This is a genomic window from Kribbella sp. NPDC056345 (assembly GCF_042262745.1).
Taxonomy (GTDB): Bacteria; Actinomycetota; Actinomycetes; order Propionibacteriales; family Kribbellaceae; genus Kribbella.
On the sequence record NZ_JBHJQQ010000008.1, the window covers coordinates 113,690 to 226,968 of the forward strand.

The 113,279-nt window shown below is 68.0% G+C and carries 106 protein-coding genes and 1 pseudogene (2 of these 107 running past the window's edge); 54 read left to right on the top strand and 53 right to left on the bottom strand.

The genetic code is table 11. The annotated features are described in order from the left end of the window. Both ACFCV3_RS27150 and ACFCV3_RS27155 read right to left on the bottom strand, forming a co-directional pair. On the bottom strand, positions 1-648 hold the 5' portion of the coding sequence (locus ACFCV3_RS27150; protein WP_376034436.1) for an MMPL family transporter. Its footprint begins 1,536 nt before the window's first position; 648 of the gene's 2,184 nt are visible here — the first part of the coding sequence; its start codon is at positions 646-648; its stop codon lies off the left edge, out of view. A 220-nt stretch (positions 649-868) separates the two neighbouring features. Then, the gene (locus ACFCV3_RS27155; protein ID WP_132407623.1) at positions 869-1,405 is read right to left on the bottom strand and encodes a M48 family metallopeptidase; all 537 of its coding nucleotides are present in this window, start codon (positions 1,403-1,405) and stop codon (positions 869-871) included. Positions 1,406-1,926: 521 nt separating this feature from the next. Between ACFCV3_RS27155 and ACFCV3_RS27160 the strand changes: the two genes are divergently transcribed. The 3 genes from ACFCV3_RS27160 to ACFCV3_RS27170 all read left to right on the top strand — a co-directional run bounded on the left by ACFCV3_RS27160 (position 1,927) and on the right by ACFCV3_RS27170 (position 4,246). Next, the gene (locus tag ACFCV3_RS27160) at positions 1,927-2,085 is read left to right on the top strand and encodes a DUF5679 domain-containing protein (RefSeq protein ID WP_012922897.1); all 159 of its coding nucleotides are present in this window, start codon (positions 1,927-1,929) and stop codon (positions 2,083-2,085) included. Positions 2,086-2,216: 131 nt separating this feature from the next. Continuing rightward, positions 2,217-3,542 carry an ABC1 kinase family protein gene (locus ACFCV3_RS27165; protein WP_376034439.1) on the top strand — a complete coding sequence of 442 codons (1,326 nt, stop codon included), beginning with the start codon at positions 2,217-2,219 and terminating at the stop codon, positions 3,540-3,542. Positions 3,543-3,718: 176 nt separating this feature from the next. Further along, positions 3,719-4,246 (top strand): NUDIX hydrolase, encoded by a 528-nt coding sequence (locus ACFCV3_RS27170; RefSeq protein ID WP_376034441.1) that lies wholly within the window; start codon positions 3,719-3,721, stop codon positions 4,244-4,246. A gap of 373 nt (positions 4,247-4,619) precedes the next feature. Here the strand turns inward: ACFCV3_RS27170 and ACFCV3_RS27175 are convergent, their stop codons facing one another. The 4 genes from ACFCV3_RS27175 to ACFCV3_RS27190 all read right to left on the bottom strand — a co-directional run bounded on the left by ACFCV3_RS27175 (position 4,620) and on the right by ACFCV3_RS27190 (position 6,881). Next, on the bottom strand, positions 4,620-4,907 hold the full coding sequence (locus ACFCV3_RS27175; RefSeq protein WP_132407629.1) for a WhiB family transcriptional regulator: 288 nt from the start codon (positions 4,905-4,907) through the stop codon (positions 4,620-4,622). Between the two features lie 170 nt (positions 4,908-5,077). Then, positions 5,078-5,272: a hypothetical protein gene (locus ACFCV3_RS27180; RefSeq protein WP_376034443.1), complete on the bottom strand. Its 195-nt coding sequence runs from the start codon at positions 5,270-5,272 to the stop codon at positions 5,078-5,080. Positions 5,273-5,632: 360 nt separating this feature from the next. Then, entirely contained in the window at positions 5,633-6,565 is a 933-nt protein-coding gene (locus tag ACFCV3_RS27185; RefSeq protein ID WP_376034445.1) for an alpha/beta hydrolase, read from the bottom strand. After that, entirely contained in the window at positions 6,558-6,881 is a 324-nt protein-coding gene (locus ACFCV3_RS27190) for a putative quinol monooxygenase (protein ID WP_376034447.1), read from the bottom strand. The genes ACFCV3_RS27185 and ACFCV3_RS27190 overlap by 8 nt, the downstream gene beginning before the upstream one ends. 90 nt (positions 6,882-6,971) lie before the next feature. Here ACFCV3_RS27190 and ACFCV3_RS27195 point away from each other — a divergent pair, with 90 nt between their 5' ends. After that, positions 6,972-7,850 carry an AraC family transcriptional regulator N-terminal domain-containing protein gene (locus tag ACFCV3_RS27195; RefSeq protein ID WP_376034449.1) on the top strand — a complete coding sequence of 293 codons (879 nt, stop codon included), beginning with the start codon at positions 6,972-6,974 and terminating at the stop codon, positions 7,848-7,850. Here ACFCV3_RS27195 and ACFCV3_RS27200 read toward each other — a convergent pair. Next, positions 7,847-9,955: a UvrD-helicase domain-containing protein gene (locus tag ACFCV3_RS27200; RefSeq protein WP_376034451.1), complete on the bottom strand. Its 2,109-nt coding sequence runs from the start codon at positions 9,953-9,955 to the stop codon at positions 7,847-7,849. The two genes, ACFCV3_RS27195 and ACFCV3_RS27200, sit on opposite strands and share 4 nt — an antisense overlap. A 100-nt stretch (positions 9,956-10,055) precedes the next feature. Here ACFCV3_RS27200 and ACFCV3_RS27205 point away from each other — a divergent pair, with 100 nt between their 5' ends. Continuing rightward, a complete protein-coding gene (locus ACFCV3_RS27205) occupies positions 10,056-10,295 on the top strand; it encodes a mycoredoxin (protein WP_376034453.1) in 240 nt (79 codons plus the stop codon). 150 nt (positions 10,296-10,445) lie between these two features. Further along, a complete protein-coding gene (locus ACFCV3_RS27210; protein ID WP_376034455.1) occupies positions 10,446-12,806 on the top strand; it encodes a hypothetical protein in 2,361 nt (786 codons plus the stop codon). Positions 12,807-12,818: 12 nt separating this feature from the next. Here the strand turns inward: ACFCV3_RS27210 and nudC are convergent, their stop codons facing one another. Next, complete coding sequence (gene nudC / locus ACFCV3_RS27215; protein ID WP_376034457.1) at positions 12,819-13,742, bottom strand: NAD(+) diphosphatase; 924 nt, start codon at positions 13,740-13,742, stop codon at positions 12,819-12,821. A 39-nt stretch (positions 13,743-13,781) separates the two neighbouring features. Between nudC and deoD the strand changes: the two genes are divergently transcribed. Both deoD and ACFCV3_RS27225 read left to right on the top strand, forming a co-directional pair. Next, positions 13,782-14,495 (top strand): purine-nucleoside phosphorylase, encoded by a 714-nt coding sequence (gene deoD, locus ACFCV3_RS27220; protein WP_376034459.1) that lies wholly within the window; start codon positions 13,782-13,784, stop codon positions 14,493-14,495. Positions 14,496-14,623: 128 nt separating this feature from the next. Further along, entirely contained in the window at positions 14,624-15,028 is a 405-nt protein-coding gene (locus ACFCV3_RS27225) for a hypothetical protein (protein ID WP_376034461.1), read from the top strand. On the opposite strand, the gene ACFCV3_RS27230 is transcribed toward ACFCV3_RS27225, so the two are convergent. Beyond that, the gene (locus tag ACFCV3_RS27230) at positions 15,016-15,555 is read right to left on the bottom strand and encodes a hypothetical protein (protein WP_376034463.1); all 540 of its coding nucleotides are present in this window, start codon (positions 15,553-15,555) and stop codon (positions 15,016-15,018) included. The two genes, ACFCV3_RS27225 and ACFCV3_RS27230, sit on opposite strands and share 13 nt — an antisense overlap. Positions 15,556-15,576: 21 nt before the next feature. Beyond that, complete coding sequence (locus tag ACFCV3_RS27235) at positions 15,577-16,206, bottom strand: TetR/AcrR family transcriptional regulator (protein ID WP_376034465.1); 630 nt, start codon at positions 16,204-16,206, stop codon at positions 15,577-15,579. Between the two features lie 175 nt (positions 16,207-16,381). On the opposite strand from ACFCV3_RS27235, the gene ACFCV3_RS27240 reads away from it, so the two are divergent. The 4 genes and pseudogenes from ACFCV3_RS27240 to ACFCV3_RS27255 all read left to right on the top strand — a co-directional run bounded on the left by ACFCV3_RS27240 (position 16,382) and on the right by ACFCV3_RS27255 (position 19,522). Next, positions 16,382-17,188: an SDR family NAD(P)-dependent oxidoreductase gene (locus tag ACFCV3_RS27240; RefSeq protein WP_132407645.1), complete on the top strand. Its 807-nt coding sequence runs from the start codon at positions 16,382-16,384 to the stop codon at positions 17,186-17,188. After that, a complete protein-coding gene (locus tag ACFCV3_RS27245) occupies positions 17,188-18,312 on the top strand; it encodes a DUF5938 domain-containing protein (protein ID WP_376034467.1) in 1,125 nt (374 codons plus the stop codon). Before ACFCV3_RS27240 ends, ACFCV3_RS27245 begins: the two co-directional genes overlap by 1 nt. A gap of 9 nt (positions 18,313-18,321) precedes the next feature. Further along, positions 18,322-18,489 (top strand): annotated as a pseudogene (locus ACFCV3_RS27250) (AMP-binding protein); the annotation flags it as partial. Positions 18,490-18,562: 73 nt separating this feature from the next. Next, positions 18,563-19,522, top strand: a complete 960-nt coding sequence (locus tag ACFCV3_RS27255; RefSeq protein ID WP_376034469.1) for an AMP-binding protein — start codon at positions 18,563-18,565, stop codon at positions 19,520-19,522. A gap of 11 nt (positions 19,523-19,533) precedes the next feature. On the opposite strand, the gene ACFCV3_RS27260 is transcribed toward ACFCV3_RS27255, so the two are convergent. Further along, positions 19,534-20,211 carry a GPP34 family phosphoprotein gene (locus ACFCV3_RS27260; protein ID WP_376034471.1) on the bottom strand — a complete coding sequence of 226 codons (678 nt, stop codon included), beginning with the start codon at positions 20,209-20,211 and terminating at the stop codon, positions 19,534-19,536. A gap of 161 nt (positions 20,212-20,372) precedes the next feature. On the opposite strand from ACFCV3_RS27260, the gene ACFCV3_RS27265 reads away from it, so the two are divergent. Then, positions 20,373-21,659, top strand: a complete 1,287-nt coding sequence (locus ACFCV3_RS27265; RefSeq protein WP_376034473.1) for a glycoside hydrolase family 1 protein — start codon at positions 20,373-20,375, stop codon at positions 21,657-21,659. On the opposite strand, the gene ACFCV3_RS27270 is transcribed toward ACFCV3_RS27265, so the two are convergent. Beyond that, entirely contained in the window at positions 21,656-22,246 is a 591-nt protein-coding gene (locus tag ACFCV3_RS27270; protein ID WP_376034476.1) for a TetR/AcrR family transcriptional regulator, read from the bottom strand. The genes ACFCV3_RS27265 and ACFCV3_RS27270 overlap by 4 nt on opposite strands. 60 nt (positions 22,247-22,306) lie before the next feature. Here ACFCV3_RS27270 and ACFCV3_RS27275 point away from each other — a divergent pair, with 60 nt between their 5' ends. Together ACFCV3_RS27275 and ACFCV3_RS27280 are read left to right on the top strand one after the other, a co-directional pair. Then, complete coding sequence (locus tag ACFCV3_RS27275; RefSeq protein WP_376034478.1) at positions 22,307-22,942, top strand: hypothetical protein; 636 nt, start codon at positions 22,307-22,309, stop codon at positions 22,940-22,942. Positions 22,943-23,039: 97 nt separating this feature from the next. After that, complete coding sequence (locus ACFCV3_RS27280; RefSeq protein ID WP_376034480.1) at positions 23,040-23,600, top strand: Uma2 family endonuclease; 561 nt, start codon at positions 23,040-23,042, stop codon at positions 23,598-23,600. Here the strand turns inward: ACFCV3_RS27280 and ACFCV3_RS27285 are convergent. From ACFCV3_RS27285 to ACFCV3_RS27300, 4 genes are all read right to left on the bottom strand, one after another. Next, entirely contained in the window at positions 23,597-26,830 is a 3,234-nt protein-coding gene (locus ACFCV3_RS27285; protein WP_376034482.1) for a UvrD-helicase domain-containing protein, read from the bottom strand. The two genes, ACFCV3_RS27280 and ACFCV3_RS27285, sit on opposite strands and share 4 nt — an antisense overlap. Beyond that, positions 26,830-30,045 (bottom strand): ATP-dependent helicase, encoded by a 3,216-nt coding sequence (locus tag ACFCV3_RS27290; protein ID WP_376034484.1) that lies wholly within the window; start codon positions 30,043-30,045, stop codon positions 26,830-26,832. Before ACFCV3_RS27290 ends, ACFCV3_RS27285 begins: the two co-directional genes overlap by 1 nt. Before the next feature lie 195 nt (positions 30,046-30,240). Next, a complete protein-coding gene (locus tag ACFCV3_RS27295; protein ID WP_376034486.1) occupies positions 30,241-30,540 on the bottom strand; it encodes an MGMT family protein in 300 nt (99 codons plus the stop codon). Positions 30,541-30,550: 10 nt separating this feature from the next. Next, entirely contained in the window at positions 30,551-31,390 is an 840-nt protein-coding gene (locus ACFCV3_RS27300) for a TIGR03560 family F420-dependent LLM class oxidoreductase (protein ID WP_376034488.1), read from the bottom strand. A 126-nt stretch (positions 31,391-31,516) separates the two neighbouring features. Between ACFCV3_RS27300 and ACFCV3_RS27305 the strand changes: the two genes are divergently transcribed. Further along, a complete protein-coding gene (locus ACFCV3_RS27305; protein ID WP_376034490.1) occupies positions 31,517-32,479 on the top strand; it encodes a hypothetical protein in 963 nt (320 codons plus the stop codon). A gap of 176 nt (positions 32,480-32,655) precedes the next feature. Here ACFCV3_RS27305 and ACFCV3_RS27310 read toward each other — a convergent pair whose 3' ends face one another. After that, positions 32,656-32,922, bottom strand: coding sequence for a DUF2277 domain-containing protein (locus tag ACFCV3_RS27310; RefSeq protein WP_376034492.1), 267 nt, complete (start codon positions 32,920-32,922; stop codon positions 32,656-32,658). Between the two features lie 88 nt (positions 32,923-33,010). On the opposite strand from ACFCV3_RS27310, the gene ACFCV3_RS27315 reads away from it, so the two are divergent. After that, positions 33,011-33,655, top strand: a complete 645-nt coding sequence (locus ACFCV3_RS27315) for a TetR/AcrR family transcriptional regulator (protein ID WP_376034494.1) — start codon at positions 33,011-33,013, stop codon at positions 33,653-33,655. Then, positions 33,652-34,440 (top strand): maleylpyruvate isomerase family mycothiol-dependent enzyme, encoded by a 789-nt coding sequence (locus ACFCV3_RS27320; protein WP_376034496.1) that lies wholly within the window; start codon positions 33,652-33,654, stop codon positions 34,438-34,440. Before ACFCV3_RS27315 ends, ACFCV3_RS27320 begins: the two co-directional genes overlap by 4 nt. 39 nt (positions 34,441-34,479) lie before the next feature. Here ACFCV3_RS27320 and moeZ read toward each other — a convergent pair whose 3' ends face one another. The 4 genes from moeZ to ACFCV3_RS27340 form a co-directional block, all read right to left on the bottom strand. Next, positions 34,480-35,670, bottom strand: a complete 1,191-nt coding sequence (gene moeZ / locus ACFCV3_RS27325) for an adenylyltransferase/sulfurtransferase MoeZ (RefSeq protein ID WP_376034497.1) — start codon at positions 35,668-35,670, stop codon at positions 34,480-34,482. A gap of 182 nt (positions 35,671-35,852) precedes the next feature. Next, the gene (locus ACFCV3_RS27330) at positions 35,853-38,486 is read right to left on the bottom strand and encodes a Calx-beta domain-containing protein (RefSeq protein ID WP_376034499.1); all 2,634 of its coding nucleotides are present in this window, start codon (positions 38,484-38,486) and stop codon (positions 35,853-35,855) included. 246 nt (positions 38,487-38,732) lie between these two features. After that, the gene (locus tag ACFCV3_RS27335) at positions 38,733-41,060 is read right to left on the bottom strand and encodes a hypothetical protein (RefSeq protein WP_376034501.1); all 2,328 of its coding nucleotides are present in this window, start codon (positions 41,058-41,060) and stop codon (positions 38,733-38,735) included. 142 nt (positions 41,061-41,202) lie between these two features. Continuing rightward, positions 41,203-42,117 (bottom strand): alpha/beta fold hydrolase, encoded by a 915-nt coding sequence (locus tag ACFCV3_RS27340; protein WP_376034503.1) that lies wholly within the window; start codon positions 42,115-42,117, stop codon positions 41,203-41,205. 50 nt (positions 42,118-42,167) lie between these two features. On the opposite strand from ACFCV3_RS27340, the gene ligD reads away from it, so the two are divergent. From ligD to ACFCV3_RS27360, 4 genes are all read left to right on the top strand, one after another. Next, positions 42,168-43,094: a non-homologous end-joining DNA ligase gene (gene ligD, locus ACFCV3_RS27345; protein WP_376034505.1), complete on the top strand. Its 927-nt coding sequence runs from the start codon at positions 42,168-42,170 to the stop codon at positions 43,092-43,094. Between the two features lie 111 nt (positions 43,095-43,205). Next, the gene (locus tag ACFCV3_RS27350; RefSeq protein WP_376034507.1) at positions 43,206-43,838 is read left to right on the top strand and encodes a TetR/AcrR family transcriptional regulator; all 633 of its coding nucleotides are present in this window, start codon (positions 43,206-43,208) and stop codon (positions 43,836-43,838) included. Positions 43,839-43,979: 141 nt separating this feature from the next. Next, positions 43,980-44,207 (top strand): DUF3107 domain-containing protein, encoded by a 228-nt coding sequence (locus tag ACFCV3_RS27355; RefSeq protein ID WP_132410086.1) that lies wholly within the window; start codon positions 43,980-43,982, stop codon positions 44,205-44,207. A gap of 144 nt (positions 44,208-44,351) precedes the next feature. After that, positions 44,352-44,624, top strand: coding sequence for a GlsB/YeaQ/YmgE family stress response membrane protein (locus ACFCV3_RS27360; RefSeq protein WP_376034509.1), 273 nt, complete (start codon positions 44,352-44,354; stop codon positions 44,622-44,624). 12 nt (positions 44,625-44,636) lie between these two features. On the opposite strand, the gene ACFCV3_RS27365 is transcribed toward ACFCV3_RS27360, so the two are convergent. Together ACFCV3_RS27365 and ACFCV3_RS27370 are read right to left on the bottom strand one after the other, a co-directional pair. After that, a complete protein-coding gene (locus tag ACFCV3_RS27365; RefSeq protein ID WP_376034511.1) occupies positions 44,637-45,839 on the bottom strand; it encodes a glycosyltransferase in 1,203 nt (400 codons plus the stop codon). Between the two features lie 54 nt (positions 45,840-45,893). After that, positions 45,894-46,574 carry a ferritin-like fold-containing protein gene (locus tag ACFCV3_RS27370; RefSeq protein ID WP_376034513.1) on the bottom strand — a complete coding sequence of 227 codons (681 nt, stop codon included), beginning with the start codon at positions 46,572-46,574 and terminating at the stop codon, positions 45,894-45,896. 287 nt (positions 46,575-46,861) lie between these two features. On the opposite strand from ACFCV3_RS27370, the gene ACFCV3_RS27375 reads away from it, so the two are divergent. Both ACFCV3_RS27375 and ACFCV3_RS27380 read left to right on the top strand, forming a co-directional pair. Then, positions 46,862-49,612 (top strand): DEAD/DEAH box helicase, encoded by a 2,751-nt coding sequence (locus ACFCV3_RS27375; protein ID WP_376034515.1) that lies wholly within the window; start codon positions 46,862-46,864, stop codon positions 49,610-49,612. 86 nt (positions 49,613-49,698) lie between these two features. Beyond that, a complete protein-coding gene (locus ACFCV3_RS27380) occupies positions 49,699-50,616 on the top strand; it encodes a DUF4349 domain-containing protein (protein ID WP_376034517.1) in 918 nt (305 codons plus the stop codon). A 137-nt stretch (positions 50,617-50,753) separates the two neighbouring features. Here the strand turns inward: ACFCV3_RS27380 and ACFCV3_RS27385 are convergent, their stop codons facing one another. Continuing rightward, positions 50,754-51,506: a ParA family protein gene (locus ACFCV3_RS27385; protein ID WP_376034519.1), complete on the bottom strand. Its 753-nt coding sequence runs from the start codon at positions 51,504-51,506 to the stop codon at positions 50,754-50,756. 107 nt (positions 51,507-51,613) lie between these two features. Here ACFCV3_RS27385 and ACFCV3_RS27390 point away from each other — a divergent pair, with 107 nt between their 5' ends. Both ACFCV3_RS27390 and ACFCV3_RS27395 read left to right on the top strand, forming a co-directional pair. After that, complete coding sequence (locus ACFCV3_RS27390; RefSeq protein WP_376034521.1) at positions 51,614-53,104, top strand: MFS transporter; 1,491 nt, start codon at positions 51,614-51,616, stop codon at positions 53,102-53,104. Positions 53,105-53,123: 19 nt separating this feature from the next. Next, entirely contained in the window at positions 53,124-54,002 is an 879-nt protein-coding gene (locus tag ACFCV3_RS27395) for an alpha/beta fold hydrolase (protein ID WP_376034523.1), read from the top strand. Here ACFCV3_RS27395 and ACFCV3_RS27400 read toward each other — a convergent pair. The 12 genes from ACFCV3_RS27400 to ACFCV3_RS27455 all read right to left on the bottom strand — a co-directional run bounded on the left by ACFCV3_RS27400 (position 53,999) and on the right by ACFCV3_RS27455 (position 68,975). Then, a complete protein-coding gene (locus tag ACFCV3_RS27400) occupies positions 53,999-57,235 on the bottom strand; it encodes a DUF2961 domain-containing protein (protein WP_376034525.1) in 3,237 nt (1,078 codons plus the stop codon). The genes ACFCV3_RS27395 and ACFCV3_RS27400 overlap by 4 nt on opposite strands. A 101-nt stretch (positions 57,236-57,336) precedes the next feature. Continuing rightward, entirely contained in the window at positions 57,337-59,457 is a 2,121-nt protein-coding gene (locus tag ACFCV3_RS27405) for a hypothetical protein (protein WP_376034527.1), read from the bottom strand. Beyond that, a complete protein-coding gene (locus ACFCV3_RS27410; RefSeq protein ID WP_376034529.1) occupies positions 59,454-60,971 on the bottom strand; it encodes a family 43 glycosylhydrolase in 1,518 nt (505 codons plus the stop codon). Before ACFCV3_RS27410 ends, ACFCV3_RS27405 begins: the two co-directional genes overlap by 4 nt. Before the next feature lie 95 nt (positions 60,972-61,066). Then, on the bottom strand, positions 61,067-62,149 hold the full coding sequence (locus ACFCV3_RS27415) for a hypothetical protein (RefSeq protein ID WP_376034531.1): 1,083 nt from the start codon (positions 62,147-62,149) through the stop codon (positions 61,067-61,069). After that, positions 62,146-62,661: an RNA polymerase sigma factor gene (locus ACFCV3_RS27420; protein WP_376034533.1), complete on the bottom strand. Its 516-nt coding sequence runs from the start codon at positions 62,659-62,661 to the stop codon at positions 62,146-62,148. The genes ACFCV3_RS27415 and ACFCV3_RS27420 overlap by 4 nt, the downstream gene beginning before the upstream one ends. Positions 62,662-62,767: 106 nt before the next feature. Further along, a complete protein-coding gene (locus ACFCV3_RS27425) occupies positions 62,768-63,730 on the bottom strand; it encodes an ATP-binding cassette domain-containing protein (RefSeq protein ID WP_376034535.1) in 963 nt (320 codons plus the stop codon). A gap of 1 nt (position 63,731) precedes the next feature. Then, positions 63,732-64,547 (bottom strand): ABC transporter permease, encoded by an 816-nt coding sequence (locus ACFCV3_RS27430; protein ID WP_376034537.1) that lies wholly within the window; start codon positions 64,545-64,547, stop codon positions 63,732-63,734. Continuing rightward, the gene (locus ACFCV3_RS27435; protein WP_376034538.1) at positions 64,540-65,337 is read right to left on the bottom strand and encodes an ABC transporter permease; all 798 of its coding nucleotides are present in this window, start codon (positions 65,335-65,337) and stop codon (positions 64,540-64,542) included. The genes ACFCV3_RS27430 and ACFCV3_RS27435 overlap by 8 nt, the downstream gene beginning before the upstream one ends. A gap of 275 nt (positions 65,338-65,612) precedes the next feature. Next, complete coding sequence (locus tag ACFCV3_RS27440) at positions 65,613-66,446, bottom strand: alpha/beta fold hydrolase (protein WP_376034540.1); 834 nt, start codon at positions 66,444-66,446, stop codon at positions 65,613-65,615. A 156-nt stretch (positions 66,447-66,602) separates the two neighbouring features. Then, positions 66,603-67,463 carry a RecB family exonuclease gene (locus ACFCV3_RS27445; RefSeq protein WP_376034542.1) on the bottom strand — a complete coding sequence of 287 codons (861 nt, stop codon included), beginning with the start codon at positions 67,461-67,463 and terminating at the stop codon, positions 66,603-66,605. A 13-nt stretch (positions 67,464-67,476) separates the two neighbouring features. Further along, positions 67,477-68,094: a MarC family protein gene (locus ACFCV3_RS27450; RefSeq protein WP_376034544.1), complete on the bottom strand. Its 618-nt coding sequence runs from the start codon at positions 68,092-68,094 to the stop codon at positions 67,477-67,479. Beyond that, a complete protein-coding gene (locus ACFCV3_RS27455; RefSeq protein WP_376034546.1) occupies positions 68,091-68,975 on the bottom strand; it encodes a PHP domain-containing protein in 885 nt (294 codons plus the stop codon). The genes ACFCV3_RS27450 and ACFCV3_RS27455 overlap by 4 nt, the downstream gene beginning before the upstream one ends. 101 nt (positions 68,976-69,076) lie before the next feature. Here ACFCV3_RS27455 and ACFCV3_RS27460 point away from each other — a divergent pair, with 101 nt between their 5' ends. Both ACFCV3_RS27460 and ACFCV3_RS27465 read left to right on the top strand, forming a co-directional pair. Beyond that, entirely contained in the window at positions 69,077-69,481 is a 405-nt protein-coding gene (locus tag ACFCV3_RS27460) for an NUDIX hydrolase (protein ID WP_376034548.1), read from the top strand. Between the two features lie 41 nt (positions 69,482-69,522). Then, complete coding sequence (locus tag ACFCV3_RS27465) at positions 69,523-70,290, top strand: GNAT family N-acetyltransferase (protein WP_376034550.1); 768 nt, start codon at positions 69,523-69,525, stop codon at positions 70,288-70,290. Between the two features lie 74 nt (positions 70,291-70,364). Here ACFCV3_RS27465 and ACFCV3_RS27470 read toward each other — a convergent pair whose 3' ends face one another. Next, the gene (locus tag ACFCV3_RS27470; RefSeq protein ID WP_376034552.1) at positions 70,365-70,775 is read right to left on the bottom strand and encodes a DUF4267 domain-containing protein; all 411 of its coding nucleotides are present in this window, start codon (positions 70,773-70,775) and stop codon (positions 70,365-70,367) included. An 88-nt stretch (positions 70,776-70,863) separates the two neighbouring features. Here ACFCV3_RS27470 and ACFCV3_RS27475 point away from each other — a divergent pair, with 88 nt between their 5' ends. Next, positions 70,864-71,418 (top strand): TetR/AcrR family transcriptional regulator, encoded by a 555-nt coding sequence (locus tag ACFCV3_RS27475; RefSeq protein WP_376034554.1) that lies wholly within the window; start codon positions 70,864-70,866, stop codon positions 71,416-71,418. On the opposite strand, the gene ACFCV3_RS27480 is transcribed toward ACFCV3_RS27475, so the two are convergent. Then, positions 71,415-71,990 (bottom strand): histidine phosphatase family protein, encoded by a 576-nt coding sequence (locus ACFCV3_RS27480; protein WP_376034556.1) that lies wholly within the window; start codon positions 71,988-71,990, stop codon positions 71,415-71,417. The two genes, ACFCV3_RS27475 and ACFCV3_RS27480, sit on opposite strands and share 4 nt — an antisense overlap. A gap of 82 nt (positions 71,991-72,072) precedes the next feature. Here ACFCV3_RS27480 and ACFCV3_RS27485 point away from each other — a divergent pair, with 82 nt between their 5' ends. The 7 genes from ACFCV3_RS27485 (at position 72,073) to ACFCV3_RS27515 (ending at position 80,831) form a co-directional block, all read left to right on the top strand. Next, the gene (locus tag ACFCV3_RS27485; RefSeq protein ID WP_376034558.1) at positions 72,073-73,086 is read left to right on the top strand and encodes a LacI family DNA-binding transcriptional regulator; all 1,014 of its coding nucleotides are present in this window, start codon (positions 72,073-72,075) and stop codon (positions 73,084-73,086) included. Between the two features lie 26 nt (positions 73,087-73,112). Further along, the gene (locus tag ACFCV3_RS27490) at positions 73,113-74,396 is read left to right on the top strand and encodes a sugar ABC transporter substrate-binding protein (RefSeq protein ID WP_376034560.1); all 1,284 of its coding nucleotides are present in this window, start codon (positions 73,113-73,115) and stop codon (positions 74,394-74,396) included. After that, the gene (locus ACFCV3_RS27495) at positions 74,396-75,301 is read left to right on the top strand and encodes a carbohydrate ABC transporter permease (RefSeq protein WP_376034562.1); all 906 of its coding nucleotides are present in this window, start codon (positions 74,396-74,398) and stop codon (positions 75,299-75,301) included. Before ACFCV3_RS27490 ends, ACFCV3_RS27495 begins: the two co-directional genes overlap by 1 nt. After that, complete coding sequence (locus tag ACFCV3_RS27500; protein ID WP_376034564.1) at positions 75,301-76,113, top strand: carbohydrate ABC transporter permease; 813 nt, start codon at positions 75,301-75,303, stop codon at positions 76,111-76,113. The genes ACFCV3_RS27495 and ACFCV3_RS27500 overlap by 1 nt, the downstream gene beginning before the upstream one ends. A gap of 9 nt (positions 76,114-76,122) precedes the next feature. After that, positions 76,123-77,688 carry a glucoamylase family protein gene (locus ACFCV3_RS27505; protein WP_376034566.1) on the top strand — a complete coding sequence of 522 codons (1,566 nt, stop codon included), beginning with the start codon at positions 76,123-76,125 and terminating at the stop codon, positions 77,686-77,688. Next, entirely contained in the window at positions 77,685-79,433 is a 1,749-nt protein-coding gene (locus ACFCV3_RS27510) for a xylan 1,4-beta-xylosidase (protein ID WP_376034568.1), read from the top strand. The genes ACFCV3_RS27505 and ACFCV3_RS27510 overlap by 4 nt, the downstream gene beginning before the upstream one ends. Positions 79,434-79,529: 96 nt before the next feature. Further along, positions 79,530-80,831, top strand: a complete 1,302-nt coding sequence (locus ACFCV3_RS27515; protein WP_376034570.1) for an alpha-L-fucosidase — start codon at positions 79,530-79,532, stop codon at positions 80,829-80,831. A 167-nt stretch (positions 80,832-80,998) separates the two neighbouring features. On the opposite strand, the gene ACFCV3_RS27520 is transcribed toward ACFCV3_RS27515, so the two are convergent. Next, positions 80,999-81,502, bottom strand: coding sequence for a MaoC family dehydratase (locus ACFCV3_RS27520; RefSeq protein WP_376034572.1), 504 nt, complete (start codon positions 81,500-81,502; stop codon positions 80,999-81,001). Between the two features lie 108 nt (positions 81,503-81,610). Then, positions 81,611-82,162, bottom strand: coding sequence for a general stress protein (locus ACFCV3_RS27525; protein WP_376034574.1), 552 nt, complete (start codon positions 82,160-82,162; stop codon positions 81,611-81,613). 76 nt (positions 82,163-82,238) lie between these two features. Between ACFCV3_RS27525 and ACFCV3_RS27530 the strand changes: the two genes are divergently transcribed. Both ACFCV3_RS27530 and ACFCV3_RS27535 read left to right on the top strand, forming a co-directional pair. Further along, positions 82,239-83,348 (top strand): magnesium and cobalt transport protein CorA, encoded by a 1,110-nt coding sequence (locus ACFCV3_RS27530; RefSeq protein ID WP_376034576.1) that lies wholly within the window; start codon positions 82,239-82,241, stop codon positions 83,346-83,348. Positions 83,349-83,569: 221 nt separating this feature from the next. Then, positions 83,570-84,601: a helix-turn-helix domain-containing protein gene (locus ACFCV3_RS27535; protein ID WP_344152035.1), complete on the top strand. Its 1,032-nt coding sequence runs from the start codon at positions 83,570-83,572 to the stop codon at positions 84,599-84,601. Between the two features lie 84 nt (positions 84,602-84,685). On the opposite strand, the gene ACFCV3_RS27540 is transcribed toward ACFCV3_RS27535, so the two are convergent. After that, a complete protein-coding gene (locus ACFCV3_RS27540; protein ID WP_376034578.1) occupies positions 84,686-87,451 on the bottom strand; it encodes a BTAD domain-containing putative transcriptional regulator in 2,766 nt (921 codons plus the stop codon). An 89-nt stretch (positions 87,452-87,540) separates the two neighbouring features. Here ACFCV3_RS27540 and ACFCV3_RS27545 point away from each other — a divergent pair, with 89 nt between their 5' ends. Further along, positions 87,541-88,566, top strand: coding sequence for an ArsR/SmtB family transcription factor (locus ACFCV3_RS27545; protein WP_376034580.1), 1,026 nt, complete (start codon positions 87,541-87,543; stop codon positions 88,564-88,566). Here the strand turns inward: ACFCV3_RS27545 and ACFCV3_RS27550 are convergent. The 3 genes from ACFCV3_RS27550 to ACFCV3_RS27560 form a co-directional block, all read right to left on the bottom strand. Further along, positions 88,563-89,753, bottom strand: coding sequence for an acyl-CoA dehydrogenase family protein (locus ACFCV3_RS27550; protein WP_376034582.1), 1,191 nt, complete (start codon positions 89,751-89,753; stop codon positions 88,563-88,565). The genes ACFCV3_RS27545 and ACFCV3_RS27550 overlap by 4 nt on opposite strands. Before the next feature lie 115 nt (positions 89,754-89,868). Then, entirely contained in the window at positions 89,869-91,434 is a 1,566-nt protein-coding gene (locus ACFCV3_RS27555; protein WP_376034584.1) for a serine/threonine-protein kinase, read from the bottom strand. A gap of 88 nt (positions 91,435-91,522) precedes the next feature. Beyond that, entirely contained in the window at positions 91,523-92,155 is a 633-nt protein-coding gene (locus ACFCV3_RS27560) for a TetR/AcrR family transcriptional regulator (RefSeq protein ID WP_376034586.1), read from the bottom strand. Positions 92,156-92,243: 88 nt separating this feature from the next. On the opposite strand from ACFCV3_RS27560, the gene ACFCV3_RS27565 reads away from it, so the two are divergent. From ACFCV3_RS27565 to ACFCV3_RS27585, 5 genes are read left to right on the top strand one after another with little or no spacing between them, the layout of a single operon-like run. Continuing rightward, positions 92,244-93,566, top strand: coding sequence for a flavin-containing monooxygenase (locus ACFCV3_RS27565; RefSeq protein WP_376034588.1), 1,323 nt, complete (start codon positions 92,244-92,246; stop codon positions 93,564-93,566). Beyond that, complete coding sequence (locus ACFCV3_RS27570; protein WP_376034590.1) at positions 93,563-94,363, top strand: SDR family NAD(P)-dependent oxidoreductase; 801 nt, start codon at positions 93,563-93,565, stop codon at positions 94,361-94,363. The genes ACFCV3_RS27565 and ACFCV3_RS27570 overlap by 4 nt, the downstream gene beginning before the upstream one ends. Further along, the gene (locus ACFCV3_RS27575) at positions 94,360-95,106 is read left to right on the top strand and encodes an acetoacetate decarboxylase family protein (RefSeq protein ID WP_376034592.1); all 747 of its coding nucleotides are present in this window, start codon (positions 94,360-94,362) and stop codon (positions 95,104-95,106) included. Before ACFCV3_RS27570 ends, ACFCV3_RS27575 begins: the two co-directional genes overlap by 4 nt. 1 nt (position 95,107) lies before the next feature. Next, positions 95,108-96,340 (top strand): NADH:flavin oxidoreductase, encoded by a 1,233-nt coding sequence (locus ACFCV3_RS27580; protein WP_376034593.1) that lies wholly within the window; start codon positions 95,108-95,110, stop codon positions 96,338-96,340. A gap of 17 nt (positions 96,341-96,357) precedes the next feature. After that, on the top strand, positions 96,358-97,011 hold the full coding sequence (locus tag ACFCV3_RS27585) for a peptidylprolyl isomerase (RefSeq protein ID WP_376034595.1): 654 nt from the start codon (positions 96,358-96,360) through the stop codon (positions 97,009-97,011). On the opposite strand, the gene ACFCV3_RS27590 is transcribed toward ACFCV3_RS27585, so the two are convergent. Beyond that, positions 97,008-97,970 carry an HpcH/HpaI aldolase/citrate lyase family protein gene (locus ACFCV3_RS27590; RefSeq protein WP_376034597.1) on the bottom strand — a complete coding sequence of 321 codons (963 nt, stop codon included), beginning with the start codon at positions 97,968-97,970 and terminating at the stop codon, positions 97,008-97,010. The two genes, ACFCV3_RS27585 and ACFCV3_RS27590, sit on opposite strands and share 4 nt — an antisense overlap. 98 nt (positions 97,971-98,068) lie before the next feature. Here ACFCV3_RS27590 and ACFCV3_RS27595 point away from each other — a divergent pair, with 98 nt between their 5' ends. Genes ACFCV3_RS27595 through ACFCV3_RS27615 form a run of 5 tightly spaced genes read left to right on the top strand, consistent with a single transcriptional unit; the run spans position 98,069 to position 101,893 of the window. Further along, positions 98,069-98,584, top strand: coding sequence for a hypothetical protein (locus tag ACFCV3_RS27595; protein WP_376034599.1), 516 nt, complete (start codon positions 98,069-98,071; stop codon positions 98,582-98,584). A gap of 24 nt (positions 98,585-98,608) precedes the next feature. Further along, entirely contained in the window at positions 98,609-99,871 is a 1,263-nt protein-coding gene (locus tag ACFCV3_RS27600) for a magnesium transporter MgtE N-terminal domain-containing protein (RefSeq protein ID WP_376034601.1), read from the top strand. Further along, on the top strand, positions 99,861-100,388 hold the full coding sequence (locus ACFCV3_RS27605; RefSeq protein ID WP_376034603.1) for a DUF1003 domain-containing protein: 528 nt from the start codon (positions 99,861-99,863) through the stop codon (positions 100,386-100,388). The genes ACFCV3_RS27600 and ACFCV3_RS27605 overlap by 11 nt, the downstream gene beginning before the upstream one ends. 37 nt (positions 100,389-100,425) lie before the next feature. Continuing rightward, the gene (gene htpX, locus ACFCV3_RS27610; protein WP_376034605.1) at positions 100,426-101,325 is read left to right on the top strand and encodes a zinc metalloprotease HtpX; all 900 of its coding nucleotides are present in this window, start codon (positions 100,426-100,428) and stop codon (positions 101,323-101,325) included. Between the two features lie 4 nt (positions 101,326-101,329). Continuing rightward, positions 101,330-101,893, top strand: coding sequence for a hypothetical protein (locus tag ACFCV3_RS27615; RefSeq protein ID WP_376034607.1), 564 nt, complete (start codon positions 101,330-101,332; stop codon positions 101,891-101,893). On the opposite strand, the gene ACFCV3_RS27620 is transcribed toward ACFCV3_RS27615, so the two are convergent. Next, on the bottom strand, positions 101,872-102,984 hold the full coding sequence (locus ACFCV3_RS27620; protein WP_376034609.1) for a hypothetical protein: 1,113 nt from the start codon (positions 102,982-102,984) through the stop codon (positions 101,872-101,874). The two genes, ACFCV3_RS27615 and ACFCV3_RS27620, sit on opposite strands and share 22 nt — an antisense overlap. Before the next feature lie 173 nt (positions 102,985-103,157). Here ACFCV3_RS27620 and ACFCV3_RS27625 point away from each other — a divergent pair, with 173 nt between their 5' ends. After that, positions 103,158-104,303, top strand: a complete 1,146-nt coding sequence (locus ACFCV3_RS27625; RefSeq protein ID WP_376034611.1) for an Mrp/NBP35 family ATP-binding protein — start codon at positions 103,158-103,160, stop codon at positions 104,301-104,303. A gap of 46 nt (positions 104,304-104,349) precedes the next feature. Then, on the top strand, positions 104,350-105,342 hold the full coding sequence (locus tag ACFCV3_RS27630; protein ID WP_376034613.1) for a 1-aminocyclopropane-1-carboxylate deaminase/D-cysteine desulfhydrase: 993 nt from the start codon (positions 104,350-104,352) through the stop codon (positions 105,340-105,342). A gap of 2 nt (positions 105,343-105,344) precedes the next feature. On the opposite strand, the gene ACFCV3_RS27635 is transcribed toward ACFCV3_RS27630, so the two are convergent. The 7 genes from ACFCV3_RS27635 to ACFCV3_RS27665 form a co-directional block, all read right to left on the bottom strand. After that, complete coding sequence (locus ACFCV3_RS27635; protein ID WP_376034615.1) at positions 105,345-105,683, bottom strand: sec-independent translocase; 339 nt, start codon at positions 105,681-105,683, stop codon at positions 105,345-105,347. Positions 105,684-105,731: 48 nt separating this feature from the next. Further along, the gene (locus ACFCV3_RS27640; protein ID WP_376034617.1) at positions 105,732-107,171 is read right to left on the bottom strand and encodes a trypsin-like peptidase domain-containing protein; all 1,440 of its coding nucleotides are present in this window, start codon (positions 107,169-107,171) and stop codon (positions 105,732-105,734) included. A 66-nt stretch (positions 107,172-107,237) separates the two neighbouring features. Next, entirely contained in the window at positions 107,238-108,293 is a 1,056-nt protein-coding gene (locus tag ACFCV3_RS27645) for a sigma-E factor regulatory protein RseB domain-containing protein (protein ID WP_376034619.1), read from the bottom strand. 3 nt (positions 108,294-108,296) lie between these two features. Continuing rightward, complete coding sequence (locus tag ACFCV3_RS27650) at positions 108,297-108,908, bottom strand: anti-sigma factor family protein (RefSeq protein WP_376034621.1); 612 nt, start codon at positions 108,906-108,908, stop codon at positions 108,297-108,299. Beyond that, entirely contained in the window at positions 108,905-109,579 is a 675-nt protein-coding gene (gene sigE, locus ACFCV3_RS27655) for an RNA polymerase sigma factor SigE (protein WP_376034623.1), read from the bottom strand. The genes ACFCV3_RS27650 and sigE overlap by 4 nt, the downstream gene beginning before the upstream one ends. 150 nt (positions 109,580-109,729) lie before the next feature. Then, complete coding sequence (locus ACFCV3_RS27660) at positions 109,730-109,951, bottom strand: biotin/lipoyl-binding carrier protein (protein ID WP_376034625.1); 222 nt, start codon at positions 109,949-109,951, stop codon at positions 109,730-109,732. 44 nt (positions 109,952-109,995) lie between these two features. Beyond that, entirely contained in the window at positions 109,996-110,499 is a 504-nt protein-coding gene (locus ACFCV3_RS27665; protein ID WP_376034627.1) for a CGNR zinc finger domain-containing protein, read from the bottom strand. 55 nt (positions 110,500-110,554) lie between these two features. Here ACFCV3_RS27665 and ACFCV3_RS27670 point away from each other — a divergent pair, with 55 nt between their 5' ends. The 3 genes from ACFCV3_RS27670 to ACFCV3_RS27680 all read left to right on the top strand — a co-directional run. Further along, positions 110,555-111,754, top strand: coding sequence for an MFS transporter (locus tag ACFCV3_RS27670; protein ID WP_376034629.1), 1,200 nt, complete (start codon positions 110,555-110,557; stop codon positions 111,752-111,754). Positions 111,755-111,764: 10 nt separating this feature from the next. Beyond that, positions 111,765-112,781, top strand: coding sequence for a serine hydrolase domain-containing protein (locus ACFCV3_RS27675; RefSeq protein WP_376034631.1), 1,017 nt, complete (start codon positions 111,765-111,767; stop codon positions 112,779-112,781). Positions 112,782-112,847: 66 nt separating this feature from the next. Beyond that, positions 112,848-113,279, top strand: partial view of a SigE family RNA polymerase sigma factor gene (locus ACFCV3_RS27680; RefSeq protein WP_132410257.1) — the 5' portion only. Its footprint extends 90 nt past the window's final position; 432 of the gene's 522 nt are visible here — the first part of the coding sequence; the start codon lies at positions 112,848-112,850; the stop codon falls past the right edge of the window.

The window sequence follows — 113,279 nt, forward strand, 5'->3', positions numbered from 1 at the left end:
GGAGAGCCCGATCGCTGCGGCCACCGCCGACAGCGCGAGCAACAGTGGCACCGAGGCGGCGATCAGCGCGCCGAACGCGATCAGGAGGATCGCCAGTGTCACCGGCAGGCTGAAGAGCTCAGCGCGTTTGAAGTCCTCACCGAGGGTCTTCTCCAGCGCCTGCCCGATGGACAGCCCACCGACCTCCTCGATCCGGAGCTGTGGGTACTGCTGCTGGATCTGTGCCGTGGTGTCGAGCAGCGGCTGGACCCGTGAGTCCTCGTCACCGTCCTTCAGCGTCACCCGGACGATCAGTGCGTCCTTGTTCGGCGAGGGCATCGGCTGCGAGACGTCCGCGACCCCACCGAGGGCGCGCATCCGCTGGATCACGACGCCGGCCGCCTTGGCGGCCTCCGCCTGGTCGAGTGTCCCGGAGTGCGCGGTGATCAGCACGCTCTCCACGTCCGGGTCGGCGAAGTTGCCGTCCTTGACGATCTGCTGCGACCGCGTCGTCTCACCGATGTCGCCGTCCCCGTCGGCCTTGTTCGTGCCGGTCACCTGACCGACCGCGAAACAGGCGATCACCACGGCCACCCACATCGCGATCGCCCGCCACGGATGGGTGGCACTCCAGCGCGCCACCCGCACCGTGATCTGTCCCCTGGCCATACCGTCCCTCGCCCTCTGCGCCCCCTCAGGCGCCCCACCCAGCGCACCTGGCACGGCGCTGGCTACGGGTAGAAGCCTGGTCGGTGCGGACCCCCCGGCGATATGCAGGTAACCACCGAACCGCCCCTGAGGGCAGCCCCACCCCGACCCCTGGGGGTAACCCCCTAAGGGACGCCGAAACTACACAGAGTGATCAGATGATCACTGTCCGAGGGGTGACTCAGAAGTCCTCGAGGTCCAGCGAAGAGGCCGCGGAGACCCCTTCGAGGTACCCCTCGGCGCGCTCGGCCTTGGGGTAGCGGTGGACCAGCGCCCAGAAGGCCGCGTTGTGCGCCGGCTCGATCAGATGGGCCAGCTCGTGGACCAGGACGTAGTCGAGGACCCAGGCCGGCATCGACTGCAGACGGGTCGACAACCGGATCGACCGGTCCGCCGGAGTACAGGATCCCCACCGTCTGTTTTGGTTCGAAACCCACCTCACGGACGCAGGTTCGGGCACTTCGGGGAGGTGGCGACACGCGAGTTCGTGTGCTCTGGCCAACAATTTTTCGTCCGACACGCGGGAGCGGCTGCGCTGCTTGTCGAGCCGCGCGAGCATGGTCTCCACCCAGCGCGCCTCCTCGGCGGCCGAGAGCCGGTCCGGCATCAGCACGATCACCCGCTCGCCGTCGCGATAGGCGCTGACGGTCCGCTTGCGCCGCTTGCTGCGGCGGATGTCCACGTACGGCGGGATCGGGCGCGGCGGGGATTCGGCCATGAGTCAAAAACTACCCGCAGAATCCGGCAACTTTCTTCGGTCCACATCCTGTGCATCGACGTTTTCGCAGGTCAGACGCCAGTTCTGGGGCCTCGCGATTCCGGTTGTTCACACCTTGTTCCCCCACCTGTCCACAGTGCTGGTCGGCGCGCCCCACAGCTTGCTCACAGCGTTATCCACAGGGGTGGACAACACGGGCTTGTGGTTGTGGCGGGTACCTCCTAGCGTCGTCCTCAACAGGCTCCCGGACCTCCTCCGGAGCCGCCCGGAGGGGAAGCCGAGCGGTTACGGAGGAGGACTCCCGGGGGCCTGTTCCGTTCTCCCGGTTTTCTTGGAAAGGGTTTTCCCAGGCGGCCCCGAGCGGCACTCCGGCGGCGGAGTGGGCTTGAGCAGGCGTCAGAAGGCCGTAGGGTGAATCCCGATTGGGCCGAACGGCCTACGGCAGGAAGGTCTGCCGTTAGCATCCACGACCGGCTCGGTGACAACCCCGGGCTGATTTCAGAACCAAGGAGAGGGCCCTCATGGCAGAGACCTGGAGCGGCGAGTTCTACTGCGTCAAGTGCAAGGCCAAGCGCACCGCCGACGGCGAGGTCAAGGTCAACGACAAGGGCACGCGCATGGCCAAGGCCAAGTGCCCCGAGTGCGGTACGAACCTGAACCGGATCCTCGGCAAGGCCTGACGTACCACGCTGCGGGGCGGTGACTGGCCGAACACGGTCCGTCACCGCCCCGACGCCGTTCGTAGCCGGCACGATCGGCTAGGGACGGCCCCGGCGACCGGGCGGCTTGGGCGACCCGACAGAATGGGAACGTGTCGGACCTCCCCCGCAAAGCGCTGAGCCGGACCGCGAAACTCGCCAGCCTGCCGCTGGGCGCCGCGGGCCGGGCCACGGTCGGGCTGGGCAAGCGGATCGGCGGTGCGCCGGCCGAGGCCGTGCTCGCCGAGTTCCAGCGCCGGACCGCCGAGCAACTGTTCTCCGTCCTGGGTGAGCTCAAGGGCGGCGCGATGAAGTTCGGGCAGATGCTGAGCCTGATGGAAGCGGCCATGCCCGAGGAGCTCGCGGCGCCGTACCGGGCCACGCTGACCAAGCTGCAGGACTCCGCACCACCGATGCCGATCTCGACCGTGGACACGATCCTGTCCCGGGAGCTCGGCAAGCGCTGGCGGGACCGGTTCACCGAGTTCAGCGACAAGCCCGCTGCCGCGGCGTCAATCGGCCAGGTGCACCGCGGCACGCTGAAGGACGGCCGTGAGGTCGCGGTCAAGCTGCAGTATCCGGGTGCCGCCGAGGCGCTGCGTGCCGACCTGAAGCAGCTCGGCCGGTTCGCCCGCTCGTTCGGGGCTCTGGTCCCCGGCATGGACATGAAGCCGCTCGTCGCGGAGCTGCAGGAGCGGATCGGGGAAGAGCTCGACTACGACCGCGAGGCCCAGGCACAGCAGCAGTACGCCGATGCCTTCAAGGATCACGACGAGTTCGTCGTACCGCGGGTCATCAAGCACTCCCCGACGGTGATCGTGTCGGAGTGGATCGAGGGCAAGCCCCTCTCGTCGTTCATCACCAACGGCACCAAGAAGCAGCGCGACGAGATCGGCCTGAAGTACGCGCGGTTCCTCTTCAGCGGACCCAAGTACGCCGGCCTGCTGCACTCGGACCCACATCCCGGCAACTACCGGGTGATGCCGGACGGACGGCTCGGTGTGGTCGACTTCGGGCTGTGCGCACGGCTTCCCGAAGGCCTGCCCCCGGCGATCGGGCGGCTGCTGCGACTCTCGCTCACCGGCGACGGCCCGGCGATCCACGACGGGCTGGTGGCCGAGGGGTTCATCAAGCCGCGGATGGAGATCGACCCCGAGCAGCTGATGGACTACCTGGCGCCGTTCGCGGAGCCGGCCCGGGACACGACCTTCCAGTTCAACCGGGCCTGGATGCGCGCGCAGGCGAACCGGACCAGCGACTTCCGCTCCCCCAACGCCACGCTGGCCTTCAAGCTCAACCTGCCACCGTCGTACCTGCTGATCCATCGGGTCTGGATCGGCGGCATGGCCGTGCTGTCCCAGCTGGAGGCGGAAGCGCCGTTCCGGTCGGTGCTCGAGGAGCTGCTGCCCGGCTTCGCCGAGTCAGAAGCTCACCAGTAGACGGAGTCGAGCTTGCCCTCGATCCCGCGGACGTTCTCGCGGGCGCACACGTCGCAGTAGTGAAGTTTGCGGCCGTTCTCGACCGAGGTCGCCCAGGTCAGCGGCACGTCCTCGGACTCGGCCTGCCGGCCACATAACGCGCAGATCGCACTTGCCATGGCAGTAGTGTGCACCCCGTGCGCTGGCGGATCCACGAGGAACTAGAAGTCTGGGGCAATCCTTGGCTGAGCGTCCGGCGGCTGGACGTGGAGCAGCCCGACGGCCGCCGCGTCGACTACCACGCCGTCCGGCTCGCGGACGTCGCCGCCGCCGTCGTCACGGATGCTGAGGGCCGGGTGCTGATGATGTGGCGGCACCGCTTCCTCACCGACACGTGGGCCTGGGAACTGCCGATGGGCATCGTCGAGGCCGGCGAGACACCGATCGACGCGGCGGCCCGCGAGGTCGAGGAGGAGACCGGCTGGCGGCCCGGGCCGCTGACCCACCTGATCCGTTCCCAGCCGGGCGCCGGGATCATGGATGCGATCCATCACGTCTTCCACGCGACCACGGCCACCCGGATCGGCGAGCCGATCGAGCGCAACGAGTCCGACCGGATCGAGTGGATCCGGCTGACCGACGTACCGGCGATGATCGCGAACGGCGAGATCGTCAGCGGCATCACCCTGGTCGGCCTCCAGCAGGCCCTCCTGCAGCGACGGTAGACGTGCCGAAGGGCGGCACCCCCCTGAGGTGTCGCCCTTCGATCGTTCAGCTGGTCAGGCTGTCGTGCTGCCTGCCGAGCCGGTCCTCCTGGCGGACCGGCCGGGCGGGCTTCAGTTGTGTGTTTCAGACGAGGCGAGCGAGTGCGAGGCGCGCGCGTGCGCTGGCCCTCTCCGCTCGCCTGCTGGCCCGCTCGGCCTGCTTCTGCGCCCGCTCAATTCGGTGAGCCAGGCGGAAGCGCCGGTTCTGCTCCGCGTCGTTCAGCGTCGACCGTTGATGAGCACGGGCGAGATCTTCGTGAAGTAAATGCATTTCAAGGCTCCTGTGGGAAATCTGGTGCTTCATGGTCTGGTGTCTCGATTCGGATCTGGGTCGTCAGGCGGCGGTGGTGGTGTCGCTCTTGCGGGGGCGTCCACGGGGACGCTTGCGGGCAACGACCACGCCCTGGACGAACAACTGTCCGCCCCACACACCCCACGGCTCCGAGCGCTCGAGCGCTCCGGCCAGGCACTCGGCCTGGAGGGGGCAGGTGGAACACAGAGACTTTGCGTACTCGACGTCCGCCGGCGATTCGGCGAAGAAGAGTTCCGGTGCGTAGGACCGACAGGGCAGGTCCTGCGACGATGCGACCTCGTTGAAGATGTCGAGGAAGCTCACGCTCATTCCGGTCACCTCCCAGTGACTTTCGGTGCTGCTGGTCTTTTGTCGTCGGAGACGGTCCGCGGTTGCTGACCGCCAAACTTGGTTCTTCAATGACGCTCCTGGACAAACAAAAGGGCCGCGGGACCCTTTGTGGGTTCCGCGGCCTGGAGGTGCCGGGTCTGACTCGTCTGTCAGACCGGTGGACTCCATGCTCGAGAACCCGATTCGCCGTACTTCACATCGCCGACAGCTCCGCCCTTGATCTGGACAGGGCTGACAGCCATGAGCACAACGGACGTGCCGTGCAGGCGCGGCGAGGCACCCGGGATCAGGGCGCACGGCAGCGCGGCAGCGTTGCTGAACGGCTTCTTGGTGATGTTCGACATTTCCCAGGCACCTCCTCTCGTTGTGGCGAAGCAAGCGGTGGCTCGATCGCTGTGTTGGTTTGAAGTTTTCGGTCAGACTTCGACCGCAGAAAGAACAGTACGCGCATCCCCTCGGAGCCCGCAAACTATTTATTGGCATGTTCGGGAAGTTGGCCGGAAGTTGCCGCCACGGTGACCGGATCCGGCTGCCGCGACAGGTTCCCACCACGCTCCGGGGCGCCGGACGCACGCTCCGAGATCGTTGCCTCTGTCACCTATATGCCTTGTCTGCCAGCAGCAGAACAGGACGCACAACCTCAACCATGCGCCCCGGCGGACCAGCGTGGCAACACAATTAGGCCACCTTGCACGAACAGGCAATCAAGCACCGAGCACCCCGGCCAGCCAGCGACTGCGGGCCGCGCGGGCCGCGACGGACAGCGCCGCGTCCGGGAACACCGCGTCGAAACCGTGGAAGCCACCGGCCCACACGTGCAGCTCCGCCTGGCCGCCGGCTGCCCAGATCCGGCTCGCATACTCGACGTCCTCGTCGCGGAAGACCTCGGCGCTGCCGGCATCGACGTACGTCGTCGGTAGACCAGTCAGGTCTGTCGCCAGCGCCGGGGAGACGTAGGCCGGGACGCGATCGACCGGCAGATCTCCGAGTACGGCGTTCCACGCGAACCGATTGGTCTCATGCGTCCAGATCCCGGGCTGACCGGCGTACTGGAGGCTGGAGGTGGAGTTGTTGCGGTGGTCGAGCATCGGGCAGATGAGGAGTTGCGCCGCGATCGCGGGCCCGCCGAGGTCGCGGGCCATCAGCGCCACACCCGCCGCGAGTCCGCCACCGGCGGAGATCCCGGCGACGACCAGCCGGCTCGGGTCGATGCCGAGCTCCTCGGCGTGCTTCTCGACCCAGAGCAGTCCCTGGTAGGCGTCGTCGACCGGAGTCATGCCAGTCACTTCGGGGGCCAGGCGGTAGTCGGCGGTGACCACGACGACGCCGAGCCTCTCGATCCATTCCAGCGGGATGTCGAGCTGGGAGAACCGGTCGCCGAGGATCATCCCGCCGCCGTGCAGCCAGTAGATGCACGCTGCACCGGGAGCCGGCTCGGCCGGGCCGAGGACTGTCATCGGAAGGTCGGAACCGTCGGAGGCGGTGGCGGTCACCTCGCGCCGCGAGATGGCGCGACCGGCCAGCAGCGGCTCGACCGGTACGGCGGACGCCTGCCGCATGATCGGCAGCATCTCCGCGGTGACCTCGGTGACGAGCGGGAAGTCGCTGAGGAGTTCCTGCAGTTCGGGATCAAGCATCGAAGTCGGCTTTGCCGCCGCGCGGGACGAAATCGGTGTACGGCGTCGCGTCCGCGGCCAGCTCCTGTGTCCGGGCGACGATCGCCTGGGCCGCGGGTCCGGCGAAGACGCGATGGTGGTCCTCCTCGGAGGTCCAGCCCTCGGCGACGTGGATCAGGTCGGGGTTGGCGGCCGACTGGGAGATCAGGAAGGTCACGCAGTACTCGGTCGAGGCGGGGTTGCCCTCGTCGAGGGCGGTCAGCAGCACCTTGACGAGCTGGTCGCCCATCCCGGGCCTGGCGGTGACGGTGGAGGTAAAACCGTAGGTTGCGTTCATGAGTCCTATTCGATCGTCGATTTCGGCGACCAGGTAGGGAGAAACTTCCGATTCCTTGCACGATCCTCCAACGTGCGGTGAAATCGGGCTATGGATGAGCTTCGGTCGCTGCTCCGTCGGCATGTCCGGCCGGACGAGACGACCGCGATCGACGGTCTGCACATCGCGAAGATCGAGCGGTCGGGGCCGCCGTCTCCGTCGATGTCGGGGGTGGTGATGGCGGTGCTGGTCGAGGGGGCCAAGCGGCTGACCGTCGGTGAGCGGGTGCATCTTTATCGGCCGGGCGACTACCTGGTCGCCTCCGTGGATCTGCCGGTCAGCGGGCATTTCGTCGACGCGACCATCCAGGAACCGGCGCTCGGGATGGCGCTCGTGCTCGATCCGGCTCTGATCGCGGATCTGCTGCTGCATGCCGGCCCCGGTGATCTCCCCCGCCCACCGGCCGTGCCGGTGCCGGGCATCGCGGTCGGCAAGCTCACCGACGAGCTGCTGGACAGCCTGGTCCGGATCGTCCGGCTGCTCGAGCGGCCGCGGGACCAGGCCGTGCTGGCACCGATGCTCAAGCGGGAGATCCACTGGCACCTGATCACCGGCGAGCAGGGCGCGGCCGTCCGGCAGTTGGGGCTGGCCGACAGCAGCATGAACCACATCACCAAGGCCGCGCGGTGGATCCGAGACAACTACGCCGAGCAGTTCCGGGTCGAGGACCTGGCCAAGCTCAGCGGGATGAGCCCGTCCGGGTTCTACCGGCACTTCCAGACCGTCACGGCGCTGAGCCCGATCCAGTTCCAGAAGCAGGTGCGTCTGCAGGAGGCGCGGCTGCTGCTCGCCTCACAGCCGCGGGACATCGCGACCGTCGCGCACCGGGTCGGCTACGACAGTGCGTCCCAGTTCAGCCGCGAGTACCGGCGCCAGTACGGCGTACCGCCCAGCCAGGACCTCTTTGAAAAGAAGCACAGTCTGGCCTAGCGGGTGCAGATGACCAGGATCTGCTCACCGTACTTGGTCAGTTTGGTGTGGCCGATCCCCGGGATCCGGCGCAGCTCCAGCTCGTCGGCCGGCCGGGTCTCGGCGATCGCGGTCAGCGTCGCGTCGGTCAGGATGACGAACGCCGGCATCTTCTCGGACTCGGCCTGCTCGGTCCGCCAGGCGAGCAGCGCGTCGTACAGCTTCTGGTCGATGTTCGACGGGCAGTCCTCGCAGCGGCCGAGCTTGCGGGCACCCGGGTCGAGCAGACCGCGGCCGCAGACCCGGCACTTCGGGATCGGGCGGCCGGACCGCGCCACCCGCTCGGCCCGGTCGGTCGTCGGCTCCCACACCGGCTGCCGGGTCGTCCGGACACCGATCGGATCCAGGAACCGGGTCGGGCCGCGGGTCCCCCGGCCGCCAGGCGACCGTGAGGTCGACCAGCTGACGAACAGCTGCTGCTTGGCCCGCGTCACCCCTACGTAGAACAGGCGGCGCTCCTCCTCCACCTGCCCGGGCGTCTGGGCGTAGCTGATCGGCAGGATGCCCTCGTGGGCGCCGACGATGAAGACGCACTCCCACTCCAGCCCCTTGGCGGCGTGCAGCGTCGCCAGCGTGACGCCCTCGGCGACCGGCGCATGCTGGATCGACGCCCGCCGGTCCAGCTCGACCATCAGGTCGGTCAGCCCGGCCTCCGGATTCGCCGCCGCGAAGTCGGAGGTCATCGTGACCAGAGCACTCAACGACTCCCAGCGATCCCGGACCGCACCGACACCGCTCGGAGCCTCGGCAGTCCACCCGGCTCCACCCAGTACGCCGGTCACCGTCTCGACGAGGTCGTCGGACAGGTCACCGGCCTTGGCCTGGCCGCGCAGCAGCACCGCGGCCTTGCGGATCTCGGGGCGCTCGAAGAACCGCTCGGCGCCCTTCAGCACAGTCGGGATCTTCCGCTCGGCCAGCGCCTGCTCGAAGTTCTCCGACTGGGCGTTGGTCCGGAACAGTACGGCGATGTCCCGCAGCTGCACGCCCTCGTCCTTCAGCCGCACCACCGCCCGCGCGACCGCATCCGCCTCGGCGACCTCGTCGGAGTACTCGCGATAGACCGGCGCCGGGCCTGGCTCCCGCTGCGACCGCAGCGTGACCCGCCCGGGCAGCCCGGCCGGACCGGCCGCGTCGAGGATCTTGTTCGCCACGTCGACGATCTGTGGCGTGGACCGGTAGTCCCGGACCAGCTTGATCACTGTCGCGTTCGGATGCCGGGAGGCGAAGCGGACCAGATTCTCCGGCTCGGCACCGGCCCAGGAGTAGATGGTCTGGGCCGGGTCGCCGACCACACAGACGTCCTCGCGGCCGCCGAGCCACAGGTCGAGCAGGCTCTGCTGCAGCGGGCTGACGTCCTGGTACTCGTCGACGACGAAGGTCCGGTACTGCCGGCGGATCTCGGCCGCGACCCGCTCGTCCTCGGCGAGCAGCGCGACCGCGCAGAGCAGGACGTCCTCCAGGTCGATCCGCCCGCGCTCGAGCTTCACGTCCTCGTACGACGCGAAGATCTTCCCGATCGTGGCCGGGTCGAAGGCGGCCAGTGCCCGGCCGGACTTCGGGGCCAGCCGCGCGTAGTCGTCGGGCCGCACGTTGCTGACCTTGGCCCACTCGACCTCACCGGCCAGGTCGCGCAGGGCCGGGGTGTCGACCCGGACCCGGCAGCGGGAGGCGGCCTCGGTGAGCAGCGGGAACTTCCGGTCCGCGATCGGGGGCAGCTCACCGCCGTACACCTTGGGCCAGAACCAGCGCGCCTGCCGCAGCGCCGCGGAGTGGAACGTGCGCGCCTGCACCCCCTCGACCCCGAGCTGCGCGAGCCGGCCACGCATCTCCCCGGCGGCTCGCTGGGTGAACGTCACCGCGAGCACCCGGACCGGGTCGAACGTCCCGGTGCGCACCCCGTACGCGATGCGGTGGGTGATCGCGCGCGTCTTCCCGGTCCCGGCCCCCGCCATCACCACGACCGACCCGTGCAGCGCGGTCGCAACCGCACGCTGCTCCGGATCGAGCGCCGCCAGCAGATCATCGGGCGCGCTTGATCGTGTGAAGTCACTCACGGACTGGGTCATACGGGAACAGCACCGCCTACGGCGTGGTTGGGCTACGTCGAGAGCAACCCTAGACGGGTCGCCGGACAGATTCCGCGCCCACTGCTGAAGGAGACCGAAGATGGCGGCCGTGACGATGTACTCGACGCCCTGGTGTGGCTACTGCCACCGCCTGAAGGGCCAGCTCAAGCGGGCTGGGATCGAGTTCACCGAGGTCGACATCGAGCAGGTCCCGGAGGCCGCGAAGCTGATCGAGAAGATCAACCGCGGCAACCAGACGGTCCCGACCGTGGTCTTCGCCGACGGCAGCGCGCTGACGAACCCGTCGGTCGCCCAGGTCGCGGAGAAGCTCATCGCCTGATCCGCCCTAGCCCGCAATCGCGGCGTCTGCCCCTTGGGGTAGGCGCCGCGACGCATTTTCGGCCCCTGCGGGCCGGAAGGTGGCCGAGCCATGGACTTACGGTCATGGCCGTTTTACCTTCGAAGGAACTACGCCGCAGGGAGATCCGCCATGATTCCGCGTCGTCTCTTCCGACCTGTCCTGTTCTTAGCGGTCCTGGCCGTAATCAGCTGTTTGTTCACACCGGCCGGCACAGCCGCTCCACCCGCCGGGCGACCGGACCCGTTCCCGTCCGAGGTCGGGCCGGAACGCCCCGATACCGGCCGGCGCACAATCGCCCCGGATCCGATCACCAACCTCGGTGCCCCGATCAGCTCGCTCACCGTGATGGAGGGGACCGTCGGCCGCACGCCGGACGGCCGTGACGTCGTGTACGCCGTACCGGCCGGTGAGAACGCCAATCTGAACGTTGTCGACGTCCACAGCCGTCAGCTCCTGCACACCGTGCCACTGCCCGGTGCAGCCGGCGCGTGGGGGATCGTCATCGCCAGCGACGGCAGGCTGTACGTCGGTACCTATCCGAACGCCCGCCTCTACCGCTTCGACCCCGTGACGGCCGTGGTCACCGACCTGGGCCGCCCGATCACCGGTGAGTCGTTCATCTACGGCCTCACCGCCGACGGGAACGGCAACGTCTACGGCGGCACGTACCCGAACGCGCACGCCTTCAAGTACGACGCCGCCACCGCACAGGTCACCGACTACGGCTCACTCGACCCGGTGCAGCAGTACGCGCGGTCGACTGTCTACGACCCCGACCACAACGCACTGTTCGTCGGCATCGCCACACCGGTCGCCAAGCTGCTCCGCATCGACCTGGCCACCGGAGCGATCCAGAACGTGACTCCGGCGAGCCTGGTCGGTGGAGAGATCGTCGACCTCGACTATGCGAGCGGACGGGTGTTCGCGAACGTCAGCGGCAAGCTGACGGTCGTCGACGCGGTCACCTTCGAGCAGGTCAAGTTCACCGACGCCGCGACCGGCGGCCTGGTCCTGACCTATCCACTCGCAGCTCGTGGCGTCTCCGGCGGCGGTCCGGGTGGCGTGTACTTCACCACCGCGACCACGCTCAACCTGATGCGCTACGACCTCGACACGAACACCGTCGGTACGGTGACGAACCCGCCGCTCCGGATGACCCGTGGAGCGGCCATCGGCTACGGCTGGGTGACCGAGAACGGCCAGCAGATCCTCTACGGCCTCACAGGCAACTACTCCGGTGGAACGTTCCGCTACGACCCCGTGGCCCGCACACTCGCGCAGTGGAGCTCACCGTTCCAGTACGTACCCGTGGCGCTCCAGCACGCGATCGCCGACCCAGCCACGGGCCGGGTGTACGTCAACGCCTACCTGAACGGCTCCACGTCGTACTACGACCCCGCTACCGGCAAGGCCACCGTCACTGCACGCCAGGGGCAGGTCGAGGGCTGGTCCTGGGGCACCGGCAGCAAGATGTGGGTCGGCATCTACCCGTACGGCCGGCTGCAGCAGTGGGACACCGCACTACCGGAGAGCCCGACCAATCCGAAGGTGCTGTTCAGCCTGGTCGACAGTGACCACCAGAACCGCCCGTTCGCCGTCGTACCGTCCGGCAACAGCGTGTACGTCGGCACCACGCCCGGGTACGGCGAATACGGCGGCGCGATCACGGTGTACGACGTACCCAGCAACACGCACAAGGTCTACCGGCATCTGGTGCCCGACCAGTCGATCGCCAGCCTCCTCCCGGTCGGCACCGACGTGTGGGCCGGATCCGCCATCGAAGGTGGCCAGGGCACCGAGCCACGGGCCACTGAGGCTCACCTGATCAAGGTGGACCCAGCAACCGGAGCGGTGACGGCAGACGTCGTACCGGTACCGGGCGCGGCCAGCATCAACGAGCTGACCATCGGACCGGACGGCAACATCTGGGGTCTGGCAGACGGCAACGTGTTCGTGGCCAACAAGACCACGGGCGCGATCCTGCGCACGTACACGGTCTTCTCCGGACGCCTCACCGGTCACGACGGTGCACTGTCCTGGCGCGACGGCTACCTGTACGGCGTCTCCGGCGGGCGGTTGTTCGTGCTGGACGGCCTCAGCGGGACGTCGACCATCCTCCGCGACCACGGTCTCAACCGGCTCACGGAAGGACCGGACGGCACGTACTACTCGTTGCTGCGCCTGGACGGCTGGACCATTCCGACCAACCTGGCGTCGTACAAGCCACCGGTCGACCCGTGTCCCAAGTCGGACGTCCGGACCAACGTCTGGACCGGCAACATCAACAGCCACGTGCTGAACCGCTTCCTGGAGTACGGCTGCACGCTCACCGACGTGCTGCCGGACGCCGAGGCAGAGTGGCCCAGCCACGGGGCCTACGTGGTCGCAGTGGACCGGAAGCTCCGGACACTCGAGAGGGCCGGCCAGGTGGAGTACTGGGAAGGAATCCTGATCCGCTTCGCCGCAGCGATCTCCAACGTGGGGCGGTGAGAGGGGCAGGGCTCACCAGCTTCCGGTGAGCTCCTCGCCGTACCAACCCTCGATCAGGCGGCGGCTGATCGAGATGTTGCCCGGGAGGGCCATCGTGCCGGCTTCGACCAGCGCACGGAGGTCCTCCCGGGTGAACCACCTGGCGTCGGAGATCTCGTCGCCGTCCACCTCGATGTCGGTACCGGTCGCCTTCGCGTAGAACCCGAGCATCAGGCTCGACGGCAGCGGCCACGGCTGGCTCCCGGCGTACTCGACCTCGGGCCCGACGATGACCCCGGACTCCTCCAGCACCTCACGCCGTACGGCGGCCTCCAGCGACTCCCCCGGCTCGACGAAACCGGCCAGTGTCGAGTACCGGCCCTCGGGCCAGGCCGCGTTACGGCCCAGCAGGGCCCGGTCCTGGTCGTCGGTGACCAGCACGATGATGGCCGGATCGCTCCGCGGGAAGTGGCGGAGGCCACAGGCCGGACAGTCCCGGACGTGGCCGGCTTCGACCACCACGGTGTGCTCACCGCAGTTGGCGCAGTGGGTGTGGACGGCGTGCCAGTTGGCCAGTCCAACGATGTGGACCGCCATCCCGGCCTCACGGTCGTTCAGCAGGGCCCCCAGCTCCCGGAGCCCGGCATACGACTCGTCCGGCTCTTCCTGGACGACCACAGCGAACACCGCGCGGCCCTCGGCCGTCTGACCAGCGCCCGACTCCCGGTCGATGCCCAGGAAGACCCGGTTGCCTTCGGGCGCCTCGGACGGAGAGATCAGCCGCAGCGCGGTCCGGTCGTCGGTCACCTGCAACTGGTCGGCGGCCACCACGGTCACCTGCGTGTCCGGAGCCGCCCAGGCCTTCTCCAGCCAGGCGTCGTCGCGCCGTCGATCGGCGGCGCGGTCCAGGACCGAGCGGGACAGAGCTAACGAACCAGGAGCGATGGAATAGGCCACGTCTCTCAACATATCCCGGCCGCGTGAGAGCATCCCCGCATGAGTATTCACATCGCCGCCGAACCCGGGCAGATCGCACCGCGGGTCCTGTTCCCCGGTGATCCGCTACGGGCCAAGTGGATCGCGGAGACCTACCTGTCCGACGTGATCTGCTACACCGAGGTCCGGAACATGTTCGGATTCACCGGCACCTACAAGGGTGAGCAGATCTCCGTGCAGGGCTCCGGCATGGGCCAGGCGTCCGCCTCCATCTACGCGCACGAGCTGTTCGCGGAGTACGACGTACAGACCCTGATCCGGGTCGGGACGTGCGGTGCGCTGACCGAGGACGTGCGGGTCCGCGACGTGATCGTGGCGATGTCCGCGAGCACCGACTCGCAGATGAACCGGCTGCGCTTCCACGGCATCGACTACGCACCCACCGCGGACTACCAGCTGCTGCGGGCCGCGGTGGACGCCGCCGAGGCGGCCGGGCTGAACGTGCACGTCGGCCAGGTGTTCTCCGGTGACGTGTTCTACAACGACCGCCCGGACCTGGTCTCGCGGACCGCGGAGTACGGCGTACTGGGGATCGAGATGGAGGCCGCGGCGCTGTACACGCTGGCCGCCAAGTTCGGCCGTCGCGCGCTCGGCATCATGACGGTGTCGGACCACCTGATCACCAAGGAGATCACGTCGGCCGAGGAGCGGCAGACCACCTTCTCCGAGATGATCACGATCGCCCTCGATGCTGCGATCGAGGTGCCGGTCTGAGCCGGGCCAGGAGCGCGGCCACCGCCATCGCCGCTCTCCTGCTGCTGACCGCCTGCTCGTCGGACAAGCCGGCAGCCACCGGCCCGGACACCCCACCGCCGACCGGCACCGCGTCTGCTCCCGTAGACGTGTCGCCGGTCAAAGCGACCGCAGTGGTCGCCGGGCTGACCAGTGCCGGTTTCAAGTGCGGCACCGACGAGGCGTACGCGCTCTGTACGTCGGGCGCCGCATCGGTCTCGATCCTGAACGGTGACCACCCGCGGCCACCGGTGGTGTCGGTGAACGCCAGCGGGCCGGCCGACGCGGCAGCTGCCGAGATCGCGAAGGTCCTGCCGAAGGTGCTCGAGATCGCCCACATCAGCCAGCCGCAGGACATCACGTCCTGGTTCGGCGCGCAGAAGGGCAAGTCGACCGCCGAGATGACCGCAGGTGACTGGCTGGTGAGCTACGCGGCCGAAACAGACACCGAGGAGCCGGGTGTGCACCTGACGGTGACCGACAAGCTGTGTAAGACCGCCTGTCAGGCGGAGTGAACGAACCGCTCCCCCAGCAGCCGCTGGAAGGGCTCGACCAGCCCGGGCCGCGTGCGTAGGTAGCGTCTGATGGAACCGTCGTCGAGCATCAACTCGACGGCGGTTCCGCGCACCTCCCGGATCACCCGCGCCTGCTGCACCCGAGCCGCCGGGACGAACTCCGGAAACGGGACGATCTCCATCAGGTCGTCGGTGATCCCCTTGGCCTCCCGCCGCAGCCGCCGCCGGGCCAGCGCCCGCGTGGTCATCGAGGCAACGCCGAGCAGGTCGCCCACCCGGTCCACCACCAGCAGAATCACCGCAGCGATCAGACCGGCCGCGGCCACGACCAGGAACGCCGTACGCAGCCCGGAGAGCCCTGCCTTACCCACCAGCCACGCCAGCACGAGCGCACCGGCCATTCCGACCACGCACCACAGCGAGGGATCCATCCGGCGCCCGAAGATCGGCGTTGCCGTCCACCCGTCCGCGGTGAACTCCAGATCGACCAGTCCACCTGGCTCCGACCGCACCCGCTTCACAATCACGGCACGCAGCCTAGAGCTTGGTCAGGTCGTGATGAGCTTCGGAAGCACCTGGCCGACGCGCTGGACCAGGCGCTCCGGCGCACCGGTCGGGTCATCGGCAAAGGCGACCACGGCCTGCTCGAACAGACCGTCCATCAGCGCGTACGCCGTCGCTGCGTCGACCGACGGCTCGGCTCCGACCAGCTCGGCGTACCGGCTCAGGATCCGCCAGATCATCTCTTCCAGCAGCTGGTCGATCGCGAGCACGTCTGCCCGCAGCTGGTCCTCGAACATGCTCTGGGCGCGCAGGTCGTACCAGAGGCGGTGCATGGCCGTCTCTTCGACCAGGGTCTGGGTCATCTTCGCCAGGAACCCCGCACCGAGCTCGTCGGGGGTGGTGGCGGTCTCCACGACCTCGTCGTACCGCTGGGCGCACTTGGTCTTGTAGTAGCGCACGCAGTAGCTGATCAGGTCGATCTTGTCGCGGAAGTAGTAGTGCACGACGCCGTGCGTGAACTCGGAGTTGTTCGCGATCTCGCGCAGGCTGGTCCGGGCGTAGCCGAGCTCGCCCAGGGTCTTCAGCGCGGACTCGGCCAGCGCGATCCGGCGGCGCTCGATCTTGTCGATCCCCGGCACCCGGCCCGCTGGGGTGACGTCTGCTGCTGAGCTCATCGCCACTCCTGTCGTCGGGATGATGCGTCAGCCTACCCGGTCACGAAGGAGGTGCCGCGCTTCGGCAGGCCGTTTTCTTGACAAGTGTCAAGCAAAGTCTTGACGACTGTCAAAGGACGGTCCAGAGTGGGGCACCAATCACCCTCCGCAGCCACTCGAGCAAAGGAGCTCACCGATGGGCGGACTCGATCTCTCCGGCCGGAAGGCCCTCGTCACCGGCGGGGCCCAGGGACTGGGCGAAGGTATGGCCAAGGCACTGGCCGCGGCGGGCGCGAAGGTCGTCGTCGCCGATCTGCAGAAGGACGCGGGCGCGGCGGTGGCCGACGCACTCGACCGCGAGTACGGCGCCGGGAACGGGTTCGTCGCCCACGACGTGACCGACGAGGGCAGCTGGGAGAACGCCGTCGTCGCGGCCACCGACGTACTCGGCGGTCTGGACATCCTGGTGAACAACGCCGGGATCGAGATCACCAGCCTGCTCACCGAGGTCACCGCGGACCAGATCCGCAGGATGCTCGACGTGAACATCCTGGGGACCACGCTGGGGATCAAGTACGGCCTGCGGACGATGCGCCCGGACGGCCTGGCCGGTCAGGGCGGCGCGATCATCAACATCTCCTCGGTCGCCGCCACCATCGCCTTCCCCGGCATCGCGGTCTACTCGGCCACCAAGTCCGCGGTCGACCGGCTCACCCGGGTCGCCGCGATGGAGTCCGGCAAGCTCGGGTACGGCGTCCGCGTGAACTGCATCTACCCCGGGCTCGTCCCGACGGCGATGGGCGCCGGCCTGGCGAACGACGTCGCCGAGCTCGGTCTGTTCGGCTCCCCGGAAGAGGCCGTCGGTGCCGTCATCGGGCTGACTCCGGCCGGACGGCTCGGCGAGGTCACCGACATGGCCGACGCGGTCGTCTTCCTGGCCTCGAACGAGGCCCGGTTCATCACCGGCATCGGTCTGCCGGTCGACGGCGGAATGGGGATGTGATGGCTGCCAAGCCGGTAGTTGTGTACGGCGCCTCTGGTTACACCGGGCGTCTGGTCTGTGAGTACCTGCGCCAGTACGGCGTCCCGTTCGTGGCCGCCGGGCGCAGCGAGGAGAAGCTCACGTCGTCGATGGCGTCGAATGTGGCCGGTATCGAGACCGCCGACTACGAGATCGCCACTGTCGACCATGACGTGGCAGCACTCACCGATCTGTTCAAGGGCGCGTCGGTAGTGCTCAACACGGTCGGACCGTTCAGTGAGCTCGGCCCGGCGGCCGTCGAGGCAGCTCTCGCGGCAGGTGCGCACTACACCGACACCACAGGTGAGCAGGACTGGCTGATCACCTGCGACGAGGTGTACGGCGCTCGCTTCGCCGAGGCGGGTCTCCTACTGGCCCCTGGTATCGCTCAGATGTACACGACCGGTGAGATCGCCGCACAGCTCTGCCTGGAGCAGCCAGGGCTCGACACTCTGGACATCGCGGTGTTCTGGGGCGGCAGCCCGACCATCGCCTCGACACGCACGATTCTGGTGAACGCTGCGACGTCGAAGGCACACTTCCTCGAGCAGAACCAGTACGTCGAATTCCCCGAGCAGGGGCTGGTTCCACTCGTCGTACCAGGTCAGCATGAGCTGGCACTGTCACTGCCGTGGGGTGGCACGTCACACCCGGTCTGGTTCAAGCGTGACCCACGGGTCGCCAACTGCAAGGCGCAGGGTGGCGTGTTCAACGCTGCGCTGATGAACGGCGTGCCGCAGATCGTGGCGGCCGCACTGGAAGCCACGAAGGACATGGCTCCGGACGAACGCGACGCCGCGCTCACTGCGACCGCACGCCAGGTGATGGACCAGATGCCGCCACGGGAGAACCCGCGCGTCAACAAGTCCCTCGACTCGGTGCACGCCTCCGGTCCACTCGGGCGGGCGCACTGTGTGATCCACGGCAACAGCAACTACCAGCAGACCGGTCTCCTGCAGGCCTATGCGGCGTACTCACTGCTGCAGACGCCGCCGAAGCGCGTCGGCTTCGCCAGTGGCTGTCAGGCCTTCGGCCACCGGGAGCTGCTCGGCGTACTGCGCAGCTTCGGGCTGGTGGCCGAGCCGCAGCTGACCGTGGTGAGTTAGGCGACCGCCATGCGTCTGGTCGACTACCTGGACAAAGGCGCCTCGCTCGGAGCGGACAGGCCCTGCCTGACCACCGACGGCGAGACGCTGTCGTATGCCGATGTCCAGGACCTGTCGTACCGGATCGCAAGTGGACTGGCGGCGAGCGGCGTCCGGCCCGGCGGCAAGGTGGCGATCCTGTCCACCAACGACCCGATCGCGTTCAGTTGCGTGTTCGGGATCAGCCGGGCCGGCGCCGGCCCTGACGCTGATGGGCTATCCCTTTGGCGTCCGGCCGGTCTACCTGGCGCTTGCGCCGCTCACCCACGCAGCTGGCGTGCTCTGCTTCCCCGTGCTCGCATCCGGCGGCGAAATCGTCATCATGCGCACTCCCGACGTCCATGCGTTTCTCAAGCTCATCCCGCAGCACAAGGTGACGCACACGTTCCTGCCACCCACGCTGATCTACATGGTGCTCGCGGCCGAGGAGCTGGACAGCACAAACCTGTCCTCACTGCAGTGCTTCTGGTACGGCGCCGCGCCGATGTCGGTGGCCCGGCTCGAAGAGGCGTTACAGCGGATCGGTCCGGTGATGGCGCAGCTGTTCGGCCAGACCGAGGCGCCGATGATGATCTCGGTCCTGCCACCGGCCGGCCATTTCGATGCCTCCGGCAACATTGCCCGTGATCGGCTCGCCTCCGCCGGACGGCCGTCCGCGCTCGTCACCACGGCGATCATGGCGCCGGACGGACAGTTGCTGCCACCCGGCGAGCGCGGCGAGATCGTGGTCCGGGGCTCACTCGTGATGCGCGGCTACTACCGCGATGCCGAGGCGACGGCGGCAGCATCGGCGTACGGGTGGCACCACACCGGAGACATCGGGTACCTCGATGTTGATCATTACTTGTACATAGTTGATCGAGCCAAGGACATGATCATCACGGGTGGATTCAATGTGTACTCGACTGAGGTCGAGCAAGTATTGATGACTCATGACGCGGTCCATGATTGTGCAGTGATCGGCCGCCCGGACGAGAAGTGGGGCGAACGGGTCGTCGCCGTCGTCCAGCTTCAAGCGGGTGCCACTGCCGATCCGGCCGAGCTGATCGCGTTCGCGAAGGCACGGATCGGCAGCGTCAAGGCTCCCAAGGAGGTGCTGATCTGGGCGGACCTGCCGCGCTCCAAGGTCGGCAAGGTCCTCAAGCCCGAGATCAAGGCCCGCCTTCACTAGCTGACACCGCGCTAGCTGCTGCCCGCCCCAGCGGCTGCCGATACCACGATGGCTGTGGTGATCGCAGCCTGCATCTCGGAGACAGCCTTCTTCACCGCGTCCGCGGCCCAGTCGGAATCCGCGATCACCTTGGCACGGGCGCGAAGCTGCCACTTGTCGACCGAATCGGTGATCACCTTCGGTACGACGTCCAGTGCGCTCAGCAGCGCGATCAGGGCGCCGGTGCGCTGGTCGGGCATGATGCCGACCTTCAGCACGCTCTCCAGCGTGGCCCGCACCTCACCCTCGTGCTGCGCATCCTTGGCCGGCCAGCGGGTGACCGGGAACAGTCCGAGCACCTTGCCCTCGTCCGCCGCCAGGATGCCGCGCTCGGCCAGGCGAGCCAGCAACTGGTCGCGCACCTTCTTCGAGAGGCCGCCCAGAACGTCCTTCGGCTTCTTCCCCGCCTTGCCGACCACGAAAGCGAGGCGGTCGTCCAGGATCGCGTCACCGGTCGACGAGGTGTCCAGCACCTTCAGCCGCCCCGGCCGCTCGCCATCACCCTTGGCAGTGATGTCCACCTTCCCGAGCGTGGTCAGCTCGATCAGCAGCGCACCACCGAGCGCGTACTCCAGTTTCGGCGATCCGACGATCGGCTTGCCCGTCTCGTCGTCGTACAGCAGGAGCAACAGGTCCTCGGCAATCAGCATGCCCATAACGTAAGTAGCCGGTTGGTTGGCGCGCATCCACCGCGCGGGTTACCTGTCCCCTCCCCCTGGAGGACGGCCACTGCACAGCGTGACGACTCTCACCCATTGCGTGATAACTGAGTTTCTGTCAGTTTTGTCGAGGACTGAGGGGAGCACCTGCCATGATCACTCGCGTTCTCACCGCACTCGGCCTGATCGCCTGCCTGCTGTCCGTACCGACCGCCGCTACCGCCGCACCCGGCGTCCCGCCATTGCCGGACTCGTTCCTGTGGGGCGTGGCGAGCTCCGGCTTCCAGTCCGAGGGCGCGGGCCCGGACAGCAACTGGAAGCGGTACGCGGCGACCAAGGAGCCGTACCGCAACGGCGTCGACTTCCGGCACCGTTACCCCGAGGACATCGCACTGGCCGCCGGAATGGGCTTGAAGGTCTTCCGCTTCGGCATCGAATGGGCGCGGGTCCAACCGAGCCCCGGCAGCTGGGACGAGACCGAGCTGGCCTACTACGAGGACGTCGTACGGCGAATCCGGGCGTCCGGCATGCGCCCCATGATCACCCTCGACCACTGGGTGTACCCGGGCTGGATCGCGGATCGCGGCGGTTGGTCCGGAGCAGGTGTGGTGAACGACTGGCTGACCTATGCCCGCCATGTCGTCCAGCGGCTGCACGGGCAGGACGCGTACTGGATCACCTTCAACGAGCCCACGGTGTACGTGCAGCAGGAAGTCACCAACGGCGGCGTGAATCCGCTACTGGTCCCACTCATGTTCGACCGGCTCGTCAGAGCGCACCGCAGCGTGTACGACATCATCCATCAACTGGATCCGGGCGCTCCGGTGTCCAGCAACGTCGCGTTCATCCCAGCCGGCGAAGGACTCGTCGATCTGACCTTCTGGAACCGGATCGCCGACAAGCTGGACTACATCGGCATCGACTACTACTACGGACTGAGCCTCGACAACTGGTCGGTGATCAACGCCGCCAAAGGCGAGTTCTGGAAGGTGGATCCGCAGCCCGACGGCATCTACCACGCGCTGCGGTACTACCACGACCGCCGCCCCGGACTCCCGCTGTACATCGTCGAGAACGGCATGTCGACCGACAACGGCACACCCCGCGCCGACGGGCACACACGCTCCGAGCATCTCCGCGACCACGTCTACTGGATGCAGCGCGCACGAGCCGACGGCATGAACGTGATCGGCTACAACTACTGGAGCATCACCGACAACTACGAGTGGGGCAGCTACCGTCCACGCTTCGGCCTGTACACAGTGAATGCCGCCACCGATCCTGCCCTCACCCGCACTCCGACCGACGCCGTCGACACCTACCGAACCATCGCAGCCTCCGGCGGCGTCCCGTCGAACTACGTCCCGGTCAAGCGCCAGTCCGTCTGCTCACTGGTCACCCTGCTCACCAGCTGCCTCTTCCCGCCGCGCGCGCCCTAGCGGGTCAGGAGCTGGGCGACCAGAGTGTCGCCGAGCCAAGCTTCGTAGTCCTCGACCGGCCAGTGCCGGTCGAGGACGAGCAGTTGGTAGATCTCGGTCGCCGTACAGGCCAGGAAGAGGTCGAGCGCGCGGTCTACGAGCTGGTCACCGAAGGACTGCAGGAACAGCTCGAGCTCGTGCTCCCGCGCCGCCCACACGCGCTGCATCTCCGCGGCCATCCGGGCATCCGCCCGCGCGGCCTCCTGGTAGATCCGGATCACGTCGATACCGGTCTCGAACTGCCTGGTCTGCCAATGCGCCGCACTGCGCAACCGCTCGGCCGGGTCGTCGATCGCCAGCGACTCGGTCGCCAGCCGCCGGGTATCCGCCTCGGCGATCCACATCCCCGCGATCTCGCGCAGGATGGCCGGCTTGTTGCCGAACGCCGAGTAGATCGTCTGCGCCGGAATCCGGGCCGCCTCCGAGATCGCGGCGATCGTCGTCACGACGTACCCCTGCTCGGCGAACAGCCCCCGCGCGGCCCGCGCCACCTGCGCCTTCGTCTCCTGCGCCTGCCGGGCCCGATGTGATTCCTCCTTGACAGCCACGGAAGGAACCTAGCACTCTGTTGATCATAGTCCTACTATGACGAAGAGATGGAGACTCTGATGAAAGACCTGGTACTCGCGGCCGATCCGGCCTGCCCGTGGAGCTGGCTGACCGTCCGCTGGCTCACCGCCGTCGCACCCCACCGCGGCCTCACCCTCCGTCTGCAGCCCTACAGCCTCTGGCTCCGCGACGGCGAAACCCAGGCCGCCGGCCTCCCCGACTTCATCGCCACCATCGCCGTCGAAACCAGCCGGCAGTCCCTCCGCGTCCTGCGCATCTGCGCCGCCCTCGCCACCGAAGCCCGGTACGCCGACATCGAGCGCCTGTACGTCGAATGGGCGTCCCGCGTCTTCACCCCCGGACCGCCCCAGGCCCCGACCCCCGCCGTACTGGCCGAGTCCCTAGCAGCCGCCGGCCTCGACGACACCTGGCTCCCCCACGCCGACTCCCCCTCATGGGACACCCCCATCACCCACCAGATGGACCAACTCGACGCCCTCCGCCCCGGCAACCGAGGCGCCGCAGTCCCCACCCTCCTCCAAGGCGACCAAATCCTCCTCCAAGGCGCCATCCTCGCCGCCCCCGTCACCCCCGAGGAGGGACTCGCCCTCTGGGACGCCTTCGCCCTCCTCACTACCTCCCCCACCTACGTAGCCAACTCCCCCACCCCACCCCCTTTCCCCGCCTTCGCCTGACCGCAAGCCGGGGCAGATCACGGGGTTTCCAAGGGTTTCCAGGGGCAGATAGCCGAAATGGCACTAAGCACCCGTCGGCCTCCCACATGCTGGTCCTGTGACCGAGAAGGAGGCACCAGTGTCCGTGGGGACCATCGAGCCGAGGCTCACACTGGCCGAGTTCGACGCACTGCCCGACGACGGGGAGTGGCGCGAACTGCTGGACGGGCGGGTCCTGGTGACTCCCGCTCCACGTCCCATCCATCAGACGGCGGCGGGCAACCTCTACACGTTGCTCCGCGCAGCTCGCACACCAGATCTGCTGGTCTACTTCGCACCCTTCGACTACCGCCCCGGCGGCCCTACCTCGCTACAGCCGGACGTGCTGGTCTGCCACCGCCAGGATGTCGGACCGCAGGGCGTTCAACGCCCGTTGCTCCTGGCAGTCGAGGTAGCCTCGCCGTCGACGCGACACCAGGATGTGATGCGGAAGCGTCTCCTGTACGAGGCGCACGGCGTCCAGTCCTACTGGATCTTCGAGCCGGAGGACGCTGTCCTAGTGGTGCTGGAGCTGAAGAACGGGCGGTTCGTGGACCGGGTCTTCAAGGACGACGAGGTGTTCGAAGCCGAGCTTCCTTACCCCGTACGGATCGTGCCGGCCGAGCTGCTCGAGTACTAGCCGTTCAGCAGTTCGATGAGTTGTTGTTTGTCCGGCAGGCTTTCCGGGCGGATGATGTCGGCGGTTCGGACGTAGTAGAAGGCTGCTCCTACTGAGTCCAGGGGGATGTTCATGAGTTCGGACCAGGCGACTCGGTAGATGGCGAGCTGTAAGGGGTCGGCGGATTCGGAGCGGCTGGTTTTCCAGTCGACCACGTCGTAGCCGCGGGAGCCGTCGGGGCGGACGATCTGGTAGACGGCGTCGATGCGGCCGCGGATGGTGCGGCCGCCGAGGGCGAGGGCGAAGGGGGCTTCGATCTCGTAGGGGGAGGTTTCGCCGTAGGGGCCGGTGCGGAAGGCTTCCATCAGGTCGGTGAGGTCGGTGTCGTCGACGATGTCCTCGTCAGCCGCGCCGGGGAGGTCGTCGGGGTCGAGCAGGAGTTGCTGGCCGAAGTAGGACTCGACCCAGGCGTGGAAGCGGGTGCCGAAGCGGGCGGCCCGGTTCGGTTTGCGGGGCATCGGGCGGGCGAGTTCGGAGGCGAGACCGTCGGGGTCCTTGGCCAGGCGCATCACCTGGGTGGCGGACAACGCGGCCGGCAGTGTGACGTCGTACGCCTTGCGGCTTCGGCTTTCCCTTGCCTCTGACAACAATCTCTCGATCTCGGAGTCCCAGCGCGCGACCAGCGCCTGCTCGTCGAGCAGCAGCGACTCCTCGGCCTCGGTCGACGGACCTTCGGCGCGCGACAACTGCACCAGCCCGGCTGCCTCGAGGCGGAGCCGGTAGGCATCGGCGTCGTACGCCGCCGGCCAGGGAGCCGTGGTTGCTTCGGCGAGCTCGGGGTTCTCCTGATCAAGGTCGGGCTGCGAAGCCCAGGCGATCACTCGCTCACCGGCGTGCTTCTTCAGCGTCTCCAGGTACGACGAGGGGCCGCGCGGGCGCTTCTGGGTCGGGCCCCACCAGTGACCGGTGGCGACCAGGATCTCCTTCGCCCGGGTGAAGGCGACGTACCCGAGGCGGCGCTCCTCGAGGGAGTTCACCTCTTTGCACTCGTCGGCGAACGCCTTCAGCCCCGCGTTCGACAGGTCGTGGAAGTCGGGCAGCGTGGCGGCGTCACCACGCAGCGGCCACGGCAGCACCTTCGCGTTGGTCGTCCACTTGTCGCGGCCACGATCGGACGGGAACACCTTCTGCACCAGCGTCGGCACGAAGACGATCGGCCACTCCAGCCCCTTCGACCGGTGCGTGGTGAGCAGCTTCACCGAATCCGCCTCGCTCGGTACGGCGAGGTCCAGGCCGGCGGCGTACTCCTCCTCGGCCGCGAGGTAGGCCAGCAGGCCGTCGAGCGAACCGTCCGACTCGGTGGAGACAAAGTTGCCGACGGCATCGAGGAACGCGGCCAGGTGGTCGCGGCGGCCGGAGTCGAGGTGGTCCGGGGTGGCGGTCAGCTCGACGTCCAGGCCGATGGTGGCGATCACTCGGCGGACGATGTCGAGCAGCGGTTCGCCGGCGTGGGCCCGCAGCTCGCGTAGCTCGGTGGAGAGCTCCTTGAACCGGACCAGCGCCTCGGCCGAGTAACCCCACGCCTCCGAACCCGGATCGTCGACCGCTTCGGCCAGCGAGATGACCTCGGTCGAGTCCATCCCGGCGACCGCGGCATCGAGTGCGGCCACCAGGTCGTCCGCGTTCGGCCGGGCGCCGGTGTCGGCGAGGGAGCGGGAGCGATTCGCCAGCAGGGCAAGGTCGCGGTGGCCGATCCGGTACCGCGGTCCGGTGAGGATGCGGAGCATGGCGGCGTTCGCGGTGAGGTCGTTGACGGCCTGCAGAGTGGCGACCACGTCGACGACCTCGGGCAGGGCGAGCAGCCCGCCGAGACCGACTACCTCGACCGGGACCTTGCGCGCGATCAGAGCCTCGTGGACCGCGCTCAGGTCGACGTTGGTCCGCATCAGGATGCCGATGTCCTTCCAGCGCCGGTTCGGCGTCCGGTGCGCGGCGACGATCGCGTCGGCGACCCACTCGATCTCCTGTGAGCGCGTCTCGAACAGGCCGACGGTGATCGCGCCCTCCGGCGCATCGGCCGGGGCTTCGAGCGGGATGACGCCAGGGTGCTGCTCATACAGCTCGGCCGCGTGCTGGTTGGCGGCAGCGAGGATACGGCTGCCGCAACGGCGGTTGACGCTCAGCACGTAGCGGTGGGCGGGGGTGCCGTCCGCGTTCGGGAAGTGTTCGGGGAACTCGTCCAGGTTCGCCACCGAGGCACCACGCCAGCCGTAGATCGCCTGACAGGGATCACCGACTGCGGTGACCGGATGACCGCGGCCGTCGGGGCCGGCGAAGAGTGCGGTCAGCATCCGGCGCTGCGACACCGAGGTGTCCTGGTACTCGTCGAGCAGCACGACCTTGTACCGCGCGCGCTCGGCAACCGCGACCTCCGGGCACTCCTCGGCCAGCCGTGCACCCAACGCCATCTGGTCGGCGAAGTCGACGACACCACGCTCGCCCTTGTAGGCCTGGTACTCCTCGACCAGCTGCAGGATCTCGCCGCGCTTCAACGCAGTCTCGGCCAGCTTCTTGACCTCGACCGTCTGCTTCCGCGCCGCGGCAACCTCCTGCCGAACCGCCTCGTCATGCTCCCGTACGGCGTCCGCCCGGAGCAGGTGGTCCGCCAGCTCACCGTCGAGCGAGAGCAGGCTGTTGACCAGCGTCGGCACGTGATGCGACGCAAACCGGATCGGCCCGGAGGAACGCCGTACAACCCGACCTGCCAGCTGGAACCGGGTCGCATCAGCCAGCACCCGGGCATCCGGCTCCAACCCGAGCCGCAACCCGTGCTCAGCAATCAACGTGCCCGCAAACGCGTGGTACGTCGACACGACCGGCTCGCCCGGCTCCTCGGGCTCCCAGTTCGGCACGTTGCTCCGCAGGTGCGCAGCCAGAATCGGATGCTGATCCGGTGGCAGCGTCGACCCCAGTACGCCGGCCTTGGTCAGGTCGTCGCGGATCCGCACATCGAGCTCGTTGGCAGCCTTCTTCGTGAACGTCAGCCCCAGCACCTCTTCGGGCTTCACCTGCCCCGTGCAGATCAGCCAAACCACCCGAGCCGCCATCGCCGTCGTCTTCCCCGACCCAGCCCCCGCCACAATCACCCCAGGCGCGAGCGGTGCGGTGATAGCCGCCAGTTGCTGGTCGCTGAACGGAATCCCGAGCAGATCGCAGAGCTCAGCCGTCGTCTGAAGTTTCACAGCAGTCATCAGACGATCTCTCGGCCTTCGGGCTGGATGGGGCAGAGGGCTCTTGCTTCGCAGCGGCCGCAGCCGTCGTTGCGTTGGGCGGTGAAGTGTTCGGTGCGGACCATGGTTTCGGCGTCTTCCACGGCTTCGTCGAGCCAGGTTCTGCCGTCGTCGTCCGGTTCGAGGGGGGCCTGGTGCTGGACTTTGGGGAAGCCGCTGTCGTCGTGGCGGAGCTGGACGAGCTCGGCGCCGCCGGCTACTGCTTCGGGGCCGGCGGCGGCGACCTGGCGGGAAGCGATGGCTCGTTGGTAGATGGCGAGCTGGACGTGGCGGGCGAGGGCGGGTTTGGTCGGGAGGTTGCGGCCGGTCTTGAGGTCGACGACACGGATCGTGCCTTCGCCGTCGGTCTCGACGCGGTCCATCCGGCCTTTGACGCGGACGGCGGGTTGGTCGGCGTCGGGCAGGAGGACGTCGAACTCGACCTCGGTGCCGACCAGCGTGCGCTCGGGGCGGCCCTGGTGCCAGGCGACGAAGCGGCGGAGGGCCTGCTCGGCCTCGACGCGCTCGCGGTCGGAGATCCAGGCGGATTCGAAGTCGAGTTGGGTCCACACCTTGTCGAGCCAGCCGTTCAGCTCGTCGGCCGATGGTGGCAGCGTGCCGGTGGCGACGGCGTCGGCGAGCGTGTGCAACACCTGGCCGAACCCGATCGCCGACGTACTGGGCGTTTCCCCACCCGCGCGCCGAGTCAGGAACCAGCGCAACGGACAGTCCACGATCGTCGTCAGCGCACTCCCCGACAACGGCACCGGCAACTCCGGGTCCGCGATCGGGCGCTCGGACTTCGTCCGCTCCCGCACGCCCCACCAGCGCCCCGGATCGGCGGTCGGCACCAGCGCCTGCTCGCGGTCGTCGACGGCATCGGCCAACTGCGCGAGCCGATCGGCGGCAACCCGCTTCAACGCCGGTGAGGACGCCGGATCCGCCAGCACACACCGCAGATCGGCAACCAGACCCGGCAACGACAACGGCCGCCGCGGCCGCCCCGCCACCAGCTTCAACGGAATATCCAGCTCACCCAGGAACCGCGACGGCTGATCCCCATCCGCCTCCGGTGCCTGGACTGCGGTCACGATCAACCGCTCCCGCGCCCGCGTGATCGCGACGTAGAACAACCGCCGCTCCTCGGCCAGCAACGCACCGGCGGACAGCGGATCCACCAGCCCCTCCCGCCCGAGCCGGTCCGGCTGCAGCAAGGACCCACGCCGCCGCAGATCCGGCCACTGTGCCTCCTGCACACTCGCCACCACGACGAGCCGCCACTGCAGACCCTTCGACCGGTGCGCGGTCATCAACTGCACACCGGCCTCGCGATACGTCCCGTCGAACCGGTTGTCCCCCGCAATGTCCAGCGACTCGAGCTCACTCAGGAACGCCGAGACACCCTTGAACCCGATCTGCTCCTCGGCCCGCCCGGCCGCATCGAACAACGCACACAACGAATCCAGATCCCGGTTCGCCGCCCGCGCGGTCTCGCCGCCGGAGTGCGCCTGACCGCGCAGCCGCCGCAACCACGGCGACTCCGACCACAGCGACCACATCACCTCGTCCGGCGCGGCTCCGGCATTCACGATATTCCTTGCCTTGAGCAACCTCTCGCCCAGTGCCGCGAACCGCGCCTCGGCCGGAGAGGCCTGCTCGTCCAGCAGCAACGGATTCAGCAGCGCGTCCCGCAGGAGCTCGTCCGACGACTTGGGCAGCCGCTGCCCATCAGCTGCCTCCCGGTCACGCTTCCGCAGCACCCGCGCCAACCGCCGCAGCTGCCCCGCGTCCATCGCCCCCAACGGCGACAGCGCCAGCGCCCGCACGACATCGACCGTCAACGTGGCCGGATCCGCGACCGCACGCAGCGCCAGCAACATCGGCCGGACGGCGGGCTCGCGCGACAGCGGAAGCTCGTCCCCCGCGACGTCGACCGGGATCCCAGCAGCAGCGAGCGCCCGTCGCAACGGCGGGATCGACCGGCTCCCGGACCGGACCAGCACCGCCATCTCGTGCCACCCGACACCGTCCTGCACATGCGCTCGCCGCAGCAGATCGGCGATGTGCTCCAGCTCCGCACCGCTGGTCGAGTACAGATTCGCCTCGACCTTCCCAGCACCGTAGACACACGACGAAGCATCAGGATTCCGGAACCGGTCGAACGTGTCGCGATCCAGCGTCCCCGGCACGCCGAGCCGGTTCACGACATTGCGCGACACCCGCTGCAGCGTCGTACCGAACCGGCGCGTGGTCGCCAAAGCAATCTGCGCCGCCGGCTCGCCGGACACCGTCGGGAACTCCTCGGTGAACCGCAACAGCCCCCGCACATCAGCACCACGGAACGTGTAGATCGACTGATCCGGGTCACCGACCACGACCAGGTCGCGCCCGTCGCCGGCGATCGCCTGCAGCAGCATCGTCTGCCCGGGATCGGTGTCCTGATACTCGTCCACGAAGACGGCCTTGAACTCCGCCCGCAGTTTGTCCTGCACCGACGGCTGCTGCGCCAGGATCACCGCGCGATGGATCAGCTCGGAGTAGTCGAGCACCTGCTCGTGGTCGAGGATCTGCAGATACTCCTCGAAGAAGTCACCGACCGCGACCCACTCGGCCCGCTCGGCCGACCGCCCGATCGCGGTCAGGTCCTCGGGATCGAGGCCGAGCTGGCGCGCCTTGCCGATCACGGCCTGCACCTCGTCGGTGAAACCGCGCGTCTTCAGCGCCGGATGCAAACTGCGCGGCCAGTGCACCGCACCGACCTCACGACTCCCGGACAGCGCCTCGCTCAATCGCAACGACTGCTCCGGACCCGACGGCAACCGCAGCGGTACGTCGAACGCGTCGGCCGGCGTGAACCGGCGCAGCAACGCATAACAGAAGGAATGGAACGTCATCGACGGCATCACGCGCGTCGTCCTGCCGAGCCGCCCGGTGATCCGGTCCCGGAGCTCGGTGGCTGCCTTCCGCCCGAAGGTCAGCACGAGCACCTCGTCCGGACTCAGGCCACGATTCCGCACCCGGTCGACGACGGCCTCCACCAACGTGGTCGTCTTCCCGGTGCCCGGCCCGGCGAGCACCAGCAACGGCCCACCCGGATGATCGACCACGGCCTGCTGGTCCGCATCCAGGACCGGCGCCTGGGCAGCGCGTCCCTCGGCCCGAACGAGCCGATACCGGGAACCCTGTCTGCTGACCATCGCCCCATCCCACCAGACCCCACCGACAATCCTCTTCGGGCACCCCGGCAATCCCGTTGGTGCCCCGGAAAACGGACACCCCCACTTTTCGGGTTACGGTCGATTCATCCTTGTCGACAAGGGTGAATCGCCGTCACGGCGACCACGTGCGCGGCCGGGCCGGTTACCCCAACAACTGGCCCGGCCGCCCGGGACTCATTCCTCCGCGGGATCCCAACGCACTTCCCGCAGGTTCACCCGGCCGTTCGTCACCCGCACACCGTCGGACCGCAGATTGTGCAACTGCTCGTCGCCGACCTCGTCGGCCGGTACGCCGGACGCCCGGATCACGCGCCACCACGGCACCCCACCGCCGTACTCACGCATGATCGCTCCGACCTGCCGCGGCCCACCCTGACCGACGTACTCGGCGATGTCTCCGTACGTCGCGACACTGCCCGGCGGGATCGACTCCACCGCCCGCAGCACCGCCTCGACGTACTCGTCCCTGTCCACAGACCCCAACTTAAGCCAGCGGAGCCAAGGCCTTGGCGAGCGGCTCCAGCACCGACGGCGGCGCGTCGAGCGGCAGGTTCATCACGACGAGGTCGACCCCGGCCTCGCCATACGCCGCTGCCGCCGCGACGGCCTCGTCGAGCGGCCGGTCGGCGTCGATGCGAACGTTGACCGAGCAGGTGATCTCGTTGACGTCCCGGCCGACATCTGAGCAGTGCTGCACGAGGATGTCCTTGAGCGGCTTCCACTCCTCCGGGCTCGCGACGATGACGTTCCAGTGCTGGGCCCATCGCGCCACTGCCCGCAGTGTGCGCTTCGGGCCCTTGCCACCGATAGCGATCGGCGGGTGCGGGGTCTGCACGGCCTTCGGCTCGCAGTACGCGTCGGTGAGCTTGATGTACTGGCCGTCGAAGTTCGCGGACTTCTCGGTGAGCAGTGCGATGATCGCCTGCACACCCTCGTCGAACCGGTCGAAGCGCTCCTTCAACGGGTAGAGCGGGATGCCGTAGGCGGCGGTCTCCATCTCGTTCCAGCCGGCGCCCAGGCCGAGCTCGAGCCGGCCGCCCGCGATGATGTCGGTGGTCGCCGCCATGTTCGCGGTGACCGCCGGGTGCCGGTAGATCATTCCGTTCACCTGGCAGCCGACCCGGATCCGCGACGTCGCCTGGGCGAGTGCGGCCAGCGTCGTCCAGGCCTCCAGGTTCGGCCCGGCCATGTCGCCGCTGAGCGGGTAGAAGTGGTCCCAGTGCCATGCGGACTCGAAGATCTCCAACTGGTCCGCGGCGACCCAGACGTCACGCATCTGCTGCCACGTGGTGTGTTCCGGCCTGGTCTTGACGGCGAATCGCATTCCGGCCTCCAGTCAAACAAGCAAACGCTTCCCGAGCGACCCTACAACGGCACGCCGATGAGCGAAGGCGGCATCGGTGCGCTCTGGCGACACTGAGTACAGGAACGGCAACGAAGAGGGGTCGGGGTGCTGGGGGAACTGCCACGGGAGCTCGCGGAGGACAACTTCTGGGTGAAGTTGCCGCCGCCGCTGCTCAGCATGATCGTGTTCGGGCTTGCCTTCTGTTTCGCGGGGCTGCTCGGGGTCGCCGGGTCGGACGGGACCGCGGTGAGCGACGCGTTCGTGAAGGGTGTGCCGTGGACTGTCTGGCGGGCTGTGGCCGGAGCAGCGCTGGTTGTTTTCGCGCTGCTCACCGCACAGGCCGTCCGGATCCTGCAGCATCCCGACCGGTGGGGCTTCTATCCGCCCCCTGCTCGACGGCGCCGGTATCTGCTGTGTGCTGCGATCAGTGCGGTGGCCGTGGCGGGCTACCGGATCCTCTTCCCCGGAGTCGTGCCGGACCTGCCGGTGCAGAGCCTGCAGCTGCGGACCGGCGCCGTACTCCTCTGTGGGATGCTCGCGGCGATTCCGTGGCTGACAATCGTCTGGCTCGCGCATGCCGAGTGCCGTGAGCTGTGGCAGCGCGATGACGATCCACTGGACGAGCCGCAGGCGCACATCCGCCGACTGGAGCGGCTGTGGCAACTGCTGATCGTCTGCGTCGGCGCCTTCATGCTCGGCGTGGCCGCAGCCGTCGCCTCCGCCGGCGCAATCCGCGGCGCGTTCGTCTCCGCACACCCGGATCGCGCCGACGAGTTCCCACCGTCGAACGTGCTCCTGTACGGCGGCATGTTCGCCCTCGGTCTCGCGGTGATCGGCATCCCGATGGCGGTCGCCTGGCGGAACCGCGCGCAGCAACTCGTCGAGCACATGTGTCCGCTACCGGCGAGTGGACGGCCGAGCGAGGAGTGGCTGCAGGAGCGGCACCGGATCGAGCATCTGCTCCATCTGGACATCTCGATCCTGCGCAACCCGCTGACCATCCTGAGCGTTATCGCACCACTCATCGTCAGCGCACTGGCAGCGTTCTTGCCGCAGGTGGCGGGTTAGACCTCGCGGTACGGGTGCGGTACGGGCAGAGAGAGGTCGGCGACGACTCGTACGGTCGCGACACATTCAGCGGCGGGCGCGAGCCTGCTCGGGAGCTCTCTCTCGGAGGACCAATGAAGGCAGGTGCGCTGGGGGCCACTCGCGTGTACTACGTCTGGGAACACATCGACTTCGCCCTAGTCGAGGCCGAGGCGGGCCCGGACCTCGGGGCGGCGTAGCGGTGGCACGGTCTGGGGTGGGACGCGGCGCTCCGGCATCTCGGCCAGGAGCTCCTCGGTGATGCGGGCGACCTCGGTCGCCGCGCGCTCGATCGGCCCGCGCGTGGTCGCACTCAGCGATCCAACGCCGGTCACCTTGCGTACGTATTGCAGCGCGGCCGCGTAGATCTCCTCGGAGGTCGCGGCGGGCTCCAGTCCCCGGAGCACAGTGATGTTTCGGCACATGCTCCGACAGTACGTCCCGCCAGGGACAATCGGGCAGAAAACCTACGGGGTATTGACTTCCCTAATGGTCTTCGGGTTTCCTCAGGGCATGAGCAACACTGGACTGGATCGCAGGACCCGGCGCCGGCAGGAAACGATCGAGGAGATCCTGACGGCCGCCATCGAGCTGATGGAGGCCGAGGGAGTCGCCTCCCTCAGTCTGTCCGCGGTGGCCCGGCAGCTCGGCCTGCAACCGCCGTCGATCTACCAGTATTTCCCGTCCAAGATGGCGATCTACGACGCACTCTTCCAGCGCGGGGCCGAGTTCTTCCGCGAGTCGAGGCTGGCCGCGAACGCGGCGGCCGGCACCGACGACATCCGCGAGCTCGACCTGATCGCGATCACGGCGTTCAGCCGCTGGTGCCTGGAGAATCCGGTCTACTCACAGTTGCTCTTCTGGCGCACCATCCCCGGCTTCGAGCCGAGCCCGGAGGCGTACGCCCCGGCGCAAGCAGCACTGGACGACCTCCGGCAGCACCTGCAGGCCGGGGTCGACCAGGGACATCTACGGCCCGAGGCCGCGACCGAGGAGGGCCTGGCCCTCTACACCTCGATCACGGCTGGTCTGGTCTCGCAGCAGCTGGCCAACGAGCCGGATGCCTCCTTCGAGGACGGCCGCTTCGTCCGGCTGCTGCCCACCGTGCTCGACATGTTCTACCAGTACTACGCACCACCCAGGGGGACGAAGACATGACCGCTGTACTCGCAACAGACATCGGCCGCACAGATCGCAGCCGGTGTGCACAACACCGCGACGCCGAGCTCAGGGCGTGGCACGACCTGCTGAAGTCGATCGACGGGAGCGAGTGGCAACGCCGTACCGTCTGCGACGCGTGGGATGTCGCCGACATCGCCGGCCACATGATCGGCCAGGCCGAGGACGTCATCAAGCCACTGTCGTTCCCGCGCCGCATGCGGAAGGCGAAGAAGATCTACCCGACCAAGCCGAAGTTCGACAGGCACATGATGCTGCAGGCCGACGAACACCGCGGAACGCCTCCGGACGAACTACGCGCGACGTTCGACCAGGTCTGGGCCAAGGCGACCCGGAAGATCCTGAAGAACCCGGCACTCGTCCGCCGGCTCAGCTTCTCGGTGGAGGAGCTACCCGGGTTCTCACTGAACCTCGGCTATATCCAGGACATCCTGCTCGTCCGGGACCTGTGGATGCACCGCAATGACATCTGCCAGGCGCTCGGCCGTCCTTTCGACGCCGGCCCGTACGGCGAGGAACTGATCGCGCAGGTGATGCGCGATGTGATCGACGGACCGTTCTGGGGCGATCGCCCGGCGGTCGACGTGGAGCTCACCGGCCAGGGAGGTGGGACCTACCGGCTGGGGAGGGGCGAGCCGGTCGGTCGCGCCGCCGTCGACGCCGTCAGCTACATGCGGACGCTGTCAGGCCGCGACGACAACCCAGTCGTCACTGGTGATCCGGCCGCAACCGCAGCGGTCGCCAGTTGCCGGATGCCGTTCTGAGCGGTGGGGGCCGGAGTCACTCCGGCCCCCACACCACAATCAGTACGCCGGTTGGCTCGGATCGATCTGGTCGACCCAGGCGACGACGCCGCCACCGACGTGGACCGCGTCGGCGAAGCCCGCGCCCTTGACGATGGCCAGCACCTCGGCCGAGCGGACACCGGACTTGCAGTGGAAGACCAGCTGCTTGTCCTGCGGCAGCTTCTCGAGGGCGACACCGGTCTGGAAGTCGGCCTTCGGGATCAGCACCGAGCCCGGGATCCGGTTGATCTCGTACTCGTTCGGCTCCCGGACGTCGATCAGCTCGAAGTCCTTCTCGCCGTTGTCCTTGAGCTTGATCCACTCGCTGAGCTGCTTGACCGAGATGGTCGAACCGACGGCCGCGTCGGCCGCCTCCTCGGTGATCGCGCCGCAGAAGTTCTCGTAGTCGATCAGCTCGGTGACCGTCGGGTTCTCGCCGCAGATCGCGCAGTTCGGGTCCTTGCGGACCTTCAGGGCGCGCCAGTTCAGGTCGAGGGCCTCGTAGATGTTCAGCCGGCCCAGCGACGGGTCGCCGATCCCCGTCAGCAGCTTGATCGCCTCGGTGACCTGGGCCGCACCGACGGACGCGCAGAGCACGCCCAGCACGCCACCCTCGGCGCAGGACGGAACCATGCCCGGGGGCGGCGGCTCCGGGTAGAGGCAGCGGTAGCACGGGCCGTGCTCGGCCCAGAACACGCTGACCTGGCCGTCGAAGCGGAAGATCGAGCCCCAGACGTACGGCTTGCCGAGCAGCACCGCGGCGTCGTTCACCAGGTAGCGCGTGGCGAAGTTGTCGGTACCGTCGACGATCAGGTCGTACTGCTCGAAGATCTCGAACACGTTGTCGTTGTCGAGGCGCACCTCGTGCAGGACGACGTTCGTGTTCGGGTTCGTCTCGAGGATCGAGTCGCGCGCCGACTGGGCCTTGGACTTCCCGACGTCGGACTGGCCGTGGATGATCTGGCGCTGCAGGTTCGACTCGTCGACGGTGTCGAACTCGACGATGCCGAGCGTGCCGACCCCGGCCGCGGCCAGGTAGAGCAGCGCCGGGCTGCCCAGGCCGCCGGCCCCGATGACCAGGACCTTGGCGTTCTTCAGCCGCTTCTGGCCGGCCATCCCGACCTCGGGAATGATCAGGTGCCGCGAGTACCGGCGGACCTCGTCGATGGTCAGCTCGGCGGCCGGTTCGACCAGCGGTGGCAGTGACACGTGTCGGCTCCTCGGTTGGGTTCGAGTCAGGCTGTCCGGGGTTCAACCATCGGCCTGCTCTCCATGTTCCCGCACAATTCCGGCCACCCCAGCCAGGGTCCGCATCGCGGGACCGATGTCTCAGCCCTCAGACAGCACCGGGCCGGGCGCCCCCAGGACGCCCGGCACGGTGAGAGCACCTGTCAGTCGTTGTCGGTGATCGTCGCGGTGAGAGTCACCGGGAGCTTGATCTCACCGCCGTCGGCCTCGCTGATGACCGCCGAGAAGGTCTCGGCCGGCTCCTTGACCTTGTCGTCGACGAGCTTCACGGTCGCCTGACCGACGGTCTGCCCGGGCTCGATGCCACCGTCGATGGTCCGGGTACCGGGATCCCACTCGTCGTACTCGCTCACGTAGTCCTGCTTGAGCACCGCGGTGCCGTCCTTCAGGACCCCGTGCACGGTGACGTACCGGTCGCTCGGCGCCGACAACTTGAGCGGGAAGCGCGCGTCACCGCTCTGCTCCGCCGCGGTCAGGTTCCCGGCCGTCAGGGTCGGCGTCGGGTCGTCGTCGATGACCTCGCCGTGCCCGAACGACTTGTCGAGCAGGGCGTCCTGCGGCACCGACAGCACCAGATTGAACTTCAGGTCGTAGCTGTCGCGGGTGTTCGACTTCACCGGCAGGCTGATCTTCTGCTTGACCTGCCCCGGCTTGAAGACCACCGTGCGCACCACGTCACCCACCGTGGCACCGAGGTCACCGGAGGTCTCGGCGTACACCTTGACCGGCCGGGTGCTCATGCGGTTGAGCCGCACGGAGAAGTCGACGGTCTGGGTGCCCTTGTCGCCTTCCTTGACCTTGACGTCCGAGGCGGACACCTTCGGCAGCTTCACCGCGGGCGCCGAGACACCGACGCCGGCCGAGGAGAAGGCCAGGTCACTCAGGTACACCGTGCCCTTGGCGACCTTGTCGGTCCGCAGCTCGACCGCACGCACGTCCTTCAGGTCGATGCCCTTCAGCGAGGACAGCGGGATCCGGACCGTCCGCAGCAGGTTCTTCGGCAGACCGTTCTCCTTCAGGCCGGGGAGGCGCGTGAGAGCGTCACTGACCTTCGACACCGGCACCGAGACCGCACGGCCCTTGCCGTCGACCACTCGGACACTCAGATCGGTCTTCGGAGTACCAGCCGGATCCGGAGCCGCCCGGAACGACAAAGCGGCGAACTTCCGTACGTCGCGCTGTACAGCCGGCAGGGTCAACCGCAGTACGCCGGTCTTGTCGCGCCATGACAGTCGCGTCGCCACCATGGTCGGCGTACGGGCTGCAAACCAGGCAGCGTCCCAGTGCGGTGAGTCACCGGAGCCATCGGTCGACACACACGGCGGAGTCGCCGCCCGCGTCTGCTGCAGCCTCACACCGGAGCACGTGGCCGCCGAAGCCTTGCCGGTCAGCGCACCCTTCGGCAGCGCCTGGTCGAAGCGATTCACGTCCCGACGGGTCGCCAGCGGCGCCTGCGAGACCACTCGCACCACGGCCCGGCCGGCCGACGCCGCACGGGCATCAGAGCCGTCGAACAGCGGCAGGAACTGCTTCTCGTGGCCCAGGTGCAGCCGGAAGAAGCCGGACAGGTACGCCGTACCGACCGCCTGCTGCTCCTTCGCCTTCAGGCGCCCGGCGTACTTGGCGCCGCACGGGGAGGCCTTCTCGTCACCACCCCAGTCGTCACCGGACGGCGCCTCGGACTGGCCGGGGGTCCACTCGGTGTTGAAGAAGTTGTGGTTCGCCCCGAGCACCGTGACCGTCGACCGCGTGGCCGCGTCACCGGCGACCGAGTAGCGGGTGTCGTCGTAGAACTTCTGACCCTGCAGGTCGGAGACGTCACCGTCACAGGTCGGCAGGATGACGCTCATCGCGACACCCGGCACGGTCGAGCGGGCGAAGTCCACCGGCGCCAGCGGGAGCACCGCACGGATGCCGAACTCGCCACCACGATCGGAGTTCACGACGGCCGCCCGGGCGACACCCTCACCGCCGCGCGAGTGGCCCATCAGACCGATGTTCTGCAGGTCGACCTTGCCGACGTACTTGGTACCGAACGGCGCACCGCCGGTGGTCGACCACTTCTTCCACAGCTTCAGGTGATCGAGGATCAGCTCGGCCCGCGCCTGCGCACCGGCGTCGTACGCATCGCCGTCGTACGCGTTGACCGCGTTCGAGCTGATCGACACCACCTGGTAGCCGTTACTGGCCAGCGCCTGCGCGGCGCCGTCGTACCCGCGGTAGCTCGGCACCGGCTTGGCGCCGTTCGAGCACGGCCACGGCTTGGCCGGCTCCGTCTCGTCACCGCCGTAGCAGTACGAGTGCCGGCCGTGCAGGAACAGCACGAACGGCCGCTTGCCGGTCGCGCCGACCGGCGTGTAGACCTTGCCGACGACCTCGGACTTCTGCCCCAGTCCGGGGAGGAAGACCGCCTCGTCACCGAGGTTGTACTCCGACGTCTCGACCTTGAACTTGCCCGGTTTGGCCGGGTCGTCCTTGAGCAGCGCCCCCAGTCGCGGCTTCAGCCAGTAGGCGTCGTTCGGCCCGGCGGCAGCTTTACCGCGGGCCTGCGCCTTCTTGCCGTCGTTGCCGACGTCACCGGACCACACCAGCTGGACGTCCTTGGCCTTCAGGACGCCCGGGTCGGTGGTGACGAGGGTGAGCGTGCGCTGATCGGGTGACTGCTTGGCCACCCCGATCGGCTCCCCGTCCACGGCCAGCAGCGGCAGTGCCGAACGCATCGGCGCCGGCGCTCCCAGCCGGAGGGTGAGCTGGTAGCCGTCGGCCACCGGGCGCACGTCCCAATTGTTGCCTTGAGCAATGGTTGGTGCCGGCGGCGGCGCGGCGGACGCGGACGGCGCCGTGATCAACCCCACCCCTAATAGTGCGACCATCCCCAGCGACAGGTGCCTCAATCTGCCGATCTCTCGCACAGTTGTCCTCTCGATTCGACGAAACAGACCACAAAGAACGACTTCGTGGGCGAGAGGAAAGTTGACCTGACCAGCCGCTCGATCTCGTCTCAGTCCTGCGACAGCTTCGACTCAGTCGTCGTCGAGGATCAGCGCGTGCCCGAAGTTCCTGGTGAGCAGTGCCTCGCGCGGCGCCGACAGTGCCAGGTCGAACCTGACGTCGTCGTTGTCGCGGGTGTTCGCCTGCACCGGCACCCGCACGGTCTGCCGGACCTGTCCAGGTTTGAAGACGACCATCTGCGCCACGTCACGCACCGGCATCACGTCCGCGAACGGAAGGCTGGTCTCGGCGTACACGATGACCGGCCGGATGGACGGCCTGGACAGCCGCACCACGAAGTTCGCGTACGTCGTCCCCCGGTCGCCTTCCTTCACTGTGACGTCCGCCACCGCGACCTTCGGCGCTGTGACTGCGGTGACCCCGAGGCCAGGTGACGAGAAGGACAGGTCACTCAGGTACGCCGAACCTTTTGCGACCCGATCGGTCCGCAGCTCGATCGTCCGGACGTCCCGAAGGTTGACGCCCTTGAGCGATGCCAGTGGGATCCGCACGGTGCGCAGCAGGTTCTTCGGCAGTCCCACGGACTCGTTCCCCGGCAACCGCGTGAGGGCGTCACTGATTGCGGAGACCGGTACGGCGGCTGCCCGGCCCCGGCCGTCGACGACACGGACGGTCAGGTCGGTCCTCGGCGTACTGGTGGGGTCTGGTGCGGCCCGGAACGACAGTGCGGCGTATTTGCGCACGTCACGTTGCACAGTCGGCAGGTTGAGCCGCAGTACGCCACTCTTGTCGGTCCAGGACAGCCGGGTGACCGCCAGCGTCGGAGCGTGCTGTGCGTAGTAGGCAGCATCCCAGTGCGGCGCGTTCCCGGGTGAGTTGGTGAGCAGACATGGCGGCGTGGCGGTCCGCGCGGGGTTGGGTGCTTCGCCGATGCAGACCACCGCGGTGGCCTTGCCGGTTACCGCACCCTTCGGCTGTGCCTTGTCGAAGGCGGTCACGTCCCGCCGCGATGCCAACGGCGCCTGCGCGACCACCCGCACCACGGCCTTGCCAGCGGACGCCGCACGGGCATCAGACCCATCGAACAGCGGCAGGAACTGCTTCTCCCTCCCCAGCTGCAGCCGGAAGAACCCAGCCACGTACGCCGTACCGACCGCCTGCTGCTCCTTCGCCTTCAACCGCCCGGCGTACTTGGCGTCACACGGCGCCCTGTTGCCCTCGCCACCCCAGTCGTCCATGGATGGCGCTACTGACTGCCCAGGTGTCCATTCGGTGTTGAAGAAGTTGTGGTTCGCCCCCAGCACGGTCACCGTGGAGCGGGCGGCCCCATCACCCGTGATGGAGCTCCTGGTGTCGTCGTAGTACTTCTGCCCCTGCAGATCGGACACGTCGCCGTCGCAGTACGGGAGCAGGACGCTCATGGCGACGCCGGGCACGGCAGAGCGGGCGAAGTCGACCGGTGCGAGCGGCAGTACGGCGCGGACGCCGTACTGGCCACCGCGGTCGGCGTTCACCACGGCTGCGCGTACGACGCCTTCGCCACCTCGCGAGTGACCCATCAGACCGACGTTCTGCAGGTCGACCCTGCCGACGTACTTGGTACCGAACGGACCGCCACCGACGGTCGACCACTTCCTCCACAGGGCCAGGTGATCGAGTACCAGCTCGGCCCGGGCCTGCGCACCACTGTCGTACACGTCGTTGTCGTAGGCGTTGATCGCGTTAGAGCTGATCGAGACGACCTGGTAGCCGTTGCTCGCGAGTGCCTTCGCGGGGCCGTCGTAGCCGCGGTAGCTGGGGACCGACTTGGCGCCCTTCGGACAGGGCCAGGGCTTGTCACTGGGGGCCGGATCGTCGCCGTAGCAGGCTTCGTGGCGGCCGTGCAGGAAGACCACCAGCGGACGCTGACCGGCAGCTCCGACCGGGGCGTAGACCTTGCCGGCCACCTCGGACTTCTGACCGAGCCCCGGCAGCAGGACCGCTTCGTCACCCAGGTTGTACTCCGCCGTCTCGACCTTGTACTTGCCGAGCGTCCCCGGGTCGTCCTTGAGCAGCGGACCCTTCCGCGCGTTCAGCCAGTACGCGTCCGTCGGTCCGTCGGCCAGCGAGCGGACACCCTTATTCACGTCCCCCGGCCACATCAGCTGGACGTCACGCGCGTCAGCAGCGGCCTTGTCGGTAGTGATCAGAGTCAGCGTCCGACGGTCCGCCGACTGCTGGGCCACACCGAGAGGTTTCCCGTTCACGGCCAGCAGCGGCCGTGACGCACGCATCGCCATTGGTTCGTCCAGTCGCAGTGTGACCCGGTAGCCCGTCGGCACCTGCTGCACGTCCCAGCTGTTCGCAGCAGGCGGTGCAGCGGACGCCACGACCGGCCCGACTGCCAGTACTGCGGCCATGCCCAGGGTGATTGTGCCCAGAACGCGCACGGTCTTCCTCTCGTCGACGGACCAGCTCTCCATGAGATAGCCCGTGCGAGTGGAAGGTGGACGGATCTAGCGCATTCGGTCCGATCTCAACCCTGCTGCAGTTTCAGCACACTCAACGAACCAGGTCGCGGAACGCGGCCGCCACCTGCTCCGGGTGCTCCATCTGAGCGACGTGACCGGACTTCGGCAGGTACAGCAACCGCGCGTCCGGGAAGGTCCGCTGCGCCTTGGTACGGATGCGCGCGTCGACCAGCCGGTCGCGGCCGCCGTACACAAGCAGGACCGGGCACTTGACGCTGGCCGCGTCCGCCCAGAGCGACCTGCGTGGTGGCGCCAGTGACGAGCGCAGGATGCTCTTGGCTGCGTCGGTGGTCGCCTGCATGTTCCACGGGTCGGTGTCACGCCGGTGCAGCTCGGCCTCGTAGATGGCGCGCACCTCGGGCGGCAGGGCCCGCGGATCGCCGAAAACCATCGCCAGCGACGCCTGGAACCGCCGATCGAACGGCAACCGCTGTGCGCGTTCCAGAACCACCGGTCCGAGCCTTGGCGTCGCCAATGCGGCAAACCACAGCGCACTGGCCGACACCCGCGGGTGAGGTAGTGCCGGAGACACGAGCGTGAGTGACGCCACCAGATCGGGCCGCTGAGCCGCCAGAGCCACCGCTGCGGCCCCGCCCATCGAGTTACCGAAGACATGCGCGGGCTGGTCGAACTCGCTCTCCAACAGCTTCACCAGTACGTCGGCCTGTTCGGAGATCCCGGTCGGACCGGACAACGGCGTCCGCCCGAAGCCGGGCAGGTCGGGGGCGATCCCCCGCACGGTGTCGTTGAGCAGCAGTCCGAGCGCGGTCCAGTTCAACGACGAGCCGCCCAGGCCGTGCACGTAGAGCGCGGGCGGTAGCTCCGCCGCCGCGCCCGGCACGTCTCTGACCAGCAGGTCCACGCCTGCGACCGGCACCTGGCGAGCCGGCCATTCTTGTGTCGCCAACGGCACATCGGTGCCGGTTACCGCCCCGTAACTCTCCACGAGTCCCATGGTAGGACGCTTGTACCTGCCCTGGGTGGAGACTGGGACTTATGGCAGCAGCGTCGCAGCAGGTGACGACCGAGGTCGACGGGCAGACTTTGAAGCTCACGAACCTCGGCAAGGTCCTGTATCCGCAGACCGGGTTCACCAAGGCCGAGGTGATCGACTACTACCACCAGGTCGCCGAGTTGCTGCTGCCACACCTGTCCGACCGGCCACTCACCCGGAAGCGGTGGCCGGACGGCACCGACGCGTCGTACTTCTTCGAGAAGAACGCACCGCGCGGTACGCCGGCCTGGGTGCGGACCGAGACGCTGCCGACCCCCGGTAGCTCGACCGGCCGGGACGAGGCGGACTTCGTGGTGGCGGACGACGTCCAGACCGTGGTGTGGCTCGCGAATCTCGCAGCGCTCGAGCTGCACGTGCCGCAGTGGCGGATCGGTCTTTCGGAGCACGGTAGTGACCCGCAGGCCGACCTGATCGTCTTCGACCTCGACCCGGGTCCGGGCGCGACCATAGTGGAGTGCTGCGACGTCGCACTCGCCTTGCGCGAGCTGCTCGGTCACTACGGGCTGGAGGGCTGGCCGAAGACGTCCGGCAACAAGGGCATGCACCTGTACGTGCCGATCGAGCCAGCGTCGTCCAAGCGGACCAGTGCGTTCGCCAAACAGCTCGCTGAGCAGCTGGCCGAGGCCCTGCCCGAGGACGTCACGGCGAACATGACCAAGGCACTCCGGCCGAACAAGGTCTTCATCGACTGGAGCCAGAACGCCAGTGCGAAGACCACGCTGGCGCCGTACTCGCTGCGTGGTTCCGACGAGCCCCGGGTCTCCACACCGATCGACTGGGACGAGGTGGCCGCGACGACCACTCCGGAGGAGCTCAAGTTCCTCCCGCACGAGGTACTGGCCCGGATCGAGGAGTACGGCGACGTCCTGGCCGAGCTGTACGACGACCCGCGGCCCTTGCCGTCCTGAGCAGGCCCATCCGGTGGGGAAGCTACTGACCGGGAGGACCGGTGGGTAGGATTCGGCCTACGACCCGGCGGCGTTTCCTGCCACCGGTGCCGCACCACCGAAGGAGCCGACGTGTCGACGACACCGGAGACCGCACCGAAACGCGGCAGCCGCCTGCCCCGGCTGGCCCGCCGCGCGCAACTGCTCGAGGCGGCTCAGGAGGTCTTCGTCGCGAACGGGTACCACGCCGCCGCGATGGACGACATCGCCGACCGCGCGGGTGTGTCCAAGCCGGTCCTGTACCAGCACTTCCCCGGCAAGCTGGAGCTCTACCTGGCGCTGCTGGACACCTCCTGCGAAGCCATCGTCGCCTCGGTGCACGAAGCGCTGAAGTCGACCGACGACAACAAGCAGCGGGTCGCGGCCACTGTGCACGCGTTCTACGACTACGTCGCGAACGCACAGGGCGCCTTCCGGCTGGTCTTCGAGTCCGACCTGACCAACGAGCCGGCGGTCCGGGAGCGCGTCGACCGCGTCACCATCGCGTGCGCGGAGGCGGTCTCCGAGGTGATCAGCGCGGACGCCGGCCTGAACCGGGAGCAGTCGATGGTGCTGGCCGTCAGCCTGGTCGGTCAGGCGCAGGTGAGCGCGCGCTACTGGCTGGCCTCGTCCGACCAGGGCTCGCTGCCGCAGGAGCAGGCCGCCGACCTGGTCGCCTCGCTCGCGTGGCGCGGTATCCGCGGCTTCCCGCGCACCGACGGCTGACAACGACGGGCTGACGCGGCCCCACGCCGTACCGGTGCTCGTTCTGCTTTGGGCGGACGGGTGAGAGACCGGGGCCGGCAGCGGATAGGCTCGAACCGTCACCGGCGAGAGCCGCCGGTCGGAGCGTGCCCGGAGGGTTTCGTGGAGGTCAAGATCGGCGTGCAACACGTCAATCGTGAGTTGGTGCTCGAGAGTGAGCAGAGCCCGGACGAGGTACAGGAGCAGGTGTCGAACGCACTCAGCGGGAAGAGCAACCTGCTGGAGCTGACCGACGACAAGGGCCGCCGGATCCTGGTCCCGGCCGACCGGCTGGCGTACGTCGAGATCGGTGAGGTCTCGATCCGGAAGGTCGGCTTCGGCGCGATCTGATCCCGTTCTGGACACGGACGCGCGTGTCCGGGTTCCGGAATCCGGTTCGGTGGGCACCATGTGCGGTGAGACCTGCGTCGTAGTGGTCTGGTAGCTACGGGGCGCCGCCCAGGCGCAGGTCCGTCACCTTCACAAGGAGGAACCGTGGGTTACTGGATCTGGATGATCATCGTCAGCCTGCTCGCCGGCATCATCTTCGGGCCGCTCGCGCGGCTCGTGCTTCCCGGCAAACAGAACATCAGTCTCGGCTGGACCATCCTCGGCGGCGGTATCGGCGCCTTCATCGGTGGTCTGATCGCCTACTTCCTCGACATCAAGGACACCGACGGCCCGGACTGGATCCAGTACCTGATCCAGATCATCTGCGCCGCGGTGGTCATCGCGATCATCGCCGCCCGCAAACCGCGGGCAACCTGACCGCAGAACGCCTCACCCGACGGCCGCCACCCCACCTGGGGCAGGCGGCCGTTGTGATGCCAGCTGCTCGTAGAGGGCCAGCAGCTTCTCGGCGTGCTCACGCGGCGCCGGCCGGTACCGCGGCGCCCACGAGCGCTGGGTGTCCGGCGCACGGAGCACCTGAGCGACGACTGCAGCCAGCGGCGCCGCCTCGGCCGGGGCGAACGTCCGGGTCCGCTCGTGACCGCGGAACAGCCACGGGTCGACAACCACCAGCGGGCAGCCGGCCGCCTCGGCCTCGTGCGCAACGAGCGACTGGGTCTCCGAGATCGAAGCGATCACCACTGCGTCCGCCGCGAGGTAGTACCCCGCCAGCTCGGCCCGCGGCAGTACGCCGGGCATCCGCACCCGAGGGCCGATCCCCAGCCGGTCGATCAGCTCGTTGACCCGGCGCCGGTCGCTGTAGCCGCCGACCATGACCAGGCAGGCATCCGGCCGGATCCGCAGCAGCTCGGCGAACGACTGCAGCAGCAACTCGTCGTTCTTCTCGCCGCTCAACCGGCCGACCGACAGCACGATCGGATCCTGCGCCCCGAGGCCGAGCTGCTGCCGGATCTCGGAGGCGGACAGGGTGGGAGCAGGCATCGGGAGCGTCGGGCTGGGCAGCACCACCGTCGGCGCCTCACAGCCCAGGTCGTCCAGCTGCTGCTGCACCTTGGCCGTCGGTGCGACGACCAGGTCGACGGCGCGCAGCAGGTTCTGCACCTCGGTGCACTCGCGCTGATAGCCGCGCGGCGCTCCGAGGCCGACCCGCCAGGCCTTGCCCGCGAGCCACATCGCCAGCCGGATCTCCCGGTAGTGCTGGCGGTAGACCTCGAGATCCGTGTGCCAGGTCAGGACGACCGGGAGCTGCCGGCGCCACGCGGCGTACAGGCCGGACACCCCGATCGGGCCGAGCGTGTGCACGTGGACGACGTCGTACTCGGGCTTGTTCCGGGTCGGGGGGAGCATGCCCAGGCGGTAGTCGCGGCCCCAGGTCTCGGTGCCCGGTACCGACCGGATCGGCAGTCTGCTCTGGTGACTCTTGGCGCCGTACGGCGCGACCACCTCGAGCTGGACCCCCAGCTCACACAGCGCTCGTCCGGCGGCCTCCAGCGAGACGGCCACACCATCGGCCCGCGGAACCAGGGTGTCGGAGTAGATGCCCAGGCGGACCGGGCGGAAGGACAGTGTCATGCAGGCAGGCTCTCCGGCGTCGACCCCCGTCAACAACAAACGAGAAACATGCAATCAGGCTTGCAGGCCAAGCGCAGTCATCCGCGCCGTATGAGCTTCCGTCAGTCGGGTGAACATCCGGCCAATGGCAGCCAAATCGAGCCCGGGCCGGTCCACACTGCCGGCCAGCAGGGCCGTCAGCGAGTCCCGGTCGGCGGCGATCCGCTGCGCCTGGCTGAGCGCCTCGCCGACCAGCCGGCGGCCCCACAGGGCCAGCCGGCCGCCGAGCTTCGGGTCGTCCTCGATCGCGGCCCGGACCCGGTCCACGATGAACTCGGCCTGCCCGGAGTCGGCGAACACCTCGAGCACCAGGCCCCGGGTCTCCGCGTCCACGAACGACGCGATCTCGCGGTAGAAGTCGTTGGCCAGGCCGTCCCCGACGTACGCCTTGACCAGACCCTCCAGCCAGTCCGACGGCGCGGTGTGGTCGTGGAAGGCGTCCAGCGGCGTCACGAAGGGCTGCATCGCCTCCATCGGGTCCACCCCGAGCGCGACCAGCCGGTCCCGGAGTTGCTGGAAGTGCCCGAACTCGGTGGTCGCCAGGGCAGCGAGCTCCGCCTTGTCGTTCAGGGTCGGTGCCAGCTTGGCGTCCTCGGCCATCCGCTCGAAGGCGGTCAGCTCGCCGTACGCGAGGACTCCCAGCAGGTCCACCGCCGCGGCCCGGTAGGCGGGGTCGTCGAAGGCCGTCTGTTCCATGCCCGGCACCTTATCTGTGTTCGAGGGCTGCCAGAACGGGTGCCGGGCGGGTGATGCGTGTCCCATGCGTGTCGTGGCACGAACCACACGGAACGGCATTGACGCAAGTTGCGGTTACACTGGTGAGCGATTCGCCGGTGACGCGCCCACATGGGCACGCTGGTGCGAGGTGCTTGCACAGTGTCCCCGCGCCTCTTCTGACGAGGCATACACGCCTCTGGCGCCCGGCCACTGTCCGTACAAGCATGTGAGAGGCGATCAGCCTGACCACCTTCCGAGAGCTCGGCGTGCTGCCCGAGATCTGCGACGCGCTCGACCGCGTCAACATCGTGGAGCCCTTCCCGATCCAGGAAATGACGCTCCCCGTAGCCCTGCTGGGCACCGACCTGATCGGCCAGGCCCGGACCGGGACCGGTAAGACGCTCGGCTTCGGTATTCCGTTGCTGCAGCGCACGATCTCCCCCGGCGAGCCCGACTACAACGAGCTCGCCGCCCCGGGGAAGCCGCAGGCCCTGGTCGTCACCCCGACCCGCGAGCTGACGATCCAGGTCGCCAAGGACCTCGTCACCGCGTCCACCGTCCGCTCCGTGCGGATCCTGACCATCTACGGCGGGGTCGCCTACGAGCCCCAGCTGGACGCGCTGAAGACCGGCGTCGACGTCGTCGTCGGCACGCCCGGCCGGCTGCTCGACCTGGCCAACCGCGGTGTGCTGGACCTCAGCCACATCAAGGTTCTGGTGCTGGACGAGGCCGACGAGATGCTCGACCTCGGCTTCCTGCCGGACGTGGAACGCATTCTGCGCAAGACTCCTGAGCTCCGGCAGACAATGTTGTTCTCGGCAACGATGCCGTCGGCCGTGATCGGCCTGGCCCGCACGCATATGCGGCACCCGCTGAACATCCGGGCCGAGTCCCACGAGGACACCCAGATGGTCCCGACGACGGCACAGTTCGTCTACCGGGCACACGATCTGGACAAGCCCGAGGTGGTGGCCCGGATCCTGCAGGCCGACGACCGCGGCCGGGTGATGATCTTCTGCCGGACCAAGCGCGAGGCCGGCCGGCTGACCGACGACCTGATCGACCGCGGCTTCAAGGCCGCCGCGATCCACGGCGACCTGAACCAGCAGGCCCGCGAGCGGGCGCTGACCCGGTTCCGCGGTGACAAGATCGACGTCCTGATCTGCACCGACGTCGCGGCCCGGGGTATCGATGTCGAGGGCGTCACGCACGTCATCAACAACACCTGCCCCGAGGACGAGAAGGCCTATATCCACCGGATCGGCCGGACCGGCCGCGCCGGGGCCAGCGGGATCGCGGTGACGTTCGTCGACTGGGCGGACCTGGTCCGCTGGAAGACGATCAACAAGGCTCTCGACCTGCCGTACGACGAGCCGCAGGAGATCTACTCCACGTCGCCCGAGCTGTACCACGACATGGGCATCCCGAGCGAGGCGAAGGGCCGGATCAAGCCGGCCGCCGACCGCGAGGAGCGCGAGCCCCGCGCGGAACGCCCGGGACGGGACAAGCACCGCCGTACCGAGGACAGCTCCGAGTCCGGCCATGGACACGGGCACGGCCGGGACCGGAAGAAGAACCGGACCCGCAAGCGCACCCGCCAGGGGCAGCCGCTCGAGGCGAACGCCGACGTCACCACCAAGACCCACGTCCCGCCGGCCCGCGAGGCCGACGAGACCACCCCGGTCGAGACCGCTGCTGTCGCGCACAGTGCGGTCGAGAACGCCGGGGGCGAGGCGCCGCGTGAACGCAAGCGGAAGCGGAACCGCAACCGCAAGCGCCGCGGGGACCGTCCGGTCGAGGGCGCGGTAGCCACCGACGCCGGTACGACGCCCGCTCCGGAGCAGGCTGCTGCTCCGGTCGAGACGAGTGCTCCGGCGGTTGTCGCGGCGGAGAAGCCCGCAGCGGATGGTGCTGCTGAGCGTCCGTCACGGCGGCAGCGTTCGCGCCGGTCGTCCGGTGGAGCACCGGCGCCGGTCGCCGAGGTCGCAGCTGCGGCCCCGGCCCAGAAGGCACCGCTCTTCGAGGCCCCGGCCCCGACCCAGAAGGCACCTGCCGAGAAGGCGCCGGCCAAGGCTGTCGAGGCCCCGGCCAAGAAGGCTCCGGCTCAGAAGGCTCCGGCCAAGGTGACCGAGGCCCCGGCCAAGAAGGTCGCCGCTGCACCGGCACCGGTCGAGAAGGCGCCCGCGAAGAAGGCTCCGGCCAAGGTCGCGGCTGCTCCGGCACCGGTTGAGAAGGCTGCACCGGCCAAGAAGGCTGCTGCCAAGAAGACCACCGCGCCGGCACCGGCCAAGAAGGTGGCGGCCAAGAAGACCGCCGCTGCACCGGCGCCGGCCAAGAAGGCGCCCGCGAAGAAGACCGCGGTGGCCGCAGCGCCCGCCAAGAAGGCGGCACCGGCAAAGAAGGCTGCCCCGGTCAAGAAGGCGACTCCGGTCAAGGCTGCTGCCAAGAAGGCTGCTCCGGTCAAGAAGGCTGCACCTGCCAAGGCGGTTGCGACCAAGACCGCGGCACCGGCGAAGAAGGCCGTTGCCAAGAAGGCCGCGCCCGTGAAGAAGGCTGCACCGGCCAAGAAGGCGACTCCGGCCAAGGCGGTTGCCAAGAAGGCCGCACCGGTCAAGAAGGCTGCACCGGCTAAGAAGGTGGCTGCGAGCAAGACTGCGGCACCGGCTAAGAAGGCACCTGCCAAGAAGGTCGCGCCCGCGAAGAAGGCGGTCACGGCCAAGAAGGCAGCACCGACCAAGGCTGTTGCGAAGAAGGCCCCGGCCAAGGCTGTCGCGAAGAAGGCGCCCGCCAAGGCGGTTGCCAAGAAGGCGGCTCCGGCCAAGAAGGCGGCTGCCACCAAGACCGCCGTACCGGCTAAGAAGGCACCTGCCAAGAAGGTCGCGCCCGCGAAGAAGGCGGTCACGGCCAAGAAGGCAGCACCGACCAAGGCCGTCGCGAAGAAGGCGCCGGCCAAGGCTGTTGCGAAGAAGGCGCCCGCCAAGAAGGTTGCGAAGAAGGCGCCGGCCTCGCGCCGGTGAAGTGACCAAGCTGTAATTTCGCGCTGCAACACCCAGCCCCTCGTGGAGCGTCCCCAGGACGTAAACCACATGAGAGGGGCTGGGTGATGAGGCGCAAGGGTGGGACGGCTGTGCTGGCCGCGGTAGGTCTAATACTGCTGGCAGGTTGTGGAGCGTCCGGCGGTGACAACGCGACCGGGGCCAGCGACAGCAGAGGCGGTACGGCGCAGCAGCCGGAGAGTGCCGCCGCGAGTGACAGCGGCGGCAAGGCGGCTGGTGGCCAGGCCCAGCCGAAGGCTCCGGTCGCGGATCAGCCGACCGTGACGCGGGCGATCATCAAGACCGGTTCGCTCACCGTCGAGGCCGATGACGTCAACAAGCGTCGGCAGGAGGCAATCACGGTGATCACCGGCCTCAAGGGCCAGGTCGCCTCGGAGAACACCGGCGACGACGCGAACGGCAACATCTCCAGGGCGAATCTCGTGCTGAAGGTGCCCAGTACGTCGTACGACGCCGCCATCGACGGTCTGTCCAAGCTCGGCAAGCGGCTGCAGATCCACCAGGAGTCCAGCGACGTCACCGAACAGGTCGTCGACGTGGACAGCAGGATCCGTACCCAGCGCGCCAGCCTGGACCGGATGCGCGCCCTGCTCGCCAAGGCGAACACGATCGGCGAGATCGTCTCGGTCGAGTCCGAACTGACCCGTCGCGAGGCCGACCTGGAGTCCCTGCTCGCCAAGCAGAAGAACCTCGCCCTCCAGACCGAGCTGGCCACCCTCAACCTGACCCTGACCAGCAAACACACCCCGCCACCCGACACCGACCCGGACAACGGCTTCGTCGCCGGCCTCAAAGGCGGCTGGGACGCCTTCACCGCCACCTTCTCCGCCCTGGCCACCGCACTAGGCGCAGTACTCCCCTTCGCCATCCTGCTGGCCCTCCTCGCCGTACCAGCCCTGTGGCTCCGCCGCCGCCTCCGCCGCCCAGCCCCCACCACCCCCCAACCAGAATCCGCCGCCCCCTAACACCTCCCCACACACGAACGGATATCCGTCCGTCGTGCCCCTTCTCCCGTCTTCACAAGACCTCAGAAGGGGCAACACGAGCGGATATCCGGCCGTCTGCCCCGTCGCGACTCGTGCCCGGCGGAGGGTGGCCGCGGTTAGAGGAGGGTGGTGGCCAGGGTGCGGTAGGCCTTGGCGCCGGGGGAGGTTGGGGCGGTGGTGAGGATGGTTTCGCCTACGGCGGGGGCCTCGGCGAACCGGATGGACTTCGGGATCGCCGGGGCGAGGACGTCGAGCGAGTAGGTCTCGGCGATCGTTTCGAGGACGGCGCGGGCGTGGGTCGTGCGGCCGTCGTACAGGGTCGGCAGTACGCCGAGGACGCGCAGGCCGGGGTTGGTCAGCTGCTGGACGTCGTGCACGGTGTCGAGTAGTTGCCCGACGCCACGATGGGCCAAGGTCTCGCATTGCAAGGGGATCAGTACGTCGGTTGCCGCGGACAACCCGTTCACCGTCAGCAGGCCGAGGGTGGGCGGGCAGTCGACGATGATCCAGTCGTACGACGGGCGCACGGAGCGCAAGGCCGTCCGGAGCACCTGCTCCGGGCTGGCCTCGCGGGCCAGCTGCACCTCCGCGGTGGCCAGCTCGATCGTCGCGGGCAGCAGATCCGGGCCCTCGTCGAACTCGATCAGCACGTCCCGCGCCTGCACCCCACCGAGCAGCACGTGGTGCAGCGACTTGTCGAGGTCCTCGGGGTCGATGCCGATCGAGAAGGTCAGGCAGGCCTGCGGATCGAGATCGACCACCAGTACACGCTGCCCGAGTTCGGACAGGGCAGCACCGAGTGTGGCGACGGTGGTCGTCTTGGCCACGCCGCCTTTCTGGTTGGCAACCGCGAGAGTGCGAGGAGGCACCCGGCCATTGTGCCGCACTGCGGAACGCCCGGTGACATCCGTCCGTGTCCCGGCCATCACCCCCCGCTCTTGACCTCAAGGGCACTTTAACTCCCAGCATGGCGGGCATGAGCGAATCGACGATCTCTCCCGTGAGTGCGCGGGCCGGCCGGCGCGAGTGGCTCGGCCTCGCCGTCCTGGCGCTGCCGACCATGCTGCTCGGGCTGGACGCCACAGTGCTCCACCTGGCCGCGCCCGTACTCAGCACGGACCTCTCCCCCAGCTCTTCGCAGCTGCTGTGGATCGTCGACGTCTACGGCTTCGTGGTCGCCGGTCTGCTCGTCACGATGGGCACGGTCGGTGACAGGATCGGCCGACGTCGACTGCTGATGATCGGTGCGGCCGGGTTCCTGGCCGCCTCGGTTCTGGCCGCGTTCGCGACCAGTCCGGAGCTGCTGATCGCGGCCCGGGCCCTGCTCGGGCTGGCCGGGGCGACGCTGATGCCGTCGACACTTTCCTTGCTGAGCAACATGTTCCAGGACGCGGACCAGCGGCGGCTGGCGATCGCGATCTGGATGACGAACTTCATGGTCGGCGGTATGGCCGGCCCGCTGATCGGTGGGGTGCTGCTCGACCACTTCTGGTGGGGTTCGGTGTTCCTGATCGGCGTCCCGCCGCTGGTGCTGCTACTGATCGCCGCACCGCTACTGCTGCCGGAGTTCCGCAACCCCAAGGCCGGCCGGATCGATCTGCTGAGCGTTGCGCTCTCCACAGGCGCGATCGTGGCGGTCGTCTATGCCATCAAGGAGACGGCGAAGGGTGAGGCGCACCTGACCACGCTGGGCATCGCTCTGGTCGGAGTAGCGCTCGGCTGGGTGTTCGGACGCCGTCAGCTCCGTCTGATTGAGCCTCTGGTCGATCTGCGCCTGTTCCGGCGGGCTGCGTTCAGTGCGTCCCTCGGTGCGCAGATGTTCGGCCTCTATGTGCTGGCCGCACTGCAGTTCCTGACAGTGCAGTACTTCCAGCTGGTGCTGGGGATGTCACCGCTCGAGGCCGGACTCTGGATGCTGCCGATGATGGTGACCGGCATCGTGGGCACACTGGCCGCGCCCTGGGTCGTCCGCCACCTCCGCGCCGGTACGGCGATGACAGTCGGCTTCATCGTCGCCGTACCCGGACTGGCCCTGATGGCCACCGCTGGACGGCTACCGGTGGTGATCGGCCTGGCGGTGGTCAGTCTGGGGATCCAGGTCGTGCTTGCACTCACGTACGACGTAGTCGTGAGCAGCGCACCGCGGGAACGCGCAGGGGTCGCGTCGGGCATGGGTGAGACCGGGACCGAGCTCGGAATGGCACTGGGGATCGCCATCGGCGGCAGCCTGGTCACAGCGGCGTACCGGGCTGCGGTGACTGTGCCGGCCGGCGCGGCAGAGTCTGCTAGGGACACTCTGGGCGGTGCGATCGCCGCGGCGGAGAGTCTGCCCGGCCCGGTCGCGCAGGAGCTGCTGGCCAGCGCCCGCGACGCCTACACCGGTGGCGTGCAGCTGGCCGTGCTGATGAGTGCCGCGATCATCGTCGTACTCGCCGTGGCGACAGCCAAGCTGGTCCGGACCGACTGAGCAGCTACTCTCTTTACCTGTGAGTACGCCACGAACGATGACGCTGCCGGACGGGGTTCATCCAGCCACTCTGGAGACCGACCGCGGCTCCTTCGCGACCCTGCGGGCAGTGCCCGAGATCGGTACGCCGCTCGGTACCGTGCTGCTCGTTCCGGGATGGACCGGCAGCAAGGAGGACTTCACTCCGCTGCTCCACCACCTGGCTCGGTACGGGTGGATCGCGGTGGGTGTGGACCAGCGGGGCCAGTTCGAGACCCCCGGTCCGGACGAGGCGTCGGCGTACACGCTGGAGGCACTGGGCGCCGACGTGGTGGCGATGAGCGTGGCGCTCGGCGGCTACAGCCAACTGGTCGGACACTCGTTCGGCGGACTGGTCGCGCGGGAGGCGGTGCTGATCGACCCGTCGGTGTTCTCGACGCTGACCCTGCTCTGCACCGGTCCCGCCGGATTCACGGATGAGCAGACGCTGCAGGGTCTCCAGATGCTCGCCTTCGGTCTGGACAACCTCCCGATCGAGCAGGTCTACGACCTCAAGCTGGAACACGACGCCAAGCACCCCGCGTACGTCGAACCGCCCGAGGAGATCGCAGCCTTCGTCCGCAAGCGCTTCGTCAGCAACTCACCGATCGGTCTGGCCGCGATCACCCGCCACCTGACTGACGCTGTGGACAAGACCGACCGCCTGGCCAAAGCCGGCGTCCGCACCCAACTCGTGTACGGCGAAACCGACGACGGCTGGCCGCTGTCCGTCCAGAACGAGGTGGCTGAGCGCCTCGGTATCCAGCCCGAGATGGTTCCCGATGCCGGCCACTCCCCCGCCATCGAACAACCAGCCGCCACCGCCCGCCTCCTGGTCGACTTCTTCCACGACCGAGCCACCTTCAACAACGCGGTCTAAGGCCGCAAGGCCGAGGGGGCCGGCCACTCGGTGTTGGGGGCGAAGTAGTCGTGCCAGAGGGGGGCCTGGGGGTCGGGGGTGAAGGCTTGGCCGTTGGAGGGGGCTACGAAGACGTCGCCTGCGGTTCCTCTGGTGAAGGTGATGATGTCGGAGCGGCCGTCGGCGTTGAAGTCGCCTGAGCCGGGGGCTTCGGGGGCTGGGGCGAAGAAGGTGTGCCAGAGGTCGCCGTCGCCGGTGAAGGCGGTGCCGGTCGAGGTTGCTACGTAGACGTCGCCTGAGGTGCCGCCGGCAAAGGTGGCGATGTCGTCGCGGCCGTCGCCGTTGTAGTCGCCGACGTCGGGGGTCTCGGTGTTGATGGCGAAGTGACCGTGCCACTTCCAGGTGGTGCCGAGGAACGACTTGCCGTCCGACAGGGCGACGAAGACGCTGGCCGTCGTACCGCGGGTGAAGGTGACGATGTCGTCGCGACCGTCGCCGTCGAAGTCGCCGATGTCGAGGAGTTCGCCCGGCCAGCCGAAGTCGCCGTGCCAGAGCCAGCTGTCCTGGACGAAGCGGCCACCGTCGGACAGCGAGACGTAGGCGTCGTGGGTGGTGCCGCGGGTGAACGTCACGATGTCGTCGCGACCGTCGCCGTCGAAGTCGCCGACCATCGGCACCTCGTCGCCGACCGCGAAATGGTCGTGCCACTTGGTGGCCGGGAGGTAGCCGTCGACGCCGTTCGACAGCGAGACCCAGACGTCCGCGGCCACACCGCGGGTGAACGTGATGATGTCGTCGCGACCGTCGCCGTTGAAGTCACCGGTCGCCGGGATCTCGTTGCCGACCGCAAACGACGAGTGCCACAGCTTACCGTCGCCGAACTTACTACCGGTCGACTTCGCGACATACACATCGGCCGCGTCACCCCGAAGGAACGTCACGATGTCATCCTTGCCATCGGCATCGACATCGGAAACCGTCGCGAGCTTCGCCGCCGACTCCAGCACCGCCGGGGTTCCGAGGTTGCCCGAGGCATCGACCGCGATCACCTTGTAGAACCGTTGCTGGCCACCCTTGAGCGACTTGTGCAGGAAACCCGGTGTCGGCGCGGTCCCGATCAGATTCGCGGGTGTCACCGGTACGTCGGCCGTGGCCGCCGAGTAGATCCGGTACGACGTTGCCTCCAGCACCGGGTTCCAGTTCAGCAGCACCGCGTGCTTACGAGGCGTCGCCGTCAAGCCGCCAGCCGCATCCAACCCACCACCGGCCGCGTACGGGTCGACAATGCTCGCCGTGAGATAGCGGGCCGCGGTCCAGGTACCAACTGGTGTGATCGTCACCTTGACGCTGCTCTTGCCGGCGGTCGCCGAAGCAGGCAGCGGGAACTGGTCGGACAGCCAACGCATGGTCCCGTTGCCGAGCGGCTGCCGCCAGGTCCCGACCGGTACGTCGTCCACGCTGACCGCGGCTTCCTGATACTTCTGCGCCTGATCCGAGATCCGGCGCAACAGGACACCGTGGTTCGAGGGATCGACAGCCATCCGGAAGGTGATCGGCCCCTGGCCGGAGCGGACCTGATCGGTGATCGGCAGATGATCGAAGTCCCCCTCGGCCACGCTGTTCAGCGTGGCCGAGGTACCACTGTCGGCGTACTGGTGCGCAGTCCGGTCCGCGGAGTCACCCAGATCCAGGGCATCGGTCTCGCGAGTGCTGACCGTGGGCTGCGTGTAGAGGAAGGCGGTCGAGCCGTAGTCGGCGAACCAGTCGTTCTGCTGACCATGTTCAATGCCGAAGCGCAGTGCGGAGTCGTAGGCGATCGCCTCGGTCAGCAGCAGGCGGTAGACGGCATCACACTCCTGTGCACAGCCGGCGTTCCCCACCTCGTGGGCGGTGTTGCCGGTGAAGGCCGCGCTGTAGCGACCCCCGGCGAAGTACCAACCCGCCTCGTAGAAGTCCTCCGTGCCGGTGCCGTGCTGCTGCGGTGACATCGATCCGTCGAGGTAAACCCGCTCATCACCTTCGAGGTACCCGCGATTGACACCCGCCATCGTCTGCGCGACCCCGACGAGCTTGCCGCGGCCGGTCTGATCGGCAACCACCCAGTCGTCACCCCACGCAGTCTTGCCACTGTGCGAGACCGCGGTGAAGTAAGCCGCTGGGCCGCCCGGAAGGAGATCAGTGCTCCACTTTGTGTCCGGTGCACTCGTCAGCTGCAGCTCGACGGTGCCGACCGCCGCTCCGGTGGAATTCACCAGCGAAACCGCGGCCGATTCGCGGTAGGGCATCGGCCACCACGTCGTGAACCAGCCGCCCGCAGCAGGATCGGCAGCGAACATCAGCGACTTCACCGAGTACGCGCCCAGACCGGTACCGAAGAACTCCCCGACCGGCGAGTCGACCGTACGGCGGCCGTCGAACGCGATCCGCAACCGCAACCCCGCCAGTACGGCGTCCGACGGCGTCACCCCGACGAACCGCATCCGCAACGCACTGATCGCACCCGGCCCCTGAACGGTGCCGAAGGCAACTTCCTGCCCAGCACCGACCGGATGCGTCTGCCCCACCGTGGTCGATCCGGTCGCCGCCGGCTTCGGGTCCGCCGTACCGGCCGCGCGCAAGGTCGTCAGTACGTCGTTCGCCGGATCAGCCGGGTCGAACCGGGTCACGCCGTCCGCGTCCGGGAAGTGGCGGTAGTTCACGTGGTAGAAGAACGGATTGTGCTGGACCACGATCTGCATCGACTGCCGGTACGCCATCGGCACCTTGATCTGGAAACCGCCGCCCGCCTGGGACGCGTTGGCGACCAGCGGGTGCACGAACGGCGCACCGACTCGGCCGTCGGTGACGTCCTTCAGCGACCGGTTCAAGACCGTCGTACCGTCCAGCGTGATCGCGATCGTCCCGGTGTCGGTGACGTCCGGAACGTCGTTACGCAACCTCGTGAACCAGATTGAGTCGATCTGACCAGGCCCCGCGTCCTCGGCGATCACGCACCCGGCGGCGACCTGCCGCAAGCACGAGTCCGCGCCGTCGAACCCGTCGTTGTTGCTACCGTTCCGCGCGAATCCGGAGAACTGGCGGGTGCTCGTCCCGGCGGACAGATACGGCAACCGGTCCAGCTGGCGCAGCGTGTCCCAGCCGACCGCACCCTTCCCCACACTCTCGGGAGCCGCGGCGGTGGCCGGCACGACAAGACAGGCGGCCAGGACCAGCCCGGTCAGTACGGCGACGGGCAGGCGGAAGCGTCCGGACATCGACTGTCTCCTCAAGGGGCGGCGGTGCTGAGACTCCGTCAGGAGAGTCTCATCACCACCCGAGAAATCGATATCCTTACGATGTCCGTCAAATAGTCCGCTCAGTTGGCGGTCAGGACTTGCGCTCTCATGCCGGGGTGCGGGCTGACGATGGTCCAGCCGGTAGTGCCCTGCTCGAAGTCGCCGTTGGTCACGGTGAGCCCGACCGCGTCGATCTCGTCGAACCCGACATCGACCAGGTAGTCGCCCACGCCCTTCGCCTCGCACAGCGCGAACTGCAGCACGACCGACGTTTCGCCACGGACGAACTGGGTGATGTCCACCGCACCCCAGTTGCCCTGCCCGTTCATCCAGACCTTCGGCGACTCGGCGGCGTCGAGGTTGCTGAGCAGCTTCTTCTCCTTCGACGTCACGATCGTCACCTGCTTGAAGTGGTAGTCCTTCAGGTCGTCGGCGAACCCGTCGTAGTCCCACCACGAGATCTCGTACCGCGGCGCGTTCGGGTCCACGGCCATCCGCTGCTCGGCCCACACACAGCTCCCGGCCGTGGTCTGCGTCCGCTCCGGCACGAACAGGCTGAGCCGGCCCTTGCCGTACATCGCGCTGTTGCGGATCGTCCCCGGCCCGCCCGGCTGGTACGTCGCACCAGTCCGGGGCAGGTCACCCGGGATCGGGCTGGACGGCGTCGTCGGTACGGCGGGTTGCGCGTGACCACCGAACGCCGCCGCGATCACGTCGTACACGTCCTTGGCCTGATGCGAGGTGAACTTGTCGATCGTGCCGTGGATGATCGGGCTCTGCTGCTTGAACTGCCAGGCCCGGGTGGCCGGGTTGACGTCCTCGAAGCCGAAGTTCGCGATGCTGAAACCGGTCGGGACCAGGCTGTCGAAGCCGACGTCGATCGGGAAGCCGGCCGCGGCCTGGGCGTAGAGCTTCAGACTGAGCTTCGCAGTCGTCTTGCCGCGCAGTGCGGCGGTCAGGTCGACCGATGCCGGTGCCCAGGTGAAGCCGAACTCGTCCGCGACGTCCGATCGCCAGACGACCTGGTCGTCGACCAGCACTTCCTTGTACAGCTTGCCGGACTTGGCCGGCGTCCGGCTGACCTGGTCGTAGGTGGCAAACCGCAGGTTGTAGCTGCCGGCCGCCGGATCGACCGTGACCTGTTGATACGCCTCCGCGAACCCGGTCGCCGGAGCAGTCGTATAGATGCCCTGGGCAAAGCTCAACCTGCCTTCACCTGTCTGGGCAAGGTTGTTCGAGGCAATCGTCGGCCGCCGGTCGTAGTTGACCGGGGCGCCGTAGGCAACGATCCCGCCGATCCGGCCGTCGGCGGCGTACGGCATCGCCTGCTTGAGTGACTCCGCCACGTACTCCGGACTCGGCGACAGCGCGGCATCGAGGAACCGATCGGTGTACAGCAGCAGGATCAGATCGAGATGCCGCGGAGTCAGCTTCGCCAGCAACTCGTCCAGCTGGGCGGCGACGTACCGCGAATCTGTCGTGCTCTGGCCACCACCGAGGTACGGGAACAGGACACCGTCGATGTACGGCGCGAGCCGGTCGAGGTGCTCATCGGTGTAGTCCCAGTGGTACATCGTGGTCAGGAACCCGAGGTTCGGGTTGATCGCGTCCTGGGTCTGCTTGATCTGCGCGAGATACTGGGTCGTGAACAGCTGCTGGTTCTGGCCGATCAGGAAGTCGTCGATCTGCCACGCCTTGATGTTCGGGTACTGCAGCGAGAGCGTCGCGATGTTGCGCGCCCAGGCGACGAAGTCGAGTTTGAACGGGCGCGAGCAGTAGCCCTCCAGATACGGGCCCTCCGGGCGGTCGGCCTGGCACTCCGACGGCGGCACCAGGTCCAGCCAGATGTCGATCCCGGCCGCCCGGGCCAGCGGCGCGAACTCGCTGCGCAGATCGTCCCAGTCCGTCGGCGACTCCCAGATCCCGAACAGGTAGGTGTTCACGTTCATCGCCTTCAGCCGCTGGATCAGCTTGGGCGAGTCGTAGTGGTACCGGCCGTCGGCGCGCGGCTTGGTCTCGCGGGTCTCCGCGTCGACCGTATTGCCGCCCGTCTTGGAGGTCAGTACGCCGCCGGGCGGGATGATGCCCTTCGTTCGCGTCTTCACGTCCGGCAACTGCTGAGGTTGCGCCTCCGTTGCCATCGCGTGCTGCCCGGCCAGAACCATCCCGGCCGCCACGATCAGTGCCGCCCAGCGCTTCATCCGACCTTCTCCAGCTTCCACTGCTGGCAGGCGCCCTGCCAGTACGGCCAGACCCGTACGTCGGCCCCGGCCGCGGTCGCGCAGCCGTCCACGTCCAGCGCCTTGCCACCGATCTTCGAGATCACCTTGTAGTACCCGTTGCCGAGGGCATCGAGGTACCACTCCTGGCAGTCGCCACCCCAGTACGGCCACTGGATGACGTCGGCATGGTTGGCGGCTGAACAGGCGGCCACGTCGAGGGCCTTACCGCTGTGCGCGGCGAGCAGCTTGTACGAACCGTCACCGTTGTAGGTGACCTTCCACTGCTGACAGGCGCCACCATTCGCGGTCCAGACCTGCACGTTCGCCGCATCGGCGGTCGAGCAGCTGGCAACCTCGAGCAGATTGTCCGGGTTGTTCTTCGGTGACAGCTTGTAGGTGCCATCGGCCACAATGTCGGCACCCGGATCACCGCCCGGAAGGGTGACCGTCTCCCACGCAGCCTTCGGTACGCCGAGTTGCGGCTTCCCGGCGGCGTCGTACGAGACCTTGCCGATCCGTACGGCGCGACCTGCGCTGCAACTGCCGACCGGCGTACCGTTCGAGCTCGTGACGCCGTGGTAGACGATCCAGGTCTCCTTGCCGTCGGGCGAGGTGAAGAATCCGTGGTGGCCGGTACCGAAGACCCAGCCGGCGTCGTTGCGCTTGAAGACCGGCCCGCTGGACTTGGTCCATGCGGACTGGCTGAGCACATCGGTGCCGGTCAGTTCCAGGACTCCGAGCGAGTAGTCGGGTGACTCGCAAGCGCTGGCGGAGTAGTAGATGTAGACCTTGCCGTTGTGGATCAGCGAGACCGGCCCTTCGGTGACCTTGCGGCCGTTCTGCTCCCACGGCTGGTCGGGCGTGGCCAGCTGGGCGGGTGGGCCGCTGATGGTCCACGGGTTGCTCATCGGCGCGATGTACAGGTTCTGGCCGTTGGCGCGGCCGCTCGACCACAGGTGGAACAGGCGGCCGTCGGGGAGCTTCATGACACTGCCGTCGATCGAGTGGAAGTCGCCGGTGTCGAGCTTGGCCTTGAAGGTGTACGGGCCCATCGGGCGGTCGGCCTCGAGGACGAACATCCGGTGCATCGCGTCGTTGCCGTTGTCGGCGGTGTAGTACAGATACCACTTGCCGTCGAGCTGATGGATCTCCGGCGCCCAGAGGTTGCAGCACGCCTCACCGGCCGGCGGCTGCCAGAGCGTCTGCTGCGGTGCGGCGCCGAGACCGGCCACCGAGGGGGCCGAGACGCCGACGAGTTTGTCGCCGTGCGTGTAGAGCAGGTGGTAGTTGCCTTCGGCAAACACCATCCAGGGGTCGGCGGCGTTCTCCCGGACCGGGTTACGGACCGTGTTCGGGCGGGCCGGCAGGGCGTCGGCCGCCACTTGAGCCTGCGGTTGCCTGACGGGTGTCGGAGCCGCGTCGCTGGTGATCGGCAAGAACGCCGAGAGCACCAGCGATGCCCCTACTACGAGTCCGGACAGCACTTTCGCCATACCTCACCCCTCGTGTCGATGCGGACACGATGACACGGCAAGGACAGGTCCGTCCGGCGTTTCGATCCTGGTCGAAGACCACCTTCGGCCGCTGACTAGCGCACGGGCACGACCGCCGGCTCGATCCGGAGCTTGTCGAGGCCGATCGGGGCCAGCGCCGCCTTCACAGCATCCGTGTAGACCAATAGCCGCACGTTCTCGCTGGAACCGTCCATCTGCGTGTACGACGTGGTGATGCCGAGGGCGTCGCGGTTCATCAGGCCGGCCACCTTGCCGGAGAGCTGGTCGGCGTCCCCCTGGCTCAACCGGACCGGGGCCACGCAGAGATTGCCGTCGTAGACCTCTTCGAACGCCCGCCGGAACGCTGCCCGGTCACCGTGCGCCACCCCGACGAACACGACCACGGGCTTGGTGCGACCCTCGCCGTCCGGGCGGTAGATCGCCGGTCCGAAGGCCTGATCACGGTGCTGGTCGAGGAACTGGGCGACCTTCGGATCCTCGATGTTGCTCGGCTTCGCCGGCCAGCCGCCCTTCGGCGGTGGGCACGGCAGCGGCGGGGTCACGAAGTCGCGCTCCGGCGTCGGCGCGGCCTGCTGCTGCACGGTGATGGTCCGGTTGGTCCAGATGCCGGTGAGCGTGGCGCGGCCGGTGCGAACGCCTTGGATGGTTTCGAGGTCGGTCAAAAGGCTGACGTCCACACCCTTCAGGGTGACCTTGAGTCCGTCGGGACAGGTCGGCGCCGGCGCCTTGCCCGGCGGGTAGCCGATCGTCGGGATCGGGCGCGACGGGCAGAAGACAGGGGCCACGTTCGGCGCGGCGATCACCTGCCCGCTGACGCGCACCTTGGCGCCGTCGCGGACCAGGAGGTCGTCGTTCGAACCGGGCTGCTGGTTGCCTTTGGCAACAGAGTCCACGGCCTCAGGTGTCGCTGCCGGGGCGCTCGGCGGCGCCGACTGGGCGCCCTGCGGCGCCGCCGTGCCACCGCGGGGGAGGACGCTCACCGTCACCGCGGCCACCACGACAACACTGGCCGCGGCCAGCGCCGGCGCCCACCGCCGCGGCCGCCGGTTCGCACCGGTGATCCGGTCCAGATCCGGCTCGGGTGCCGACGGCTGGTCGGCACGCCACTGCGCACCGGCCCGCGTCAGCAGGTCGTCGACCTCATCGATCGGATTCATTCCCTGACCTCCAGCAACGTGCGCAGGCGAGCCCGCGCATCGGACAACGTGGACTTCACGGTGCCCTCGGAACAGCCCATCACCGCGGCCGTGTCGGCCACCGACAGATCCGCGAAATAGAAGCAGTCGACCGCCAGCCGCTGCCGCGCCGGCAACTCCCCCAGCGCCTGCCCGACATCGATCCGCCCCTCCACGTCAGGCCGCACCCCCGGCCCGTCGTACTCCTCCAGCACTCCCACCGGCCGCAGCCGCCGCGCCGCCTTCCGCGCCTGGTCCGCCGTGATCGCCAGCAGCCACGCCGAAGCAGTCCCCCGGCTCGCGTCGTACTGCCCCCGCTTCACCCAGGCCCGCGCGAGCGCCTCCTGCACGATGTCGTCCCGGTCGGCGCCCACGCCCAACCGACCCGCCAACCGAGCCATCGCCCCCACATGCGGCCGCACCCACTCGACAAAGCCGGGACCATCCCCCGGCGGCCCTGCCACCACCAAGATCTCACCCGTCAATGTCGGCATACCTGTTCTACCCCTCGAATCCCACTCAGGTTGGGTCCCAACCCACATTTCAACGAACCCACCACCCCCAAGTCACCCCCACCCCACCCTTCGTAACCACCCCGAGTTATCCACAGATCCCCGAACTGGGGGTGTAGAGCTGGGTGATGATGGATTCGATGGTGGGTTCGGCGATGGTCAGGTCGGCCAGGGGGTAGGTGGCGGCCAGGTGGGCTACCAGGGGGGCGGCGCTGGTGGTGGGGGGAAAGGTGAGGTGCTGGCGGGGGCCGTCGACCTTGGTGACGGTGGCGCCGGGGACGGTGATGGGTGGGAGGGAGGTGGCCAGGTCGACTACCAGGGTTCTGGGGGCGGACTGGCTGGCTCGGAGGGTAGGGAGGGTGCCGTCGAAAATCTGGCGGCCGTGGTCGATGACCATGACGCGGGTGCAGAGGGCTTCGATGTCGTCGAGGTCGTGGGTGGTGAGGATGACGGTGGTACGGCGTTCCGCGTTGACCTGGGCGAGGAATTCGCGCAGGCGGGCCTTGCTGATGACGTCGAGGCCGATCGTGGGTTCGTCGAGGTAGACGATGTCGGGGTCGTGCAGCAGGGCGGCGGCGATATCGCCGCGCATGCGCTGGCCCAGGGAGAGTTGGCGGACCGGGACATCGAGCAGGTCACCGAGATCCAGCAGTTCGACGAACGTGGCCAGGTTCTCGCGGTGGCGGGCGATCGGGACGCCGTACATCTTCTGCAGGACGGCGAAGGAGTCCTTGAGGGGCAGGTCCCACCACAGGGTGGTGCGCTGGCCGAAGACGACGCCGATCCGTTTGGCGAGTTTGAGCCGCGCCCGGGACGGGTCGACACCGGCGACGCGGATGGTGCCGCCGCTCGGGACGAGGATGCCGGTGAGCATCTTGATGGTGGTCGACTTGCCGGCGCCGTTCGGGCCGATGTAGCCGACGACCTCGCCGGGTTCGACGGTGAACGAGAGGCCGTCGACCGCCCGGACCTCGCGTTTGGTCCTGCGGAGTCCGTTCCGGGACGTCACGGTGAAGGCGCGGGACACGTCGGTGAGTTCGATGACTGGCATTTCAGCTCCCTGTACTGCGATAGCGACGAAGACCGGCGCGCCAGCCGAGGGCCGCGAGGGCGACCATCACCGCGGCTGCGACCGGGGACAGCAGGCCGATCCAGGAGGGCAACCCGAGTGGAGGTTGCTTGTCCAGCACGAAAAGCACCGGATAGAAGTTCACGAACGCCAGCGGTACGACGAACGTGACCGCGCGCACGACGTCCTTCCCGAACGCGGTCAGCGGGTACTGCGTCAACGTGCGACCGCCGTACGTGAAGGAGTTGGACAGTTCGGCGGAATCGATCGCGACGAACTGGAATGCCGCACCGAGCACGAAGAACGAACCGAAGATGCAGGCGCCGGCGATGGTACTGACGACCATCATGATGCCTTTGGCAACGGTCCAGTCGACGTCGAGCTGGGTCAGGGCGATCACCAGCACCGCCAGCGCCTGCACCACCCGACCGACCTTGTCGAGCCGGAACTCGTCCGCGGCTGTCTGGATGATGGCCGGTACCGGCCGGACCAGATAGCCGTCCAGCGAGCCCATCCGGATCCGCCGGCCGACCCGCTCGATCGATCCGGTGACGAGGTCGGCGATCCCCATCGTCAGGGAGGACGTTGCGTAGAGCAACGCCATCTCCGCGAGCGAGAACCCACCGAACGCGTTGATATGACTGAACATCAGGAGTACGGCGACGAAGTCCGTGATCGTGATCAGGATCCCGGTCACCATCATCAGCGCGAACGACGCCGGGTAGGCGAGGGTGGATCGGATCCACATCGCGGCGAGCATCCAGTACTGCCCGGGGGCTTGCAGGATTCGCTCAACCACCTTGGATCACCACCTTGCGCATCGCGAGCTGGGTGACAAGTTGCCCGATCAGCAGCAGCACCAGGATCCAGCCGATCTGGAAGAGGAGCGCGCCACCGATACCGCTCGGGTTGCGACCGAGCCAGATGTCGATCGGTACCTGCAGCGTGGCCGCCCATGGCGTCGCCCGCACGAACTCACCGAACCAGCCCGGGAACACGACCAGTGGCAGAACCGCGCCGGAGAAGAACAGTGACACGAGCATCGCGGCCGCCTCGGTCCCCCTCGAGTCGATGATCCAGAACCCCGAGAGCGCGACCAGGTACCGGATCCCGAAGCTGACCAGGATCGCGAACAGCAGCCCGACGGCCACCGCCAGCCAGGCCTCCGGCCGGGACGGGAACTTCAGGTCGAACACCAGCGCCCCGACCAGCAACGGGATCCCGCCACGCACGATCAGCTGGAACATCGCCCGGCCGAGATCCATCGAAAGCCACCACAGCAACAGGTGCGTCGGCCGGTACAGATCGACTGCGATCTCCCCGCTGCGCACCCGCTCCCCGAGCTCGACCGTCGTACTCGCACCGAACAGCCCGATCGGCAGCAGCAGCCCCTGCTGCAACCACACGAACGTCAGCGCGTCGTTGACGTCGTACCCACCGAGCCCCGGCCGCTCGTTCCACAACGTCAGATAGACACCGCACAGGATGAACCCGAACACCGAATTGGTGAACGCACCGGAGACAGTCGCGATCCGGTACGTCGCAAAGCGCCGGAACGACCGCACTGCGATCGCCCAATAGACGCCCACGGCAACCTCCTCTCAACACATCGAGGTGGTGTCCGAAGCCCCAGCAGCACGCAGAACTGCCCCGAATCCATCAGGACCCGGGGGTTCGGACACCACTGTGGCAGGCATGGCTGACCCACGCCGTTCTGTCAAAGGTGCCGACCGTACGCCGCCCCGATCTCAGCCGTCAACTGGATTTGCGTCGGTAAGGACACGTAGTAGTCCGGGCGGAATCGTTTCCGAACGCCTCCGGTGGGGGTGCCGGGCCACTACTACGTGTCGTTGGCGACGGTGAATCAGTCGGACTCGAGGACTCGGGCCAGGAGGGTGGCGAAGGGGGCGGGGTGGGTCAGGTAGCCGGCGTGGGCGCCGGGGAACGTGACGACGGGCCAGCCGAGGTTGTCGGCGATCTGCTGGATCGGGCGGCCCGGGAGGTACTCCAGGGAGTCGGCCCCGGCCGCGGGGACGAGCTTGGCGGCGGCTGCCTTCAGGGCGTCGAGGTCGGGCTGGTAGCGGGTGAACGGGAGGAGTTTGTGCTGGTAGAAGGTGGCCGCGTTGCCCTGGAAGCGCCCGAACATCTCCAGAACCTCGGGCAGCATGTCCTCCGGTGCCGGCGGCTCGTCCTGATCGGTACCGATGCCGCGACTGAACAGGAAGTCGGCCGCCTCAACTCCGTCGGTGCGGAAGGTGTCGTAGACCTGCTCGAAGAACGCCCGGTGGTCGGCGGCGTCCGGCAGGACCTCGACGGCCGGAGGCTCGTGAGCAACCAGCAGCCGGACCCGATCGGGGTACCGGCTGATCAGCTCGAGACCGGTGATCGCGCCCGAACTGCTCCCGAACACGTACGCCGGTTCGCTCCCACCGACCGCGTCGATCAGAGCCAACGCATCCTCGGCCGACTGGTCGACCCGCTCGTCGACCGCACCACCGTCGTACGAACTGCGTGAGCACCCCCGCGGGTCGGACGCAACAACCGTGTAGTCCGCCGCGAGCCGGCCAACGATCCCATCGAAGATCCCGGCATCGGTCCCACCACCCGCGATCAGCAGCAGCACCGGCCCCGACCCCGTCACCTCGTAGTGCAACGTCGCACCCGGCACACCCAGCTTGTTCACCGTCTTGGCACCCATCCCAGGCAACCCCTCTCCACTAGTTGCCCTCACCCTCCCCCCACCCGCTGGCACGCCACGCACACCCCGCTGACACGCCCCACCCACCCTCCAACAGACAGGACGTATACGCCCGCCAACCACCCCAGGCGGGTGGGGAGGTGTTGGCGGGTGGGGTTAGTCGCGGTCTTCGGGGGGTGGGAGGTCTTCGAGGCCGGACCAGGGAGGTTGGGGTGGGGCTACTCGGCGGCCTTGGGGGCAGAGGTGGGCGTAGTCGCACCAGCCGCAGAGGGGGGATGGTTCGGGTGGGAAGGCCTCGTCGGCTTCGGCGGGGGTTAGGCCTTCGGACCAGCGGGATTCGGCGGCGGCTGCGTCGTCGGCTATGGATTCGGCGCGGCGTTGGTGGCGGGCCAGGGAGGCGTCGTCGTGGTCGGCGGCGGCGATGGTGTTGGTGGGGAGGTGGTGCAGCTCGACGCGGGTGCAGGGGCGGTGCAGGACGCGGCGGGCGCCTAGGACGTAGAGGGCCATGGCTAGGGAGGAGCGTGCGTCGGTTGAGGTGAGGGGGCGGCGGCCGGTTTTGTAGTCGACGATCACGAGCTCGGTCCCGTCGCCGGAACGGGCCGGGCGCTCGTCGATGCGGTCGATGCGACCGCGCAGGGATGCGCGCGAGGTGGTGAAGGCGACTGTGCGCTCCACACCGCGCGGTTCGTAGTACGGGTCGGATTCCCGCAGGTAGCCGAGCACCATCTCGGTGGCTCGCTCGCGCCAGTCCAGCGACTGGGCCTCGTCGCGGAAACCCTCGTCCCGCCAGCCGACCCGGATGCGTGCGACCACCTCGTCCGGAGTACGGCGGTCGGCCGGCCAGCGGCCGAAGAAGTCTGCGAGGACCTCGTGGACGATGCCGCCGACCGTGTTGTGCGCCCACGCCGGACCCTTCGGTGGCCGCGGGCGCTCCAGATACGTGTAGCGGTACTTGCGTTTGCAGTCCGCGAACGTCATCAGCTTGGTCGGTGTCGCGACGAACAGCCGCGTCGGCATCCCCGGAAGCACGTCACCCAGCCTTGATGAAATCACTCACCGCGTCCGCCACCAGCTGGACGGCGATCGCACTCAGCAGCAGACCGGCGATCCGAGTCACCAGCAGTACGCCGTTCTCCCCGAGGATCCTCATGATCACACCCGAGAACCGCAGCGTCAGCCACATGATCAGGTGGATCAGGATGATGCCGACCGAGATCGCGATCACGTCCGGCAGCCGTCCGTCCGCACGCTGCACGAACACCATGGTGGCGACGATCGCACCGGGCCCGGCCAGCAGCGGCGTACCCAGCGGGACGAAGGCGATATTGACGTTCTTGGTCTGGACCGGGTCCTCGGCGGTATCGGTCAGCAGCTGCAACGCGATCAGCAGAAGCAGCAGACCGCCGGCGCATTGCAACGCCGGAAGCGTAATACCGAGGTGGGACAGAATCTGCTGACCGAACGCCGCAAACACCACGATCACGCCGAACGCGACCAGCACCGCCTGCCAGGCCGCCCGCTTGCGAACCGCGCGGGACTGCCCAGCGGTCAGCGAGATGAAGACCGGCACCGTGCCCGGCGGGTCCATGATCACGAAGAGTGTGACGACGACCGAGCTGAGCAGCCCGAGGTTGATGATGTCGTTCATGGCAGGTACGCCTCTGGAGCTTGTACGCCGGGTGCGGCCGCCGCATTCGCCTTCGCAACCTCGAGCAGCCGCTCGAACTGCGAGGGGTCGGTGGTGTTCACACCCAGGTCATGGTCGATCTTGCCGGCCCCGTGGTGGTCGCTCGAACCGGTCCGGATGATGCCGAGGTCGTCGGCGATCCGGGTCAGCGCGGCGCGCGACTGCGGCGAGTGGTCCTGGTGCTCGACCTCGATCCCGGCCAGCCCGTGCTCACTGACCAGCTGCGCGATCATGTCCTCGGTCATCACCTTGTGGCTGGACCGCCCCCACGGGTGCGCGATCACCGGTACACCGCCGGCCGCGCGGACCAGGTCGATCGCATGCCCGGGCTCGATCGCGTAGTGCGATACGTGACCGGCCCGGCCGTCGGCCAGGAACCGGTCGAAGGCCTCGGTCCGGTTCGCGACGGTGCCGTTGGCAACCAGTGCGTCGGCGACGTGCGGCCGCCCGACCGACGGCGTACCGGTCGCTTGGGCGAGGACCTCGTCGACGGTCAGCGCGACGCCGATTCCGTTGAGCCGGGCAACGATCGCCGGGATCCGGTCGGTCCGGCCGTCACGGACGATCCGGAGCTCGTCGGCCAGCGGCGGCGACGACGGATCCAGCAGGTAGCCGAGCAGGTGCACGCTGATCCCGTTGAGTTTGCAGGAGATCTCGATCCCCGGCACGAACCCGATCCCGAGTCGCTCGGCCGCCTGCCGCCCCTCCACCCAGCCGTCGGCGGTGTCGTGGTCGGTGAGCGCGATCACGTCGAGCCCTGCCTGCTGGGCGTGACTGATCAGATCGTCCACCGGGTCGGTGCCGTCCGAGCGGTTCGAATGGGTGTGCAGATCGATGCGCACGAGCGGTCGGGATCCCTTCGCCGTACCTGATATGGACATCTGTCAGTGCAGATGCTATCTGCGATCACCCCCGAAACCCGCCGGTTGTCCTACCCTGGGCCATGGAATCGCAGCGCATCGACTGTGTGGGAGCACTTGTGTACGACGAGCAACGTCGGCTGCTCGTCGTTCAGCGCGCCAACGACCCCGGCCGCGGCCTGTGGGCCCCGCCGGGCGGGCGCGTCGAACCGGGCGAGGACGATCCCGCCGCCGTGGTCCGGGAAGTCGCCGAGGAGACGGGTCTCACAGTCCAGGTCGGTCGCCTGGTTGGCGAGGTCGAACGTGAAGCCCCACAAGGCCGTCTCTACGTCATCCGCGACTACGAGGCCACGCCGCTGGCCGGCACCCTCACCCCCGGTGACGACGCCACCGACGCCCGCTTCGTCACCCGCCCCGAGCTCCTCGCCCTCCCGACCACCACCCTGCTGATTTCCACGTTGGACCAGTGGAACGCCCTGCCGAGCTGAAACCTGTGGCATCGGTACGCCGATTCCGTGACACTGCCTTGATGGACCTGGCGCAGGCGATCGAGAACAACACGGCCGAGTTGCTGATGGCGATGGGTACGGCCGGTGGTGGTTCACAGCGTGACGACGCATCGACTCGTTGGACGATCGGCGGGTCACCGCTCGACTATCACAACGCGGTCGTCGCGGCCGGTGGTGATCTCGAGCAGGTTGTCGCGGAATCCGCGGCCGAGTTGCGCAGGTACGGCGTACCCGGCACCTGGCATGTCGGCCCGTCCTTCCGGTCCGCCGAACTCACCGGCCACCTGATCGCGGCCGGGTTCGCACCGGACGGCAGCGAGCCCGGGATGGCAGTTCGCCTGGACGACCTCCGCGCGCCAACCGCCGTACCAGGGTTGGAGCTTGAGCGTGTCACCGACGATGCCGGGCTGGCGGTCTGGGAGCAGACGCTCGGTCGAGGCTTCGGCGAAGGTGAGAAGGAGGCTCGCTGGGTCGCCTCCGTCTACCGCACCCTCGGCTACGCCGACCCCTGGCGCCACTACGTCGCCACCCGCAACGGCTCCCCCGTCGGAACCATCACTGTCTACCTGACCGCCTCTGTAGCCGGCGTCTACTTCGTCATGACCGTCCCCGAAGCCCGCCGCCAAGGCATCGGCGCCGCCCTGACCCACCAAGCCCTGACTCAGTCCGACACCCAGTACGCCGTACTCACGTCATCCGCCGCCGGCCGATCCGTCTACGCCGCACTCGGCTTCCAAACCCACTGCACCATCGACCTCTACACGCTCAGCCCACAAGCGGGGGCTTGAACAAGAACCGGTGGGCGACCACAGGTCATTTCTTGTTCAAGCCCACCGTGGGGTCTCCACACCCACGGCTGCGGTCATGGGGTGGCGGTGGCCATCGGGGTAGTTGTGGTTTCGGGGGTGGCGCGGCGCTCGCGGAGGAGGAGGGCGGCGTCGGCCAGCATGACGGCGGCGGTTAGGGCGTGGACGAGGAGGGCGTAGATCACGGAGCCGCCGTGGGTGGAGACGATGATCGCGTCGGTGATCGGGACGATCGCGATGACGGCCATGATGACGCCGGTGGGGCGGCGCTGGCCGAGGGCCAGCAGGGCGAGGATGACGAGGCCGAGGGCGATGTCGCGGATGCCTTTGACGGGGAAGAAGCCGCCGGCGGCGGCGGTGATGCCGAAACCGGTGGCGGCGCCGGCTCCGTCGAACAGGAAGCGGGTGCCGAAGGTGAGCGGGAAGATCCCGATCAGGGCGGTCAGGACGGTGGTGAAGCGGCGCATCGGATTCTCCAGTTTCTAGCAGTGCTAACTTTCCTAGCAACGCTAACACTGCAGTTGCTAGATTGTCTAGCACTGCTAGCATCGGCATATGCCGAGCCAGGATCGTCGTGAACGCGCCCTTGCGGAGCGGGGTGCGTTGATCGTCCGCGCCGCCCGCGAACTTGCCGAAGCCGATGGCTGGGACGCCGTCACCACGCGGCGCCTGGCCGAAGCGGTCGAGTACAGCCAGCCGGTCCTCTACAGCCACTTCAAGAACATGCAGGCGATCGTCACCGCCGTGGCACTCGAGGGGATGGCCGAGCTGGCCGAGGTACTGCGCTCGGCCCGGGAGGCGGACGGGATACGCGGCCTGGCCGAGGCCTATCTCGGGTACGCCGAAGCGCATCCGGCTGTCTATGCGGCCATCTTCACGCGCCGGACCGATCTGGTGTTCGGAACCGCCGAGAGCCCCGAGATTCTGAAGACCACCTTCGGTGAGCTACATGCGGCGGTGGCGCCCTATGCGTCGGGCGACGCCGAGACCCTGACCGAGGTTTTCTGGAGCGCCATGCACGGCCAGGCCACGCTCAACCACGACCGGCGATTGCGGCCGGCGCAGCGCACCGACCGCATCGAGCAGCTCGTCCGCCTGGTGACGGGCTAGCTGTTCCAGTGGTGGACGACCGGGGTGCCACGGTCCCAGCCGAGGGTGGAGACGGTGGCGGTGTCGAGGACGAAATGGCGACCCTCCGCGACATCCAGGTCGAGCCAACGGGCGGTGAGACCCCGGAGGGCGTGCGAGTGACCGAAGACGAGGACGTCACCGGGCACCGCTTCGATCCGGGTGATGACGCGGTCGAGGCGCTTGGTGACGTCGGTGGCGGATTCGCCGTTCGGCACCGGTGACGACCAGACCGTCCAGCCGGGGACGGTTTTGCGGATGTCCGGAGTGGTGATGCCTTCGTAGTCGCCGTAGTTCCACTCGGCCAGATCCTCGTCGACCACGGCGTCGCCGAAACCGGCCAGTTCCGCGGTACGGCGGGCCCGTTGCCGGGGTGAGGTGAGGACGAGGTCGAAGGTCTCCGCGGCCAGCCGGGACCGGAGCGAGGCGGCGACGCGCTCACCCTCCGGGGTCAGCGGCAGGTCGGTGACGGAGGTGTGGCGGCCGTTCTTGCTCCACTCGGTTTCGCCGTGGCGTACCAGGAAGAGCCGGTCCTTACGTTCCGCAGTGGTCACGGTTTCATCCTGTCAGACCCTTGACCGTTTGAACGATCCACGGCAGGGTATCGAAACTGTAAGCGCTTCCACTGGAGGTTCCATGGCGACCGGCCGGCCCGCGACGATCTACGACGTCGCGGCTCGCGCGAAACTGTCGATCGCGACGGTTTCGCGTGTGCTGCAAGGGACTGGGCCGGTGTCGGCGAAGGCCCGTGAGCGCGTCGGGCAGGCGGCGGCCGAGCTGAACTACGTGCCGCTGCGGGCCGCGCGCAGTCTCGCGGTGCAACGGCACGAGGCGCACGGGCTCGTCCTGCCGGATCTCAGCGGCCCGTTCTACAGCGACCTCCTGATGGGGTACGAGCGGTGGGCCGGTGAGCACGGCCAGAGCGTCGTACTGACGGTGACGCACGGCAACCCGGATCCGCGCCGCACGGTGCGTGATCTGGCCGGGCGGGTCGACGGGATCGTTGTCCACGGCAACGCTCTGGAGCTGACCACGATCCAGGAGCTGCGCAAGGCCGGCGTACCGCTGGTGCTGGTCGCGCATCCGCCGGTCACGGGCTGCGACACGGTCCGCACCGAGAGCGTGTCGAGCGCCGAGAAACTCACGACGCGGCTGCTGGACGCCGGGCGCGAGAACCTCGTGTTCGTTGGTGATCCGGGGAGCTCGTACGACGTTTCGGAGCGGTACGCCGGTTTCGCGAAGGCGCACGAGTCACGGGGGAAGGTGCCGCCGGAACCGATCCGCGTCGAGCTCACGGAGGTCGCGGGGCGTGGTGTCGCCGAGGAAGTGCTGACGCAGGGCACGCGGCTCGACGGACTGGTGTGTGCGAACGACGAGTTGGGGCTGGCGGTGCTGACCACGCTCCGGGCGGGCGGGGTCGACGTACCCGGCGAGATTGTCGTGACCGGGTGGGATGACGTGATGGCGGCGCGGTACGTGTCGCCGGGGTTGAGCACGGTGCGGCAGCCGATGGCCGAGTTGGGGCAGTTGGCGGCGCAGCGACTGCACGAGCGGGTGACCGGGGAGCGGACCCGCGGACGGAACGACGTACTGGCCACGGAGCTCGTCCTGCGGGACAGCTGCGGCACCTCGGGGGCAAAAGAGCAGTAATGCGGTAACCGAGTGAGGAGACAACAATGTTCACCCACAGCATCCGCCGCCGACTGGTGATCGGCTGTGCCTTGGCGCTGACCTTGGCCGCCTGCGGCCGGTCGGCCGACACTCCCGAGGCGGGCGGTCAAGCGACCACGACCGTCAGCGACGGGCCCGCGACCGGGGACCTGACCGTCTGGGCGATGGGCACCGAAGGCGAGAACCTGCCCAAGCTGATGGAGCAGTTCCAGCAGGCCAACCCGGGCGCGAAGGTCACCGTCACGCCGATCCCCTGGGATGCCGCGCACAACAAGTTCACCACCGCGATCACCGCGCAGAGCCTGCCGGACGCCGCGATGGTCGGCAGCACCTGGATGGGTGAGTTCGCCGACCTCGGCGCTCTCGACCCGACCCCACAGGGCTTCGACAACTCGGCGTTCTTCCCCGGTGCGCTGGACACGACGAAGGTGAAGGGCGTCCAGTACGGCGTTCCCTGGTACGTCGAGACGCGGCTCGTGTACTACCGCAAGGACCTGGCGAAGAAGGCCGGAATCACCACACCCCCGAGCGACTGGGCCGGCCTGAAGGCGATGGCGAAAGCCATGAAGGACAAGGCCGGAGCCAAGTGCGGGATCAATCTGCAGCCGGGTGGGACCGGGTCCTGGCAGACGGTGATGCCGTTCGCCTGGTCGGCCGGGGCCGAGATCACCGCCGACGACCAGAAGTCGTTCACGCTGGACACGCCGGCGATGCAGGAGGGGTTGCAGTACTTCCAGAGCTTCTTCACCGACAAGGTCGCCTGCACCGACCTGCCGCCGAACCAGACCGAGGCACAGTTCGTCAACGGTACGGCGCCGATGTTCATCTCCGGACCGTGGATGGCGGGCTCGGTGGCGAAGGCCGGTGGGGAGGCGATGAAGCCGAACATCGGGGTGTTCCAGCTGCCGAAGAACAAGACTGCGACGTCGTTCGTCGGTGGGTCGAACTTCGTCGTCTTCAAGAACTCGAAGAACAAGGACAGCGCGTGGAAGCTGGTGAAGTGGCTGTCCGAGGAGAAGACGCAGGCGGCCTGGTACAAGCTGTCCACCGATCTGCCGGCTGTGAAGAGTGCTTGGCAGGACCCGAGTATCGCGAATGATCCGTTGCTGCCGGTGTTCGGCAAGCAGCTGGAGGACGCGAAGGCGCCGCCGTCGATCGTGAACTGGGAGCAGGTCGCCGCCGCGTTCGACACCGAGATCGAGAAGATGGTCAAGGCCAACCAGTCCCCCGCCGACACCGCCAAAGCCATCCAGACCAAGGCATCCCAGATCGGCACCGGCGGTAGCTGATGGCGACGGTCGCGGAGCCGAGCCGCCGCCGCGGGCTGAGAAGCGAGAGCCTCGCTGCCTGGATCCTCGTGCTGCCGTTCGTCGTCCTCTTTCTCGCGTTCACGGCGGGACCGGTGCTGGGGTCGCTGGGGATGAGTTTCACCGATATCAAGCAGCGGGATCTGCGGACGCCGTTCGCGGTGGAAGGTGTTGGCTTCGGCAACTACCTGAAGGCGTTGCAGGACGAGACCTTCCGCAAGGCGGCGTTCAACACGGCGTACTTCGTGGTGATCGGGGTGCCGCTGACGCTGGTGGTCGCGCTGGGCGCCGCCGTACTGCTGGATCGTGGGGTGAAGCGGTTCCAGGCGCTGTTCAAGGTCGGCTACTACCTGCCGGTGGTGACCTCGATCGTCGCGATCGCCGTCATCTGGCGGTTCGTGCTGGCTCCTGATGCCGGGTTGCTGAACACGGTGCTCGGCTGGTTCGGCATCGACGGGCCGAACTGGCTGGCCTCGAAGACCTGGGCGATGCCGTCGCTGATCGCGATGGCGGTCTGGCGCAACTTCGGTTCGGCGATGATCATCTTCCTGGCCGGGCTGCAGGGCATCCCGCAGTCGGTCGAGGAGGCCGGGCAGCTCGACGGTGCGGGCTCATGGCAACGGTTCCGGTACCTGATCGTGCCGTTGCTCAGGCCAACGATCCTGTTCACCAGCGTGACCACCGGGATCGGCTACCTGCAGTTCTTCGAGGAGCCGTTCGTGATGACCCAGGGTGGTCCGCTGAACAGCACGGTCTCGGTGTCGATGTACACGTACCAGCAGTTCGGCTTCGGGAACTACGGTCTCGCGACGTCGATGGCCTATCTGCTGTTCGTGGTCATCGCGGTAATCACGTTCATCCAGTTCCGGCTGCTGAGGGAGAAGTGATGCGCCGTACCTGGTGGATCTATCTGATCGGAGCCCTCGGTCTGGTCGCGGTCGCGGCGCCGTTCGTGTGGATGGTGCTCGGCAGCTTCAAGACGCAGGGTGAGCTGCTCCGGGTGCCGCCGACCTGGTTGCCGGAGAACGCGACGACGGAGAACTACGAAGCCCTGTTCAGCAAGGCACACTTCCCCCGCTACTTCCTGAACTCCGGGGTGGTCGCGCTGGTTGTGACCGCGGGCAACCTGACCTTCTGCTCGATGATCGGGTACGCGCTGGCCAAGCTGCACTTCAAGGGCCGCAACGCGTTGTTCGTCGTGGTGATGGCAACGCTGATGATCCCGGGCATGGTCACGTTCGTCCCGCTGTTCGTGCTCGTCACCAACGCCGGGCTGGCCAACAGCTACCCCGGCCTGATCCTGCCGTTCCTGGTCTCGCCGTTCGGCGTGTTCCTGATGCGGCAGTTCTTCCTCGGGCTGCCGGACGACCTGATGGATGCCGGCCGCGTCGACGGTGCCGGTGAGCTGGGCATCTTCGCCCGGATCATGCTGCCGCTGACCCGCCCCGCGCTGGCCACGCTCGGCATCCTCACCTTCCTCGGCTCCTGGAACAACTTCCTGTGGCCGCTGGTGATCGCCCAGACCGAGGACAAGTACACGCTTCCCGTTGCCCTGGCGCTGTACTCGACCGGCCAGAACGCGCAGAACTTCGGCCTGCTGATGGCCGGCGCGGTCGTGGTCGTCGTCCCGGTGCTGGTGATCTTCCTGGCCTTCCAGCGCCACGTCACCAAGGGCATCGCCATCACAGGTTTGAAATGAGGAGACAAGATGACCGCCAACATCAGTCGCCGAACTCTGTTAGCAGCTACCGGTACTGCTGCTCTCATCGGAACCGCGACACCAGCTTTCGCGGACCCAGTACAACAATTGAAAGATGGTTGGAAACCGAGCAGGAACGACAAAGCCCTCGTTGGGAGGTGGGCTCGGGATACCTGGCGGAGTTTGGTAGCTATGACCGACGAGCGAACTGGGTTGCCTGCGGACAACATCGGGGCGTCTGTCTCCAACCCCGTGCGGAGCAAGTACACGTCGCCTACCAACATCGGCGGGTACCTGTGGAGCACGGTGGTTGCGAGGCACCTGGGGATCATCTCGCCGCAGGAGTCGCTTCGGCGGATCACGCAGACGCTGACGACCATGCAGAACGTTGTGCACCACACGCCGAGTGGGATGTTCTTCAACTGGTACGACGAGGCGACCGGCGAGGTGTTGTATGTCGATCCGGACGGTACGAAGCCGATCACCCCGTTCGTGTCGAGTGTCGACAACGGGTGGTTCGCTTGCGCGTTGATGGTGGTCCGCAATGCCGAGCCAAGGGCCCGCGCCCTCGCGGATTCGTTGCTGAACAAGATGAACTTCGCCTACTACTACAACGCAGCCGCCCGGCCCGGCGGGCTGATGCGGGGCGGGTTCTTCGAGACGTCGCCTCCCGACGAGGAGACCGAGAAGGGCAACCACGCCGGTAGCGGCCCGGATGTGTACTACCGCAAGTTCCACTACGACACCTGCAACACCGAGGCCCGCATCGCCGGGTACGTCGGGTTCGCGCTCGGCCAGGTCCCGGCCACCCAGTACTACGCGACCTACCGCACCTTCCCCGACTCGTGCGACTGGTCCTGGGTCGAGCAGAAACCGAAGGGCGTGCACCGCACGTACCTTGGGCTCGACGTCTTCGAGGGCACCTACGAGTACCGCGGGATGCGGCTCGTCCCGTCGTGGGGTGGTGACATGTTCGAGTCGCTGATGCCCGATCTGTTCGTCCCCGAAGCGACCTGGGCACCGCACAGCTGGGGCATCAACCACCCGCTGACCGTCCGCGCGCACATCGAGCACGGTCTGGACGAGGCGAAGTACGGGTACTGGGGCTTCTCCCCCGCCTCCAATCCGAAGGGCGGCTACTCCGTGTACGGCGTCGACGCGATCGGGATGGATCCGGGCGGTTACCCCTCGGACCTGGAGGCGACGAACTTCGACGCGGGCTTCGAGGGCTGCCGCGAGGGCACCAACCCGAACCCGGCGTACGGCGATGGTGTGGTGACCCCGCACGCGGCGTTCCTCGCGATGGCGTACGCACCGCGGCAGGCGATCGAGAACCTGCGCCGGATCGAGACCGACCTGCATGCGTACGGCGCCGGCGGCTTCTACGACTCGGTCGCGGTGAAGTCGGGGCTGATCGCCAAGCGGTACCTCTCGCTGGACCAGGCGATGGTGATGGGTGCCATCGGCAACGTCTTCGGCAACGACCTGATCCGCCGCAGCTTCGCCGACCGCCGCACCGAACGCGGCATCCGCCCGGTGATCGGGATGGAACGCTTCGAGTCGGGCCTCGTATGACGGAGTTCCCTGAGCTCGATCCGCCCAAGGTAGTGACCGCAGTCGGTGGTGTCGGGCAGGTGACGATCGACTGGTCTCCGGTCGACGGCGCGGTCGGGTATCTGGTCCTGCGCTCGACCGGCGACCACGGTCCGCTCGAACCGGTTGATCATCACAGTGGTGATGTCCTGTCCGTGCCGGGACCCCCGTACGTCGACACCACGTGCACGCCGGGGACGCCGTACCACTACGCGGTCGCCAGCGTGCCTGAGGTGACAGTCACCGGCCGCCCGAGTCACGCCGTCGGCGCGGTTCCGTTGGTTGCCGACGACACCGTTCCACGGGTGAACGTGACCGTCGATACGGTTGCCGAAGGCATTGAACTGCAGCGGCCGTGGGTACCGATGATCGGCAGCGAACGGCTCAGTCAGCTGCTCTGCACCGACACCACCGGCGGGCACGAGATCGGCGTCGAGCTCGAAGACGCACTGCGCCGGATGCACGACGAGCTCGGCGTCCAGACGGTCCGTGCCCATGCGATCTTCCACGACGACACCCACGTGATCGACGGATCGTCGTACGACTTCTCCGTGGTGGACGCGATCTACGACAAGCTGCTCGCGATCGGGCTGCGGCCGATGGTCGAGCTCGGCTTCATGCCGCGTGAGCTGGCGAGCGATCCGTCGAAGACCGTCTTCGAGTACGGCGCGATCATCTCGCCACCGGAGTCGTACGAGCGCTGGCACGACCTGGTCCGCGCACTGATCGAGCACCTGGTCGACCGGTACGGCCTGGATGAGGTGCTGACCTGGGACTTCGAGGTGTGGAACGAGGCGAACCTCGAGGTCTTCTGGTCCGGCACCAGGGCCGAGTGGCTCCGCCTGTACGACGTGACTGCGGCGGCCGTGAAGTCGGTCGACGAACGACTGGCAGTCGGAGGCCCGTCCTCGGCCGCTGCCGGCTGGGTGGACGACCTGCTGGCACATGCCCGGGCCAACGGCACCCCGGTCGACTTCGTGTCGACGCACACCTACGGTTCGCCGCCGCTCGACGTACGGGCGTCGCTGGAGCGGCACGGGTACGGCGATGCGCGGATCCTCTGGACCGAGTGGGGTGTGACCCCGCGGCACTTCAACCCGATCAACGACTCGGTGTTCGCCGGAGTGTTCCTGCTGCGCGGTATGCGGTCGGCAGCCGGGCGGGTGGACGCACTGGCCTACTGGGTCGCATCTGACCATTTCGAGGAGCTGGGCCGACCACCGCGGTTCCTGCACGGTGGCTTCGGGCTACAGACGGTCGGTGGGCTGCCGAAACCGCGCTACCACGCACTGAGCCTGCTCAGCCGGCTCGGACCGGTCGAGCTGCCAGTCACGGTCACCGGTGACGGCGGCGGCAGTCTGATCGAGGCATGGGCCTCCCGGGACCGCGACCGCATCGCCGTACTGCTCTGGAACCTGACGCTGGACCAGACCAAGGCAGACGGCGCCTCAGAACTGACCAGGACGGTCCACGTGGAGCTGCCCGGCGTGGATCCGTCCTGGCAGGTCACTGCGACCACTCTGGGCATCGGTGCCGGTGACCTGGTCGCTGCGACCGCCGAGCTCGGCATTACGGAGTGGCCGACCGAGGACCAACTGGCCCAGCTCGCCGAGCGCAGCCGGATGGTCAGTACGCCGCTGGAGCTGACCGGGACCGTGGTCGAGGTGACCCTGCCGATGCCGTACGCCGTCCTCGTGGAGCTGACTCCCAATAGATCGGATGTCTAAAGACTTAACCGCGTGAATTAATGACAGACTCTGGCGGGTCGCGGTCAAACCATCGACTATAGATCGGATGACCGCGACTTGCTGAGGAGCTCTGCCATGCCCGATGGTCCACCCGCAGCCTCGATCGAGAGGTTCCGCGACTGGCGGTTCGGCCTGTTCGTGCACTGGGGCCTGTACGCCCTGCCCGCCCGCCACGAGTGGGTGAAGAACCGCGAGCGCCTGACCGACGAGGACTACCAGCCGTACTTCGACCACTTCGAGCCTGACCTCTACGACCCGCGCAAGTGGGCCCGTGCCGCGCGCGAGGCCGGCATGCGGTACGCCGTACTGACGACCAAGCACCATGAGGGCTTCTGCCTGTGGGACTCGGCAGTGTCGGACTACACGGTCGCCCACACAGCCTGGGGCGCCGGGAAGGACCTGGTGAAGCAGTTCGTCGAGGCCTGCCGTGAGGAGGGGCTGGGGGTCGGGTTCTACCACTCCCTGATCGACTGGCATCACCCTGAGTTCCCGATCGACCTGATGCACCCGCAGCGCGACGACGAAGAGGCGATCGCGAAGGCGGCCGGCCGCGACGTCCAGGTGTACGCCGACTACCTGCATGCGCAGACCCGTGAGCTGCTCACGAACTACGGGCCGATCGACCTGATGTGGTTCGACTTCTCCTACCCGGGCCGCAACTACGAGGACGGGCGCGACGGGCACGGCAAGGGCCGCGACGACTGGCGTTCGGTCGAGCTGATGGCGATGGTCCGCGAACTGCAGCCCGGCATCCTGATCAACGACCGCTTGGACATCCCCGGCGACTTCGTGACGCCGGAGCAGTACCAGCCGGACGGTCCGATGAAGCGAGACGGCGTACCGGTGCTGTGGGAGGCGTGTCAGACGCTGAACGGCAGCTGGGGCTACGACCGCGACAACCTGGACTGGAAGTCACCGGAGCTGCTGGTGAAGATGCTGGTGGACTCCGTCTCCAAGGACGGCAACCTGCTGCTGAACGTCGGCCCCACCGGCCGCGGCGAGTTCGACCCACGCGCCCTGGCGACGCTGGCCGCCATCGGCGAGTGGACCCGCCTGCACGAGCGCTCCTTCCGCGGCGCCGGTCCGTCCGAGTTCACGGCGCCGACCGACACCCGCTACACCCAGGTCGGCAACCGCCTCTACCTGCATCTCTTCTCCTGGCCGATGGGCCACGTCCACCTCCCCGGTCTGGCCGGCAAGGTGAAGTACGCCCAGCTGCTCAACGACGCGTCCGAGATCAAGTTCCTCATCCGCGACCCGTCGGCAGAGGCGCACAACACCTCCATGGGCGCCGCGGCCGAGGACGTCCTCACCCTCAAGCTCCCGATCCAGAAGCCGGACGTCCTGGTGCCGGTGATCGAGTTGTTCCTGAGCTGACTAGTGTCCCGCGTTGGATGTTGTTTGAGTGATTGCGGTGTTCAGGTGCGTGCATCGCGGTGCCGGAGGAGCGGCCTCGATGCTTTTCCATCGTGGCTGTTCCTCCGGTGCCGTGAGGTGCGTGCCTGGGCGCCGCAAGCGCCAAAGAACATCCGACGCGGGACACTTTACGAGGCAGGGGTGGGGCGGCCGGGCTGTTCCCCACCTCGGGCCTCGAGGTAGGAGTTCTTCGGGACCATCACCTTGCGGCGGAACAGGCAGACGACGGTGCCGTCCTGCTTGTAGCCCTTGGTCTCGACGTAGACGACGCCGCGGTCGTCCTTGGACTTGGACTCCCACTTGTCCAGGACCACCGTCTCGCCGTAGATCGTGTCGCCGTGGAAGGTCGGGGCGACGTGCCGCAGGGACTCGATCTCGAGGTTCGCGATCGCCTTGCCGCTGACGTCGGGGACCGACATCCCGAGCAGGATCGAGTAGATGTAATTGCCCACCACAACGTTCTGGCCGAACTGGGTGGTCTCCGCGGCGTAGTTCGAGTCCAGGTGCAGCGGGTGGTGGTTCATCGTCAGCAGGCAGAACAGGTGGTCGTCGTACTCGGTCACCGTCTTGCCGGGCCAGTGCTTGTAGACCGCACCGACCTCGAACTCCTCGTAGCTGCGCCCGAACTGCATGCCGGCTCCTCCTGTGGTTGGACACCCCATGCTGGCGGATCGGACCACTGGCGGCCGTGGTCTGGCTCTCACCGGGCGGAGAGACGTGCGTCACTCCGCCCGGGGCGCTCAGCCCTGCGGCGGGTGCGGCTGGACCGGCGGCTGCTGCTGCGGGATGGAGTGGTCGGGCAGCCGGGGACTGACCTCACCCTTCAGCGCCAGCTTGGCCAGGTGATTGCGGGCCTCCTCGGCGAACTTGAAGTCGCACAGGACGTCGTACGTCGTCGCCACCACCGCGGTGCGGGAGGTGAAGTCGCGGCGTCCCGCCGACTGGGCGTAGCTCAGGCCGCCGAACACCAGCCCGAAGAACGCGCCCAGCACCACACCGGTGAGCAGTGAGGCCAGCCAGTTCGCATTGGTGACGACGCCCAGCAGGACGCCGACGAACAGACCGAACCAGGCACCACTGGCCAGACCCGTGGTCAGCGCCCGGGCCCAGGTCAGCCGGCCGGTGATCTTCTCCACCTGGCGCAGGTTGTTGCCGACGATGGTCGTGTGCTCGACCGGGAACTTCTCGTCCGAGAGGTAGTCGACAGCTCGCTGCGCCTCCCGGTAGGTGTCATACGTCCCGATCGTCAGACCGCTCGGCCGCGGATCCATCAAGGGCATGCCTTGCGTCATCGTCGTTCCTCTCCACGTGCTTCCACCCCCATCATTGCCGACGGCTGGTTACCGCGTCTTGATAGCCTCGCCGGTGATGACCGGACGACGCTGGGACCTGGGCGCGACACGCCGGATGGGACAGTTGTTCGCCCGTCGGGCGCTGGGTGACGGGCCGAGCCGTCCGGACCTGGTGGCGAGCGGCAAACTCGACGGCGCGCTGGTCGACTGGGCGTTCTACCGCGACGGTCACCGCGACCGCCGGATCAACTCCTACACCGAGGCGCTCGGGCGGGCCAAGCGCGGCCAGGGGTTCGTCTGGATCGGCCTGTTCCAGCCGACCGACCACCAGCTCGCGATCATCGGTGCCGAGTTCGGTCTGCACGCGCTGGCCCTGGAGGACGCCTCGGAGGCGCATCAGCGGCCGAAGCTCGAGCGGTACGACGACACTCTGTTCGCGGTACTCAAGACCGTCAGCTACGTGCCGCACCAGGACCTGACCGCCACCAGTGAGGTAGTGGCGACGGGTGAGGTGATGGTGTTCTGCGGGCCGGGGTTCGTGGTCACCGTCCGGCACGGCGAGCACAGTGAGTTGACCGGCCTCCGGCAGGACCTGGAGGCCCAGCCCGAGCGGCTGGCGGTCGGACCAGGCGTCGTACTGCATGCCATTGCCGACCATGTGGTCGACCGCTATCTGGAGGTCGCGGCCGCGGTCCAGGCGGACATGGACCTGATCGAGTCCGAGATGTTCACACCGCGCGGCTGGCGCAACATCGACCGCGTCTACCAGCTCAAGCGCGAAGTGCTCGAGCTGAAACGTGCAGTGGCCCCACTGACCGGTCCGATGCGGGCCCTGTCCACGCTGCGGCACCCGCTGATCGCCGACGAAACCCGGAACTACTTCCGCGACGTCGACGACCACCTGCTGCGGGTGAAGGAGCAGGTGATCTCGTTCGACGAGCTGCTGAGCTCGATCCTGCAGGCCGGCCTGGCCCAGGTGCAGGTGGCCGAGAACGAGGACATGCGGCGGATCTCGTCGTGGGTCGCGATCCTCGCCGTACCGACGATGATCGCCGGGATCTACGGGATGAACTTCGACTACATGCCGGAGCTGCGCACGAGGTACGGGTACTTCGTCGTGCTCGGCGTGATGCTGGCGGCGTGTGTAGGTCTTCACCGGTTGTTCAAGCGCAACCACTGGCTTTGATCAAATACGCCTAATACCACGACCGCACCGGATCCGGCCAGAGGTGGCAGCCTTCTGCCATGGCCGGGACTCACGGCCGGTTGGATGGATCAAACGGTTGTGCCGCGATTGGCCCGCTTGATTTACTGCGTGGCATCGCGTTCGGTCAGCAGGCCGCCACAATCTGCGACCGACGGCATCGGGGGATGTCGTGACAGTTTTGCCGCTGGGAGGGCGTTGCCGTGCTCAGAATTCACTTCACGCCGCGCGACTTGACGCGCGTCACGGTCGCGACCAGACCGGCGCCGCTGTGGGAAGTGCTGCTCAGTCTGCACATGCTGCAGCACTCCGACGGCCGGCTGATCTTCGAGGACTGGCGCCGCCACGTCCGGACGTCGGTCGCACCGGATCAGATGCGGTTGCTGCTGGAGCTCACCCCACCGAAGGGGTACTCCCCCGACTTCCTCACCCCGGCCGAGTCCGCGCCGGACTTCGAGGCTGCGCTGGAGATCGCACTGGCCACACCACGCCAGCAGATCCGCGGCCAGCTCGACCTGCTCTCCAAGTACCGCCCGGCCTCACCGTGGACCCGGGAGCTCGCCCAGGGCGAGCGCGGGTCGCTGCACAAGCTCGGCCGGGCACTCCGGACGTACCACGCCGCCGCGATCGCGCCGTACTGGAAGTCGATCGGGACGCACATCTCGGCCGACCATGCCCACCGCGGTGAGGCGCTGGCCCGGCACGGGGTCGACCGGCTGCTCTCGTCGCTGCACCCGCGGGTGCGCTGGGTCGCACCGGTGCTGCAGGTGCTCGACATGAACGACCGCGACCTCTACCTGGACGGGCGTGGCATCGAGCTGCAGCCGTCGGCGTTCTGCTGGCAGGTGCCGACCAAGCTGCGCGACCCGGAGCTGAAGCCGATCCTGGTGTACCCGATCCAGCACGCGCCCGGCATACTGCGGCAGGCGTCGATGGACCAGATCACCTCCAGCGACCCGCTGGGCTCTCTGCTCGGCTCGACCCGCGCGGCCGCTCTGGAGGCCGCCGTGGCGGGCTGTACGACGACCGAGCTGGCCAAGCGCTGCAAGATCTCCCCGGCCGCGGCCAGCCACCAGGCGACCGTGCTGCGGGAGGCAGGCCTGATCACCACCCGCCGGGCCGGCGCCTCGGTGCGGCACGAGATCACCCAGCTGGGGATCTGGCTGCTGTCCGGCTACGGCTCGGGCAACACCCGGCATCCGCACCCCCAATCAGTGCCCCGCCTGACCGCCTGAGGCACTCGACACCTGCCCGCGCGGTGCGCTGGGCCGACTGGCTCCGCCCCGCCTGTCGACCCAGCGCGCCGCCGGCGCAGGTGTTCAGCCGTCGTTGGCCGGTGTTGTCTGCAGGCGCTCGAGAATGCGGGCCCGGTCGTAGTGCTGGGACGGACCCTGCCGATCCGCAACGGTCAGCGCCTGCTGCCAGGCCGCCCGCGCCTCGTCGTACCGGCCGGCCGCCTCGTACGCCTCGCCCAGGCTGATCAGCGTCGGAACCTCGGCGGCGCCCAGCTCCAGCTCCCTGCACAACCGTGCCGACTCGGCGAGGCAGCTGATCGCCTGCTCGTAGTGACCGGCCCGCCGGTAGGCCATCCCTGCCGTGTCGAGGGCGTAGGCGACGCCTCGGTGGTAGTTGACCCTGCGGTGCCGCTCGACCGCTGCCAGCGCGTTCTCGACGGCTTCCTCGTTCCGTCCGAGCTCGCTGAGGGTGTGCGCGAGGTTGTTCAGCACGGCTCCGTAGGAGCGGTCCTCGTTGCTGTGCTCCAACGCCTGCTCAAGATGCTGCAGCGACGTCTTCAGCTCGCCCTTGCGCTGGTAGGTCATCCCGAGGTTGCTGTGCAGCATGCTGATCCCGGACGGGTCGCCCACAGCCTCCATCAGCTTCAGCGAGGACAGGAACTGTGCCAAGGAGTCGTCGATCCGGCCCAGCAGGCCGTAGCTGACCGCGAGCTGGTTTCCGAGTACTGCTTCCAGCAGCGGCTCATCGATTGCGCGCGCGGACCGCACGGCGATCTCTGACGCATTCAGTGCGGCAGGCGTGGGCGACCGCTCCTGCTCGATGTAGTCCCACAGGCCGCTCGCCAGCGTTGCCGCGAGCCAGTGGTGCCCGCGCTCAGCCCCCTGGACGACAGCGGCCACCAGGGTTGCCCACTCCCGGCGGAACCACGCCAGCGCCTCGGCATCAGAGCCGAACGTGAGTGGCCGCACGCCGTCCAGCGGTTTGCGCAGCAGGGCGAACCGCAGCCGGCCGCCCCGGGCCAGCTTGGCGGCCTGTGCGGTTTGAGCCAGCCAGTCCAGCAGCCGAGCCAGCGCCTGTTGACTCTCCGACGGCTCCTCGAGACCGGCTGCGTACAGCCTGACCAGGTCGTGCAGTTGGTACGACGAAGCGGACGCCTGCTCCAGGAGGTTCGCCTCGACCAGTACGTCGAGCAGGTGGTCGACCTCGACCTCGTCGAGTCCCGCCAGCGCAGCGACCGCGGGTGGTTCGAAAACAGCTCCTGGATAGACACCAAGCATCCGGAACAGCCGCGCCGCATCCGACGGCAGCGCCTGGTACGACCAGGACAGGACAGCGCGGACACTGCTCAGCTCGTCGTCACCGATCTCCAGGGCGCTCAATCGATCACTGGCATCAGCCAGCTGCTTGGTGATGTCGGCACTCCGGCTGCGGCTCGCCCGCTCCGCGCCGACGACCAGGGCCAGCGGCAACCGCCCGCACAGCTCCGCGAAGCCGGCCAGCTGGGCAACGTCGTACGGGCGACCGGAAACCACGCGAGCCAGTAGCTCGGTGGACTCCGCCGAGCTCATCTGACCGAGGCTGAAGCGGCGGGCACCCTCACGTGCGACCAGACCGCGCAGCTGGTTTCGGCTTGTCACGATGGCGAATCCACCGGCGCCCGGCAGCAACGGACGGACCTGTGCCGCGTTGCGCGCGTTGTCGAGAACGAGCAACAGCCGCTTCTCGGCGAGCAGAGTGCGCAGCAGCGCCGACCGTGCCTCGAAGGCGCCGGGGATCTGATCGTTCGGCACGCCAAGTCCGAGCAATAGCGATTGCAGAGCGTCGTGCGGTTCGACAAGGCCGCCTGCACTGTAGCCGCGCAGGTTGAGGTACAGCTGGCCGTCCGGGAAGTGCGCGCGGGCTTGATGGGCCCAGTGGATCGCCAGTGCGGTCTTCCCCGCGCCTCCGGTCCCGTCGATCGCGACGATCACTGCGGACCGCTCGGACCCGCCTGCGGCGAGCACGTCGTCCAGGAAGGCCAGTGCGCTGCGCCGACCGGTGAAGGTCGGCAGATCGGCCGGGAGCTGACGCGGTACGGCGGTGCGCGGCACCTCGGCCTCTTCGGGTGCACCGGTCAGGAGCTCGGCGTACAGCGCGCGCAGCTCGGCACCTGGGTCCACACCGAGCTCGTCCGCGATACTCAGCCGGACTGACTCGTAGAGCTCGAGTGCCTCGGCTGTGCGGCCGGCTCTGGCCAGGAGTCGGAGCAGTCGCAGCCACAGGGACTCGCGAAGTGGATTGGCCGCCGCCAGCTCGCGCAGCAGGGCCAGAACATCGCCATAGTGCCGATCCTCGATGCGTAGGTCGGCTCGGCGCTCGACAGCCGCCAGATACTGCTCGACCAGACGTGGTGTCTCGATGTCATCCAGCCAGCCGGACCGTGCCCCGTCGAACGGTCTACCACCCCACAGAGCCAGTGCTGCCAGGACTGCGTCGTACTCGACCGTCGGATCGTCGGTCTGCGCAGCGGTGCGCAGTAGCCGACTGAACCGGTGCACATCGACCTGCTCGGGCTCCAGCCGCAAGCTGTAACCGGCCGGACCGGTCGCGACCAGGTCGGCGCCGATCGCCCGGCGCAACCGGGTCATCAGCGTATGCAGGCTCGGCCCGATATTGGCCGGTGGCTCGTCACCCCAGATGCGCTCCGCCAGAACCGGCGTACTGACTGCTTCGCCCCGGGCCAGCGCCAGCACGGCCAGCAGCGCTCGGACCCGATCACCGCCCAGCTCGACCAGGCGTCCGTCGATCCGCACGGACACAGCACCGAGCAGCCTGACCTCGGCCGCCCCACCCCCACTACGCTCAGTCATCGGCCTCCCACTCCCAGGTGCACAAACGGTACCGCCGAGAGGGGACCGTCCGCTTGTTGACAGGGTCGTGACAGGAGGTGATGTGCACTATGAGGCGTTGTAGAGAGGGGACGAACGCCTTGATGCGCATTCACTTCACCGCACAGGACATCGCGCGAACGACGCTCGCCGACGAACCGGACCCGATGTGGGAGGTCCTGCTCAGCCTGCACCAGCTGCAGGGGCGCGACGGGATGGCCCACTACGGCAACTGGCGAGAGCGTGCGCGCCGGGTGCTGCCGCGGTCCGCGGCCGGCCTCCTCCAACTGGCGCCTCCACGCGGCTACTCCCCCGACTTCCTGACCCCGCCAGAACTGTCCACCAGCTTCGACAGTGGGCTCGAGCGGGTCCTGTCCACCTCACGCACCCGTCTGCGCCAAGAGCTCGAGCTGCTGGCAGTGCAGCGCCCGCAGACCACGTGGACCCGAGACCTGGGCTACGGCCGGACCGAAGCCATCCACGGACTCGGCCAGGCGCTGCGGAACTACCACCGGCAGACCATCGCGCCGTACTGGGCCTCTATCCGGGCGATGGTCCGGGCGGACCACCAGCAGCAGGTCAGTCACATGTCCGGAGCCGGCGTGGAGCAGCTACTGGACCGCCTGCACCCGTCTGTGCGCTGGAAGGCACCAGTACTGGAGATCTCGGGCTTCTTGGACCGCGACGTCTACCTGGACGGCCGTGGCGTTCGGCTGCAGCCTGCGGTCTTCTGCTGGATGACTCCGACCAAGCTGCACGACCCGGAACTGCAGCCGGTCATTGTCTATCCGGTGCAGCACGCTCCGGGGACACTGCGGCGGATTTCCACCGAGAGCCGCTCCCAACCACTGGCCGCCCTACTCGGTACGACGAGGGCAGCCGCGCTGGAGGCGATTGCCGGCGGCTGCACCACGACTGTGCTGGCCGAGCGCTGCCAGATCTCCCTGGCCGGTGCAAGCCGTCAGGCCGGCATCCTGCGCGAGGCCGGCCTGATCACCACCCGCCGAGCCGGTCAGTCCGTTCAGCACGACCTGACCCTGCTCGGGAAAGCTGTCCTGACCGGTGGCTTCCTGCCGGACGCGGAGCGGCTCAACTAGAGCTTGTAGTCCTCCAGCAGGCGGCGGCCGATGATCATCCGCTGGATGTCGGCCGTGCCTTCGCCGATGAGCAGCATCGGCGCCTCACGGTAGAGCCGCTCGATCTCGTACTCCTTGGAGAAGCCGTAGCCGCCGTGGATGCGGAACGAGTCCTCCACCACCTGCGAGCAGTACTCGCTGGCCAGGTACTTCGCGACACCAGCCTCGAAGTCGTTGCGGGACCCACTGTCCTTCTTGCGGGCCGCCTTCACCATCAGCTCGTGCGCAGCCTCGACCTTGACCGCCATGTCGGCCAGCCGGAACAGCACTGCCTGGTGCTCGGCGATCTTCTTGCCGAACGTCTCCCGCTGCTGCGCGTAGGAGATCCCGAGCTCGAACGCCCGCCGGGCCACTCCGCAACCACGCGCCGCGACGTTCACCCGGCCGACCTCGACGCCGTCCATCATCTGGTAGAAACCCTTACCAGGAACGCCACCCAGGATCTGGTCGGCGCCGATGGAGTACCCGTCGAAGATCAGCTCGGTCGTGTCGACGCCCTTGTAGCCCATCTTCTCGATCTTGCCCGGCACCGTGAGGCCCTTGTCGACCTCGCCGAAGCCCGGCTCCTTCTCGACCAGGAACGTGGTCATGTTCTTGTAGACCGACTCCTGCCCCTCGTCGGTCTTGACCAGCACCGCCACCAGGTTCGACGAGCCGCCGTTGGTCAGCCACATCTTCTGGCCGTTGATCGTGTACAGGTCACCGTCGCGGACGGCCTTGGTCTTGATCGCGGCGACGTCGGAGCCACAGCCCGGCTCGGACATCGAGAACGCACCCCGCACGTCACCGGTGGCCATCCGCGGCAGATACTTCTGCTTCTGCTCGTCGGTCCCGTGCTGGAGCAGCATGTACGCGACGATGAAGTGCGTGTTGATGATGCCGGAGACGCTCATCCAGCCGCGCGCGATCTCCTCGACACAGAGCGCGTAGGTGAGCAGCGACTCGCCCAGACCGCCGTACTCCTCGGGAATCATCAGCCCGAACAGGCCGAGCTCCTTGAGCCCTTCGACGATCGCCGTCGGGTACTCGTCCTTGTGCTCCAGCTCGGTGGCGACCGGGAGGATCTCGGACTCGACGAACGCGCGGACCGTCTTCAGGATCTCCTCCTGAATATCGGTCAGCCCCTCGGTCTGCTGCAGTCTGCTCACGCTTGATCTCCTCGGGGTGCCGGTTGCCGCTACTCGTGAGTATTGCGGTTTTCAGCATCCCGGGACAGCGCCGACACCCGCTGTGACACCGGCCACCCGATCGGCGTCGCCTACCTCACTCGTCGCCGTCGTTGTCGCCGTCGTCACCCTGCGGCATCGACCGGTCGAGCTGAGCGAACCCGATGTAGATCTCCGCGGTCGGCTGCCAGCGGCGCTCCCGCTGAGCCTCGACCAGGCGCTTCTTGGCGTCGTCGTAGTTGTTCCGGGCCGCATCGACATCGCCCCGGGCCAACTGCTCGGCCGCCTGGTCCAGGTCGCGCGCAGCCAGGCCCGGCGCCTTGCTCTTCGGCTGGTTCTGACCGGGCCACTGAGGCTGGTTCTGACCGCTCTTGCGAACCTTGTCGGCCAACTGCCGCAGCTGCGCGACGACGTGCGGGTACTGGTCGGGCTTCTTCGTCGGCTTCTTGGTCGGCGTCTTCGTCGGTGTCTTGGTGGGCTTCGGCGTCGGAGTCGGCGTCGCAGTGGGCTTCGGCTTGCTCGACGCAGTCACCTTGGTCACCAGTGCCGACGGCGTCCCGCCGGCCTGGGCGGCCGGGTCGCCCTTCACGCCCTCCTTGAGCAACGCCACACCAACAGCAGCAGCCAGTACGACGGCCATCGCCGCAATCACCTTCGCAAACGGAAGGGAGCGCCGGGGGCGCGCGTGATTGGACGGATCCGGGTGCTGCGCGTCGGAGTGGGGCGCATCCGCGTAGGCGCTCGCGCGGGCTGGCTCGGTGGCGGCCTCTTCCTCCCACCTCCCCACCCCCAGCACGGTGGCCGGCAGTACCTGGGTGGCGTTGCTGATCGGTGGGAGGGCGATTGCCTGGGTTTCGTTGTGTGCAGTGGAGTTCAGGAGGGCTGTGACGTCGGCAGCTGAGGCTGGGCGGTCTGCGGGGTTCTTGGCGAGCAGTCGCATCACCAGCGCCGCCAGCGCCGGGGTGACGTCGTTGCGCATGATGGGTGCGGGCTGCGACTCCAGGTGCTGCCGCATGACCGTTTCCACGGTCGCTCCGGTGAAGGGCGGCGTACCGGCGAGCAGTTCGTAGAGGACGCAGCCGAGTGAGTACCAGTCGCTGGCCGGCGTGGCTGCGCCGCCAGTCACCTGCTCCGGCGATACGTAGGACGCGGTGCCGAGCAGGACTCCGAGCGCGGTGGTTTCGCCACCAGCCCGCTTGGCGATACCGAAGTCGGTGATCTTCAGCGTGCCGTCCGGCGCCAGCAGCAGGTTCCCCGGCTTCACGTCGCGGTGCACGATGCCGGCCGCGTGGGCGGCGTCCAGCGCGCGGGCGCCCTGTACGGCGATGTCCGCAACCAGCTTGGCGCTCGGCAGCCCCGCCGTACGCATCAGCTGGGCGAGATCCGGCCCGGAGACCAGCTCCATCACCAGGAAGACCCGGTCGTCGGCCGCACCGACGTCGTACGTCGCGACAACGTTCGGATGCATCAGCCGGGCAGCTGCCTGCGCCTCGGCCTGGAACCGCGCCACCGCGTCCATCGGGTCGCCGTCGAGACTCCGCAGCAGCTTGACCGCCACCTGACGGTCGAGGACGACGTCTTCGGCCTGCCAGACCTCACCCGCACCACCTCGCCCCAAAAGGGTGAGCAATCGGTAGCGCCCTGCCAGTACCTCGCCGTTCACAAACAAACACCTTCCGCAGCGGACCGCCTTACCTTAGGCGGCCGCGGCGATCAGATCGAGTCCACGGCAAATTCCTTGTAAAGCTCAATCAACCGTTGGGTCGCAGGTAGAGGCCGACGGTGTGCTGGGCGAAGGCGACGATGCGCTCGGCGGGGAACGCATCAGGTTCGGCCAGCACGAGGCGACCGGCGTCCCAGAAGACGGCGAACAGACCACGAGCGAGCATCTCGACGTCCGTCCCGGGATCGAGGCCCTCGCGGACACCCCAGTGGACCAGCTCTTCGAAGGCCGCGATGACCAGTTGGCGTCCCGCCTCGACCCTGGCCCGGAAGGCCGGCGTACTGGAGTCGGCGAGCGAGAAGATCGCACGCCAGCGATCCGGTGCCGCCTGGACCGCGGCCAGGAACTTCGCCAGTGACTGGACCGCGGCTTCGCCTGGTGGGATGTCCCGGGAGCTGGGCAGGACGGCGAGCAGCTGCTCCAGTGCGCCTGCCTGCTCCCGCTCCAGCGACGCCCTGAGCAGCGCGTTGCTGTCGGTGAAGTGCCCGTAGACGACCGGCCTGGTCACGCCGGCCTCCTTGGCGACGCTGTCCATCGAGACCTTGTGCACGCCCTCGGTGACGATCACCCGGAGCACGGCGTCGAGGAGCTGCTCACGGCGTTGCTCAGGGGCCATCCGGGGCGCGTAGGGCCGCTTCGGCCGATGCTGCGTGTCGCTCATCACCACTCCAGAGGGCTTGACAGTCGAACACTCCTCGGAGGAATGTTACACCTAGTGTAGCTACAGTGAGTGTAGGAAAGGCGGAACGATGGTCGAGGACCGCAGCGACAAGGTGTGTGTGATCGGGGCCGGCTATGTCGGCAACGGTCTGGCCGGCGCGCTGAAGCGGGCCGGGATCGCGTACGACCAGCTCGAGGCGACCGGCCGGATCGGCGGCAACTGGTCGCACGGGGTGTACGACTCGACCCACCTGATCAGCTCGAAGCAGTCGACCCAGTACGTCGAACACCCGATGCCGCCGGAGTATCCGACGTTCCCGAGCGCGGCGCAGATGCTCGCGTACCTGGAGTCCTACGTCGAGCGCTTCGGACTGGCCGACCACATCGAGTTCAACACCGAGGCGACCTCCGTACGCCCGGTCGACAGCACCGGCATGGCCGGGTGGCACGTCGAACTGAGCACCGGCGAGGTCCGGCGGTACCGGGCGGTCGCCGTCGCCAACGGGCACTACTGGGAGCGCAACCTCCCGTCGTACCCGGGCGAGTTCACCGGCCGCCAGCTGCATTCCAAGGACTACAAGCGGCCCGACGACTTCGGCCCCGGCGGGCGGGTCCTGGTTGTCGGCGCCGGCAACTCGGCCAGCGACATCGCGGTCGAGGCCGCCGCGACGTTCGGCACCTCGGAGCTGTCGATCCGGCGCGGTTACTGGTTCATCCCGAAAGCGATCTTCGGGATCCCAGCCTCCGATCTGGACCGCGTGTGGATGCCGATGCCCGTGCAGCGTTTCGCGTTCAAGCAGCTGCTGCGGCTGTCGTACGGCGACTATCGCCGCTACGGCCTGCCGAGACCGGACCATAAGCTGTTCACCAAGGACGTCACGATCAACTCCTCGCTGATGTACGCCTTGCAGCACGGCAAGGTCCGGCCTCGCCCGGAGATCGAACGCTTCGACGGATCAACCGTCCACTTCACCGACGGCAGCCACGGCGACTACGACACCATCGTGTGGGCCACGGGTTTCCACACCAGGTTCCCGATGCTGGACGAGTCGATGTTCGTCTGGGAGCACGGTCAGCCGATGCTGGTCGAGCATGTACTGGTTCCGCGCTACGCCAACCTCTACATCTACGGTCTGGTCGCTCCCCGCTCGGGCGCCGGCCGGATCATCTCCCACGGCGCCAAGTTCCTGGCCGAAGCGCTCGCCGCCCAGGACAAGTTCGATGAGCCACTGTCCGACGTGATCGCACGGTGGACACCGGCCCGGTCGTCGATCCTCGCCGGCTCGGCCGAGATCCTCGGCCGGATCAAACTCGCCCGCCTCGTACTGCGCCTGCTGGCGGCCCAGCGGACCGACGAGAACCGGATCAGCCGCCTGCCCACCCGTCGCACGAGCGAGGAGCTGGCCGCATGAGCCTGCCCACACCATCCCCGACAGCCCGCGCGGTCATCACCGGTGCCTCCAGCGGAATCGGCCAAGCTCTGGCCGAGAGTCTGGCGCGGCGCGGCCACTCCCTGGTCCTGGTCGCCCGTCGCGAGGACCGGCTCACCGAGCTCGCCCGACGACTCAGCGCCAGGTACCTGGTCACCGTGGACATCGAACCGTGCGACCTGGCCGACGCCGCGGACCTGCACGAGCTGGTCACCAGACTGACCAAGCTCGACGTCAGTTTGCTCTGCCTGAACGCCGGCTTCGCCACCTACGGCGCACTGCACGAGCTGGACCCGGCCCGCGAACGCGAGCAGGTCGCAGTCAACGTCGTCGCCGTCCACGACCTGCTGCTGGGCCTCCTTCCCAATCTGGTTGCCCGAGGCAACGGCGCGATCCTGGTGACCGGCTCCACCGCGGGCAACCAGCCGAGCCCGTACAACGCGACGTACGCCGCTGGTAAGGCCTTCGCGAACACCCTGGCCGAATCCCTGTACGGCGAACTCGCGGGCACCGGCGTCTCGTGCACACTGCTCGCTCCCGGCCCGGTGCGTACCGAGTTCGCCGAGGTCTCCCACCTCGGCCGGATCGAGAAACTGCTGCCCGGCTTCGCCTGGGTGTCGGCCGAGCAGGCCGCAGAAGCCGCGATTCGCGGGATCGCCGCCGGCCGCCGCCGCGTCGTACCGGGCCCTGTCGCCAAGCTGCAGGGCCTGATCGGGCAGTACAGCCCGCGCAGCCTCGTCGTTCCGATCCTCGGCCGGATCTACGGCGGCCTGCGATGAATACACCCAGCGCCCGCGACGGGCTCCGCCGATTGCGCCGACTCGCGTCACCCCGGCGCATGCTGTATCGCGACGCGCACTACCTGGCCGCCACCGTCGAGGTCGATCCCGCCGTGATGCGCCGCTGGCTGCCCACCGGCATCCGGCTCGCCGAGCCGGCGCGCGCGGATCTGTTCTGCGCCTGGTTTCCCGAGTGCAGTTACGGTTCCGTCTACCACGAGGCCGGACTGTTCGTGCACATCAAGACCAGGCGCGGTACCGGAATCCACTGTCCCTGGATGATTCTCGACGACGATGTCGCCCTCATCCTCGGCCGCGAACTGCTCGGCTACCCGAAGAAGCTGGGCGAGATCACCTGGAGTCTCGACGGCGACCGCATCCAGGCCCAGGCCTCCCGGCGCGGTACCGGCCTGATCACCATGAGCGGCACGCTCGGCGACCGGATCTCCGACGCGCCGCCGATCCTCGGCCGGCCACATCGCAACGTCACCGGAACTCTCGGACTGAGCTTGCCGCGGATCGTCGCGTTCACCCCCGTCGAACATCCCATCGAAACCCGCCGAGTCGACCTCAACCTCACCGTCGGCGGCTCTGACCGCGACCCGCTGCACCTGATGGGGCTCGGCCGTGTCCTCGAGGCCCGGTTGCATCGGGTCGATCTCGCGGCCGCTCGTCCACCCCTGCCTTTGCGGCCGCTCACGCCGCTGTACGCCGTAACCCACCTCCGACCGAGAGTGCTCTGACATGACCGACACAGTCACCACCACGCTGGCCACCACTCTGCAGTTGCCCTGCGGCGCAGTCCTGCCCAACCGCATCGCCAAGGCGGCGATGAGCGAGCAGCTCGCCCAGCGCGACGGCACCACCACCGACAAACTGCACCGCCTGTACGCCGTCTGGGGCCGCAGCGGAGCCGGTCTCCTGATCACCGGCAACGTGATGATCGACCGCGACGCGCTCACCGAACCCGGCAACGTGATCCTCGACGATGCCCGCGACCTCGATGGCATCCGCGCCTGGGCCGGCGCCGCCAAAGAGGGCGGCGCACAGGTCTGGATGCAGATCAACCACCCGGGCAAAGTCGCCGTCGCCCCCTTCGACAAGCGGCCCGTCGCGCCGACCGCGATTCGCAGTACCGTCCCCGGGTACAACATCCGGAAGCCGCGGACTCTGACGGCCGGTGACATCGACGTACTGATCGGCCGCTTCGCGCGCACCGCCGAGCTCGCCATGGCGGGCGGCTTCGACGGAGTGCAGATCCACGCCGCGCATGGCTATCTGCTCTCGCAGTTCCTGTCCCCGCTCTCCAACCACCGCGAGGATGCCTGGGGCGGCGACCCCGAGCGACGCATGCGACTCCTCCTCGATGTCGTCAGCGCCGTCCGCGGGACCATCGGCTCGGATCAGCCGATCGCGGTCAAGCTCAACTCCCGCGACTTCACCCACGGCGGCTTCGGCACCGGTGACGCACTCGAGGTCGCCCTCGCTCTTGCGGCCGCCGGTATCGACCTGCTCGAGATCAGCGGCGGTGGCTACGAAGCACCCGCCATGACGGGTGTCGCCCGCGGCCAGGAAGACCGGCCGCACGAGGCCTACTTCGCCGAGTTCGCCGAACAACTCCGGGCGCACACCGATCTCCCGATCATGCTGACGGGCGGGCTGCGTACTCCCGCCCACATGAGCACCCTGGTCAGCAACGGAACCGTCGACGTGATCGGGCTCGGCCGGCCCATGACCTTCGTCCCCAACTACCCGGCCCGCATCCTGGCCGGCGAACGGCCCACGCTCCCCCGCGGCCCCCGCCGTACCGGCTATCGGCCGCTCGACGGCTACCTCGAGCTCGCCTGGCACAACGCCCAGATCCACCGCATCACCGCGGGCAAGACTCCACAGCGTCATCCGGGAGCCCACACCATCGCGCGCGCTGCCACCCGCCTCACCAAGGCCGCCGCCAGACAGGCCACGATCCCCCGCTGAGGTATTACCGTGTGCCCATGAAGCGAACGTTTGCCGCCGTGATCGCGGCCACCCTGCTCGGAACGACGTTCACCGCCACTGCTTCGGCTGCACCGGTTTCACATCCGAAGCCGGTCGTCCGGTGCGAGTTCACCCCGACGCCTGAGAACCCGGCGGCCAAGCCGGTTCGGCTGCCGTCGCCGATCGCGAAGGCGCGCGGCACGGTCGACGTGCTCTTCTTCACCAACTACGGCTCGTTCGTGGTCCGGATGGACCGGGCGAACGCGCCCTGCGGCGTCTCGAACTTCGTGCACCTGGTGAAGAGCCGGTTCTACGACGCCACCCAGTGCTTCCGGCTGACGAACTCGGCCCGGCTCGGCGTCCTGCAGTGCGGTGACATCTACCGCCAGGAGGAGGGCGGACCGGGGTACAAGTTCCCCGACGAGGTCACCGGCAAGGAGACCTACCCGCGCGGCACCGTTGCCTACGGCAACCAAGGGCCCGGGACGAACGGCAGCGAGTTCTTCGTCGTGCACTCGTTCGCCAACATCGCGCCGAACTACACCGTCCTCGGCCAGGTGATCGCCGGCATGCCGACGTTCGACCGGATGGTCAAGGCCGGCATCGCCGACCCCGACCAGGACGGCCCGCCGGTCCGCCCGATCCGCATCCTGAAGGTGCTGTCGCTCTAGTCGGTCGGAGGCTGCCAGGGGTCCGTGCGGGTCATGCCGGCCGCGCGGCCCTTGGCGGAGATGACGAGGGCCATCTTGCGGGAGGCCTCGTCGATCATCTCGTCGCCGAGCATCACCGCACCGCGGGCGCCGCCGGCGGCCGAGGTGTAGTGGTCGTAGGCGTCGAGGATGTTCTCGGAGTGGTCGTAGTCCTCCTGGCGCGGGGAGTAGACCTCGTTGGCGGCGGCGATCTGGTCCGGGTGCAGGACCCACTTGCCGTCGAAGCCGAGGGCGGCCGAGCGGCCGGCCACGCGGCGGAAACCGTCGACGTCCTTGATCTGCAGGTACGGGCCGTCGATGGCCTGCTTGCCGTAGGCGCGGGCCGCCATCAGGATCTGCATCAGGATGTAGTGGTAGGCGTCGCCGACGTCGTACCCGGGCGGCTGCTCGCCGACCACGAGCGACTTCATGTTGATCGAGGCCATGAAGTCGGCCGGGCCGAAGATGATCGTCTCGACCCGCGGCGAGGCGGCCGCGATCGCGTTCACGTTGGTCAGGCCGAGGGCGTTCTCGATCTGCGCCTCGATCCCGATCCGGCCCGGCTCGTAGCCGTGCACCTTCTCGATCTGGGTGAGCAGCAGGTCCAGGGCGACCACCTGCTCGGCGGTCTGCACCTTCGGCAGCATGATGCAGTCCAGGTTCGCGCCGGCGCCGCCGACGACCTCGATCACGTCCGCGTAGGTCCACTCGGTGGTCCAGTCGTTCACCCGGACCACGCGGACCTTGTTCCCCCAGCCGCCCTCGTTGAGCGCCGCCACGATGTTCTTGCGGGCGTCCACCTTGGCGATCGGTGCGACCGAGTCCTCCAGGTCGAGGAACACCTGGTCGGCGTCCAGCCCTTTCGCCTTGGCCAGGAACCGCGGGTTCGACCCCGGGGTGGCCAGACACGACCTTCTGCTTCGCAGCACCTGCTCAGACATTCGCCCGACCTCCTTGGTTACTCACCGGTCACCGGCAGCGTACGGCGAAACGTCGTCACAGTGCCCGGTGACATCGCTCACTGTGACACCCTGGTGCCGTGAACCGCGAGGAGGCTGTGACCGAGATCGCCACCGTCATGAAAAAGGCCGGGCTCGTTTGGCTGACCTGGGGCGGCGGACGACCCGCACCGGCGTGGTTCGCCACGGTCGACGGCCAGTACGTCGTACTGGCGGATGCTGACGGTAGTGCGGAGCAGCCGTTGCCCGGGCTGGCCACGGCGGGTAGCGCGGAGGTCGTCGTACCGGCCAAACCGGCCACCAACCGGCTGTCCAGCTGGCAGGCGACGGTACGGCGGTTGCAGCCGGGGACCGAGGAGTGGACGGCTGCAGCGCTGGTTCTGCGGACCGAACGGCTCAATGCGGCCGGACTGGACACTCAGCTGGAGCGGTGGCGGTCCGAGGCCGACATCCTGGTTCTGGAGCCCACTGGTGAGATCACCGGCTTCAGCGGAGCATCGCCGTACGAGACACCGACTGAGACACCGGCCACCACCAGAGGTCGTAAACCGATCACGCTGCACCGGCGCGTCAGTCGGCGTCGCAAGTTGAGCTGAAGCCCTGCGGGTTAGCCTTCGGTCATGAGTGGACCCACGCGCGTCTATGTCGCACGGCTGGCCGGTCTGCCTGTTTACGACCCCAACGGGGATCAGGTCGGCAAGGTGCGGGATGTGGTCGCGATGCTGCGGCAGGGTACGCAGCCGCCGCGGGTGCTCGGGCTGGTGGTGGAGGTGTTCGCCCGGCGCCGCATCTTCGTGCCGATGACCCGGGTGACCTCGGTCGACGTCGGGCACGTGATCACGACCGGTCTGGTGAACATGCGGCGCTTCGAGCAGCGCGCCACCGAGATCCTGGTGCTGGGCGAGATGCTGGACCGCACTGTCACCGTTCGGGAGACCGAGACGACCGGTGTGGTGTTCGACATGGCCATGGAGCAGTGGCGGACCAAGGACTGGGTGCTGTCGAAGGTGGCGGTCCGCGAAGGCAGCAAGCGGTTCCGGCGTCGCGGGCAGTCGCATGTGCTCGACTGGTCCGAGGTGAGCGGGTTCGCCCAGGTCGAGGAAGGCCAGGGGGCCACGCACATCCTGGCTGCGTTCGACTCGATGCGTGCAGCCGACCTGGCCGCCGTACTGCATGACCTGTCGCCCAAGCGGCGTAAAGAGATCGCTGCGGCACTCAACGACGAGCGGCTGGCCGACGTACTCGAGGAGCTGCCTGAGGACGACCAGGTGGAGATCCTGGCCGGTCTGGACACCGAGCGGGCTGCCGACGTACTGGAGGAGATGTCACCGGACGATGCGGCCGACCTGATCGCCGAGCTGCCGACCGAGACCGCAGAGCGGCTGCTGACGCTGATGGAGCCGGACGAGGCTGAGGACGTGCGGCGGCTGCTCACGTACGAGGAGCGTACTGCTGGTGGTCTGATGACGTCAGAGCCAGTCATCCTGCCGGTGGACGCGACTGTGGCCGACGCACTCGCTCATGTCCGGAATGCCGAGCTCAGTCCGGCACTGGCCGCGATGATCTACGTCTGCCGGCCACCACTGGAGACTCCGACCGGACGGTTCATCGGAGTCGGCCACATCCAGCGTCTGCTCCGCGAACCGCCGTCGGAGCTGGTGTCTGCCGCTCTGGACACCGATCTGGACGGACTGCGGCCGGACGACAGCCTGGTAGCGGTCAGCAAGTACTTGGCGACGTACAACTTGGTTGCGGCACCAGTGCTCGACGACGAGGGCCGACTACTCGGCGCAGTCACCGTCGACGACGTACTGGATCATCTGCTGCCCTCTGACTGGCGCGAAACCGATCACCCGCAGGAGGTGGACCACGATGGCTCGTGATGACCGCAGTACCGACGACCGGCGCTCGCGCAATGCCAACCGCCTGGACATCCCGCGGGAGCTACGCCGCACGATCGCCCTCCGGTCCGCGTACGACGCCGATGCGTTCGGGCGGCTGTCGGAGCGGATCGCGCGGTTCCTCGGCACCGGGCAGTTCCTGGTCTACATGACCGCGACGATCGTGTTCTGGGTGGTCTGGAACATCGTCGCGCCGGAGAACCTGCGGTTCGACACCTACCCGTTCATCTTCCTCACCCTCGCGCTCAGCCTGCAGGCGTCGTACGCCGCTCCGCTGATCCTGCTCGCGCAGAACCGGCAGGAGGCCCGCGACCGCGTCCAGTACGAGCGGGACCGCGACATCGATACCCGGACCCGCGCGGACATGGAGTTCCTGGCCCGCGAGATGGCGTCGCTGCGGATGGCGGTCGGCGAGGTCGCGACCCGCGACTTCCTGCGGTCCGAGCTCAGATCCCTGCTTGCCGAGCTGGACCGCGAGGCTCCTTTGGGGCCGCGCTAATCTCGGTGGCAGGGCAGTGCCAGTGAGGGAAGGCCAGATGAAGACCAGATTCGCTCCCGACAAGAAGCTGAACCGCCGGATGCTCGTGACGAGCTTCCTGCTGGGTCTGCTGTACGTCGGCTTCGTCGCGGCCCTGATCGCGGTGACGAAGAGCGCGGCGATCGCGATCGTGATCGCCGGTGGCGCGCTGTTCGTGCAGTACTTCTTCTCCGACAAGATCGCGCTCTACGCGATGGGCGGCAAGATCGTCACGCCGGAGGAGGCACCGCAGCTGCACGGCGCGATCGACCGCCTGTGCGCGCTGGCCGACATGCCGAAGCCACGGGTCGCGATCGCCGATGTCGACCTGCCGAATGCATTCGCCACCGGGCGCAACCCGAAGAACGCGGTGGTCTGCGTGACCACCGGGATCATGCGCCGGCTGGATGCGGACGAGCTCGAGGGCGTGCTGTCGCACGAGCTGTCCCATGTCGCGCACCGCGATGTGGCGGTGATGACGGTCGCGTCGTTCCTCGGCGTACTGGCCGGGTTGATCACTCGCTTCGGGCTCTACAGCGGGCTCGGCGGGCGGCGGGACCAGAACACGGCCGTCATCGTGCTGACCATCGTCGCGGTCTCGGCCGCGGTCTACGCGATCTCGTTCCTGCTCACCCGCGCCCTCTCGCGGTACCGCGAACTGGCGGCGGATCGGGCGGGCGCCATACTGACTGGTCGTCCATCAGCTTTGGCTTCGGCGTTGACGAAGATCAGTGGGGACATCGCGCGAATACCGTCGCGCGACCTGCGCCAGGCGGAGGCGTTCAACGCGTTCTTCTTCGCCCCGGCCATCTCCGGCAAGGGCGTCTCACTGTCGTCGCTGTTCTCCACCCACCCGCCGCTGGAGACACGCCTCGACCGGCTCGGTGTGCTGTCCCGCGAGCTGGGCGAGCAGGCTTAGGGCTATGGGTTTCCTCGACATCTTGCTCGGCCGCAGCAAAGCGGTCCCGCCGAACCTCGATCAGCTGTTCTCGCTGCCGTCCGCAGCGATCACTCTGGAGACCGCTGGCGGCTACCACCCGACCGGCACCGGATCGGTCTGCTTCAAGTCCGCGGAGGGCGGTGGGTTCACCGCGCTGCGGGCGGAGGTCGACAAGTTACTTGCCCTCGACAACGGAAAGTTCTCCTCCGTCACCGACTCCTACGGCTTCACCTGGCTGGTCCGCGAGACCACTCCGGACAACCTCGAGGGCCTCGTCACCGACCTGCACGGGGTCAACACGTCCCTCGTCGATGCAGGTTTCGGCTCCGCGCTGCTGTGCACTCTGGTGAACTTCAGCAACGGGTCGAAGTCACTCGGCTTGGTCTACCTCTACAAGCGCGGCTCCTGGTATCCGTTCGTCCCGGTCGGCGCCGACCGTCGGGACAACGCATCCGAGCTGCAGATCAAGTCCCTGCTCGGGACCGATCTGCGGCTCGAATCCGATCTCGCTCGTTGGTTCCCCGTTTACGGTGCCCCCGGCCTCTGAACCGCTCGCGGTGCGGTTCCGACCGGGTCGCCGACCGCGCCCCCGCCGTACCGGAGTGCGTACCAGTCGGCGTGACTGTTGAGCTGGGTGAGTTGGCCGTCGTTGTTGAGGTCGACCTGGGCAGCGGTGTCGGTGGTGTCGCCATCACAGTTCCAGTCGATCGGCTGGCCGGCCGGTCCGCTGGTGGTCTGAGTACCACTCGGGCACTCGTAGATGGTGCGCCACTCATCGGCTGAGGGTGTGCCGAGACCGCGCGGCTCGGACAGGCTTGTCTCGCTCAAGGGCGGCAGGGCGAACTCCTGGTAGCCGAAGTACGGGCTGCTGCCGTCGGCACGCAGTACGCCGCGGTTGCTGAAGGCGTAGTTCATCACGCTCAGGTAGTTGGGTTTGAAGTTGGTGGCGTCGGCGCCGCCGTGGTGCAGCCCGAGCAGGTGGCCGAACTCGTGGATGAAGACGCCGGTCCAGGTGTTCTCGGTCGGGTTCGTGCACACCGGACTCATCGCGACGATGGCCAGATCACCCGGTACGCCGAACGCGTAGCCGCCGCAGCCGTTGTTGTACCGGTCCATGTAGAGGAAGTAGTGGAAGACCGCTGCCCGGGCTGCGGTCTGGTGGGTGGCCTTGGCCGCATACACCTGGGACGTATTCAGACTGGCGGCATGGGGCACCTCGTTCCCACCGCCCAGGTTGTACTTCGTTCCTCCGGCCGGTCCGAGGTCGACGTGGAGCCGGATCCCGGTGCTGCCGTTCGGATTCGACACCGGCGCGGTCGCGTAGACCTCGACCGCGCGGTCGAACGCCGTGATCGGTCCGAGGAAGCCGGCCATGTGGTCGACCTCGACGAAGAGATCCTTCTGATCCGGGCTCGCGCCCATCGCCGGTAGGTCGACATCGACGATGCCGTCCCCGTTGGCGTCGTACCCGTTGCGTTCCCAGTCGTCCGGCAGTGCGTCACCGTCGACATCGGTCGCGCTGACGACGGGGGATCTCGGTTCGGCGGGCTGGGCCATCGCGGTGGTGGCGATTCCTGCGACTCCGGCGACGGCGAGGGCGGCGAGCAAGCTGAGTGTGGTCTGGCGGGAGGGCCTCATGCGATCTCCTCAAGGACGGGCGGATCCTTTCGGGACTCACGGTAGCTAGCTGCTGACAACGTTGCCAGCCCTTGCGCCAGACCGGAAAAGGCCGCCACTAAGGGTCGCCTTGCCGGACCTACGTCACATGGACCGTGGTCCGGGGGTTTCCATCGAGCACGTAGCCTTGGGGTATGGCTCCCACTGCTGATCAGGTGACCACGGCTCTCGGTGGTGTGCTCGACCCCGAGATCAAGAAACCGATCACCGATCTCGGGATGGTCGAGTCCGTCGTCGTGCGCGAGGACGGTGTGGTCGCGGTCCGGATCCTGCTGACCGTCGCGGGCTGCCCGATGAAGGACACGTTGCGCCGCGACACCACGGCCGCGGTGAGCAAACTCGAAGGCGTCACGGGGGTCGAGATCGACCTCGGGGTGATGTCGGCCGAGCAGCGCAGCGCACTGCAGACCCAACTGCGCGGTGGCGTGGCCGAGAAGGAGATCCCGTTCTCCCGGGCCGACTCGCTGACCAAGGTGTTCGCGATCGCCTCCGGCAAGGGTGGCGTCGGCAAGTCCTCGGTGACGGTGAACCTCGCCGTCGCGATGGCGCGTCAGGGGCTGTCGGTCGGCGTACTGGACGCGGACATCTACGGGCACTCGATCCCGGCGATGTTCGGTGTCGCCGACGAGCGGCCGACCGCGGTGGACGACATGATCATGCCGGTCCCCGCCCACGGCGTGAAGGTGATCTCGATCGGCATGCTGAAGCCGAAGCGCGACCAGGTGGTTGCGTGGCGCGGCCCGATCCTGGACCGCGCACTCGTACAGATGCTCGCCGACGTGTACTGGGGCGACCTCGACGTCCTGCTCCTCGACCTGCCGCCGGGTACCGGTGACATCGCAATCTCGGTCGGCCAACGGCTGACCAGCGCCGAGGTCATCGTCGTGACCACCCCGCAGGAGGCTGCCGCCGAGGTGGCCGAGCGGGCCGGCACGATGGCCCAGATGGTGCACCAGCGCGTCGCCGGTGTCATCGAGAACATGTCCTTCCTCCCCTGCCCGCACTGCGGTCCCGAACACCGCATCGAGATCTTCGGCAGCGGCGGCGGCACCCGCGTCGCAGAGACCCTCTCGGCCCGCCTCGGCTACCCGATCCCCCTGCTCGGCGAGGTCCCCCTGGACGAGCGCCTCCGCAGCGGCGGCGACCTAGGCCACCCCCTCGCCCTCGCCAACCCCGACACCCCCGCAGCCCAGGTCCTCGAAGGCATCGCCGCCAAACTAGGCGGCAAACCCCGAGGCCTCCTAGGCCGCCAACTAGGCCTCAGCCCCGCCGGCCGCTGACGTCCTCCTGACCAGCGAGCTAGTGGGTGCGTGCGACGCTGGTGGGATGGATGATGGGCCGATTGCGGGGCTTCGGTTGCCGTCGCCGGTGGTTGAGATCGAGGACGAGCGGCTGAGGACTGCCGGGGTTCGCGTCCTGCTGAAGCGGGATGATCTCATCCATCCGGAAGTGCCTGGTAACAAGTGGCGGAAGCTGAAGTACAACATCGCAACCGCTCGGGAGTTGGGGTTCGAGACTCTCCTGACGTTCGGTGGGGCGTACTCGAACCACCTCCGGGCCACCGCCGCCGTCGGATCGTACTGCGGCTTCAGCACGATCGGCGTGGTCCGGGGCGAGGAGCACCTGCCACTCAACGCGTCACTCCGGTACGCCGTCTCGCGCGGCATGCGGTTGGGCTATCTCGACCGAACGACGTACCGGGCCAAATCATCGGACACCGTGATCGAGGCGCTGCATCAGGAGTACGGCGACTTCTATCTGATTCCTGAGGGTGGCAGCAACGCCGCCGCGGTCCGGGGATGTGCAGAGTTGCCGGCGGAGCTGGACGCGTCGGTCGACGTCCTGTTCTGTGCGGTCGGTACGGGAGGGACGCTCGCGGGTGTGGCTGCCGCTATGCGGCCGGATCAGGTGGTGATCGGGGTTCCTGTTCTCAAGGGCGGCGCGTTCCTCGAGGGTGACATCGTTGGGCTGCAAGAGCAGGTGTACGGCGAGCGTGCCGGATCATGGCGGCTCGAATGCGACTACCACTTCGGCGGCTACGCGAAGCGGACGCCTGAGCTGGACGAGTTCATCGACGACTTCGAGACGCGGCACGGCTTGCGGCTGGACTGGGTGTACGAGGCCAAGATGATGTACGCACTGTTCGACCAAGTGACCCGCACTGTGTTCCCGGCAGGCACCACGATCGTGGCCCTGATCAGCGGGACCAGGCCAGCGCAGGCACTCGCGCAGGCGTCGAGTGGCAGGAGATTGCAGCCAGCAATCGATATCCAGCGGCACATTGCTTCCAGTCGGCGACGTACTCCCCACACTCGCTGAAGTCAGGTGGACTCGGGGTCGTAGGGGGGCTTGGCGCCGGCTGGGAGGCGTTGGGGGGCTTCGGCGAAGTCTGTGGAGACTGGTTTGTCGTCGAAGTCGTCGGTGCCTTCGAGGAGGTGTTTGCGGACGAAGTTGCGGGGGTTGAGGTCCTGCAGCTCCAGGTCGGCGAACTCCGGGCCCAGCTCGCTGCGCAGGTCGTTCTGCGCGTTGGAGACCATTCGGCGCACCTGGCGGAGCAGGTTGCCCGCGGTGCGGGCGAACTCCGGCAGCCGCTCCGGGCCGAAGACGAGTACGGCGACGATCGCGATCACGACCAGCTCGAGCGGCCCGATGCCGAACATGCGTTCACCTCACTTCTCGTTCCCCGGCACAGCGTACCCGAGGGGGTGTCAGCCGATCTGCTGGCCGAGCGTCACGGTGGCCTGGCGCGGGCGGCCGCTGCGTTCGTAGACGAGGCGGACGCTCTCGCCTGGTTGATGGGTGCGGATCGCGACGATGAGCGACTCGGCGGTGTCCACCAGCTGCTTGTTGATCTCGGTGATCACGTCGCCCACCCGCAGGCCGGCGCGGGCGGCCGGTGAGCCGGCGGCGACCGAGCTGACCCGGGCACCACCCTCGAACCGCATGTCGACGTTCGCGCCGATCACCGGGTACGTCGCTTTGCCGTTCGCGATCAACTGCTGCGCGGTACGGCGGGCCTGGTCGATCGGGATCGCGAACCCGAGCCCGATGTTGCCGGTCTGCCCTTCCTGGGCGCCACGCACGGCGGCGATCGCCGAGTTGACCCCGATCACCCGCGCGTTCATGTCGACCAGCGGTCCGCCCGAGTTGCCCGGGTTGATCGCCGCGTCGGTCTGCAGGGCGTTGATGTACGACGCCTGGTCCGAACTGTCCCCGGCCGTCACCGGCCGGTTCTTCGCCGAGATGATGCCCGAGGTGACCGTCCCGGCCAGCCCGAGCGGGGAGCCGATGGCGACCACGTCCTGCCCGACGATCGCGAGGTCCGAGCGGCCGAACTGCACCGACGGCGCATCCAGCCCGACCACCTGGACGACCGCGAGGTCATACGCCGGTGAGCGACCGACCAGACGGGCGGTCTGGGACTTGCCCTTCTCGGTGATGATCTGGATCGAGCCGCCCTTGGCGGCGGACTCGACCACATGGTTGTTGGTCAGCACGTGACCCGCGTTGTCGATGACGAACCCGGAACCGGTCGACTGGGAGTTGTCCGAACCCTCGACCCGGAGCTGGACCACGCTCGGCAGCAGGCTGCCGGCCACCGCGGAGACCGAGCCACTGCGGATCTTCGGATCGGTCCCCGTCCCGACCGGCACATCGGGCTGCTTGGTGATCGGCCCGTTGCCGTCGCTCAGCGCGACCACGGTCACGGCGGCACCGCCACCAGCCAGCAGGCCGATGACGAGCGCAACGATCGCAGCGATCAGGATGACGCGGTTGTCGAACTTCTTGGCCGGCTGACCCGGCGTGTACGCGCGGGCCTGCTGCTGATGCCAGTCCAGCGGCGGCGGAGGCACGGGCCCCTGGTAGCCAGGGCGCTCGGTCGGCCAGGCCTGACCCGGGTAGACCGGGCGGAAGGTCGGCTCCTGCGCACCGAAGCTGCGCTGTGTGACCGACCGCATCGGCTGCTGGCCTTCGGGCGGCGCCGGGAGGGCGGGCTGCGGCGTACTGGCCGTCTGGCGGTAGGCCGAGTCACTGCGGGGCGGCGTGAGCGGGGTGCTCCCGGTCCCGGGCGCAGGCGGCGTCAAGCCCGTCAGCGGCGCGCTACCGGGCGCTACCGGGGTGCTCGGTTCGGCGTCGTTGGTGCTCACGTGATCGCCTCACTCGTGGTCGGGAACATCGGCCGGGGCCACTCCCGAGAGTAGCTCCGGATTTGATTATCCCAGCTTGGGGGAAAGCGCACCCATCGGAGTGAGCCACGTCGCGATTCTGGCCAGTCCGCTGCCGATCCGCTGGACCGCACTCAGGCGCACCGGCAGCTCGTGCGGGAAGGACTCGACCACCTTCCCGAGGGCGTCCGGCGGCACGTCCCCGATCAGCGTGTAGACGATCCCGCCGGACGACCAGACGACGTACGACGGCATGCCGTAGCGGACGTAGACGCCGGGTGTCTGCGTCGGGGTGAAGCCGGCCACGGCGGCCGGGTCGAGCGCGCCGCGCTGCTCGAAGACCGAGACGTTGAACAGTCCGTCGGAGTACGAGAACTGGAGTGAGCCGTTGGTGGTGTCCTGGTGGACGTCGTACAGCTTGAGGGCGGCCGGTAGCTCAGGCGTGCAGACCCAGCCCTCGGAACGCAGGTGGTCGACCTTGCCGAGCCCGAGCGGCTCCACACCGCTCGGCGTCATCGGCGGCAGATGCCGGATGAACTGCGAGTCCTCGATCTCGAGCTCGGTGAACACCGTCGCCCGGACCATCGTCCTGCCGTCCACACTGAACAGCTGCCGCTGCAGCAGCAGCCCGGTCGTCTTGTCGATCCAGAACCGCGCAGCGAGGGTCTGATCGTCGCGGAGTGCCTCGACCAGCACCGCCGTCCGCCCGATCAGCTCAGTGCAGCACTTGTAGACCAGCTTGTACGTCGCCTGCAGCAGCGCGAGTGGACCGCCGTCGATGGATGCGTCCGTGCTGGTCGCCCGCTGCACGAACGCCTTGGCGCCCGGCGAGGACGGCGAGCCGACGACACTGATCTCCGAGCCCTGGGAGGCCGCGTGCACGATGTCGAGCATCGCCGAGCTCGCGCCCTGCGGTCCCCAGGCGGTGATGATCTGGGTGCCGTGGTACGAAACCCGGTTCGGCGCTGCTGCGGCGCGCTCGAGCCAGCTGACGGCCTGCGGCGAGTCCTCGCGGTCCACCGCCGGGACCGCGGTGGCGGGCAGGGGCAGGCCGATACCGATCAGGGCGGTGCTGACCAGTACGGCGAGCCGGTTCAGGCTCACGGATCAGCGTCCGGTCAGGGCCACCGGCTGCAGCGTCGAGCTGAACCCGACGTATCCGGACCCGTTGTACGAGTTGAGCACGGCCACCGGGTCTGCGAACGGCGTCCCACCCGTGGTGCTGGCGTGGTCGGACGAGAAGCTGGTCATCGGCGGCTGCAGCGCCGGCGGCTGCTCCGACCGGGCCGGGTCCCCGACGACGAACGCCGTACCGAGTAGTGAGGCGACTGCCGCTGCGGAGCCGGCCGCGCCCAGAACGCCGGTACGGCGGCGGGAGCGGGTCGTCCGGGGTGCTCCCGGGCGGCTGGCGCCGGTGCGGGCCGCCGGGAAGGCGGAGCGCTGTGGGAAGAGCGACGGGGCCGGTGTCAGCACCGGGCGCACCTCTTCACGCGGCTCGGTCGCGAACGACGAGACACCCATCAACCGCTGCATGAGGTCGGTGGACGGGTCGGGCGCCTCGAGGGCGGCCATCCGCGCCTTCAGCCGGCGCTGGGCGTCCACCTCGGCGCGGCAGGTGTCACAACCGACCAGGTGCCCCAGGACCTTGTCCCGCGAGTCATGGTCGAGTTGGCCGTCGACGACGGCACTGAGCTTGTCCATCGGGTGCTGAAGGGTCACCGCCACTCACCTCCGGAACTCTCACCGAGCAGTCCGTCCGTGGACGGACCACTGATCCGGGTCTGACCGGGCCGCGGGGCCCGGTGCTCCAGATGCTTGCGCAACATCGAGCGGCCGCGGTGGATCCGGCTGCGGACCGTCCCGAGCTTCACGTCCAGCACGTCGGCGATCTCGTCGTACGTCATGCCCTCGATGTCGCAGAGCACCACCGCGGCGCGGAAGTCCTCCGGCAACGAGTCCAGGGCGCCCTGCACGTCGTGGTCGAACAGCTCCGCGTTGAGCTTGTCGGCCGGACCGTCGCCCTTGGCCGGCAGCCGGTCGTGCGCGTCCTCCGGCAGGCCGTCGAACCGGATCCGCTGCTTGCGGCGGGCACCGTCCAGGAACAGGTTGGTGGTGATCCGGTACAGCCAGCCCTCGAAGGTGCCGGGGGTGTACGACGACAGCGACCGGAAGACCCGGACGAAGACCTCCTGGGTGAGGTCCTCCGCGTCGTGCTTGTTCCCGGTCAGCCGGTAGGCCAGCCGGTAGACCCGGGCGGAGTGCGTGCGGACGATCTCGTCCCACGAAGGCAGAGTCTCCGGCACCGGCTGGCGCGTGGGCGCCACCGAGGTGTCGAGCGGCTTCACCGCAACGCCTCCCTGGGTCCTCTCGGCAATGAGCGTGAAGGCCATGGTGCCTCGGTCACCGTCCTCTGCGCACGTCGGGAACACCCGGGTTCGACCCTGAGATGCTGGTACGACGGCTCAACGCGGTGCCCCGGCCGGAAGTTCCCGGCCGGTGCCTTCACCTGACAAGACGCGCTGAGAGGCATTTCGGTTGAGTCAGCTCTCCTCGATGACCGCTATCGGGTCACCGTCGCGAACCACTTCGCCCTCGGCCACCTTCAGCTCGACCACGGTCCCGGCCACCTCGGCCAGCACCGGAATCTCCATCTTCATCGACTCGAGGATGACCAGAACGTCCTGCGGCCCCACCGTGTCTCCAGGCTTAGCAGACACCTTCTGCACGTTGGCCACCAGCTCTGCCCACACGGTGTGACTCAACTCGCACTCCTCATCGCAGTCTGCTGCTGATCCTAGGCCTCGGGCTACAGCGCTCGGCGGGCGCGGTACGCCGCAACCCGGGTCCGGCCGGCGCAGGTCGGCGTACAGAAGCGTTTGGGTCGTTTGGGCGTGCTGTTCACGAACACCTGGCGGCAGTCCGCCGCAGCGCACTCCGCCAGGGCGCCGAAACCGTGGCTGGCCGCAAACCCGGCCAGTGCGAGGGCGGTCTGCGCCGCGAGCCACTCCGCCCAGCCGGCGTCCGGCTCGGCGACGTGGAGGTGCCACGGTGTGCCGTCGTGCTCGGTCAGATACGGCCGCACGGCGTAGTCGCGCAGTAGTCCGTTGAGCAGCCGGGCGGCCTCGGCGGGTTCCGCTCCGAAGACAGGCCTCAGCCGCTCGCGGACCGCGTTGATGCCGGCCAGTTCGGGGTGGGTGATCTCGATCGGCTCCGGCTCGTCGTGCGCCCGCAGGAAGGCTTCCGCCGACTCGACACAGGGCAGTTCGCCCTCGTTGACCAGGTCGACGGCGACCCGCACCATCCGCTCCATGGCCCGACTGTAACGGGATTGATGCAGTAACGCGTAACAGCCTAGGTTCGGTTACATGCCGCTCGCCTACTACCTCGCTGCCACCTCCGCACGACTCGGGGACGAGATGGTGGCCTTCACGCTGGTGTTGCTGGTGCTGGACCGGACGGGGAGCGCCGCACTGGCTGGAGCGACCGGAGCCGCCTACGCGTTGCCAGCGGTGCTGACCGGGCCCCTCCTCGGGGCATGGCTCGACCGGACGCGATACCGCCGTACGGCGCTCGCCACGAACCAGGCCGTGCTCGTCGTGGTGATGCTCGCACTGCTCGCCGCTGTCGGCCATACGCCGTCGTGGGTGACGCCTGTGCTGGCTGCGGTTGCCGGAGCAACGCTCCCGATGGTGTCCGGGGGTTTCACCACCATCCTGCCGCGACTCGTTCCGGCCGAGCTCCTGCCGCGGGCCAACTCGCTGGAGGCTGCCAGCTTCGGCGCCGCCACAATCGCTGGACCGGCCACGGCGGCAACTCTCGCCGCAACCGTGTCGGTCGAGGCTGCCGGGGTGGTGATTGCGGTCACCGCTGTGGTCAGCATCCTCGCGATCGGCCGGCTGCCGGCTCTCCCAGCGGGCACTGCGGCTCCGCTGTTCAGCTCTGCGATCGCAGGGATCCGGCACCTGGTTCGGACACCGCCATTGCGCGCTTCGACCACGACCACCACCCTGCTCGCCGGTGCGATGGGCATGCTGCTGATTGCTCTGCCTCTGCACGTCCCCTCGCTGCGGGTACCGAGCTCAGCTGCTGGCTACCTGTGGACTGCTGTCGAAGTGGGCAGCGTCTGCGTCGCACTGCTGTCGAGCCGTCTCCAGACCCGCTGGCGACCGGAGCACATCGTGATCGCCGCCGCTGCCGCCTACGGCGTTGCCTTCGCCTTCTGGCCGCTCGCAGGATCGTTCGCCGTCCTGATGGTGCTGGCGGTGCTGACCGGCGCGGTCGAAGGGCCGCTGTTGCCGGCCATGTTCGCGGCCCGGCAGCGCTACAGCCCGGCCGAGCTCCAGGGCCGGGTCGGGACCACCGCCGCCAGCCTGCGGGTCGGCGCCGCCGCGCTCGGCCAGGCGGCCGCCGGACTGCTGGTCTCGTCGATCGGAACTCGCGGCATCCTCTTCCTCGTGGCCGCACTGCTGGTGTCCGCCGCCGGCCTCGGGATCGTCGTGGGTGGGGTTAACCCCCGTCGAGGTTCGGGGGTTGGCCGGATGTCGTCGAAGCCCTTGAATACATAGCGTTCTGGCCATGAACCTCACCGCCTTCTTGGCCAGCACAGTCCTTGCCGTCTCCCCCACGTTTCCTGCCGCGCAGCTGCAGCAGATCGTCGATTCCGGCGGGGCCTCCACCGCCGTGCTGCGCGTGGATGCCCAATCAGGTGCTGCCGGACCGGTCACACCGAATGCGTACTTCCGGATCGGGAGTGTCACGAAGACATTCGTGGCGACGGTGGTCCTGCAGCTGGTCGACGAGCAACGGGTTCGGCTCGACGATCCGATCGCGCGGTACCTGCCAGGCGTCGTACCGGACGGTGAGCGCATCACTGTGCGGCAGGTGCTCGACCACACGAGTGGGATCTACGACTACGCGCACGATCCGGGGTGGTCGACCAATCGGTGGCGGGGTGCTGATCGCTTCCGGCACTACGAACCTTCACAGCTGCTGGAGGTTGCGTTCAGTCACCCGCCCTACTTCCCACCCGGCACCGGGTGGCACTACTCGAATACCAACTACATCGTGGCCGGACTGCTGATCGAGCGCGTCACCGGTCGTTCGTACGGCGCCGAGATCAGCAGACGGATCCTGAGACCGCTGCGGCTGACGCAGACGAGCCTGCCCGGCGACAGGCCCGGTCTGCCGTCACCGCACGCGCCCGGCTACACCTCGGTCGACGGCAAACTGGTCGACGCGACGCTGATGAACCCGTCGCTGGACTGGGCGGCCGGCGAGATGATCTCCACGACGGCTGACCTCAACCGGTTCTTCGACGCGCTGTTCGCGGCGCGGCTGACCAGCAAGGCCGCACTGGCCGAGATGCGGCGCTACGTCCCGGCCACCGACCTGTTCGAGTACGGCCTGGGTCTGCAGCGGTTCCGGCTGCCTTGTGGGACCACGGTCGAGGGACACAGCGGCCAGATCCTGGGCTACACGACGTACTCGACCCACTCGGGTTCCACCCACGCCACGTTGTCCTACAACCCGCTGCCCGGCGGTGATGCGTCGAGCGCGGTGATCGGGGTCTTCACGGCGATCTACTGCGATTGACCCACATCGGTGTGACATTCAGAGGTGGCATCGCATCGAAAGGGGTGACGCCAACCGAGGAGAACGATGCCGAATCGCAGTGGGTCGGGAACGGAGCAGGAGTTCGAGGAGTTCGCACAGGCGCGGGCTGCTCAGCTCTACCGCTCGGCGTGGTTGCTGTGCGGTAGTCACCACCAAGCAGAGGACCTCGTCCAGGAGACGCTCGCCAAGATCTATGCGCGGTGGCGGCGGCCGTTCGGCCGGATCGACAATCCGGCGGCTTATGCGCAGACCACGCTGACCCGGACGTTCCTCGGCGGGAGGCGGCGCCGGAGCAACGACGAGAAGCCGTACGCCGACGTACCGGAGCAGCTGGTCGACGATCCGGCGGCCCGGGCGGACGTCCGGCTGGCGCTCCGGGCGCTGCTGGCCGAGCTGCCACCTGCCGATCGCGTGGTGCTGGTGCTGCGCTACCTCGAGGACCTCAGTGTCGACGAGGTCGCCGATCGGATGGGTGCC

Coding starts and splice junctions, on each gene's coding strand:
- ACFCV3_RS27460 (WP_376034548.1), top strand. CDS start 69,077: ATGGAATCGCAGCGCATCGACTGTGTGGGAGCACTTGTGTACGACGAG.
- ACFCV3_RS27525 (WP_376034574.1), bottom strand. CDS start 82,162: ATGACGCAAGGCATGCCCTTGATGGATCCGCGGCCGAGCGGTCTGACG.
- ACFCV3_RS27445 (WP_376034542.1), bottom strand. CDS start 67,463: ATGCCGACGCGGCTGTTCGTCGCGACACCGACCAAGCTGATGACGTTC.
- ACFCV3_RS27420 (WP_376034533.1), bottom strand. CDS start 62,661: ATGCCGACATTGACGGGTGAGATCTTGGTGGTGGCAGGGCCGCCGGGG.
- ACFCV3_RS27405 (WP_376034527.1), bottom strand. CDS start 59,457: ATGAAGCGCTGGGCGGCACTGATCGTGGCGGCCGGGATGGTTCTGGCC.
- ACFCV3_RS27160 (WP_012922897.1), top strand. CDS start 1,927: ATGGCAGAGACCTGGAGCGGCGAGTTCTACTGCGTCAAGTGCAAGGCC.
- ACFCV3_RS27365 (WP_376034511.1), bottom strand. CDS start 45,839: ATGACACTGTCCTTCCGCCCGGTCCGCCTGGGCATCTACTCCGACACC.
- ACFCV3_RS27505 (WP_376034566.1), top strand. CDS start 76,123: ATGACCGCCAACATCAGTCGCCGAACTCTGTTAGCAGCTACCGGTACT.
- ACFCV3_RS27585 (WP_376034595.1), top strand. CDS start 96,358: ATGAAGCGAACGTTTGCCGCCGTGATCGCGGCCACCCTGCTCGGAACG.
- ACFCV3_RS27590 (WP_376034597.1), bottom strand. CDS start 97,970: ATGTCTGAGCAGGTGCTGCGAAGCAGAAGGTCGTGTCTGGCCACCCCG.
- ACFCV3_RS27580 (WP_376034593.1), top strand. CDS start 95,108: ATGACCGACACAGTCACCACCACGCTGGCCACCACTCTGCAGTTGCCC.
- ACFCV3_RS27300 (WP_376034488.1), bottom strand. CDS start 31,390: ATGCGATTCGCCGTCAAGACCAGGCCGGAACACACCACGTGGCAGCAG.
- ACFCV3_RS27515 (WP_376034570.1), top strand. CDS start 79,530: ATGCCCGATGGTCCACCCGCAGCCTCGATCGAGAGGTTCCGCGACTGG.
- ACFCV3_RS27575 (WP_376034592.1), top strand. CDS start 94,360: ATGAATACACCCAGCGCCCGCGACGGGCTCCGCCGATTGCGCCGACTC.
- ACFCV3_RS27625 (WP_376034611.1), top strand. CDS start 103,158: ATGGCTCCCACTGCTGATCAGGTGACCACGGCTCTCGGTGGTGTGCTC.
- ACFCV3_RS27425 (WP_376034535.1), bottom strand. CDS start 63,730: ATGCCAGTCATCGAACTCACCGACGTGTCCCGCGCCTTCACCGTGACG.
- ACFCV3_RS27180 (WP_376034443.1), bottom strand. CDS start 5,272: ATGTCGAACATCACCAAGAAGCCGTTCAGCAACGCTGCCGCGCTGCCG.
- ACFCV3_RS27185 (WP_376034445.1), bottom strand. CDS start 6,565: ATGCTTGATCCCGAACTGCAGGAACTCCTCAGCGACTTCCCGCTCGTC.
- ACFCV3_RS27415 (WP_376034531.1), bottom strand. CDS start 62,149: ATGAATCCGATCGATGAGGTCGACGACCTGCTGACGCGGGCCGGTGCG.
- ACFCV3_RS27495 (WP_376034562.1), top strand. CDS start 74,396: ATGGCGACGGTCGCGGAGCCGAGCCGCCGCCGCGGGCTGAGAAGCGAG.
- ACFCV3_RS27260 (WP_376034471.1), bottom strand. CDS start 20,211: ATGCTGATTGCCGAGGACCTGTTGCTCCTGCTGTACGACGACGAGACG.
- ACFCV3_RS27400 (WP_376034525.1), bottom strand. CDS start 57,235: ATGTCCGGACGCTTCCGCCTGCCCGTCGCCGTACTGACCGGGCTGGTC.
- ACFCV3_RS27335 (WP_376034501.1), bottom strand. CDS start 41,060: ATGGCCGCAGTACTGGCAGTCGGGCCGGTCGTGGCGTCCGCTGCACCG.
- ACFCV3_RS27175 (WP_132407629.1), bottom strand. CDS start 4,907: ATGAGCGTGAGCTTCCTCGACATCTTCAACGAGGTCGCATCGTCGCAG.
- ACFCV3_RS27560 (WP_376034586.1), bottom strand. CDS start 92,155: ATGAGCGACACGCAGCATCGGCCGAAGCGGCCCTACGCGCCCCGGATG.
- ACFCV3_RS27490 (WP_376034560.1), top strand. CDS start 73,113: ATGTTCACCCACAGCATCCGCCGCCGACTGGTGATCGGCTGTGCCTTG.
- ACFCV3_RS27255 (WP_376034469.1), top strand. CDS start 18,563: ATGGGCTATCCCTTTGGCGTCCGGCCGGTCTACCTGGCGCTTGCGCCG.
- ACFCV3_RS27510 (WP_376034568.1), top strand. CDS start 77,685: ATGACGGAGTTCCCTGAGCTCGATCCGCCCAAGGTAGTGACCGCAGTC.
- ACFCV3_RS27195 (WP_376034449.1), top strand. CDS start 6,972: ATGGATGAGCTTCGGTCGCTGCTCCGTCGGCATGTCCGGCCGGACGAG.
- htpX (WP_376034605.1), top strand. CDS start 100,426: ATGAAGACCAGATTCGCTCCCGACAAGAAGCTGAACCGCCGGATGCTC.
- ligD (WP_376034505.1), top strand. CDS start 42,168: ATGGCAGCAGCGTCGCAGCAGGTGACGACCGAGGTCGACGGGCAGACT.
- ACFCV3_RS27285 (WP_376034482.1), bottom strand. CDS start 26,830: ATGACTGCTGTGAAACTTCAGACGACGGCTGAGCTCTGCGATCTGCTC.
- ACFCV3_RS27245 (WP_376034467.1), top strand. CDS start 17,188: ATGGCTGCCAAGCCGGTAGTTGTGTACGGCGCCTCTGGTTACACCGGG.
- ACFCV3_RS27530 (WP_376034576.1), top strand. CDS start 82,239: ATGACCGGACGACGCTGGGACCTGGGCGCGACACGCCGGATGGGACAG.
- ACFCV3_RS27190 (WP_376034447.1), bottom strand. CDS start 6,881: ATGAACGCAACCTACGGTTTTACCTCCACCGTCACCGCCAGGCCCGGG.
- ACFCV3_RS27290 (WP_376034484.1), bottom strand. CDS start 30,045: ATGGTCAGCAGACAGGGTTCCCGGTATCGGCTCGTTCGGGCCGAGGGA.
- ACFCV3_RS27310 (WP_376034492.1), bottom strand. CDS start 32,922: ATGTGCCGAAACATCACTGTGCTCCGGGGACTGGAGCCCGCCGCGACC.
- ACFCV3_RS27210 (WP_376034455.1), top strand. CDS start 10,446: ATGATTCCGCGTCGTCTCTTCCGACCTGTCCTGTTCTTAGCGGTCCTG.
- ACFCV3_RS27315 (WP_376034494.1), top strand. CDS start 33,011: ATGAGCAACACTGGACTGGATCGCAGGACCCGGCGCCGGCAGGAAACG.
- ACFCV3_RS27630 (WP_376034613.1), top strand. CDS start 104,350: ATGGATGATGGGCCGATTGCGGGGCTTCGGTTGCCGTCGCCGGTGGTT.
- ACFCV3_RS27615 (WP_376034607.1), top strand. CDS start 101,330: ATGGGTTTCCTCGACATCTTGCTCGGCCGCAGCAAAGCGGTCCCGCCG.
- ACFCV3_RS27620 (WP_376034609.1), bottom strand. CDS start 102,984: ATGAGGCCCTCCCGCCAGACCACACTCAGCTTGCTCGCCGCCCTCGCC.
- ACFCV3_RS27240 (WP_132407645.1), top strand. CDS start 16,382: ATGGGCGGACTCGATCTCTCCGGCCGGAAGGCCCTCGTCACCGGCGGG.
- ACFCV3_RS27235 (WP_376034465.1), bottom strand. CDS start 16,206: ATGAGCTCAGCAGCAGACGTCACCCCAGCGGGCCGGGTGCCGGGGATC.
- ACFCV3_RS27485 (WP_376034558.1), top strand. CDS start 72,073: ATGGCGACCGGCCGGCCCGCGACGATCTACGACGTCGCGGCTCGCGCG.
- ACFCV3_RS27635 (WP_376034615.1), bottom strand. CDS start 105,683: ATGTTCGGCATCGGGCCGCTCGAGCTGGTCGTGATCGCGATCGTCGCC.
- ACFCV3_RS27470 (WP_376034552.1), bottom strand. CDS start 70,775: ATGCGCCGCTTCACCACCGTCCTGACCGCCCTGATCGGGATCTTCCCG.
- ACFCV3_RS27475 (WP_376034554.1), top strand. CDS start 70,864: ATGCCGAGCCAGGATCGTCGTGAACGCGCCCTTGCGGAGCGGGGTGCG.
- ACFCV3_RS27265 (WP_376034473.1), top strand. CDS start 20,373: ATGATCACTCGCGTTCTCACCGCACTCGGCCTGATCGCCTGCCTGCTG.
- ACFCV3_RS27675 (WP_376034631.1), top strand. CDS start 111,765: ATGAACCTCACCGCCTTCTTGGCCAGCACAGTCCTTGCCGTCTCCCCC.
- ACFCV3_RS27540 (WP_376034578.1), bottom strand. CDS start 87,451: ATGACTGAGCGTAGTGGGGGTGGGGCGGCCGAGGTCAGGCTGCTCGGT.
- ACFCV3_RS27440 (WP_376034540.1), bottom strand. CDS start 66,446: ATGGGTGCCAAGACGGTGAACAAGCTGGGTGTGCCGGGTGCGACGTTG.
- deoD (WP_376034459.1), top strand. CDS start 13,782: ATGAGTATTCACATCGCCGCCGAACCCGGGCAGATCGCACCGCGGGTC.
- ACFCV3_RS27155 (WP_132407623.1), bottom strand. CDS start 1,405: ATGGCCGAATCCCCGCCGCGCCCGATCCCGCCGTACGTGGACATCCGC.
- ACFCV3_RS27410 (WP_376034529.1), bottom strand. CDS start 60,971: ATGGCGAAAGTGCTGTCCGGACTCGTAGTAGGGGCATCGCTGGTGCTC.
- ACFCV3_RS27665 (WP_376034627.1), bottom strand. CDS start 110,499: ATGGAGCGGATGGTGCGGGTCGCCGTCGACCTGGTCAACGAGGGCGAA.
- ACFCV3_RS27275 (WP_376034478.1), top strand. CDS start 22,307: ATGAAAGACCTGGTACTCGCGGCCGATCCGGCCTGCCCGTGGAGCTGG.
- ACFCV3_RS27200 (WP_376034451.1), bottom strand. CDS start 9,955: ATGACCCAGTCCGTGAGTGACTTCACACGATCAAGCGCGCCCGATGAT.
- ACFCV3_RS27670 (WP_376034629.1), top strand. CDS start 110,555: ATGCCGCTCGCCTACTACCTCGCTGCCACCTCCGCACGACTCGGGGAC.
- ACFCV3_RS27605 (WP_376034603.1), top strand. CDS start 99,861: ATGGCTCGTGATGACCGCAGTACCGACGACCGGCGCTCGCGCAATGCC.
- ACFCV3_RS27450 (WP_376034544.1), bottom strand. CDS start 68,094: ATGAACGACATCATCAACCTCGGGCTGCTCAGCTCGGTCGTCGTCACA.
- sigE (WP_376034623.1), bottom strand. CDS start 109,579: ATGGCCTTCACGCTCATTGCCGAGAGGACCCAGGGAGGCGTTGCGGTG.
- ACFCV3_RS27380 (WP_376034517.1), top strand. CDS start 49,699: ATGAGGCGCAAGGGTGGGACGGCTGTGCTGGCCGCGGTAGGTCTAATA.
- ACFCV3_RS27500 (WP_376034564.1), top strand. CDS start 75,301: ATGCGCCGTACCTGGTGGATCTATCTGATCGGAGCCCTCGGTCTGGTC.
- ACFCV3_RS27520 (WP_376034572.1), bottom strand. CDS start 81,502: ATGCAGTTCGGGCGCAGCTACGAGGAGTTCGAGGTCGGTGCGGTCTAC.
- ACFCV3_RS27465 (WP_376034550.1), top strand. CDS start 69,523: ATGGACCTGGCGCAGGCGATCGAGAACAACACGGCCGAGTTGCTGATG.
- ACFCV3_RS27545 (WP_376034580.1), top strand. CDS start 87,541: ATGAGGCGTTGTAGAGAGGGGACGAACGCCTTGATGCGCATTCACTTC.
- ACFCV3_RS27205 (WP_376034453.1), top strand. CDS start 10,056: ATGGCGGCCGTGACGATGTACTCGACGCCCTGGTGTGGCTACTGCCAC.
- ACFCV3_RS27600 (WP_376034601.1), top strand. CDS start 98,609: ATGAGTGGACCCACGCGCGTCTATGTCGCACGGCTGGCCGGTCTGCCT.
- ACFCV3_RS27565 (WP_376034588.1), top strand. CDS start 92,244: ATGGTCGAGGACCGCAGCGACAAGGTGTGTGTGATCGGGGCCGGCTAT.
- ACFCV3_RS27390 (WP_376034521.1), top strand. CDS start 51,614: ATGAGCGAATCGACGATCTCTCCCGTGAGTGCGCGGGCCGGCCGGCGC.
- ACFCV3_RS27570 (WP_376034590.1), top strand. CDS start 93,563: ATGAGCCTGCCCACACCATCCCCGACAGCCCGCGCGGTCATCACCGGT.
- ACFCV3_RS27370 (WP_376034513.1), bottom strand. CDS start 46,574: ATGGAACAGACGGCCTTCGACGACCCCGCCTACCGGGCCGCGGCGGTG.
- ACFCV3_RS27320 (WP_376034496.1), top strand. CDS start 33,652: ATGACCGCTGTACTCGCAACAGACATCGGCCGCACAGATCGCAGCCGG.